103 protein-coding genes (1 of these 103 running past the window's edge) are annotated in these 115,343 nt (G+C 68.0%); 56 read left to right on the forward strand and 47 right to left on the reverse strand.

The window, feature by feature from the left end:
- Nucleotides 1-276: 276 nt before the first annotated feature.
- The 3 genes from H6717_33225 to H6717_33235 form a co-directional block, all read right to left on the reverse strand.
- Nucleotides 277-924: a hypothetical protein gene (locus H6717_33225; GenBank protein ID MCB9581943.1), complete on the reverse strand. Its 648-nt coding sequence runs from the start codon at nt 922-924 to the stop codon at nt 277-279.
- Between the two features lie 411 nt (nt 925-1,335).
- On the reverse strand, nt 1,336-1,860 hold the full coding sequence (locus H6717_33230) for a transposase (protein ID MCB9581944.1): 525 nt from the start codon (nt 1,858-1,860) through the stop codon (nt 1,336-1,338).
- Nucleotides 1,861-2,296: 436 nt separating this feature from the next.
- The gene (locus H6717_33235) at nt 2,297-2,827 is read right to left on the reverse strand and encodes a DUF1697 domain-containing protein (protein MCB9581945.1); all 531 of its coding nucleotides are present in this window, start codon (nt 2,825-2,827) and stop codon (nt 2,297-2,299) included.
- A gap of 332 nt (nt 2,828-3,159) precedes the next feature.
- Between H6717_33235 and H6717_33240 the strand changes: the two genes are divergently transcribed.
- From H6717_33240 to H6717_33250, 3 genes are read left to right on the forward strand one after another with little or no spacing between them, the layout of a single operon-like run.
- Entirely contained in the window at nt 3,160-4,692 is a 1,533-nt protein-coding gene (locus H6717_33240; GenBank protein ID MCB9581946.1) for an asparagine synthetase B, read from the forward strand.
- Entirely contained in the window at nt 4,692-5,057 is a 366-nt protein-coding gene (locus tag H6717_33245) for a hypothetical protein (GenBank protein ID MCB9581947.1), read from the forward strand. Before H6717_33240 ends, H6717_33245 begins: the two co-directional genes overlap by 1 nt.
- Nucleotides 5,054-6,484 (forward strand): urea transporter, encoded by a 1,431-nt coding sequence (locus H6717_33250; protein MCB9581948.1) that lies wholly within the window; start codon nt 5,054-5,056, stop codon nt 6,482-6,484. Before H6717_33245 ends, H6717_33250 begins: the two co-directional genes overlap by 4 nt.
- 170 nt (nt 6,485-6,654) lie before the next feature.
- Here the strand turns inward: H6717_33250 and H6717_33255 are convergent, their stop codons facing one another.
- Together H6717_33255 and H6717_33260 are read right to left on the reverse strand one after the other, a co-directional pair.
- Nucleotides 6,655-7,047 (reverse strand): hypothetical protein, encoded by a 393-nt coding sequence (locus H6717_33255; protein MCB9581949.1) that lies wholly within the window; start codon nt 7,045-7,047, stop codon nt 6,655-6,657.
- Nucleotides 7,048-7,101: 54 nt separating this feature from the next.
- Nucleotides 7,102-8,070: a hypothetical protein gene (locus H6717_33260; protein MCB9581950.1), complete on the reverse strand. Its 969-nt coding sequence runs from the start codon at nt 8,068-8,070 to the stop codon at nt 7,102-7,104.
- A 146-nt stretch (nt 8,071-8,216) separates the two neighbouring features.
- Here H6717_33260 and H6717_33265 point away from each other — a divergent pair, with 146 nt between their 5' ends.
- From H6717_33265 to H6717_33275, 3 genes are read left to right on the forward strand one after another with little or no spacing between them, the layout of a single operon-like run.
- Complete coding sequence (locus H6717_33265; GenBank protein MCB9581951.1) at nt 8,217-8,981, forward strand: NUDIX domain-containing protein; 765 nt, start codon at nt 8,217-8,219, stop codon at nt 8,979-8,981.
- 17 nt (nt 8,982-8,998) lie between these two features.
- Nucleotides 8,999-10,015 carry a band 7 protein gene (locus H6717_33270; GenBank protein ID MCB9581952.1) on the forward strand — a complete coding sequence of 339 codons (1,017 nt, stop codon included), beginning with the start codon at nt 8,999-9,001 and terminating at the stop codon, nt 10,013-10,015.
- A complete protein-coding gene (locus H6717_33275; protein MCB9581953.1) occupies nt 10,012-10,908 on the forward strand; it encodes an NAD(+)/NADH kinase in 897 nt (298 codons plus the stop codon). Before H6717_33270 ends, H6717_33275 begins: the two co-directional genes overlap by 4 nt.
- A 61-nt stretch (nt 10,909-10,969) precedes the next feature.
- Here H6717_33275 and H6717_33280 read toward each other — a convergent pair whose 3' ends face one another.
- The gene (locus H6717_33280) at nt 10,970-11,572 is read right to left on the reverse strand and encodes a hypothetical protein (protein MCB9581954.1); all 603 of its coding nucleotides are present in this window, start codon (nt 11,570-11,572) and stop codon (nt 10,970-10,972) included.
- An 82-nt stretch (nt 11,573-11,654) separates the two neighbouring features.
- Here H6717_33280 and H6717_33285 point away from each other — a divergent pair, with 82 nt between their 5' ends.
- From H6717_33285 to H6717_33320, 8 genes are all read left to right on the forward strand, one after another.
- Nucleotides 11,655-13,718 (forward strand): CHASE domain-containing protein, encoded by a 2,064-nt coding sequence (locus H6717_33285; protein MCB9581955.1) that lies wholly within the window; start codon nt 11,655-11,657, stop codon nt 13,716-13,718.
- A gap of 20 nt (nt 13,719-13,738) precedes the next feature.
- A complete protein-coding gene (locus H6717_33290; GenBank protein ID MCB9581956.1) occupies nt 13,739-15,010 on the forward strand; it encodes a hypothetical protein in 1,272 nt (423 codons plus the stop codon).
- A 165-nt stretch (nt 15,011-15,175) separates the two neighbouring features.
- Nucleotides 15,176-16,681 (forward strand): cytochrome c, encoded by a 1,506-nt coding sequence (locus tag H6717_33295; GenBank protein ID MCB9581957.1) that lies wholly within the window; start codon nt 15,176-15,178, stop codon nt 16,679-16,681.
- Nucleotides 16,678-18,804 carry a hypothetical protein gene (locus H6717_33300; protein MCB9581958.1) on the forward strand — a complete coding sequence of 709 codons (2,127 nt, stop codon included), beginning with the start codon at nt 16,678-16,680 and terminating at the stop codon, nt 18,802-18,804. Before H6717_33295 ends, H6717_33300 begins: the two co-directional genes overlap by 4 nt.
- 8 nt (nt 18,805-18,812) lie before the next feature.
- Nucleotides 18,813-20,141: a DUF1501 domain-containing protein gene (locus H6717_33305; protein MCB9581959.1), complete on the forward strand. Its 1,329-nt coding sequence runs from the start codon at nt 18,813-18,815 to the stop codon at nt 20,139-20,141.
- Nucleotides 20,142-20,248: 107 nt separating this feature from the next.
- Complete coding sequence (locus H6717_33310; GenBank protein MCB9581960.1) at nt 20,249-21,340, forward strand: serine/threonine protein kinase; 1,092 nt, start codon at nt 20,249-20,251, stop codon at nt 21,338-21,340.
- A complete protein-coding gene (locus H6717_33315; protein ID MCB9581961.1) occupies nt 21,340-22,050 on the forward strand; it encodes a hypothetical protein in 711 nt (236 codons plus the stop codon). The genes H6717_33310 and H6717_33315 overlap by 1 nt, the downstream gene beginning before the upstream one ends.
- 47 nt (nt 22,051-22,097) lie before the next feature.
- Nucleotides 22,098-23,990, forward strand: a complete 1,893-nt coding sequence (locus tag H6717_33320; protein MCB9581962.1) for a hypothetical protein — start codon at nt 22,098-22,100, stop codon at nt 23,988-23,990.
- 46 nt (nt 23,991-24,036) lie between these two features.
- Here the strand turns inward: H6717_33320 and H6717_33325 are convergent, their stop codons facing one another.
- Entirely contained in the window at nt 24,037-24,780 is a 744-nt protein-coding gene (locus H6717_33325; protein MCB9581963.1) for a VOC family protein, read from the reverse strand.
- A 173-nt stretch (nt 24,781-24,953) separates the two neighbouring features.
- Between H6717_33325 and H6717_33330 the strand changes: the two genes are divergently transcribed.
- Nucleotides 24,954-25,307 carry a YciI family protein gene (locus H6717_33330; GenBank protein ID MCB9581964.1) on the forward strand — a complete coding sequence of 118 codons (354 nt, stop codon included), beginning with the start codon at nt 24,954-24,956 and terminating at the stop codon, nt 25,305-25,307.
- A gap of 9 nt (nt 25,308-25,316) precedes the next feature.
- The gene (locus H6717_33335) at nt 25,317-26,534 is read left to right on the forward strand and encodes a sigma-70 family RNA polymerase sigma factor (protein MCB9581965.1); all 1,218 of its coding nucleotides are present in this window, start codon (nt 25,317-25,319) and stop codon (nt 26,532-26,534) included.
- A gap of 1,146 nt (nt 26,535-27,680) precedes the next feature.
- Here the strand turns inward: H6717_33335 and H6717_33340 are convergent.
- From H6717_33340 to H6717_33350, 3 genes are read right to left on the reverse strand one after another with little or no spacing between them, the layout of a single operon-like run.
- On the reverse strand, nt 27,681-28,685 hold the full coding sequence (locus H6717_33340; protein MCB9581966.1) for a hypothetical protein: 1,005 nt from the start codon (nt 28,683-28,685) through the stop codon (nt 27,681-27,683).
- Nucleotides 28,686-28,695: 10 nt separating this feature from the next.
- On the reverse strand, nt 28,696-29,232 hold the full coding sequence (locus H6717_33345) for a methylated-DNA--[protein]-cysteine S-methyltransferase (protein ID MCB9581967.1): 537 nt from the start codon (nt 29,230-29,232) through the stop codon (nt 28,696-28,698).
- Nucleotides 29,233-29,234: 2 nt separating this feature from the next.
- Nucleotides 29,235-30,659: a DNA-3-methyladenine glycosylase 2 family protein gene (locus H6717_33350; protein MCB9581968.1), complete on the reverse strand. Its 1,425-nt coding sequence runs from the start codon at nt 30,657-30,659 to the stop codon at nt 29,235-29,237.
- Nucleotides 30,660-30,979: 320 nt separating this feature from the next.
- Between H6717_33350 and H6717_33355 the strand changes: the two genes are divergently transcribed.
- On the forward strand, nt 30,980-31,840 hold the full coding sequence (locus H6717_33355; protein MCB9581969.1) for a hypothetical protein: 861 nt from the start codon (nt 30,980-30,982) through the stop codon (nt 31,838-31,840).
- On the opposite strand, the gene H6717_33360 is transcribed toward H6717_33355, so the two are convergent.
- The 3 genes from H6717_33360 to H6717_33370 are packed head-to-tail and all read right to left on the reverse strand — an operon-like array spanning nt 31,820 to nt 36,434.
- Entirely contained in the window at nt 31,820-33,361 is a 1,542-nt protein-coding gene (locus tag H6717_33360; protein MCB9581970.1) for a CehA/McbA family metallohydrolase, read from the reverse strand. The genes H6717_33355 and H6717_33360 overlap by 21 nt on opposite strands.
- A gap of 13 nt (nt 33,362-33,374) precedes the next feature.
- Nucleotides 33,375-34,337: a hypothetical protein gene (locus tag H6717_33365; GenBank protein ID MCB9581971.1), complete on the reverse strand. Its 963-nt coding sequence runs from the start codon at nt 34,335-34,337 to the stop codon at nt 33,375-33,377.
- Between the two features lie 57 nt (nt 34,338-34,394).
- Complete coding sequence (locus tag H6717_33370; GenBank protein ID MCB9581972.1) at nt 34,395-36,434, reverse strand: response regulator; 2,040 nt, start codon at nt 36,432-36,434, stop codon at nt 34,395-34,397.
- A 267-nt stretch (nt 36,435-36,701) separates the two neighbouring features.
- Between H6717_33370 and H6717_33375 the strand changes: the two genes are divergently transcribed.
- The gene (locus tag H6717_33375; GenBank protein MCB9581973.1) at nt 36,702-37,100 is read left to right on the forward strand and encodes a hypothetical protein; all 399 of its coding nucleotides are present in this window, start codon (nt 36,702-36,704) and stop codon (nt 37,098-37,100) included.
- Nucleotides 37,097-38,305 carry an RNA polymerase sigma factor gene (locus H6717_33380; protein ID MCB9581974.1) on the forward strand — a complete coding sequence of 403 codons (1,209 nt, stop codon included), beginning with the start codon at nt 37,097-37,099 and terminating at the stop codon, nt 38,303-38,305. Before H6717_33375 ends, H6717_33380 begins: the two co-directional genes overlap by 4 nt.
- Here H6717_33380 and H6717_33385 read toward each other — a convergent pair.
- Nucleotides 38,266-39,153, reverse strand: a complete 888-nt coding sequence (locus tag H6717_33385; protein MCB9581975.1) for a CHAD domain-containing protein — start codon at nt 39,151-39,153, stop codon at nt 38,266-38,268. The two genes, H6717_33380 and H6717_33385, sit on opposite strands and share 40 nt — an antisense overlap.
- Before the next feature lie 67 nt (nt 39,154-39,220).
- Complete coding sequence (locus H6717_33390; GenBank protein ID MCB9581976.1) at nt 39,221-42,736, reverse strand: hypothetical protein; 3,516 nt, start codon at nt 42,734-42,736, stop codon at nt 39,221-39,223.
- 53 nt (nt 42,737-42,789) lie between these two features.
- Here H6717_33390 and H6717_33395 point away from each other — a divergent pair, with 53 nt between their 5' ends.
- The 4 genes from H6717_33395 to H6717_33410 all read left to right on the forward strand — a co-directional run bounded on the left by H6717_33395 (nt 42,790) and on the right by H6717_33410 (nt 49,067).
- Nucleotides 42,790-43,728: a hypothetical protein gene (locus H6717_33395; protein MCB9581977.1), complete on the forward strand. Its 939-nt coding sequence runs from the start codon at nt 42,790-42,792 to the stop codon at nt 43,726-43,728.
- Nucleotides 43,729-43,773: 45 nt separating this feature from the next.
- Entirely contained in the window at nt 43,774-46,866 is a 3,093-nt protein-coding gene (locus tag H6717_33400; protein ID MCB9581978.1) for a PD40 domain-containing protein, read from the forward strand.
- A 78-nt stretch (nt 46,867-46,944) separates the two neighbouring features.
- Nucleotides 46,945-48,738: a hypothetical protein gene (locus H6717_33405; protein ID MCB9581979.1), complete on the forward strand. Its 1,794-nt coding sequence runs from the start codon at nt 46,945-46,947 to the stop codon at nt 48,736-48,738.
- Nucleotides 48,735-49,067 carry a hypothetical protein gene (locus tag H6717_33410; protein MCB9581980.1) on the forward strand — a complete coding sequence of 111 codons (333 nt, stop codon included), beginning with the start codon at nt 48,735-48,737 and terminating at the stop codon, nt 49,065-49,067. The genes H6717_33405 and H6717_33410 overlap by 4 nt, the downstream gene beginning before the upstream one ends.
- Before the next feature lie 37 nt (nt 49,068-49,104).
- Here H6717_33410 and H6717_33415 read toward each other — a convergent pair whose 3' ends face one another.
- Together H6717_33415 and H6717_33420 are read right to left on the reverse strand one after the other, a co-directional pair.
- Entirely contained in the window at nt 49,105-49,548 is a 444-nt protein-coding gene (locus H6717_33415) for a hypothetical protein (GenBank protein MCB9581981.1), read from the reverse strand.
- A 9-nt stretch (nt 49,549-49,557) separates the two neighbouring features.
- A complete protein-coding gene (locus tag H6717_33420; protein ID MCB9581982.1) occupies nt 49,558-50,064 on the reverse strand; it encodes a sigma-70 family RNA polymerase sigma factor in 507 nt (168 codons plus the stop codon).
- An 87-nt stretch (nt 50,065-50,151) separates the two neighbouring features.
- On the opposite strand from H6717_33420, the gene H6717_33425 reads away from it, so the two are divergent.
- Nucleotides 50,152-50,469, forward strand: a complete 318-nt coding sequence (locus tag H6717_33425) for a thioredoxin fold domain-containing protein (GenBank protein MCB9581983.1) — start codon at nt 50,152-50,154, stop codon at nt 50,467-50,469.
- 63 nt (nt 50,470-50,532) lie between these two features.
- Nucleotides 50,533-51,060: a hypothetical protein gene (locus H6717_33430; GenBank protein ID MCB9581984.1), complete on the forward strand. Its 528-nt coding sequence runs from the start codon at nt 50,533-50,535 to the stop codon at nt 51,058-51,060.
- Nucleotides 51,061-51,407: 347 nt separating this feature from the next.
- On the opposite strand, the gene H6717_33435 is transcribed toward H6717_33430, so the two are convergent.
- The 7 genes from H6717_33435 to H6717_33465 all read right to left on the reverse strand — a co-directional run bounded on the left by H6717_33435 (nt 51,408) and on the right by H6717_33465 (nt 58,960).
- Complete coding sequence (locus tag H6717_33435) at nt 51,408-52,412, reverse strand: alpha/beta fold hydrolase (GenBank protein MCB9581985.1); 1,005 nt, start codon at nt 52,410-52,412, stop codon at nt 51,408-51,410.
- Nucleotides 52,409-54,148, reverse strand: coding sequence for an AMP-binding protein (locus H6717_33440; GenBank protein ID MCB9581986.1), 1,740 nt, complete (start codon nt 54,146-54,148; stop codon nt 52,409-52,411). Before H6717_33440 ends, H6717_33435 begins: the two co-directional genes overlap by 4 nt.
- A gap of 69 nt (nt 54,149-54,217) precedes the next feature.
- The gene (locus tag H6717_33445; protein MCB9581987.1) at nt 54,218-54,508 is read right to left on the reverse strand and encodes a hypothetical protein; all 291 of its coding nucleotides are present in this window, start codon (nt 54,506-54,508) and stop codon (nt 54,218-54,220) included.
- Between the two features lie 11 nt (nt 54,509-54,519).
- On the reverse strand, nt 54,520-55,356 hold the full coding sequence (locus H6717_33450; GenBank protein ID MCB9581988.1) for a hypothetical protein: 837 nt from the start codon (nt 55,354-55,356) through the stop codon (nt 54,520-54,522).
- A 124-nt stretch (nt 55,357-55,480) separates the two neighbouring features.
- Nucleotides 55,481-57,037 (reverse strand): TIGR04551 family protein, encoded by a 1,557-nt coding sequence (locus tag H6717_33455; GenBank protein MCB9581989.1) that lies wholly within the window; start codon nt 57,035-57,037, stop codon nt 55,481-55,483.
- On the reverse strand, nt 57,034-57,948 hold the full coding sequence (locus tag H6717_33460) for an alpha/beta fold hydrolase (protein ID MCB9581990.1): 915 nt from the start codon (nt 57,946-57,948) through the stop codon (nt 57,034-57,036). Before H6717_33460 ends, H6717_33455 begins: the two co-directional genes overlap by 4 nt.
- 7 nt (nt 57,949-57,955) lie before the next feature.
- A complete protein-coding gene (locus tag H6717_33465; GenBank protein MCB9581991.1) occupies nt 57,956-58,960 on the reverse strand; it encodes a hypothetical protein in 1,005 nt (334 codons plus the stop codon).
- 108 nt (nt 58,961-59,068) lie between these two features.
- On the opposite strand from H6717_33465, the gene H6717_33470 reads away from it, so the two are divergent.
- Nucleotides 59,069-59,626, forward strand: coding sequence for a hypothetical protein (locus tag H6717_33470; GenBank protein ID MCB9581992.1), 558 nt, complete (start codon nt 59,069-59,071; stop codon nt 59,624-59,626).
- Nucleotides 59,627-59,692: 66 nt separating this feature from the next.
- On the opposite strand, the gene H6717_33475 is transcribed toward H6717_33470, so the two are convergent.
- Nucleotides 59,693-60,022, reverse strand: a complete 330-nt coding sequence (locus H6717_33475; protein MCB9581993.1) for a hypothetical protein — start codon at nt 60,020-60,022, stop codon at nt 59,693-59,695.
- A gap of 185 nt (nt 60,023-60,207) precedes the next feature.
- Between H6717_33475 and H6717_33480 the strand changes: the two genes are divergently transcribed.
- From H6717_33480 to H6717_33520, 9 genes are all read left to right on the forward strand, one after another.
- On the forward strand, nt 60,208-60,465 hold the full coding sequence (locus tag H6717_33480) for a hypothetical protein (GenBank protein MCB9581994.1): 258 nt from the start codon (nt 60,208-60,210) through the stop codon (nt 60,463-60,465).
- 6 nt (nt 60,466-60,471) lie between these two features.
- Nucleotides 60,472-61,446, forward strand: a complete 975-nt coding sequence (locus tag H6717_33485; GenBank protein ID MCB9581995.1) for an alpha/beta fold hydrolase — start codon at nt 60,472-60,474, stop codon at nt 61,444-61,446.
- Complete coding sequence (locus H6717_33490) at nt 61,446-62,192, forward strand: SDR family oxidoreductase (protein MCB9581996.1); 747 nt, start codon at nt 61,446-61,448, stop codon at nt 62,190-62,192. The genes H6717_33485 and H6717_33490 overlap by 1 nt, the downstream gene beginning before the upstream one ends.
- A gap of 7 nt (nt 62,193-62,199) precedes the next feature.
- On the forward strand, nt 62,200-63,807 hold the full coding sequence (locus H6717_33495) for a hypothetical protein (GenBank protein MCB9581997.1): 1,608 nt from the start codon (nt 62,200-62,202) through the stop codon (nt 63,805-63,807).
- Between the two features lie 100 nt (nt 63,808-63,907).
- Nucleotides 63,908-64,075, forward strand: a complete 168-nt coding sequence (locus tag H6717_33500; protein MCB9581998.1) for a hypothetical protein — start codon at nt 63,908-63,910, stop codon at nt 64,073-64,075.
- Nucleotides 64,076-64,213: 138 nt separating this feature from the next.
- Nucleotides 64,214-65,056, forward strand: coding sequence for a hypothetical protein (locus H6717_33505; GenBank protein MCB9581999.1), 843 nt, complete (start codon nt 64,214-64,216; stop codon nt 65,054-65,056).
- Nucleotides 65,056-65,514, forward strand: a complete 459-nt coding sequence (locus H6717_33510; GenBank protein ID MCB9582000.1) for a GreA/GreB family elongation factor — start codon at nt 65,056-65,058, stop codon at nt 65,512-65,514. Before H6717_33505 ends, H6717_33510 begins: the two co-directional genes overlap by 1 nt.
- A gap of 91 nt (nt 65,515-65,605) precedes the next feature.
- Nucleotides 65,606-66,586 (forward strand): hypothetical protein, encoded by a 981-nt coding sequence (locus tag H6717_33515; protein MCB9582001.1) that lies wholly within the window; start codon nt 65,606-65,608, stop codon nt 66,584-66,586.
- 159 nt (nt 66,587-66,745) lie between these two features.
- Nucleotides 66,746-67,090: a rhodanese-like domain-containing protein gene (locus H6717_33520; protein ID MCB9582002.1), complete on the forward strand. Its 345-nt coding sequence runs from the start codon at nt 66,746-66,748 to the stop codon at nt 67,088-67,090.
- 86 nt (nt 67,091-67,176) lie between these two features.
- On the opposite strand, the gene H6717_33525 is transcribed toward H6717_33520, so the two are convergent.
- Nucleotides 67,177-67,704 (reverse strand): hypothetical protein, encoded by a 528-nt coding sequence (locus H6717_33525; protein ID MCB9582003.1) that lies wholly within the window; start codon nt 67,702-67,704, stop codon nt 67,177-67,179.
- A 126-nt stretch (nt 67,705-67,830) separates the two neighbouring features.
- On the opposite strand from H6717_33525, the gene H6717_33530 reads away from it, so the two are divergent.
- Genes H6717_33530 through H6717_33540 form a run of 3 tightly spaced genes read left to right on the forward strand, consistent with a single transcriptional unit; the run spans nt 67,831 to nt 70,460 of the window.
- Entirely contained in the window at nt 67,831-69,441 is a 1,611-nt protein-coding gene (locus H6717_33530; GenBank protein ID MCB9582004.1) for an SUMF1/EgtB/PvdO family nonheme iron enzyme, read from the forward strand.
- 7 nt (nt 69,442-69,448) lie between these two features.
- Nucleotides 69,449-69,868, forward strand: coding sequence for a hypothetical protein (locus H6717_33535; protein MCB9582005.1), 420 nt, complete (start codon nt 69,449-69,451; stop codon nt 69,866-69,868).
- A gap of 1 nt (nt 69,869) precedes the next feature.
- Complete coding sequence (locus H6717_33540; protein ID MCB9582006.1) at nt 69,870-70,460, forward strand: hypothetical protein; 591 nt, start codon at nt 69,870-69,872, stop codon at nt 70,458-70,460.
- Here the strand turns inward: H6717_33540 and H6717_33545 are convergent.
- Complete coding sequence (locus H6717_33545; protein ID MCB9582007.1) at nt 70,446-72,434, reverse strand: amidohydrolase family protein; 1,989 nt, start codon at nt 72,432-72,434, stop codon at nt 70,446-70,448. The genes H6717_33540 and H6717_33545 overlap by 15 nt on opposite strands.
- A gap of 47 nt (nt 72,435-72,481) precedes the next feature.
- Between H6717_33545 and H6717_33550 the strand changes: the two genes are divergently transcribed.
- Together H6717_33550 and H6717_33555 are read left to right on the forward strand one after the other, a co-directional pair.
- Nucleotides 72,482-74,632, forward strand: coding sequence for a CehA/McbA family metallohydrolase (locus tag H6717_33550; GenBank protein MCB9582008.1), 2,151 nt, complete (start codon nt 72,482-72,484; stop codon nt 74,630-74,632).
- A gap of 157 nt (nt 74,633-74,789) precedes the next feature.
- Nucleotides 74,790-75,155 carry a cupin domain-containing protein gene (locus H6717_33555; GenBank protein ID MCB9582009.1) on the forward strand — a complete coding sequence of 122 codons (366 nt, stop codon included), beginning with the start codon at nt 74,790-74,792 and terminating at the stop codon, nt 75,153-75,155.
- 3 nt (nt 75,156-75,158) lie between these two features.
- Here the strand turns inward: H6717_33555 and H6717_33560 are convergent, their stop codons facing one another.
- Genes H6717_33560 through H6717_33590 form a run of 7 tightly spaced genes read right to left on the reverse strand, consistent with a single transcriptional unit; the run spans nt 75,159 to nt 86,351 of the window.
- Nucleotides 75,159-77,444, reverse strand: coding sequence for a sulfatase-like hydrolase/transferase (locus H6717_33560; protein ID MCB9582010.1), 2,286 nt, complete (start codon nt 77,442-77,444; stop codon nt 75,159-75,161).
- Between the two features lie 44 nt (nt 77,445-77,488).
- On the reverse strand, nt 77,489-81,004 hold the full coding sequence (locus H6717_33565; protein ID MCB9582011.1) for a response regulator: 3,516 nt from the start codon (nt 81,002-81,004) through the stop codon (nt 77,489-77,491).
- Between the two features lie 55 nt (nt 81,005-81,059).
- Nucleotides 81,060-82,133, reverse strand: coding sequence for an isocitrate/isopropylmalate dehydrogenase family protein (locus H6717_33570; protein MCB9582012.1), 1,074 nt, complete (start codon nt 82,131-82,133; stop codon nt 81,060-81,062).
- A gap of 48 nt (nt 82,134-82,181) precedes the next feature.
- Nucleotides 82,182-83,525, reverse strand: a complete 1,344-nt coding sequence (locus H6717_33575; GenBank protein ID MCB9582013.1) for a DUF4388 domain-containing protein — start codon at nt 83,523-83,525, stop codon at nt 82,182-82,184.
- Nucleotides 83,525-85,270 carry a diguanylate cyclase gene (locus H6717_33580; protein MCB9582014.1) on the reverse strand — a complete coding sequence of 582 codons (1,746 nt, stop codon included), beginning with the start codon at nt 85,268-85,270 and terminating at the stop codon, nt 83,525-83,527. Before H6717_33580 ends, H6717_33575 begins: the two co-directional genes overlap by 1 nt.
- The gene (gene dapF, locus H6717_33585) at nt 85,267-86,070 is read right to left on the reverse strand and encodes a diaminopimelate epimerase (protein ID MCB9582015.1); all 804 of its coding nucleotides are present in this window, start codon (nt 86,068-86,070) and stop codon (nt 85,267-85,269) included. Before dapF ends, H6717_33580 begins: the two co-directional genes overlap by 4 nt.
- On the reverse strand, nt 86,067-86,351 hold the full coding sequence (locus tag H6717_33590) for a YggU family protein (protein MCB9582016.1): 285 nt from the start codon (nt 86,349-86,351) through the stop codon (nt 86,067-86,069). The genes dapF and H6717_33590 overlap by 4 nt, the downstream gene beginning before the upstream one ends.
- 55 nt (nt 86,352-86,406) lie before the next feature.
- On the opposite strand from H6717_33590, the gene aroB reads away from it, so the two are divergent.
- The 3 genes from aroB to H6717_33605 all read left to right on the forward strand — a co-directional run bounded on the left by aroB (nt 86,407) and on the right by H6717_33605 (nt 89,399).
- Entirely contained in the window at nt 86,407-87,966 is a 1,560-nt protein-coding gene (gene aroB, locus H6717_33595) for a 3-dehydroquinate synthase (GenBank protein ID MCB9582017.1), read from the forward strand.
- 107 nt (nt 87,967-88,073) lie between these two features.
- Nucleotides 88,074-88,787 carry a hypothetical protein gene (locus H6717_33600; protein ID MCB9582018.1) on the forward strand — a complete coding sequence of 238 codons (714 nt, stop codon included), beginning with the start codon at nt 88,074-88,076 and terminating at the stop codon, nt 88,785-88,787.
- 45 nt (nt 88,788-88,832) lie between these two features.
- Nucleotides 88,833-89,399, forward strand: a complete 567-nt coding sequence (locus tag H6717_33605; protein MCB9582019.1) for a hypothetical protein — start codon at nt 88,833-88,835, stop codon at nt 89,397-89,399.
- A gap of 1 nt (nt 89,400) precedes the next feature.
- Here the strand turns inward: H6717_33605 and zapA are convergent, their stop codons facing one another.
- Both zapA and H6717_33615 read right to left on the reverse strand, forming a co-directional pair.
- The gene (zapA, locus tag H6717_33610; GenBank protein ID MCB9582020.1) at nt 89,401-89,739 is read right to left on the reverse strand and encodes a cell division protein ZapA; all 339 of its coding nucleotides are present in this window, start codon (nt 89,737-89,739) and stop codon (nt 89,401-89,403) included.
- 80 nt (nt 89,740-89,819) lie between these two features.
- On the reverse strand, nt 89,820-90,395 hold the full coding sequence (locus tag H6717_33615) for a hypothetical protein (protein ID MCB9582021.1): 576 nt from the start codon (nt 90,393-90,395) through the stop codon (nt 89,820-89,822).
- Nucleotides 90,396-90,600: 205 nt separating this feature from the next.
- On the opposite strand from H6717_33615, the gene H6717_33620 reads away from it, so the two are divergent.
- The gene (locus H6717_33620) at nt 90,601-91,728 is read left to right on the forward strand and encodes an 8-amino-7-oxononanoate synthase (GenBank protein MCB9582022.1); all 1,128 of its coding nucleotides are present in this window, start codon (nt 90,601-90,603) and stop codon (nt 91,726-91,728) included.
- Nucleotides 91,729-91,910: 182 nt separating this feature from the next.
- On the opposite strand, the gene H6717_33625 is transcribed toward H6717_33620, so the two are convergent.
- Nucleotides 91,911-92,561 carry an ABC transporter ATP-binding protein gene (locus H6717_33625; protein ID MCB9582023.1) on the reverse strand — a complete coding sequence of 217 codons (651 nt, stop codon included), beginning with the start codon at nt 92,559-92,561 and terminating at the stop codon, nt 91,911-91,913.
- Nucleotides 92,562-92,695: 134 nt separating this feature from the next.
- Between H6717_33625 and H6717_33630 the strand changes: the two genes are divergently transcribed.
- From H6717_33630 to H6717_33640, 3 genes are read left to right on the forward strand one after another with little or no spacing between them, the layout of a single operon-like run.
- Entirely contained in the window at nt 92,696-93,661 is a 966-nt protein-coding gene (locus tag H6717_33630; protein ID MCB9582024.1) for a MoxR family ATPase, read from the forward strand.
- Nucleotides 93,610-94,803 (forward strand): DUF58 domain-containing protein, encoded by a 1,194-nt coding sequence (locus tag H6717_33635; GenBank protein MCB9582025.1) that lies wholly within the window; start codon nt 93,610-93,612, stop codon nt 94,801-94,803. Before H6717_33630 ends, H6717_33635 begins: the two co-directional genes overlap by 52 nt.
- Nucleotides 94,804-94,826: 23 nt before the next feature.
- Nucleotides 94,827-96,953 (forward strand): DUF3488 domain-containing protein, encoded by a 2,127-nt coding sequence (locus H6717_33640; protein ID MCB9582026.1) that lies wholly within the window; start codon nt 94,827-94,829, stop codon nt 96,951-96,953.
- Nucleotides 96,954-97,080: 127 nt separating this feature from the next.
- On the opposite strand, the gene H6717_33645 is transcribed toward H6717_33640, so the two are convergent.
- From H6717_33645 to H6717_33655, 3 genes are all read right to left on the reverse strand, one after another.
- Nucleotides 97,081-97,578 (reverse strand): hypothetical protein, encoded by a 498-nt coding sequence (locus H6717_33645; GenBank protein ID MCB9582027.1) that lies wholly within the window; start codon nt 97,576-97,578, stop codon nt 97,081-97,083.
- 356 nt (nt 97,579-97,934) lie between these two features.
- A complete protein-coding gene (locus H6717_33650) occupies nt 97,935-99,326 on the reverse strand; it encodes a hypothetical protein (protein MCB9582028.1) in 1,392 nt (463 codons plus the stop codon).
- A 1-nt stretch (nt 99,327) separates the two neighbouring features.
- On the reverse strand, nt 99,328-99,996 hold the full coding sequence (locus tag H6717_33655) for a ribulose-phosphate 3-epimerase (GenBank protein ID MCB9582029.1): 669 nt from the start codon (nt 99,994-99,996) through the stop codon (nt 99,328-99,330).
- A 133-nt stretch (nt 99,997-100,129) separates the two neighbouring features.
- Between H6717_33655 and H6717_33660 the strand changes: the two genes are divergently transcribed.
- From H6717_33660 to H6717_33675, 4 genes are all read left to right on the forward strand, one after another.
- Nucleotides 100,130-100,567 carry a GNAT family N-acetyltransferase gene (locus H6717_33660; GenBank protein ID MCB9582030.1) on the forward strand — a complete coding sequence of 146 codons (438 nt, stop codon included), beginning with the start codon at nt 100,130-100,132 and terminating at the stop codon, nt 100,565-100,567.
- Nucleotides 100,567-101,355: a TIGR02266 family protein gene (locus H6717_33665; GenBank protein MCB9582031.1), complete on the forward strand. Its 789-nt coding sequence runs from the start codon at nt 100,567-100,569 to the stop codon at nt 101,353-101,355. Before H6717_33660 ends, H6717_33665 begins: the two co-directional genes overlap by 1 nt.
- A 68-nt stretch (nt 101,356-101,423) precedes the next feature.
- Nucleotides 101,424-102,302: a hypothetical protein gene (locus H6717_33670; protein MCB9582032.1), complete on the forward strand. Its 879-nt coding sequence runs from the start codon at nt 101,424-101,426 to the stop codon at nt 102,300-102,302.
- 17 nt (nt 102,303-102,319) lie between these two features.
- Entirely contained in the window at nt 102,320-102,811 is a 492-nt protein-coding gene (locus tag H6717_33675) for a cyclic nucleotide-binding domain-containing protein (GenBank protein MCB9582033.1), read from the forward strand.
- Here H6717_33675 and H6717_33680 read toward each other — a convergent pair whose 3' ends face one another.
- The 4 genes from H6717_33680 to H6717_33695 all read right to left on the reverse strand — a co-directional run bounded on the left by H6717_33680 (nt 102,812) and on the right by H6717_33695 (nt 105,311).
- Nucleotides 102,812-103,165, reverse strand: a complete 354-nt coding sequence (locus H6717_33680; GenBank protein ID MCB9582034.1) for a hypothetical protein — start codon at nt 103,163-103,165, stop codon at nt 102,812-102,814.
- Nucleotides 103,166-103,245: 80 nt separating this feature from the next.
- On the reverse strand, nt 103,246-103,626 hold the full coding sequence (locus H6717_33685; GenBank protein ID MCB9582035.1) for a hypothetical protein: 381 nt from the start codon (nt 103,624-103,626) through the stop codon (nt 103,246-103,248).
- A 30-nt stretch (nt 103,627-103,656) separates the two neighbouring features.
- On the reverse strand, nt 103,657-104,439 hold the full coding sequence (locus tag H6717_33690; protein MCB9582036.1) for a prephenate dehydrogenase/arogenate dehydrogenase family protein: 783 nt from the start codon (nt 104,437-104,439) through the stop codon (nt 103,657-103,659).
- Nucleotides 104,436-105,311: a hypothetical protein gene (locus H6717_33695; protein ID MCB9582037.1), complete on the reverse strand. Its 876-nt coding sequence runs from the start codon at nt 105,309-105,311 to the stop codon at nt 104,436-104,438. The genes H6717_33690 and H6717_33695 overlap by 4 nt, the downstream gene beginning before the upstream one ends.
- Nucleotides 105,312-105,380: 69 nt before the next feature.
- Here H6717_33695 and H6717_33700 point away from each other — a divergent pair, with 69 nt between their 5' ends.
- The 4 genes from H6717_33700 to H6717_33715 all read left to right on the forward strand — a co-directional run bounded on the left by H6717_33700 (nt 105,381) and on the right by H6717_33715 (nt 112,259).
- Nucleotides 105,381-107,021 carry a protein kinase gene (locus H6717_33700; protein MCB9582038.1) on the forward strand — a complete coding sequence of 547 codons (1,641 nt, stop codon included), beginning with the start codon at nt 105,381-105,383 and terminating at the stop codon, nt 107,019-107,021.
- 417 nt (nt 107,022-107,438) lie between these two features.
- A complete protein-coding gene (locus H6717_33705) occupies nt 107,439-109,364 on the forward strand; it encodes a sodium-dependent transporter (GenBank protein ID MCB9582039.1) in 1,926 nt (641 codons plus the stop codon).
- A gap of 85 nt (nt 109,365-109,449) precedes the next feature.
- Entirely contained in the window at nt 109,450-111,060 is a 1,611-nt protein-coding gene (locus H6717_33710; protein MCB9582040.1) for a Na+/H+ antiporter NhaC family protein, read from the forward strand.
- Nucleotides 111,057-112,259: an SAM-dependent methyltransferase gene (locus tag H6717_33715; GenBank protein MCB9582041.1), complete on the forward strand. Its 1,203-nt coding sequence runs from the start codon at nt 111,057-111,059 to the stop codon at nt 112,257-112,259. Before H6717_33710 ends, H6717_33715 begins: the two co-directional genes overlap by 4 nt.
- A gap of 75 nt (nt 112,260-112,334) precedes the next feature.
- On the opposite strand, the gene H6717_33720 is transcribed toward H6717_33715, so the two are convergent.
- Genes H6717_33720 through H6717_33730 form a run of 3 tightly spaced genes read right to left on the reverse strand, consistent with a single transcriptional unit; the run spans nt 112,335 to nt 114,788 of the window.
- Complete coding sequence (locus H6717_33720; protein ID MCB9582042.1) at nt 112,335-113,123, reverse strand: hypothetical protein; 789 nt, start codon at nt 113,121-113,123, stop codon at nt 112,335-112,337.
- A gap of 47 nt (nt 113,124-113,170) precedes the next feature.
- A complete protein-coding gene (locus H6717_33725; GenBank protein MCB9582043.1) occupies nt 113,171-113,599 on the reverse strand; it encodes a cytochrome c in 429 nt (142 codons plus the stop codon).
- A gap of 37 nt (nt 113,600-113,636) precedes the next feature.
- Complete coding sequence (locus H6717_33730; GenBank protein ID MCB9582044.1) at nt 113,637-114,788, reverse strand: exo-alpha-sialidase; 1,152 nt, start codon at nt 114,786-114,788, stop codon at nt 113,637-113,639.
- Between the two features lie 418 nt (nt 114,789-115,206).
- Here H6717_33730 and H6717_33735 point away from each other — a divergent pair, with 418 nt between their 5' ends.
- Nucleotides 115,207-115,343 carry the 5' end (the start) of a Uma2 family endonuclease gene (locus tag H6717_33735; GenBank protein MCB9582045.1) on the forward strand. The gene runs 604 nt beyond the window's last position, so only the first 137 of its 741 coding nucleotides appear in the window; the start codon lies at nt 115,207-115,209; its stop codon lies off the right edge, out of view.

Genomic DNA, 115,343 nt, shown 5'->3' on the forward strand with positions numbered 1-115,343 from the left:
CCGCGGCGGACCGACATGATCGTGCACGCGCCCTTCGAAGTGGATGAGCTCCCAGGACCCGCATGCTGCGTTTCCCTCGCTGGCGACCCTGCCGTCATTCGCTGGGAGGAAGCTTCTCGCGCTCGAATGGCTCCACGAATGGCTCGCCGGAGTGGCCTACGCCATTTCGGGCGACCACGCCTCGGCACGCAGATCCGGTGCTGGAATTGCCTGACAGCTGCCCACGCGGAGCGGTTGCTCTGTGTACACCGGTGCTAGTGCAGGGTCAGCTCGCCATCACGGCGTGTTGCAGCTATCGACTTGCTGCTTTCCGCTCCAACACCCCGGAACGACTGTCGTCGCTGTGCACGTGGGAACGTTGTAGTCTCCGTACTGAGCACCGCACTGCGTGTCGAGGGTGTCGCATCCGCAGGAATGCTCCGTCTCGTTCTTGCAGCAGCGCCCGCCCGGAAGCGGACTGCAGGTAGACACCTCCTCCATGGACGACAAGATCGCACTGCCGTGGTCCGCACCGCACTGACACGTGTCCGTTATCGAGTTCGAGTCACAGCCCACGTACACGCACAGGCAGCTGTCTGCATCGCGGCAGCACACGGTCTTTCCTGCACCAGCGAAGGTGTCGTCGCAGTTTGCGACCAATGGGAACAGGGGATCCTCGCCCGGCGCAAGCGTGTCGCAGTAGCAACCATCGCGAGGATCCATGCGGTCGTCTCGATGCCGGCATACCCAGCCGCTAGCAGTGCTTCCGCCGCTGCCACCGCTTGCCGCACTGCCTCCCGTCGATGCGGCACCGCCGCCTCCTGCCGACGTGGCGCCATTGCCCGAGGCGCCGCCCATACCGCCCCCGCCGCCGCTCCCAGAAGAGCAGGAAAAAAGCAACAAGGCGACAGCGAAAGTGGTGAGGCGCAGGGGCGTTCGGGTCATGCCCTCAGATATCCCGTTCCAGCGCCTGTCCGCATGACAGCCGCCATGCCGAGTGCACGTTGCCCGGGAATCCTGCTGTCATCGCCATGCTACCTGCGACCACCTTTGTCGCAGGCCAGGTCCGGATTTGAGTGAGCCCGCCCCGCGATGGCCGTGATGGACGCACAGGGAAAGGCACGCCACGAGCAGTGTCGCGGTCCTGCGTCGGCACGGCCGCGCGCATTCCGCGCCGGAACGATGCCGCGAGGCGGCGCCACGCTGGACGTCAGTGGGTCATTCTGACGTCCGTTCGCGTGGGTGTCAGTGGTTCGCTCTGCGTTCGCGTGGGCGTCAGTGCTTCGCTCTGACGTCCGTCCGCGTGGTTCCGCGGCGGACCGACATGATCGCGCACGGTGTTCGAGGTAGTCCGCCTCACGCGTGGAGGTGCGGGCGCTTTCCGGGGACGGTGTCCGGTGGGATACCGCCGCCACTGTCGCGCCACTGCTTGGCGATGATGGAGAGGGGGGCAGTGATGGGCGCCTTGCCCTTGCGGTCACAGGTCCAATCCCCGAGCCAGCCGTCGAAGTCGTGACCGCTGGACCAGGGGTCCACCCAGGTGCGCCCGAGCTTCTTGTTGGGGAAGTGCTTGCGGGCATTGCAAAGGATGTAAGCGAGGACGTTGCGGACGCCGCGGCGAGTGTCGATGACGTCGTGGTGATAGCGGCCGGCAAAGACGCGGCCGCGCTTGCGCCCCATGACGCGATTCATGCCCTTGGCAATGCGGATGGCGATGCCCTGCATGGCGCGGGAAAGGGAGGGCGTGTTGTTCGCCTCCACGAGGAGGTGGAGATGATTCCCCATGACGGAGAAGTGAAGCAGGCGGAAACCCTTGTGTTTGCGCCATGCCTCGAAGGCGCGAGTGATGACGCGGTAGCTCGAAGGGCGGCGGAGATTCACTATGTCGGCGCGGACGCGGAGCGTGACGAAGACGGCGCGCTCACGATGGGTGGGACGGCGCTTGGCGTGACGGACGCCGGAGCCCTCGACGCGCTTGCGGCCAGCACCGCGACGGCGGCCGCCCCAAGTCGAAGAGCGGGGAGCGCCGGAGGAAGCCCGGGGGGCGGAAGGCGCGGGGCGGAGGGCGCGCGGGGAGGTGCCGGACGCCTTGCGGGAGGGTGCGCGGGTGCTGGGAGCGGGCGCGGACATCTTGAATTGGGCACATGTTATCACGGGAAAGGGCAGGTGCAAGGGGCGGAAGTGAAATGGTGTGAGAGGGCGGCGCGGGCACGACGCGCAGAGCGGCGCGGGCACGACGCGCAGAGCGGCGCGGGCACGATGCGCGGGGCGGCACGGACGCGCGGGGCGGCACGGACGCGCGGGGCGGCGTGGGCGGCTAGGGGCGGAACTTGTCGACCAACTTGCGCAGCATGGTCGTGTTGCGCGTCGTGGTCGTCTCGCCGCCCATGGCGCCCCAGTCCTTGCCCTTGAGCGACGTCCCGGAAACGCCGCCCTCGATCAGCCAGTGCACTTCCCGGCCCTTCACCTTCAAGGTGTCGACGTCGTTCGAGAGCGCTTCGATCTGTTGCGCTACCTTCTTGCCGGGCGCATTGCGCAGGAATGCGACCATGTGAGTCCGCGGCTTCGTTACGTCGCCGTAGGGCTTGTGCGCCGCAATGCGCTCCACGTCTGCCCAACTCCGCACCAGCGTGGGCACCTCGAATCCAAAGGCCTTCTCCAGCGCCGTCTCGATCTTCTTCTCGACGCTCTCGGCCTTGGCGCGGCTCTCGAAGACGGCATTACCGCTGTTCAGGAAGGTGCTCACCTTGCTGAAGCCGAGGGCCTCGAGCTCTTCCTTCAAGCGCGCCATGGGCACCGTGCGCTTTCCGACGTTCACGGCTCTGAGGAAGGCGACGTAGCGCGGCATGACGCCATCTGAGCACAGATCGCGAGCGGGATCGCGCTGCTACGACATCCAGCTGCGGCAGAGCGCCGAAGCCGTTTCTGGACGACCGAAGCGTGGAGCGGTGCGCGCGCCTCGCGATGCACTGCGTTCCTGCGACGCCATATGCCCGCGCCTCGCGACGCACCGCGCTCCCGCGACGCCATATGCCCGCGGAGCGCGGCGGGGATCGCGACGCACCAACACCCAGCTGCAGCAGATCGATGAAACGGCAGTTTCTGGGCGGCTGGCGCGAAATCGAGCCAAAAATGGCTCCAAGGGTTGGTTTTGTGCGACGCCTTCGGTACCTGTGGAGAATGTGCGGCATCGTCGGAATGTTCAACGCCAACGACGAGCATGCGCTCAATGCCATGCTCGAATCCACGGTCCACCGTGGGGAAGACAGCACGCGCTACGAGTTCCACGATGAACGCTGCGGCATCGGCATCAACCGCCTGAGCATCGTGGATCTGGAGCGCGGCGAGCAGCCGCTCCGGAACGAGAGCGGTGACGTGCGCGTCGTGTGCAACGGCGAGATCTACAACCACGAAGCCATCGCGGCGGACCTCTCGGAGCACGAGCTGCTCACCCGATCCGACGCCGAGGTGATCTCGCACCTGTACGAGGACCACGGGGAAGACTGCGTGAACCTGCTCGACGGCATGTTCGCCTTCGTGCTCTACGACCGCAAGAAGCAGACGTTCCTGGCGGCGCGAGATCCGATCGGCATCAAGCCCTTCTATTACGCGCGCGATGGCCGGCGCTGGTATTTTGCCTCGGAAGCGAAGGCGTTGATTGCCGGCGGCGCGGAGCCGCAGACGGTACGCATGCTGCCGCCGGGCTTTCGGCTGACGGAGCGCGGCCCGGAGCAGTACTATTACCTGGCCACGCAACGCAGCGTGCCGGATCCACACATCGTCCGCGCGCTGCTCGATCACGCCGTGAAGAAGCGGCTGATGGCGGACGTGGAGGTGGGCACGTTCCTCAGCGGCGGGCTGGATTCCAGCATCATCACGGCGCTCGCGGCGCAGCACAATCCGCGCGTGCGGGCCTTCACCGTGGGCATGGAGGGCTCGCCGGACGTGGTGGCCGCCAAGCGCGTGGCGGAGCACCTGGGCGTGAAGCACTACGTGCAACCCTTCACCATCGACGAGATGCTCGAGGCGCTGCCGGAGGTGATCTGGCACGTGGAGAGCTACAACCCGTCCATGGTCACCGGCGCGGTGGTCACGCTGCTGGCCGCGCGTCACGCCAAGAGCGCGGGGCTCAAAGTGGTGCTGTGCGGTGAAGGTTCTGACGAGATCTTCGCCGGCTACAAGGCCGTACGCCACATGAGCTGGCCGCAGATGGTGGAAGCTTCGTGGACGCTCATCAACAATCTGCACAACACGGAGTGCAAGCGGCTCGATCGCATGAGCATGGCGGTGAGCTTGGAAGCGCGCGTTCCGTTCCTGGACCGCAGCCTGGTGGAGTACGCCCTGAACCTGCCCGGGGAGGTGAAGGTCAAGGAGGAGGGCGGCCGCCGCATCGAGAAGTACATCCTGCGCCAGGCCTTCGACGATCTCTTGCCGCGGGACATCGTGTGGCGCGAGAAGATGCCCTTCGATCAGGGTAGCGGCGCGCGCCACATCATCCAACATGTGGACTCCCAGATCAGCGACAAGGAGCTGAAGGACGCGCAGCAGGAGTGGCCCGAGGCCGCCCTCGCATCGAAAGAGATGCTGTTCTACTACCGCATCTGGCGCGAAAAGTTCGGTGACCTCGGCGGCCAGCGGGTGTTCGACATGTTCGGCAACTACCCGGTGATGATGGACGGCATCAAGAAGCGGACGGCCGAGAGCGGCAGCTGATGCCGGAGCCTCTCGAGCTCAAGTGCCCGCCCGGCGGTGCCAACCGAGACGGCGCCTTCAAGCTCTCGTGGACGGGACCCAAGGACGCAACGTTTCGCCTGGTCGAGAAGCAGGGCGACCAATCGCGCACGTTGTTCGAGGGACGCTCCCACGGCAGCACCGTCACCGGGCGCCCCGCCGGGGACTACCAATACTCGCTGAGCACCGTGCAGGGACGAAGCGCCACCCCCTGCGTGGTCAAGGTGCGCCCCTACCCGTTGACCCTGGCGCTGTCGTTCTTCTTCGTCGGCTCCCTCGTCACGCTGGCCACGGTGATCGTGATCTTGCGCGGCCATCGCGCCCACAAGCGGGGTGAGATCGGATGACCGGTCCGGTCCTGGAAGCCAGCACCGGCTGGATCATCCTGGCGGGCTTCTCGCTGCTCTGGATCTTCCTCGGTTGGTACTGGGGTCGGCACGGCACCACCTTCGAAGGGCACATGCTGGCTGGTCGCAAGGTGGGCCTGGCGCTGGGCACCGCCACCGCGATGGCCACCTGGGTCACCTCCAACACCACGATGGCGGCACCAGAGGTGGCGTACCGCTTCGGTGTATGGGGCATGGTCGGCTACTCCCTGGGCGCCGTGGGTTTGCTGCTGTTCGCGCCCATGGCGGAGCGCATCAAGCACCTGATGCCCCACGGCTACACCAGCGGGGACTTCGTGCGCACCCGCTACGGCGTCGCCGCGTGGATCGTGTTCCTGCTGATCTCGTTCTTCTACGGCCTCGGCTGGCTGGTGAGCATGGGCATGGCCGGCGGCATCTTGCTGCACGCTCTCACGGGCATCCCTTACGAAGTGGGCATGGTCGTCATCACCGTGGTGTGCGTGGGCTACACGCTGCTCGGTGGCCTGCACGCCGTGATCGGCACGGACTTCATTCAGAGCCTGCTCATCTTGGTGGGCCTGTGCGTCGTGGGCTTCGTGGGCTTCACCCAGGTGGAGCCCGTGCAGATCCATCACGAGCTCGCCCAGACGCGGCCCGGGCTCTTGAACCTGCTGATGCCGGCCTCCATCATGTTCCTGTTCAACAACTTGCTGTTCGGCCTGGGCGAGATCTTCCACAGCAACGTGTGGTGGTCGCGCGCCCTCGCCTTCCGCAAGGGCGTGGGCTTCCGCGCGTATCTCGTGGCCGGCCTCGCCTGGCTGCCGGTGCCCATCGCCGCCGGCGCCCTGGCGCTGTTCGCTCCCGTGCTGGGCATCAACGTGCCGGCGCTCGACATGGTGGGACCCCTGGTGGTCGCTCACATGATGGGCAAGGTGGGAGCCATCCTGATCTTCGTGGTGGTGTTCTCGTCCCTCGCGTCCTCCCTGGATTCGCTGTTGGCCGCCACCTCGGATCTGCTCGTGGAAGACGTGTACCGCCGCATCCTTCGACCCCAGGCCCGGGGTCCCGAGCTCCGCCGCGCGGCGCGCACGTTGGTCCTGGCGCTGGGCGTGCTCTCCATCGCCCTGTGCTGGAGCAAGGCCACCACCCTGGCCCGCATGATCGCCTTCACCGGGGCGTTCGTGGCTTCCACCATCTGGCCCATCGCCGCGGGGCTGTACTGGAAGACCGCGAACCCCAAGGCCGCCACGCTGGGCATGGTGCTGGGCACCGCCGCGGGCCTCACGTCCTACTTCGTGATCGGCTGGTACACCGCGGCGCTGGTGGGCGCCGCCGTCAGCATGCTGTGCGTCGTCGTCGGCAGCGCCCTGGCACCGGCGCCCTTCGACTTCAAATCCCTGGCGGAAGAAATGCGGGAGCCCGGCTGATGCGCATTCCCGGCACGGTGTTCGACGGCATGCTGTGGCTCGCCCTCGTCGGTGTGGCCCTGGGCGCCGTGTACCTGCTCGTGGTGCTGGTCAAAGAGTGGCGGAGCGGCCAGCTCTGGTAGTCTGCCTTTGTTGGTCCGGCGCGAACCCCGTCGCGCTCCCGGGGCGCGTCACGCCTCGCCGGTTGCCCAACGCAGCGCTTCGTCTTCGTCCTGGGTCACGCTGGCACGTGTTCCGGATTCCCGAGCGACACGGTTCACCTGCAGCGCGCCGACGGCGCTCGAGACGAGGAACACGACCCGTGCAACGCGAGAAGCGAGCTCGCTACGAACGACTTCGACGGACCGCTCGAAGGGCTCGTCGTTCACACCGGGTGCGCTCCGCACGTCGATGAGCACACCCCAGGAGGCGTGCTCTGGGCGAAGGAGGCCCAGCGCTTCGCGATACGTTTCCACGATGGCTTCTTGCCGCTCGGGGCGGCGCGCCGAGCGAACGACGCGGATCAGCTTTCGCTCCGGGTGCTCGAACAGCTGGATGAGCTCGTTCTCGAGGAGGGGGTCCATGTCGGAGCGAAGAGTAGCTCGCGGGGGTGACAGAGCGCTACGAGCTCCGCGCCGTCACGGCGGGCTGACGACGATGTCGTCGACGTATAGCGCCGCGGCCGTCCCGCTCGTCATGGAGCTCCAGGAGTCCACCGCGAGATCGCCGACAAGGTTCTGGAGCACCGCGGAGCTGTCGGTGCGGTCCACCTGGTACGCGCTCGGCTCACTGCCGCTCGCCGGCCACACCTTGCCCTGCAACCGCGACTGACCGGCGTTCACCTGCGTCAGCCGATAGCGCACGCGGTACAGCACACCGGCGCTGAGCGACACCGGCGAGACGGAACCCATGAGGCTCTCGTTGCCGGTCAGCTCGTGCCAAACACCGATGCCTTCCGGATTGCGGAACGCCTCCACGAACACCGCGTAGCCCTGCCCGTTGGGCGTGGACTGCGTGAGGTAGCCGCCGTTCTGACGCAGATAGAAGCCGACGCCCTGGGTGTTCTCGCTCGAGAACTCGAAGCTGAAGGTGACCTGGGCCTCGCTGCAACCCAGCGGCGCCGTCATGCGTGCCAAGGAGTAGCTCGTCGTCTGCGGGATCAAACGGCCACGTCCGTTCTGGATGTCGGCGGTCTGTACGCCCCCCGCGGCTTTCCAGGGCGACGGCCAGGGGGATCCGTTGGCGCCGCTGAAGGTCTCCGTGAAGTTGCAGCCCGCTTGGCCGCCGGTGCCGGCTTGGCCGCCCGTGCTCGTGCCGCCGCTGCCCGCTTGGCCGCCCGTGCCGCCGCTGCTCGCGCCCGCTTGCCCGCCGCCGCTGCCGGCTTGCCCGCCGCTACTCGTGCCGCCGCTGCTCGCGCCGCCGCTACTCGAGCCACCGCTGCTCGCGCCCGCTTGGCCGCCGCTGCTCGTGCCGCCGCTGCTCGCGCCCGCTTGGCCGCCGCTGCTCGCGCCGCCGCTGCCCGCTGGACCGCCGCCGCCCGAGTCGTCGCTACCGCAGCCCAAGAGCCCGATCAGTAGACACCCCGCACACCACCCAACCCTCTGCACCCTACGACCATAGCGTCCCGCGGGGCCGTCCGCGAGGTTCCGCGGCGAGGCGACAACAAAAGCAGCGGGGCAAGTCGTTGGTTTTGGGGCATCTGCGCGGGCCTTCCTTGACATATCTGCGTTACGCATATATGTATTCTGCATATATGGCGACCTCCCGTGCAAAGAAGGCCCAGCGGGCCCCGCGAGACGAGGCGGAGTTCCTCGCCAAGTACGACCCGGCCGAGTTCGAGCGGCCGAGCGTGGCGGTGGACGTGGCGCTCGTGAGCGTGGTCGACGGCGCGCTGTACACCTTGCTGATCCGGCGCGGGGAGCATCCGCATCGCGGTCGTTACGCCTTGCCCGGTGGCTTCGTCGGGATGAAGGAGTCGCTGGAAGCGGCGGCGCGGCGCGTGCTGGCGGCCAAGACGGGCCTGTCCGGCGTGTTCTTGGAGCAGCTGTACACCTTCGGTAACCCAGGGCGGGATCCGCGAACGCGGGTGGTGAGCGTCGCGTACTATGCGCTGGTGGATCGCGCGCGTTTCGACGAGCGCGCCAACTCCGAAGGCACGGTCGGGCGCCTGCGCATTCCGTGGGAAGGCGAGGTGGGCGGACCCGTTGGCGTGGACGACGCCTCCGGCAAGCCGCTCGAGCTCGCCTTCGATCACGACGACATCCTGGGCATGGCGGTCAAACGCTTGCGCGGGAAGCTCGACTACTCACCCATCGGCTTTCAGCTGCTGCCGGAGACGTTCACGCTGCTCGACCTGATGCAGGTGCACGAGACCGTCTCCGGACGCCCCCAGAACAAGGACTCCTTCCGGCGCCGCATGCTCTCGTCCGGGCTCTTGGAAGCCACCGGCGAGCGGCAGCAGGACGTCGGTCATCGCCCCGCGGAGCTGTATCGCTTCGGCAAGCGCTCCGCTGTTTGAACCTCACGAGGTCCGTCATGGCAGAGATCAGAAACTACGGCCTTTTCCGCCACTTCCGCTCGAGCCCGGCGATGTTCGTGCTGCGCTACCGCCGCGGAAAGCGGGTGGCGAGCGGACCGGGGCTCACCTTCTGGTTCCTGCCCCTGTCCGCCAGCATGGCGGAGGTGCCCCTCGACGATCGCGAGCTGCCCTTCGCCTTCCACGGGCGCTCCAGCGATTTCCAGGACGTCACCACCCAGGGCGTGATCACGTATCGCGTTGCGGAGCCGCAGGAGCTCGCGGCCCACGTCGACTTCACCGTGGACTCCAGCTCCGGCAGCTACGAGGCCCAGCCGCTGGAGAAGCTCGCGGGGCTGCTCACGCAGCTCGCGCAACAGCACGCGCTGGCGTACGTCACGGAGACGCCCATCCGACGAATTTTGACGGAGGGCTACTCGACCATCCGCGAGCGGGTGACCGCGGGGCTCGAGCAAGACGCGGGCATCGCCGGCATGGGCATTCACATCGCCACCGTGCGCGTGGCCGCCGTGCAGCCCACGGCGGAGCTGGAGCGCGCGCTGGAGATGCCGACGCGGGAGAAGATCCAACAAGAAGCGGACCAGGCCACCTTCGAGCGCCGCGCGCTGGCGGTGGAGAAGGAACGCGCCATCGAGGAGAACGAGCTCCAAAACCGCATCGAGCTGGCGCGCCGCGAGGAAGAGCTCATCCGTCAGACGGGACAGAACGAACGGCGGCGGGCCGAAGAAACCGCGCTGGCCAAGAAGCTCGAGGTGTCGGCCTCGGCGGAGTGCAAGCGCATCGCGGCGGAAGCCGACGCCGAGCGCATTCGCATGGTGGAGCGCGCCCGGGTGGAGAGCGAGCGCGAGCGCATGGACGTGTACCGCGAGCTGCCCACCGGCGTGATGCTGGGCCTCGCCGCGCGCGAGCTCGCCACCAAGCTCGAGCGCATCGATCACCTGAACCTGACGCCGGAGCTCTTGGGTCCGATGCTCTCGGATCTGGTGCAAGCCGGAACGCGTCGCCTGGAGAAGTGATGGCTCGCACGCCGCGCGCCGTGACGGTGACTCGGCCCACGGAGTACGAGCTGCTGCTCCGGCGTCACGCCACCCGTGGGCAGGCCGAGTTCTTCCTCCGTGCCCACGGGCAGAAGCTCGCCGACGTGGAGGCCGCCCATCAGCGCTTCCAAGGCGTGCTGGAGCAGTGTCATCGCGGCATCCCCGACACTTTTCGTCGCGCTCACGTTTCGCGGGAAGATCTCGACCGCTTCTTGTTCGAGCCGGAGGACGTCATCCTGGTCGTGGGTCAGGACGGGCTCGTCGCCAACGTGGCCAAGTATCTCCAGGGGCAGCCCGTCATCGGCGTAAACCCCGATCCCGAGCGCAACGACGGCGTGCTCGCACGCTACACCCCTGCCCTGGCCAGCGAGCTGCTCGCGCCCACCGCCGATGGCGCCGCCCCCATTCAGCGCCGCACTCTGGTGGAAGCCGAGCTCGACGACGGTCAGAAGCTCCTGGCCCTGAACGAGGTCTTCGTCGGACACCGATCCCATCAGTCCGCGCGCTATCGCATCGGCTGGAAGGAGCATCACGAACGCCAGTCTTCCTCGGGGCTCATCGTGGCCACCGGCACCGGCGCCACGGGTTGGGCGCGGTCCATCGCACGCCAACGCAAGAGGCCGGTGGAGCTGCCGGAGCCCACCGACGGCCGCGTCACGTTCTTGGTGCGCGAAGCGTTTCCGTCCGTGAGCACGGGCACGCGCATCACCGCGGGCTGCCTCACCGAAACGGATACCCTCGAGGTCGTCTCCGAGATGAACGAAGGCGGCGTGGTGTTCGGTGACGGCATCGAGAGCGACCACCTCGACTTCGGTTTCGGCATGCGCTTGTCCGTCCACGCTTCCAGCGTGCGCCTGTGCCTGGTCGCGTAGCTGCGTCGTCTTCCTTTGTCGGGGCGGCGCGATCCCCGTCCCGTCGCTCCGCGCTGGACCGCTAGCGCGGCGAGAAGCGGATCGGGAAGTGGAACCACAAGGGCTCGTGGTGCGGCCGCGGGTAGCGCACGTTCTCGAGGGCGTGCACGGCGCAGCCGTGGAGAGCGGCCCGGAGCGGCGCGGGGCCGGTGCTGATGGCGCGCGGCTCACCGTGGGGCGCCACCGCGACGCTGACGACGAGATCGCCTTGCAGCACTGGATCTCGCACAAGGGCCGCGGCGTAACACGCGCGGAGCTTGTCGCTCGCGTCGCGGGCGACGGCGCGCTGCACGTCGGCAATGGTGACGGTGCCCTGCTCCAAATCCGGCGGCGTCACGCTGGGGGGCTGGGGACCGCGCCACGCGTTCGCTCCGCTCGCTGACACGAACAGGCCGAAGGGCTCGTCGAAGGGCGAGGCCACCACGCGCTGCAGCGTGTGACTCGTGAACGCATCTCCCGCCCGGGCCAGCGATGCGCTGGCGATGATGGCCACGGCGGGGAGCACTGCCAGTAGCGCCACCAGCTTGGGCGCGCGACGGAGCGCCTTGGCCCGCCGCTCCACGGCGGCCCAGAACTCGTCGTGATTTTCGGGGTGGACCAGGCGGGAGCGATAGGGGCCGGACATGGCAGCTTGGACAACCGGGTGGGGGAAAAGTTTGGGCCGCGCCGTCGACAGCCGCAAGGCGCCGTGAGAAGAGGCGACAGTGGTGCCGCGCACGCGCGAAAAGCCGACGGAGCCGCTCGGCAGCTCCACCCTGGGATCCCGGCGTCACGCGCCGGCGGTGGCGACGTTCATCGTTGGTGTCCTCGTCACCCTCGCGATCTTCTGGGTGCGCCTCGGCGATCGCCGCGCGGAGCAGAAGCTCGGCTTCGAACGCCGGGCGGCGGATGCTGCGTCCGTGGTGGTGAACGGGCTCGATGGACCGCTCGAGTCGCTGTACGCGATCCCCGCGCTGTTCGCCGCCTCGGACGAGGTCACGCGCAAGGACTTTCGCGAGTTCGTGACCGGTGCCCTGAAGCGCCACCCCGGGATCTACGCGTTCGAGTGGCTTCCATGGCTCGCCCAAGGCGAGCGTGTGACGTTCGAGCAAGAGGCTCGGGACGAAGGTCTCGAGGGTTTCACCTTCACCGAAGTCGGTAAGGGGGGTCGCATGGTGCCCGCGCCAACGCGGAAGCGCTACGCACCCATCTTCTACATGGTGCCGCCGCACCCGGAAGCGCTGGGCTTCAATCTGACCGGAGACCCCAAGCGCCTCGCGCCGTACACGCAAGCGCGGGACAGCGGGAAGACCGTGGCCTCGGGTCGCATTCGCTTGGTGGAAGACGCGCCCGGCGTGCACTCCATCGCCGTGTTTCATCCGGTGTACTCCCACGGCTTTCCGCCCCAGTCTCCGAGCGAGCGGCGTCTACGCTTCTTGGGCTGTGCCGTGGAAGTGTTTCGAGTGAAGCCGGTGCTCGAGCGCGCGCTCCGGGATCACGACGTGACCGAGCTGGGCGTGGAGGTACTCGATCGCTCTGCTTCCGCGGCGGACCAACAATTATTCGAGAAGAGCACGACAGGAACGGGTCCACGCCTGGGGTACGAACGAAGCTTCAGCTTCGCCGATCGAAAGTGGGCGGTAGTGGTGAGCTCGGTGGTGCCGGTGGACCGCGGCCCGCTGTGGCTGCTCTTCGGGGGGCTCGCCAGCAGCATACTGCTCGCGTTGGTGGTGTCCGGAGGTCGCACCATCTTGCACTTGCGGAAGCAGGTGCAGGCGGCGGCGCATCTCGGGCAGTACACCCTGATGCGCAAGCTGGGCGAAGGCGGCATGGGCGTGGTGTACGAGGCGACGCACGCGATGCTGCGGCGACCCACGGCGCTCAAGCTGTTGCCGGCGGAGCGGCGGGACGACAGTCGGCTGGCGCGCTTCGAGCGGGAGGTGCAGCTCACGAGCCAGCTCACACACCCGAACACCATCGCGATCTACGACTACGGGCGCACGCCGGACGACGTCTTCTACTACGCCATGGAGTACATCGCAGGGCTGACGCTGGAGCAGCTGGTGCGCGAGGACGGCCCGCAGCCGCCAGCGCGCGTCGTGCAGCTCCTGCGACAGGTGCTGGGCGCGCTTGCCGAAGCGCATGCCGTGGGGCTCGTCCACCGCGACATCAAGCCCGCCAACCTGATGATCTCGCGCCGCGGCAACATCCCGGATTTCGTCAAGGTGCTCGACTTCGGCCTGGTAAAGAAGCAGGTGGAGACGGAAGCGGACCTGAAGCTATCGCGCACCAACACCTTCGTGGGCACGCCGCACTACCTGGCGCCGGAGGCGATCACCGAAGGCGAGGTCGGCCCCGAAGCGGACATCTACGCGGTGGGGGCCGTCGCCTACTTCCTGCTCAGCGGAACCACGGTGTTCGAGGGGGAGAACATGGTGGCGGTGTGCACGTCGCATGTGTACGACGAGCCGGTGCCGCCCTCGCTGCGCCTCGGCAAGAAGGTGCCCGAAGCGCTGGAGCAGCTCGTGCTGCGCTGCCTGTCCAAGGACCCCAAGGAGCGTCCGAGCGCCCTCGCGCTCTCCGAAGAGCTCGCTGCGCTGACCGACGTTGGCAGTTGGACGGAGGAAGACGCCGAACGCTGGTGGCTCGAGGTGGGCGACGAGCTGGTGGAAGACGCGCTCGAGCGCACGCGCCGCGGTGCAGCCGCGCGCACCATGGCCATCGATCTGCGCCGCCGTCGCGAGTCCGTGGAGTACGCCCCAACTGTGGAAGACATGCGCCGGGAGGAGTGAGCGGGTGCTATTCTCCGCGCATGCGGGGTATCGCAATTTCGGTGCTCGCCGCGCTGCTCGCGCTTGGCTGCGGCAGCGACGACGCGAGCGGGACGCCGTCCACCGGAGGCGCGGCAGGACAGGGCGGAAGTGGCGGTGGGACGAGCGGGACGGGGGGCGAAGCTGGCACGGGCGGCGCCGCTGGCGGCTACCCGACGCTGCCCTGGGAGGGCGGTCCGGAGTATTACGGCAAGTGGCCGAACGGCCCCTCCACGGATACGAGCACCTTCCCCATCGCCGTGTGGCTGCAAAGCCCGAGCAATGCCGCCGAGTACAAGAGCATCGGCATCAACCTGTTCATTGGTCTGTGGGATGGGCCGACGGACGCTCAGCTCACGGAGCTTTCGAGCGCGGGCATGCCGACGTTCTGTGCGCAGGAGCAAGCCTGGTCGGGTCACGTGTCCGACAAGACCGTCTTGGCCTGGACGCAGCAGGACGAGCCGGACAACGCCCAACCCAACGGCAGCGGTGGTTACGACCCCTGCGTGGATCCCCAGGACATCGTGGCCCTGTACCAGACCATGGTGCAGAACGACGCCTCTCGCCCGGTCTATTTGAATTTTGGCCAGGGCGTCGCGAACACGGACTGGGTCGGCCGCGGTACTTGCACGGGCAAGACGGAGATGTACCCGGAGTACGCCAAGGGCGCGGACATCGTGTCCTTCGACATCTATCCGGTGAACGAGACGGACGCGAAGATTCACGGCAAGCTCGAGTACGTCGCGAAGGGCGTGAGCTTCCTGCGGGAAGCCGTGAGCTATCAGAAGCCGGTGTGGGCCTGGATCGAGACGACGGACTTCAACGGCACCGGCAACGCGCCGTCCGTATCCCAGATCGAGAGCGAGGTGTGGATGGCGCTGATCCACGGCGCCCGCGGCATCGGCTACTTCGCCCACGTGTTCGCACCGAGCTTCATCGAAGCGGGGCTCCTCGCGGACTCGACGGTGAAGAGCGGCGTGGCGGACATCAATGCGCGGGTGCAGAACCTCGCGCCGGTGCTGAACACACCCAGCCTCGACGGCGTGGTCACGGTCACCTCCGCCTCGCCAGTGGATGTGATGACCAAGCAGCACGGCGGCTCGCTGTACGTGTTCGCGATCGGCATGACGAGCGGATCTGCGGACGCCAGCTTCGCTGTGCCCGAAGGCAGCGGCGCGACGGTGCTCGGTGAAGACCGAAGCCTGAAGGTGGAGAGCGGCGCTTTCAGCGACACCTTCGACGGCTACGCCGTGCACCTGTATCGAATCGACTGAGGTCCGCGTCGCACAAGGTGCGACCCCGTAGGTCCCTGTGTGACTCCGTCAGTCGCGGGATCGTGTCCCTACTCGGCCCACTTTCTGGCGCATTATCGGAGCTTTGGCCGAGATTTCAGCTGGCACGGATTTCGTAAAGGAGGTGAACCGCTCCCCTTCGGCACAATGACCCCTCCGCTCCACATCTCCGTCCTGTTCAGCGCAACCCTCTTGGCGCTGGGGGCCGAGGGCTGCACCGGCCACATCTCCGACGCGGGCGGACCGCCGCCACCGCCGGACACCGAAGCGCAACAGGTTCCGCTCTCGCCGACCCCGATCGAGAGCTCGGGATTCTGCACGGACTTGCTGGCGGGCGAGCGCGTGGTCTCGGTGAGCGCAGAGGGTCAGCTGTGGCTCGCCCGCGAGGAGAACGGCGAGAGTCTCTTGCGCGTCGTGGATTCCTTCGATGCGGCCCACGAAGTGGTGGCGAAGATCGCGCTGTCCGGCATCGAGCGCATCCAGGCTTGGTCTCAGGTGGATGCCGCGGTGACCACGGCATCGGGGCTGTGGAAGCTCGAGGACTTGTCCCGCGTGGAGCTCACGCCCCCCGCCGGCTTCTCGAAGGACGCCGCGGTGTGCGGCGACCCCACGACCAACGGCTCCCTGCTCTTCGCCGGAAGGCTGTTCGAGCGCCGAGACGACGAACAGTGGTGGGCGTGGGACACGGGCGCGAAGGGAGCAGCGGCGCCCAGCGAGCTCTTGCTCCAACAGGGCGAATGTCAGGGTCCGGACGACGTGCAGTGGATGACGTCGCCGGACGGCACGCTGTGGCGCGTGGAGCCGACCACCTACTACCGCCCGGTGCAGTTCCCGGCGCTGAAGGCAGCCGCCGTGACCACCGCGGCGGACAAGAGCGTGCTGCTCGCGGCCATCGACGGCGAGGAGCTGTGGGTCGGCCCCGAGACGTGGCAGCGCTGGCAGTTCCCGAACGGCGCGCCGGGCCAGCTGAGCGCCGCAGGCGGCATGGTGTGGGTGACGTCGGGCTCGCAGTTGCTCCGCTTCGACGGCGAGAGCTGGAGCGAGATGCAACGCCTCGACGGCGAGGACGGCGACGTGGCCTCGCTCCACGCCCACGACGGAGGTCTGTGGGTGGAGCATGGAAGCTCCGTCTGCCACCTCACCGGCGCTCCGATGGTCCATGTGGCGGGAGTTCGCCCCTACCTCCGGACCAAGGAGCTCGACCACGCGTTCTCCATCACCGCCAGCGACGAGGCCGCCACCGTCACCGCGTCGTTGGATGGTGAACCGCTGACGCTCACCATCGATCCGGAAACGGGCGCGAGCACGGGCAGTCTGCGTCTGGACTCCGCGGGATGGCATCAGCTGGTGGCTGCGGCGGGCGCCGCCGAGCGGCGCGTGTGGCTCAAGCGCCTTCCGGACGCAGAGCGCAGCTGGGACTCGGACATCCGTCCCATCTTCGAGAGCAATTGCGCTGGATGCCACACGACGGGGCAGGAGCCCGGCGGACCGGCGTTGGCGAGCTACCAAGACTGGGTCGCCCACGCGAAGCAGATCCAGCAGCGCGTGGTGGATGCCAAGACCATGCCGCCGGCAGCAAACAAAGGACCCGACTGGGGCGACGATGACGTTCAGGTCATCGCCCAGTGGTTGGCAGGAGGAATGGCACCGTGAAAAGGCGCACAAGCATCGTCGCGCGGGCCGCGGCAACGACGCTCACCCTTTCCATGCTCGCGACCAGCTGCGCCGACAACGCGACGACGGCGAAGGGCGGAAGCTCCAAGACCACGCAGGAAGGGGACCCCAAGAGCTGGACGCCCTCCGGCACCACCGGTGAGTGCAACCTGGACGCGCTGCTGCAGCCGTATTCCTACGTCTCCAAGGTCAAGACGCTGCTCACCGGCGAGGCCGTGGAGGAGTCCGAGCTGGCAGCGGTGGAAAAGGACCCGAACGCCCTCGAAGGGCTGATCGACGTCTGGGTCCAGAGCGACGCCGCCCGGGACATGTTGGTCCGCTTCTTCATGACGGCCTTCCAGCAGACCGGCCTCGACAACGAGACCTTCTTCTATCCATTGGGCTTCTCCAACACGTCGCTCGGTCGCTTCTCGAACCCGACCAGCCCGACCACCGACGAGATGCTGAACGCGAACTTCTCCGAGAGCTTCGCGCGAACTGCGTACGAGATCGTCAAGTCCGGTCAGCCGTGGACCGACGTGCTGAGCACCAACACCATCATGATGACGACCGCCCAGATGGCCTACATGGCCTATCAGGACGACGTGGTGGTGGACGACGACGAGAAGAAGACCGTACGCACCACCGGCGACGACTTCCCGACGCTCCGCTTCGTCGCAAACCAGGCGGACGCGCCGCCGGCCTCGGAATCGCTGGACCCGAGCAGCAGCAACTTCGGCAAGTTCTGGCATGGCAAGCTCGCCGACCTGGACGCCTCCTGCAACGTGGCGAGCGTGAACGTGGTGGACACCACCAAGAAGGTGGACGGCGAGTGGCGCATCGCCAGCGGCGGCATCCCGCCGTCGTTCTACGTGTTCAGCGCCATGCTCGGACGCCACCAGTCCCTGAGCCGCCACAACGCGGGTTGCAACACCCAGGCGACGAACAAGACGCCGCTCATGGAGCGGGAGGACTTCAGCGACTGGCACATGGTCCAGATCCGCAAGCCCAAGGCGGGAGAGACAGCGACCAAGTTCTACGACTTGAAGAAGCTCCGCGGGTCGAACGAGCTGGTCATTCACTCGGACCGCCCCGGCTTCCTAGGGTCTCCGGGCTTCCTCGGCACCTGGCCCACCAACGAGGACAACTCGGCCCGCGTGGTCATGAACCAAATCCTGATCGTGGCGTTGGGCGCGAGCTTCGACGGCAAGGCCGTGAGCAACTTCAAGCCTACGGATCTGGACGAAGAGCACGCCGCACCGGGCACGGAGTGTTACGGCTGTCACCAAACGCTGGACCCGATGCGCGACTACGTTCGAGCCAGCTACACCAACTTCGCCGGCCAGCAGCTCGACACGAACCAGGAAGCGCTCTCCGGTCACTTCGTGTTCGGCGGCGTGCAGGCCCAGGGCAGCGGCATCCTGGATCTGGTCGACGTGCTGGCCAAGCATCCCTTCTTCTCCCACGCCTGGGCGCAGAAGCTGTGCTTCTACGCCAACTCCGAGGCCTGCCCGGAGGGGGAGGAGCTCGACGCGGTGGTGAAGGCCTTCGAGGACTCCGGGCTCGACTTCCGGGTGCTCGTTCGGAAGCTGTTCTCCTCGCCCCTGGTGACCGGGAGCGCTTGCGCTGCCGGGGTGAACACGGGGACCACGGCGACCATCGCGCGGCGCTCCCAGTTCTGTCTGCAGCTGTCTCATCGCTTGGGCATCGACGACATCTGCAACCTCCAGATGCACACCGAAGGCGGCACTACCCTGCAGAATCAGATGCGGGACGCCACCTCCTCCATCCCCGACGACGGCTTCAGCCGCGCCGTGGTGGATCCCGTGACCATCGGCGAGACGGGCATGTTCACCCGCGCCAACCGGGAGGCGGCCTGCACGATTGCGGCGCTCAACGCCAAGGAGCTGTTCGACGGCAAGAGCGAGGCAGAGGTCATGCCGGTGTTGGTGGAGAAAGTGATGGCGTTGCCAGCCAGCGATCCCCGTCACGACCAGGCACAGCTGATCCTCGAGAATCACGTGAGCGACGCGATGGACTCGGGCAAGACCGAGAAAGAAGCGCTGCAGTCCGCCTTCGTGGTGGCCTGCATGTCCCCTGGCTCTGCCGGAGTCGGGTTCTGAGGGCCGCCATGACGCACGATCGACACAGCAAGCTCAGCCGCCGCGGAATCCTGGGAGCGTTCGCCACCGTGAGTGGCGGCCTCATCCTCCGCTCCCTGGCGACCGGCATCCCCGCGAAGATCCTGCTCGATCCCCTGAGCGCTCGAGCGGACGAGCTGCCCAACGGCAAGATGCTCATCTTGAGCTGCTCCAGCTCCGGAGATCCGGTCAACGCCAACGTGCCCGGCACCTACGGGCCGAGCGACGTGTTCCATCCCACGGACGCGACCATGGCGGAGACCAGCCTGAAGTTGGGCTCGACCTCCACCTCCGCTGCCAAGCCTTGGGCCCAGCTGCCGCAGAACATCCTGGATCGCACCTGCTTCTTCCATCACGCGACCTACACGCCGGTGCACGGCGAGATGCGTCGAGTCCAACGCATGATGGAGGAGACCGAGAAGAACGACATGCTCATCTCGCTCCTGGCGCGAGAGCTCGCTCCCGGTTTGGGCACCGTGCAGTCGGATCCCGTGAGCTTGGGCGCCAACGGTGGAGAGTTGTTGAGCTCCGCAGGCCGAGTGCTCGCGAACGTGGGTCCGGTGTCCGTACGCAAGGCGTTGGGCGGCGTGGACGGACCGCTCAAGGATCTCACCCAGCTGCGCGACAAGAGCATCGATGCCATGTACGCCCTGTACAAGGAGCACGGTACACCCAGTCAGCGCAATCTGCTGGAAGCCTGGGCGCGCTCTCGCAACGAAGTTCGTAGCATTGGTACCGAGCTGCTCTCCCGGCTCGACGCCATCGACGGAAACAACCAGGTGAACCAAGTGCGCGCCGCGTCCGTGTTGGCGGCGATGAACATCACGCCGGTGATCACGCTGAAGCTGGACTTCGGCGGTGACAACCACACCGATGGCGACCTGAGCAAGGAGGCCGCGCGCCACGTGACGGCCATCGAACAGCTGCAAACGTTGGTGGAAGAGCTCGATTCCATGCGCAGCCAGGGCCTGCTGACCCACGACGTGATCGTCGGCTCCCTGAACGTGTTCGGCCGCACGCTCAAGAGCAAGGGCACCAAGGGACGCGATCACAACAAGAGCCACCACGTCACGGTGCTGATCGGCAACGGCGTGAAGGGCGGCGTGGTGGGCGGTATCGAGCACAACAAGTCCGGCAGCGACTACCAGGCGCAGGCCATCGACTCCGCCACCGGCAAGGGGGGCGACGGTGGGGACATCCCCTTCGAGGAAACCCTGGGCGCCATGGGCAAGACCCTCGGTCGCATCATGGGCGTGAGCCCGGAGCGAATGGATCAGGTGCTCAAGACGGGCAAGGCCGTAGAGTCCGCGATCGGCTGAATCACGGGCACACACCGCGACGACACCGACGCGCCCGCGAGTTTCAGTCCATCGACGGCGGTCTCGCTTGCGCCCGGCCCCGGCCTCAGGTTTCCATCCCAGTCCCGTTGCAGCCCGAAGATCTCAGCATCGGCGTCGTTCTCGGGGGCCGCTACCGCTTGGAGGCGGAGCTCGCCCGAGGCCCGGAGAGCCGCGTGTTTCGCGCCGCGGAAACCCGGACGGGGCGCGAGGTGGCACTCAAGGTGCTGGCTCGGGATCCGTCGGACAAGACTTGGGCTTCGCGCTTTCGGCGGGAAGCGAATCTCGCGCGGGAGCTGCAGCATCCGAACACCGTGCGGCTGCTCGATTTCGAGGTGGGCGGCGATACCGTGCCCTTCATCGTCTACGAGCTGTTGCGCGGTCGCACGCTGCGCGCGGTGCTCCAGGAGCAAGGCGCGCTGGGCGAAGCGCGATCCATTCACATCGTCAGCCAGATCCTCAAGGCCTTGATGGAGTCCCACGCGCTGGGCGTCGTGCACCGCGACATCAAGCCGGACAACGTCTTCATCTGTGACTTTGCGGGTGAAGAGGACTTCGTCAAGGTGCTGGATTTCGGCATCGCGAAGAGCATGGAGCCGGAGGCCACGCTGCTCACCTCCGACGGCATGCTGGTGGGCACGCCACGCTACATGTCTCCCGATCAGATTCGCGGCGAGCCGGCGACGCCGAGCATGGATCTCTACGCGGCGGGCTTGGTGCTCGCGGAGATGCTGGCAGGCGTTCCCGTGGTGGGTGGCGACCACGCGGAGGCGTGTCGAACGCAGCTTGCCCCCGAGCCGCTGGTGCTTCCCGAAGCGGTGTACCGCACCCCCCTCGGTCCGGTGATCGAGCGTGCCATTCGCAAGGATCCCGCCGCGCGTTTCCAGCTCGCCGGACCATTCCTGACCTCCCTGAAAGCGTCCTTGGGCTCGATTCCTCCGCCCCGCAGCGAGCTCCCCGACACCGTGGATCACGTTCCCATCCAGGACGTGTTGGGACGGCTTCCACCCCCCGCCGGCGTGCCGAGCCCGGTCCCGCCGCGCGACCCTTCCGCGCCACCGCCGCCGGGCGCGGCGCCCGCCGCGGCCAAGCTTCATCCCATCGTTTGGCTCACCCTGGCGTTCGCGATGCTGGGCGTGCTGCTCGGCGCCATCGCCATCGTGATCGCCGTGACCCGCTGATGGCCCGCACCGTTCTCCTTCTCGGCGTCGTGCTGTTGGTCGGCTGCAAGAACGACAAGGATCGCCCGACGCACAAGGAGAGCGCCGAGCCCCAGTGCACCACGGCGCTGGACTGCGCGCCCGCAGGGCCCTGCAGCACGACGGAATGCTTCGCCGGCCAGTGCCGCGTGAACTTCGCTCCCAAGGGCGAGAGCTGCGACAACGAGACCGTGTGTGACGGCGTCGCCACCTGCGACGGCAGCGGCCACTGCATCCCGGGTACGCCTCCCGTGCTGGACGATCAGAACGCCTGCACGGTGGACACCTGCGATCCGAAGCAGGGCGTTTCCCACCAATTGACAACGGTCGACGACGGCGACGCCTGCACGGTGGATGCCTGCGACCCCCGAACCGGCGAGGTCACCCACGGCCCGGTGGACGTGGACGACGGCGACGACTGCACCCAGGACAGCTGCGATCGCTCCCGGGGCGTGATCCACGAACGCAAGGACTCCAGCTACACCTGCGCCGGCTGCCCCGAGGGTTTGCACGCCGCTTCCAAGCGACCAAACGCTCAGTGCGAGGGGCTACAGACGTTCTGTGTTCCGAGCTGTGGCAGCTCTTTCTACAGCTGCGACGGCTGCCCCAAGGGGTATCGCGCGGGGGCCACCACGACGAACCCACAATGTGGGTCCCGCACGGCAACCCAGACGTTTTGCGTCCGCGAGTGAGCGCGCCGGACCGACATCTAATCGAAAACCTGAGGTACTATTGAAGTATGGCTCGGCGTCCCTTTGTCTTGGTCTTTGCGCTCCTCTTCACCCTCGGCTTCGTGGGGTGTGCCACGTCGGAAAGCACCGGCGGCGGCCCTCCGTCGAGCGAAGGTGGTAACGGCTGCAACGGTGGAACGTTGTGTGGTTCCACCTGCACCAACTTGGCCACGGATCCCGCCAACTGCGGCGGCTGCGGGCTGGCGTGTCTTTCGGGGCAGCTGTGCTCCGCGGGAACCTGTGGTGGCGGCTGCTCCGCCGGCACCACGCAGTGCGGTTCGCAATGCGTGGACACGCAGAGCTCGCCCGACCACTGCGGCGGTTGCGACAACGCCTGCCCCAGCGGCGAGGTGTGCAACCAGGGGACGTGCCTCTCGGGCTGCAGTGGCGGCACCACGGCGTGCGCCGGCGCCTGCGTGGACACCGACACGGACCCCGCCAACTGCGGCGCTTGCGGAAACATCTGTGCTGCGGGTGAGCTGTGCTCGCAAGGGAGCTGCACTCCGGATTGCAGCGGCGGCCTCACCAACTGCGACGGCAAGTGCGTCGACACCGAGGCGGATCCCACCAACTGCGGCGCCTGCGGCACCGCGTGCCTGCCCAGCGAGGTGTGCTCCGTAGGCAAGTGCGATCTCTCCTGCCTGGGCGGCACCACCGCGTGCTCTTCCGGCGCCGGCGGTACCACCAAGTGCGTGGACCTGGGCGTGGACCCGAACAACTGCGGAGCCTGCGGCAATGCCTGCGGAGCGGGCGAAGTGTGCTCCAGTGGCCAGTGCCAGCTCTCGTGCACCGGCGGCACCAGCAACTGCAGCGGCAAGTGCGTCGACACCACGGTGGACCCGAACAACTGCGGCGGCTGCGGCACCTCCTGCCCCAGCGGCGAGACGTGTCAGAACGGCACCTGCGGCCTGGTGTGCAGCGGCGGGCTGACGAAGTGTGGCAACAAGTGCGCCGACACCAACAGCGATCCGGCCAACTGCGGCGGCTGCGGCACCGCCTGCAGCAGCGGACAGACCTGTGTCAACGGCAGCTGCACCTTGGTGTGCGGCGGCGGCACCACCAATTGCTCCAATCAGTGCGTGGACCTGAGCGTCGATCCAAATCACTGCGGCAGCTGCACCAAGGTGTGCTCTCCCGGCCAGAGCTGCGTGAACGGCAGCTGCACCCTGGTTTGCACCGGCGGCACCACCAATTGCTCCGGGCAATGTGTGAACCTGTCCAACGACCCGAACCACTGCGGCAGCTGCACCAAGGTGTGCTCCTCCGGGCAGAGCTGTCAGAGCGGCAGCTGCACCGTGGTGTGCAGCGGCGGCACCACGAACTGCTCCAATCAGTGCGTGAACCTCTCCAACGACCCGAACCACTGCGGCAACTGCAGCACGGTCTGCCCTTCCGGACAGGCGTGCCAGAGCGGCTCCTGCGTCTCCACCTGCAACCCGAGCACCAACATCGCCACTTCTGCCACGGCGACCTCGAGCGGCGGCGGCACCACCGCCAACGGCGTGGGACCGGATCGCATGAACGATGGCTCTGGTGAGGCCACCTGCAGCACCACCAAGTTCCATTGGCTCAGCGCCAGCAGCTCACCGGGCACCGCCTACATCCAGTACTCGTGGTCCTCCGCCAAGACGGTCAAGCGCATAGCCATCGACACCTCGCTGAACACGTCCTCTACCTGCGCGAACTCGGGCCGTACCTTGGCCGGCGGCACCATCCAGTATTGGAGCGGCTCCGCGTGGGTCACCGTGGGCACCGTGTCCGGCAAGACCAACGACTGGAGCTTCACCTTCCCGAGCGCCGTGCAGACCACCCAAATCCGCATCTACGGCGCGCACGCCACCAACACCACCGGGCAGAAGTCGAACCCCATCATCTTCGAGTGGCAGGTGTTTTCCTGCTGATGTTGGTCCGGCGCGGCCACGACGCGGCCGCGCCGGAACGTCGGCCTCACGGCGCGATCACCCCGAACACGGCGCCCTGGCCGTCTTTCAGGATCGCGAAGCGCCCGACTCCCTCCACGGACATCGCGTCGCCGATTGGCGTCGCGCCAAGCTTTTCGGCGCGCTTCACCGCGCCATCGCAGTCCGCGACCTGGAAGTAGCTGAGCCACATGCTCGGAATCTCGGCGCTGGGCTTGCGCAAGATCCCGGCGCGCCGCGTCTCGCCGCTGTGCAGCACGATGTACTCGCCCCCTGGCATTTCCCGCACCTGGTGCCCATAGCCCAGCACTTGCTCGTAGAAGCGCGCCGCGGCCTTGGGATCCGTGGCCCACAGCTCGTTCCAATGAACGGCGCCCACGCCCTCCGTCGGCTCCGGATCGCCGGACTCGCCATGGAACAGCATGAAGGCCGCGCCTTCCGGATCTGCCACCGGCTGCATCCGGCCCACGGTGGGAATGGTCACTGGATCCATCAGCACGCTGCCGCCCGCGGCCTTCACCTTCTTGGCGGACGCTTCCACGTCGGCGACGGACACGTAGCTCAGCCAGTGGGGCGGCAGACCGGGCTTGGGCAGGTCGCGCAAGCCGCCGAAGGGAACGCCACCAGCCTTCAGTAGCGGGTAGCTCTGCCCACCGGGCATGTCCATGGGCTCGAGCTTCCAGCCGAACAGCTCGGGATAGAAGGCCCGCGCCGGCGCTTGATCTCCGGTCACCAGCTCGAACCAGTTGAAACGTCCGTAGTCGTAGCTCATCGAAATTCTCCTTTGCCCTGCGGGGCCGTTGCAGGGAGGTCGAGCGAGGCGCCGCCCAATCGACAGGCGCCCGAAAGAAAGTGAACGCGAGGGTTCAAGTGCTCGGAATCACGAGAGAAGAAAAATGTCGAAATGCGCCTGCGCCGCTCGACTAGGAGAAGAAGGAGGAAATCATGCAGTACCTGCTCTTGATCTACGAAAGCGAAGCGGTCGGTGCCGGACGAGACCCGGAGGCGCGGAGAAAGCTCACGAGCGACTACGTGGCGTTCACGGAGGACATCAAGGCGAAGGGAAATTTCGTCGCCGGTGACGCGTTGGAGCCCGTGTCCACGGCCACCACGGTGCGCGTTCGCGAAGGCAAGACGCTCACGACGGACGGCCCCTTTGCAGAGACCAAAGAGCAGCTCGGTGGCTACTACTTGATCGAAGCGAAGGACCTGGATGAAGCGTTGGCCATCGCGGCGCGGATCCCCTCCGCCAAGATGGGCAGCATCGAAGTGCGCCCCATCATGGTCTGGCAGTCGTAAGCTTCGGCGGTGACGGCAACTCGGGAGCGGATCCAAGAGGTCGTGCGCGAGCATCATGGCACGGTGCTCGCGCGCCTGATCCGGCGCCTGAAAAGCTTTGATCTCGCCGAGGACGCGCTGCAGGACGCGCTGGCCGCGGCGATTTCCCAGTGGCCCCGGGACGGCATTCCGGACTCGCCGCGCGCGTGGCTGTTCACCGCCGCGCGCAACAAGGCCGTCGACGAGATCCGGAAGCGGACCTTGCACGGGGAGAAGCACGCAGAGCTGCTCGAAGAGCTGGAAACCGTCGTGGAGGACGAACCGCAGATCCGGGACGACATGCTGCGATTGATGTTCACCTGCTGTCACCCCGCCCTCGCGCTGCACGCGCAGGTGGCGTTGACGCTCAGCACCGTGGCCGGGCTCGAGGTGGAGGAGATCGCCCGCGCGTTCCTGGTGCCGGTGCCCACGCTGGCGCAGCGGCTGGTGCGCGCGAAGCACAAGATCCGCGCGGCCAACATCCCCTACGCGGTGCCCGAGGCCAGTGAGCTCTCGCCGCGTATCGAAGGGATTTCGAAGGTGGTGTATCTCACGTTCAACGAGGGGTACACCGCGAGTCGCGGGGACGGCATTCGAGCGGAGCTGTGCCAGCACGCGCTGCGACTGGGGCGGGAGCTGTGCCGTCTACTGCCGGAAGACGGCAACGCGCTGGGATTGCTGGCGCTGATGGAGCTGACCGACGCGCGACGGGCCGCGCGGGTGGACGCCGAGGGCGAGCTGGTGCTCTTGGAGGACCAGGACCGCACGCTGTGGAACCGCGAGCAGATCGACGAAGGGTGCGCCCTGACGCGCGCGGCGCTCCGCCGCGCGCCGCGCGGCGCCTATCCGCTGCAGGCCGCCATCAGCGCCGTGCATGCCGAAGCAGAGCGCGCGACGGACACGGATTGGCCGCAAATTGCCGCGCTGTACGCCCGACTCTTCGCGGTGGAGCCGACGCCGGTAGTGGCGCTGAACCGCGCCGTGGCCGTGGCCATGGCGCACGGGCCGCAGACGGGCCTCGCGCTCTTGGGCGAGCTCGAAGCGTCGCTCTCCGAGTATCACCTGTTCCACGCCGCCCGCGCCGACCTGCTGCGCCGCGCCGGTCAGCGCGAAGCCGCTCACGCGGGGTACGGCCGGGCCCTCGAGCTGTGCGAGAACGCCGCGGAGCAGCGCCTGCTGCGGAAGAAGCTCGCGCTGGTCTCGCCCTGACGCAACGTGCTTCAGAGAGCCAGAAGAACCGCCAAGTCGCCAACACCTCGGCTCGTTCCAGAGAGAGAGAGAGAAGGAACCGCCAAGTCGCCAAGTCCGCCAAGACCTGAAAGAGAGTTGGGTCTGTTCCAGAGAGAGAAGGAACCGCCAAGTCGCCAAGTCCGCCAAGACCTGAGAGAGAGTTGGGTCTGTTCCAGAGAGAGAGAGAAGAACCGCCAAGTCGCCAAGTCCGCCAAGACCTGAGAGAGCTGGGCTTGTGTGCGGCGATGCGATTCACCGTTGCGGTTCCAGCGTCGCGAACCGTCTCCCCGTGCTGACCCAAGAATCTTGGCTCTCTCTTGGCTCTCTCTTGGCGCGCTTGGCGTCTTGGCGGTTTGTCTTCTGCGTGCGGCGATGCGATTCACCGTTGCGGTTCCAGCGTCGCGAACCGTCTCCCCGCGCTGACCCAAGAATCTTGGCTCTCTCTTGGCGCGCTTGGCGTCTTGGCGGTTTGTCTTCTGCGTGCGGCGATGCGATTCACCGTTGCGGTTCCAGCGTCGCGAACCGTCTCCCCGCGCTGACCCAAGAATCTTGGCTCTCTCTTTGCGCGCTTGGCGTCTTGGCGGTTTGTCTTCTGCGTGCGGCGATGCGATTCACCGTTGCGGTTCCAGCGTCGCGAACCGTCTCCCCGCGCTGACCCAAGAATCTTGGCTCTCTCTTGGCGCGCTTGGCGTCTTGGCGGTTTGTCTTCTGCGTGCGGCGATGCGATTCACCGTTGCGGTTCCAGCGTCGCGAACCGTCTCCCCGTGCTGACCCAAGAATCTTGGCTCTCTCTTGGCTCTCTCTTGGCGCGCTTGGCGTCTTGGCGGTTTGTCTTCTGCGTGCGGCGATGCGATTCACCGTTGCGGTTCCAGCGTCGCGAACCGTCTCCCCGCGCTGACCCAAGAATCTTGGCTCTCTCTTGGCGCGCTTGGCGTCTTGGCGGTTTGTCTTCTGCGTGCGGCGATGCGATTCACCGTTGCGGTTCCAGCGTCGCGAACCGTCTCCCCGTGCTGACCCAAGAATCTTGGCTCTCTCTTGGCTCTCTCTTGGCGCGCTTGGCGTCTTGGCGGTTTGTCTTCTGCTTGCTCGTGAACGCTGAGCGGCAAGCGGGCACTCGTTCTCGAGCTACGGGCCGCGCGGCGCGGGCGGGGCGCAGGCCGCGGGGATCGCGCGCTCACCGAGCTGGGAGATGGTCGAATCTCGTAGCCGAGAGCAGGCCCGCAGGGTGCGTGGGTGAGCTGGAGCCGTCTCGTCCACGGCACCTTCGGTATCGTCGTCCTCGCCCTCACGGGAGGGAGGTGGCGGACGCAGCAGATCGTCAATGGCGCGGACGCAGGCATCCGTCGCGGCGCAGGCGACCTCCACCAGGGGCAGCCCGGCGATGGCTGCGCGAGCATCCTTCAGCTCGGGGGGCGTCAGCTGACGCGAGCAACCTCGAGGGTCCGCCAGGGGTCCCCGCTGCGCGCCCGCGAAGGCGTTCTCCACCACGCGGGTGGGCGTCAGCAGCAGGGTTCCCTGCGGCAGCTTGGCGCGAAGGCGCGCTTCGTCGGGGGCGTCGTCGCGCTCCCAGCCGAGCACGCGCGCTTGCTCCCACTGCTGGCCAACGGCCTTGAAGTACAAGCGGTCGCGCTCCACGCACAGCGTGCCCTCGTCGAAGGCGCGGCAGCCGAGCACGCGGGAGAGGGGCAGGGGCGTCGTGGGGATCAGCCCGCGATCCCGCAGTGGGCCGCATTCGGGCTGACTCGGATCCCGAAGACAGAGCGAGCGTGCGAGCTCGTAGGCGTCACACGCGTCGTAGGAGCCGGCCTCGCAGATCTGCATCGACAGCGTCATGCCACGCCGGCGCGCGGCGGCGTCCTTGCGGTAGCCGAGCGCTGCGGCGAGCTGGGTGCAGGGGCAGTCGTTCACCTCGCGGACGCCCGCGGGCACCCGGGCGCCGCGCCGCGCGCAGGCCGTCTCGAGCTGCTTCAGCTCGGCGTCCGTGGGAGGCGTCTGGAAGCTCTGCTGAGCGCTGCAGGTGTAGCCGTCGGGGCCGGGCTCGGGCGCACCCGAGCGGGGGTGCTCCGCGGGGGGCCGACCCGCAGCGCAGCCGACCAGGGCAGCCGTGAAGAGGAACGCAGCGACGCGCATGCGCTGACGCTTACGGACGTTTGGGGGCCGAGCTTCCCGAGCGTGCCGGGGATCGCGCCGGCCCGACAAACAATCCTCGAGGATTTCGAGCTTCGTGGGCCAGGAGCCAGCGCTTCTTGTCGATGCCCCCCGCAAAGCCCGTCAGGCTGCCGTCCTTACCGATGACGCGGTGACAGGGCAACACGATGGCCAGTGGATTGAGCGCGTTGGCCCGGCCCACGGCGCGCGCAGCGGCGGGCTTGCCGAGGGACGTGGCGAGGTCGCCGTAGCTCCGGTGCTGTCCATAGGGAATGCGTGCCAGCTCGGACCACACGCGTTGCTGGAACGGAGTGCCCTGGGGAGCGATGGGGACGGTGAAGTCGCGCCGTTTGCCGGCGAAGTACTCCCGGAGCTCACGGGCGGCGCGCAGCAGCAGCGGGTGACCCTGAGCTTCGCGGCTGTCGAGCGGCTTGTGCTGCCCGGGCAGCACGATGGCAACGAGGGCGCTGTCCGTGGCAACGAGCTTGGTTTTGCCCAGCGGCGTGTCGATCACGATGTGAGCCAGCATGGTCATCTTCCTTCGGCGCTTGCGCGCCACAAGAGCATTGCCGCGTAAGCGCGCCAGGGCGCCCAGCCTTCCGCTCGCACTTCGGCCGCGCGCGCGGAGTCGACCCCGAGGGCGCGACGCAGAGCGAGATCCCCGCTCGGAAACGCATCCGGCCAACAGAGGGCGCGGAGAGTGATGGCGTGGGCGGACCAAGGACCGATGCCGGGCACTGCTAGTAGCTCCTGCACCAGCGTCGTGGGCTCCCCCGCGGTCAGATCGATGCGTCCCTCGGCGACGGCGCGGGAGAGCTCGACGAGGGTCTTGGCGCGCGCTTCCGTCACGCCCACCGCGCGCACTTGACGAGCGCTGGCCTTGGCGAGCACCAGCGGCTCCGGAAACACGCGACCGACCTCGGACTCGGTGCCGAAGCGTTCCAGCAAGCGACCGGACAGGGTGGTGGCGGCAGCCACGGACACTTGCTGTCCGAGGATGACGCGCACTGCGGTCTCGTAGCCGGAGAAGGCGCCCACGATACGCAGCCCTGGGTAGCGCTTCACGAGCGGGGCGAGGCGGCGATCCCGCGACAGGTGCCGGGCGATCTGTTCCGGACGCGCGTTCAGATCGAAGAGGGCCCGAAGCCGCTGTGCCACGAACATGAGCTTGGGCGCCAAGCTCGGGGACACCTGGGCCACGAGCGCGGCGCGACGCGAGTGATGGCGCACGGAGACGACGCCCACCTTGCCGTCGACCACGACCGAGCGCGTGTACTCGCCGTCGCTCACTCGCTCGACGCCGGGAATGGCGCGAGCGCGCAAGAACGCCAGGGAGCGCTCGAAATCGAAGGGCGGTCGATAGTCGAGACGCAGCGGAATGCCATCCCCCGAGGTGCCCGTTTCGCTGCGCAGCTCCGATGCCGCCCGCCCGAAGCGCTCCCGCACCGCCGAGTTGAATCGCCGGACGCTGGAAAACCCCGACGCGAAGGCGACTTGCGTCAGTGGCAAGCGGCTGTCCGCCAAGAGCTGCTTGGCCATGGCCAAGCGGCGGGTCTGCGCCAGCTCCACCGGGGCGACCCCGAGCTCGCTCTCCAGGCAGCGACGGAGATGGCGAGCGGTCACGTTCAAGAGCTTGGCCAGCTCCTCCACGGAGTGCTCGTTGAGGTAGCCGGCGTCGATCAGCTCGGCGGCGCGGGCGGCCAGCCGCGACACCTTGTCGACGCTCGCGAGCCCGGGGGCCAGCTCCGGCCGACAGCGGAAGCAGGCGCGAAACCCGGCACGTTCCGCTTCCGCGGCGCGGGCGAAGAACACGCAGCGACCGCGGCCCGGAGTGCGCGCGGGGCATATCGGCCGGCAGTAGACGCCGGTGGTCTCCACGCCCACGAAGAACACGCCGTCGAAGCGCCCGTCTCGACTGGTGAGAGCGCGGTAGCAAGTGTCGGCGTCCAGGGTCACGCCATGAGTGGTAGCGACAACGGCTGAGCCTGTCTGGCCATTTTCGGACCTGACGACGAGAAGCGTTGGGGGCAAAGCGCTTCGGCGAGGTGTTTCGCCCCGAGCGTGGGCGGCTTTCTCTCGGTCATTTCGCCGGCACGCGAGCTGCATTTCGCCAGTCCATGCGAGCGTGGTCGGTGTTGGTGTTGGCTCTGACGATGGTGGCGGGATGTGATCGGACGAGGCCCGTCGAGCGAGCACCGACACCCTCACGCCCGCTGCCTCAAAAGGTGCTGGCGCGGGACGAATCTCCGTGGAAGTCCCGGGAGTCCTGCCTCGCGATGCTCGAGGCTCAACAGCACCTGCCGCGCGCCACGGGAAAGGTGCGCGTCGGCAGCTGGAACATCCGCACCTTTCCCGACGGTGACAAGACGGACGTTCCCTGGCTCGCCTGCGCGATTGCCTTGATGGACGTCCCCCTCCTCGCCGTGCAGGAAATCAAGTCGAACCCGCCGGCACGGAAGGCCGCACTGCGGCTGATCTCGCTCTTGAATCGACACACGGGAGGAGACTGGAAGCTCGATCTCGAGCAGTGTGGCGACGGCAACGTGCCTCATGTGGGCATCCTGTTCGACGCGGCTAGAGTCACGACCAAGAACGTGCGCGCCGCCTACGCTCTGCGGCCCACGGACGAGCGTCCTTGCGGCGTGGATCTGCATCCTGGGCTACGAGCGAGCGTCGCCTTTCGCGGTGGCCCGCGCTTCGAGTTCGTATCTGTGCACCTCCCTTCTGGTCCCGGCAAAGACCACGCAACGCTCCGCCGACACAGCTGGCGGGGGCTCGACTTGCTCGGCAACCCGGCGGTGGTTGCGGGTGACTTCAACACGTCGGGTTGCGATGGATGCGACAGCCCCGTCACGCCAGAGCAAGAAGTCATCGACCTCACCGGCGCCCTTCAGCACGCTGACCTACTCCGGGTGCCCTCGACGTTGAACTGCAGCGAGTACTTCGATCGCAAACCGTGGCTCTTGGATCACGTGGCCGTGTCGGACTCGCTGCGTCCTTTGGTTCGGGGCCGCGCGCAGGTGGCTGGGTACTGCGCCGAGCTCACCTGCCAGCAGGCGTCCGGCTTCGCGGCGGCCCATCGTCACCTGAGCGACCACTGCCCCGTGGTGCTCGAGCTAGCGACGGCGGCCGAGTAGCGCGAGGCCGAGCAGGGCGGAGGCCAGGAGCGCCGCGGTATCGCCGCTACGACTTGGCACGCTGCAGCCGCAGCCGCCGTCGTCCGTCTCTTCGACCGGCGTCACCGGCGTCTGGGGCGTCCGCTCGATCCACACATGGCTGGTCACCGTGAGAGGGCGCCCTGCTTCCAGCACCTCCACGCGATAGCGATCTTCGCCGCTGTCGGGGGCCGCGATCTGTTCCTCGATCACGAAGGGGTCGGCGTCGATGTCGACCTCCGGCTCGTACTCGCCGTTCTTCACGACGCGCGCCACCAGGCCCGCGCCGCCAGTGATGGTGGCGTGCAGGAGCGGGTGGTTCTCGTCAGAGCCTGAAAGCGTCTCGAGCTCGATCATCGGGTCGTCCGGCCCCTTCAGCTTCACCACCGTGCGGCCGTTCTTCAGCGCTTCCAGAATGCCGGCAACGCTCAGCTCCTTGGCCCACACCATGGTGGTGGGCGAACCGATGGGCGCCTTGAACGTGCTCACGTCGGCGCCGCCGCTGTGATCGTCGCTGCCGCCCAAGGGAACGACGTGACGACCGGTGTCGCAGTACTCGTCCCACAGCTTGATGGCGTCCGTGTTGATGATGCCGAACTTACCGGTGCCGATCTCGATGCCGTCGACCTGGTCGATGGGCAGGTCGTGCTCCCAGGCACAGCCGATGCAGGCGTCCCCAAGGGCCAACGCCGGGTGGTTGAGGGAGAAGAACGCGCCCTGAGCGTGATACGCCGCCACCGCCTGCTCGATGGAATGACCCGGCAGCTCCGTGCGATCGTCCACCCACTGGGTGGCACCCACGGCGCTCGCATGGCCCCAGTAGGTGGTGTACTCCGCACCGGGCACGAACAAGAGCTTCGGGTGCGCCTTCTGCGCGTCCGTCATGTAGTCCAGCGCGGTGTGGATGTTGTGATCGCTGATGTGCACGAAATCCAGACCGCGGCTTTCCGCATAGGTCGCGATCTGATCGAGGGGCGGCTTGGCGTCGTTGCTCTCGATGGAGTGAACGTGGAAGTCGCCGGCGTACCAGCGCTCGCCGACCTCCAGGGGTGCCGTCGGGACGTAGGGCTTGCGATCCGTTTGTGGCGGCAGTGTCGGAGTGTCTCGCAACGTGACCTCCAGCGTGAACAGCGCCGGCGTCTCGTTGACGGCCGCCTCCCCCACCACGATCTCCCACTTGCCCGCGGCAATCGGTCCGGGCACGTGGCTTCGCGTCGCCGCCTGCTCTCCGACGACGGCGTCTTGAATACGACTGCCGCCCCATCCGCGCCACACCCCGTTCGGATCCATGATGCCGAAGTCGAGGATGTTCTTGTCGGAGAGTGTCAGCTGATGAACGGCGATCTCCTTGGTGCCTTCGGGAACGTCGAAGGGCACCGAAAAGTGGCGCTCGGGCCCATCCGGCACCTGGCCGGAGAGATCGATGACCGTCTCGACGGCACCGGCGGAAGACGCGGAAGCGAGGAGCGCGACGGCGACGGCGCTCGCGAAGGTGGCCTTCATCTCGCGTAGTGTATCACTCCGTGAGCAGCTCGAACTTGGTGAGCGCGCCCTCGTCGTTCTCCCCGACCGTCCACAGAAACGCCTCTTGGTCGTTGCCCAGCGGCAACGGCGGCCGCTCCACGGTCATGGCGTGCACGTTGCCGGTGAGGCGAGCGTCCGTCACGGCGCCGTCTTCGTTCAAGATCCGAAGCTCCGTGTCGCCGCCGCAGGTCCCCGAGCAGTACGCGAGATACATGGATCCCGCGAGGGTTTCCATGTCTTGGACGGTGGACGCGCTGGTGACCGGGATGGTGCCGTCGGCGCTCAGATCCGGCTTCAAGCGCCGGGCGAAGCCCGCCACCTGGTCGAGCATCAGCACGCGGTCGGAAACCACGTCATAGGCGACGTAGCCGCACAGCGACGAGATGTAGAAGGTGTGTACCGCGAGCTGCTTTCGCGTCCAGGTTCCGTTCGCATCACGGCGTTGAATCCAGGCCGCGCCGCGAGCCCAGGAGTCGCCCAGGTTCGTACGCTCGCCGCTCAGCACGTACACCGAGCCGTCCCCCCCGGAGGTGATGTCGCACACCTTGACCCGCCCGGACGACTCCGGGATCGGCGGCACCGTGTCCCAGTTGATGGTGGCCCAGCCGCCGAGCAGCGGGAACACCCAGTGGATCACGTCGTCTCCACCGGCAACGTAGAACCCCGCAGCGCCGTAGGCGGTGGCTGCGCCGTTGTACGGACCCCTACCGCTCTCCACTTCGCCGCCGTAACCCAGGGAAAGCCACGGCAAGGTTCCAACCGGCGTTCCGTCGCGGTCGAAGATCCTGAGCTTCTGCCCGTCGACGTCGGAGGTGAGCACGTGCTCACCCTCCGGATCCGACGCCATGACCTTCTTGTCCGCGTAGCCGTGGACCACGTCAAAGCTCGTCTCCGAGCCGAAGCGACACCCCGAGCACAGTAGAAGCGCGAACGCGCCAATCGTCCCGACCCTCATGCCTCGGATGGAAGCACCGACAGCGCCTCGGAGCTTGAGCAGACCCTGAGCAATTCCTCAAGAACCGTGCTTCTTCCGCGGCTCCCGCGGATGCGCGATGCGGGTGCCGGAGATTCCGCGATTGTTCCGGGCCTCCGTCACCTGCCGGATGGCGTCCGAGAGCGCTGTCGCATCCAGAGGCTTGCGCAGCACGGGGTTTTCGATGGCGTCGATGCGACGTTGGGCCGTCTCGGAGAACACGCCGCCGGTGACGAACACCACACGCTCCGCGAGGCCCGCCGTAACCAGACGCTGATGCACCTCGATACCATCCATCCCCGGCATCATCAGGTCGCACACCGCGACGTCGAACTGACCGCTCTCCATCAGCTCCACGCCGTGCACCGCAGATTCGGCGATGGTCACATCGTGGCCTCGGAGCATGCGGGCCACGCTGCGCGCGACGGCGCGGTCGTCGTCGATCACGACGATGCGCAGGGGGAGCAGGCTCGTGGACGCCGTGCGTTCGATGCTCGTGGGCAGGTGTACGGTGAAGGTGCTGCCCACGCCGACCTCCGTGCTGACGTCGATGGAGCCCCCCAGGCCACGCACGGTGTTGTAACAGTAGTGGAGGCCGAGACCGGTCCCCTTGCCCACCGGCTTGGTGGTGAAGAAGGGCTCGAACAGACGCCGCCGTACACGGAGCGGCATCCCCACGCCGGTGTCCTTCACGCTCACGACCACGGCCTCTTCACGTTCTTCCACCGACAGTGAGAGCAGGCGCTGCGACGCGTTGTCCATCGCTTGGCTGGCGTTCAAGAGCAGATTGACGAACACCTGTCCCAGGCGATGCTCGTCGGTGAGCAACTGCGGCCGCGACGGGAACTGACGTTCGATGACGGTATTCGCGGGCAGCTCGTGCTCGACCATCCGCACGCAGCTTTCCAAGAGCTCCACCACGTCCACCTGGTCCTTGGGATCGGAAGCATCCGGGTGGACGAAGCTCTCCAGATTCCTCGCGATGGAGCTCACTCGACGCGCGCCTTCGCTGGCCTCCCGCAGCAGCTCCCGGGCCTCCGGCCGTAGCTCCTCCCGCTCGATTTCCGCGAGGTTTCCCAGGACGTAGGACAGGGGATTGTTGATCTCGTGGGCCACGCCGGCAGCCAAGCGCCCGACCGTGAGCAGGCGATCCGACTGCAGCAAGCGCTCTTCCAAGGCGGCGTGCCGCGCCGTCGCGTCGCGCGCGGCGAGCAGCATCGCGTGCTCTCGTTCCCACTGAATGGCCGTGGAGGCGACCTCGAGCACGACGGCCTCACCGTCCCGCCGGCGCACGCGCACTTCGCTCAGGCCGCCGGGGACACCACCGCTGGTGCTGCCGAGCAGGTCCGAGAGCTCCAGCCCGACCAGCTCGTCGCTGCTCTCGAAGCGCAGCATGTCCGCCAAACGATGATTCGCGAACAGCACGCGACCATTCTTGTGCACGAGCATGCCGTCCGGATTGCGCTCCACGATACCGGCCAAGCTGGTCTGAAGCTCGTTCAGCGCCGCCGTGCGTTCTTCCGCCAACTGCTGCCGGGTCTCTGCCCTCTCGCGCAGCTCGGCTTCCCGTGCCATCGCGCGCATGCGTCCGAGATACACGACGAACCCAATGCCCGCCGTGGTCACCAGCGTGAGCCCGTCCCTGAGGGCATTGGCGTGAGGTGTGAGCACGGTGGCGAGCATCCAGGCGCCGTAGCCGAGGATCAGCGACGCGATCACCCATCCGCGGTGGAACAGGAGCCCGCTGACGCCGAGCAGATAGAAGACGAACATGGCCACGGTGCTCGGGTCTCGGGCCAACGTGTAGTGCACCGCGATGTTGGCGAGCACGACCAGGGAGAACGCGCCGGCCAGATGGTTCGCGCCTTGTGGAGAGGGCGGACGCACCCGTGTGATCCCGAGCGCTGCCAGCAGCAACACGATGGTGATGGACGATGCGATCAACCCAGCCCGCGCCCCCGCTCGCTGGAGGTCGAGGCCGTGGACGACCAGCATCACGGCGTACGTCACCACCAGCGCCCAGCCGAGCACTCGAAGGTTTTTCACGGTGGGCGCCAGCGGCGGTCGGGGATCCGCCATTTCTTCACTTTACCTTCATTGCAGCGCGGCCGGCGTGCCGAGCGAAGGGCGCTTCGGGTCGTTTGTGTGGTGGTGTAGGACTTTGGGGCGCGCCGGGATCCGCGCCGAACCAACAAATGGCTGCCTTCTCCTCTGGGTGTTGGCTCGCCGCGGAACCTCGCGTATCGCCGGCTCGACATTTTTTTTCAGGGCATGTCGAGAACCGGTCCCCCTGCTCCGACAGTGTCTCGAACGCGCCAGGGAAGGCGCAAAACGAGAGGAAACGACATGAAGTTCATGCTGATGATGAATGCACCGCGGGGCGATGGCGACTGGGGCGTGATGAGCTGGCCCCCGGAAGACCTGAAGGCGCACATCGCTTTCATGAAGCGATTCGGCGAGGACCTGGCCAAGTCCGGCGAGCTGGTGGGAGCGGAAGGACTCGCATCCCCCGCGCAGGCTCGTATCGTCAAGGCGGGAAAGGACGGCTCGCCCCACGTCACGGACGGTCCCTTCGCCGAAACCAAGGAGTTTTTGGCGGGCTATTGGATCGTGGACGTGGAAACGCCGGAGCAGGCCTACGCCATCGCCGCGCGGGCTTCGGCCGCACCGGGGCCCGGAGGCAAACCCCTCAACCTGGCCATCGAGGTGCGGGAAGTGATGAGCGCACCGCCGGTCGACGCGTGAACGACGCTGGCCAGCACCTGCTGCGAGATCTCGCGCCGCAGGTGCTGGGCGCGGTGGTTCGGCGCTTTGGAGACTTCGCCGCGTCCGAAGACGCGGTTCAAGAAGCCTTGATCGCGGCGACCGAGCAGTGGCCTCGAGAAGGCGTGCCCCTCGATCCCCGAGCCTGGTTGATCCGCGTGGCGTCGCGCCGGCGGGCGGATCAGCTGCGCTCGGAGATCGCCCGCCGCCGGCGAGAAGCCGTGGTGGCGCTGGAGGTGGAGAGCGAGGAGCCCGAACGCGACGATAGCTTGCTCTTGCTGTTCATGTGCTGCCATCCGGCGCTCACCCGACCCACGGCGATCGCGCTCACGTTGCGCGCGGTGGGCGGCCTCACCACGGCGGAAATCGCCAACGCTTTCCTGGTGCCGGAGGCGACGATGGCTCAACGCATCAGTCGCGCCAAGCAGAGCATCAAGAGCTCGGGCATTGCGCTGTCCATGCCCGACCCCGAGGAGCGGGCGGCACGTTTGGACTCCGTGCTCCACGTCTTGTACCTGATCTTCAACGAGGGCTACGCCAGCAGCGTGGGCGAGAACCTGCAGCGCGTGGATCTCTCGTCAGAGGCGATACGTCTGGCTCGCATGGTTCAGCGAGCCTTGCCGGATCACGTGGAAGCAACAGGGCTCCTGGCGCTGATGCTGCTGACGGACGCTCGCCGGCGCGCCCGCAGCGGCCCGGAGGACGAGCTCATCCCGCTGGACGAGCAAGATCGATCGCTCTGGGATCGGGAGCTGATTCGCGAGGGTGTGGAGTTGATCACGACCACGCTGGCTCGCGGCAGCGTAGGGCCGTATCAGCTCCAGGCGGCCATCGCCGCGGTGCACGACGAAGCGCCCAGCACGGAGGCGACGGACTGGACGGAGATCTTGGCGCTGTACGGTCTGCTCCGGCGGATGACCGACAATCCGATGGTCACCCTGAGCATGGCGGTGGCTGCCGCGATGGTTCACGGTCCCGAGGCAGGCCTCGCGCTGGTCGCAACTCTGGACGACGACCCACGCATCGCCGGACACTATCGTCTGGATGCCGTGCGCGGCCATTTGCAGGAGCGGGCCGGCCACGTTGCGGTGGCCCGCGAGCACTACCGCGCCGCGGCCGCCAAGACGTCGAGCATTCCCGAGCGCGACTATCTCTTGAGCCGCGCGCTGCGGCTCGCGTCCCAATAGCACTCCACGCGCGAGACGAAGTGCTTCTTCGGTTCGGCGAAGGCGAGCTCGCCAAGAGGTTTTGCGTGGATCCGCCGCGCGGAGCGGGCCTCTTTCGACACCGCTAGCAGCTCCTTTCGGGCCATCGACGACACTTCGAGCTGCTTCAGCAAACGCTCGAAGTCCACGCAGTCGTGGGCTTCCCCGAGCGAGTCCTTCAACTCGTCCAGCGCCTCACGACGCGCCTTCATTTCCGTCGGCCACGCGTTCCGAAGGAGCCGCACCTGGAGCAAATGGTACTTCACGCGCTTGCGCCACTCGTGGAAAGCCTCCGCGGAGGGATCGTCGTACGCGGCACGCATGCGCTTCCGCGCTCGGCGATAGGTCTTGCCCAACCCACCGGCAACCGCATCGAAGTCGCTGGTTTCCAGCTGCCAGCGGTGGGCACGCGCGCGCACCCGTTCCATGTCCTTGTGCACTCGTTCCAGGGTCTGGAGCGTCCAGGCCGGGGTGGCAACTTGCAGTCGATGCGTTCGAAATGCGCGTTCCGCCTCGAGGACGCTCCTGCGGCTGACATCCGCACCCTCTTGCAGCAGGGCGAGGGTGTCCAGGGCGACCTTCGCTTCACGCAACGGTCCCAGGCTCTTCTGGATGTCGCGCAACGCTGCGTTCTCTTCCGCATACGCGGGGAAGCTCTTGCGCACCAGGCGTAGCAGCGCGCGAACCTTCTTCATTCGCTTGCGGACTTGGTGAACGGCTTCGGAAGTGCTCGCGGTGCTCAGCTCGTGCAAAGCGCGGTCGAGCTGCTCCGCCGAGATGCGCCGAACCCCGGACTGCACGGTCTCGTCCTGTTCCAAGCGAAATCCCACCCCAAGTACGTAGTCCGCTTCGGCCCAATGTCAGCAGTGGCAATCGTGCACTCGGCGCGTGAGCAGGTCATTGCTCTCCTTCGGTGCGCACGTCCAGGCTCTCACCGTTCGGGTAGAACCAGCGCAGGCGACGCCGGGCCGTGCTGGCGATGGCCGCGCCAGCCTGTCCGCCGCTCACGTTGCGCGCCAAGCGCGTGCGGCTGAGGACCACCGGACGCTCCGACAGGGGCTTCAGCTTTCCGTCCCAGTTCACGCGAAACACGGTGTAACGGACGCGATCCACCATCGGAGAGGCGTCGCCCACCACGGTGTCGTCCGGCGTTTCACTGCTGCCGCTGCGCTCGATGGTGAACACGTGCAGCTGTTTGTCGGCCCCGGCGGCCACGGGAGCTTGGTTGCTGCGGATGAAACGGTAGTCGCGCTTGCGCCGACGGCCAACGGTTTCCACGGTGTCGTCCAAGGCCCGCTCCGAGCTGAACGAGAAGTCTCGTAGACCGCCGACGTCGGGATCGAAGGTGGTGGCGACTCGGTACGAGAGGCGCGGACGGGGCGTCCCATCCACCGTCTGGCTGCGGCCGTAGACGGCGTACAGGAAGTTCGCCTCGATGCGATGACCGTCGTCGTCCGCGGTGAGCGCCTTGGCCTGGGTCAGTGCTGGATCCGTCGTCACGCCGGCGTGAAGCTTGGCGACGTCTTCCGTTGGGGCGATGTCCGTCCAGGTGGTCGAACGCAGGTTGTCGTCTTTATCGCGGAACGCGACCACCAAAACATCGTCGAAGAACCGCAGCGATATCGCCTGCACCGTGCCCTCCGGCCAGTCACCGTTCTTGAAGGCAGTGTTCTGGTCGACGATGGCCTCGATGCCGTGCGAATTCGCGGTGCCGTAGCGATTGAACGCTTCGCTGAAGCGCTTGCCGAGCTCCCCCGGGAGCTTCACATAAGCGGACTGTGCGTCCTTGTCGCCAGCCAGCTGCGACACGAGGTTGATGCGCGCCATAAAGCCGGGATCGTAGTCCGGAAGGCGGGGTGCCCAGGGGTCGCCGGGTTGCGGCAACCCGAGGCTGGGCTTGCCGTCGAGCGTCTTCTTCAACAGGTCGAAGATGTCGATGCCGATGCCGGGCCAGAAATCGTGGGGCAGGTTGGGAATGCGTTCGGCGACGTCGATGCAGTCGGGAACGTAGATGCCCATCGCAGCGACGGACCGGAAGGGAAAGGAGAGCCCGGGAAAGTCCTGCTTGAGGACGTCGCAGATGGTCAGGTTCTCACTCGCGCCCCAGAACGCGATCGCCGGGGAGCCCTTCAGGATCCGCTCTTGGAGAGGGTCGTCGTCGCGCCAGCTGAAGCCGCAACCGCTGGTGACGCTGCTGGCGTCCTCCCCGGTGAGCGCCTTGCCGCGCAGCCGGCTTTCCCCTGCCGTTGCCGTCGGTTCACCCCAGGCCAAGAACACCGCTTGGTCGCTGCCGGCCGCCGCGGGGCTGCCGTTGGTGGTGACGCCGTCCATGGTGCACGGCCCGGTCCAGCCCTCCGATGGCGTGGCGGTCGCGTCCCCGGCAACGTCATCCCGCCACACGTACTGAATGGAACTCGAGAACTCACTCGGTCGATAGAACACGAAGGTGCGCTCGCGGCCGGCGAGATCTCCGGTGAGCGCGACGGTGGCGACCGCAGGCCGCTGGGTGACGGGTGGTGCGGGCAGGGTGGGCGCGCCGCCCGTGCGCGGCATGATCGGCTTGGGCATGCTCCAGATGTCGGCGTTGCCGAGAGCGACACGTGCTTCCCGCTCCACCGTGCTCAGGGCCGTGCCGCCGGCCATGGAGATCGCGGCCTGGATCATCGTTTCGCCGTAGGAAGACCAGTCGGATTGGGAGCCGAGACCCGCGATGGTCCCCAGCAAGAGCCGCGTCATGTCGTGGTCGCCGACGCCGTGGACCACATGGGGCGAGCCCCCAGAGACGCCGAGGAGCGACATCACCACGTGGTTGCCAATGCCCAAGTTGGTGTGGGACTTGACGTTGCCCGAGCTCCGACCGCTGGTGTCGCCATAGGCGTCGTACTTGCTGAACGCCTGATTGCGGTAGCTGTCGGCGCCCTCGCACCAGCCGCCGTTGTCCGCCGTGGGGTCGCAGGCATTGCGCCACGGGCGGGGCAGCATTTCCGCGGCACAGGGACGGAACGGCTGAATGGGCGACAGCGTGCTCTGGTCCTGCAAGGCGATGGCGGCTTCCGAGTCCGGATCGTCGTTCAGCAGGCAGGCGTCTTCCTGACGATGCGCGAAGCGGCGCTCCAGGAGCATCCCGAAGGCGTCGCACATGTGCTCCGAGATTGCGCCGGCCTCCTGCCCACCTCCGAGATGGAACAGGCCCTCGGTGGAGTGAAACACCTCGTGGCCCACGACCTCGGCCCGCGCCACGCCGTTGGCGAACACCAGCCGCCCGCCGGAGTTCATCGCCACGCTCAGCAGCGGGTCTGCGCCGATGCCGAGCTGAACGCCGGGATCTCCGGCGTCCATCCAGCCTCGGGGATCCGACACGCCCCACTCAGGCCCATAAGTCTGAAACACCTGCTCGGTTTCACACAGCGCCGCTTTGGCTTCGTCCAGGTCTCGCTCGAAGGGACTGCTTCCCACTGGATACGCGCTGGTGTTGGGACAGTCTTCGTCACCGCGCCAGAGCACGGTGGTGGTGACGTGCCCCGTACCTCCGATGGTGCCGCTGGCGAGCAAGATCTGATCGTTCGCGTTCAGGTACTTCACCTCGTCGGTGCTCTCGATCACGCTCTTGTCACTGCGATTGATGACCACCTCCCGCAGGGCGGAGGGCGCGTTGGGCACCGAGAGTAGAAAGCGCCACGCATAGCGATCGTCGTCCGAGAGCTGCCGGTGTGCGACCACCAGCTCCGTCTCCAGCGCCTTGATGCTGCCGAGGGTCCACGGCGCGCCCAGGGACTTCACGTGAGCGAGGGCCGCGGCGAGGGCCACCTTGGACGAGATCAGGTTCTTCGTCGGCGGTTTGGGAGTCGGCAACAGCCAGCCGTCGAAGCGCGTGAGGCGTCCCTGGGCGTCCAGGTCGAAGGCCGCCCCGGCCTCGTACACCCGTGTCCCGGCGTAGCGCTGCTCCACGAGATAGCGCTGCCCCTTGCCGGCCTGACCACGAGAATCGACGATCTCGAGATCGTCGTTCGGCCCGAGACCCGCCAGGGCTCGCACGATGCCGCCGTCGGCAATCGCTGCCTTGGCGCGATCGATGCTCGGCTTTTGTGGCAGCTTGGGTGCGACGTCGTAGGCGAGATAGCGAGCGGACGCGTGCGTCACCTGGCCCCGAGTACCCCGCGCCGCGGTGAGCTCGCGTGGATCGTCGTCGTACCACGCGAGGCCGTTCACGAGTCGGGCACGCTCCTTGGCATCCATCTGCGCGAGCACCGCAGCGGCGGACTTGTCGAGGGACGCTTGTAGTGCCAGCAGCGCTTCGGAGGGCCCCTTCAGGGCTTGTCGCGAGACCGACGTGGGGCTCGCGGGATCCCCAGAGCTGCACGCCGCAGCGATACCGAGAGTGAACAGCAGCGGGCTGATGCGTCGAAGAGACATATGGGGGTATTCGCCGCCAGCGTGCCGAATCTGACAGGTGCTATCCTGACGCGATGCGGCGGACATTGGTGCTCTCGTGTGCCCTGCTCTTGGCAAGCTGCTCCAGCGACGACAGCGGCGTCGCTCCGGCGAAGAACGCGAGTGGCGGAAGCGCCGGCACGGCGGCCGCCGACGCGAGCAGCGGTGGCTCCGCCGGCAGCGGTGGCAGCGGCGGCACGGGCGGCGGCATCATCGAGCCCGATGCCGGCTCCTGCGTTCCGACCCGTGCGAAAGAAGCGTTGTGTGACGGCAAGGACGACGACTGCAACGGCAAGATCGACGACGTGGACGTGGGCGGCGATGGCATCTGCGACTGCTTGCGCATCGGCATCATCGGCAGCCCGGGGTCCAATCCGTCAGCGAACTTCCAAGCTTGGCTCGAGGCCAAGGGCACCTCGGTGGAGCGCACTCACAAGACGGCGACGGAGAGCTTCGACGCCCCCTTACTCGACAAGTACGACGTCCTGATTCTGGACCGCCTGCCGCGGGAGTACACCACGACGGAAGCCGGGGCCCTCGCCACCTGGGTGGAAGCGGGCGGCGGGTTCATCTCCATGACGGGCTACACCGGCAACCCCGCTCCGGATTTCTACACCAACACGCTGCTGGCACCGTTTGGCCTCTCGTATCAGCCTGGGCTCCAGAGCGAGCCGGTCACCAACTTCGCCTCGCATCCGGTGACGCAGGGCCTCACTTCCGTGACGTTCCTCGGCGGGTATGTGGTGGCAGACGCCGGCGGCACACCGGGCACCAGCACCGTCATCGGCAGCATCTCCGCCGGCCCGATTGCCTACGCCCACGAGCGCGGCAAGGGTCGCGCAGTGATCTGGGGCGACGAATGGATCGAGTTCGACTCCGAGTGGCAGACGCTTCCGGAAATCCAACAGCTGTGGGTGAACGTGATGGCGTGGCTCGGACCGCAAGACAGCTGTGAAGTGACGACACCGCGTTGATCCCGATCAAGTCGCACTGTTCCCCCGCGGCGCATCATTGGGGGCATGCGCGCACGGAACCTGACCGCTCTCTTGTTTGCGACCCTGCTCGGCGTTAGCTGCGGCCAGCGCGAGGTGAAGTCGGAGGGGACCTATTTCGACCGCAAGATATCCCCCATCTTGCAGGGGTCCTGCGCGACCAGTGCCACGGGGTCGTCCTGCCACGTCACCGCGGACGAGCGGGGCAACGCCCTCGGCAACCTCGACGTCACCAGCTACCAGATGGTGACGAAACGCCGGGACCTGCTGGAGGACTACGGGTCGTATGGCATGCCCGCGCTGTTGGCGAAGGCCGTACCCCCACAAACGATCCTGCTCACTCACTACGACGGAACCCAGGACACGTTCGACACGGACATTCCTCATGCGGGCGGATCGATCCTGGACGTGCGCACTTCCTCGTTCCAGACGCTCTTGCGCTGGCTGGAGCGGGGCGCCACGGAGAACAACACCATTGCCACGAAGTCGGTGGGGGAGCGCCAACCCTGCGTCGAAGCCATCGGCACGGATCCTCTGTTCGATCCGAGCACGGATCCCGCGAACCCGGACTACGCCACCTTCGTTTCCGACGTGAATCCGTTCCTGGTCGACAACTGTGCGGCCGCCAACTGCCACGGATCCACGGAAGCGCCATTCCCGGTATCGTGCGGCAAGACGGACGAACAGAAGCGCTGGAACTACTTCTCCGCAAGCGACTACGTGGCGAAGGACCCACAGTACAGCGACATCTTGACCCACGCCCTGAATCCCGCGAGCGGCGGCGTGTACCACCCCGGCGGCTGGGTGTTCTCGTCCAGCGGAGAGACGACCTACCAGAAGATCCTGAGCTGGGCGGCGGCCAAGGGTGGGCCGACGAACATCCCGACCGATGCCGGCTTCGACTTCTTCGCCAAGCGGGTCCAGCCGATGCTGGTGAAGCGCGGCTGCGTGCTGATGGGTTGTCACTCCTCGCCGGTGTTCAATGAGTTTCGACCTCGAGCGCCGGGCGGCGGTCACTTTGGTATCGCGGCGACCCGACACAACTATCGAGAGGTCTTGAAGCGGGTGGCCCTGGAGTCCGCCGATCCCAACGCTGGCCGCATCGTGCGCAAGAATCTGCCGCCCGGGCCCGGCGGGCCCGGCATCCGCCACCGCGGCGGCTCGCTGTTCGCCGAGCAAGGTGGGGACCCTGCCAACTGTGACCTGGCTCAGGCAGAAACCGGACCGCTCTCGGAGCAGTCGCCCTACTGCGTGCTGGTTGCGTGGCTCGCGAAGGAGCGCACCGCACGCATGCAGAGCGTCGCGCCCCTCTCGGGAATCGTGTACGTGCGGCGCGCGCCGGTCACCCAACCGGAGATGATGCAGGACTGGGAAACGTATCTGCCCGGCGCGGATCTGCGTTGGATCGATGCGGCGATGGACGCCACGGGGGACGTGACCACGGCGGGCAACGACAAGAGTCTGCTCGGCGGCTGCGGCTTGGACGCTCCCACCGCCGACGTACGGCGTCCGAGCGTCTCGTGGGACGGCAAGAAGATCGCGTTCGCCGCGCGCAGCGCGGGCAGCGCGCCCTACCAGGTGTACGTGATGAACGCGGACGGCTCGGCCTGCGCGCCGGAGCCGACCATCAATGCCGCACCGACCGACACGGCGGGTGGCGCCATCGACACCAAGGGCGAGCTCATCCACAACTTCGACCCGGCGTTCGCGCCGGACGGGACGCTGGTGTTCACCTCCAGCCGCGGCAACATCCTGCCGGGGCACCTGTTTCCGGGACCCCAGCGGTCCGCGGCGGATCCGGCCAAGCTGAACGCGAACCTCTACGCGCTGGAGAACGGCAAGATCCGCCAGCTCACCTTCCTCTCGAACCAGGAGATGTACCCTGGCTTCAAGTCCAACGGACAGCTCTTGGTCACCGCAGAAAAGCGCGTCCCAGGGTTTTATCAGATCGCCGCGCGGCGCATGAACCTGGATGGCGGCGACTACCACCCGCTGTACGGACAGCGCGCCCACTTCGGCTACCTGCAGCTCAGCGAGACCGCGGAGCTCTTGGACCAGAACCTGGTGGGCATCGCCAGCGATCGCAACGCTCGCCACCTGGCCGGCACTTTGGTGGTGATCAACCGCTCCTTGGGGCAAGACAACGTCAGCCAGAATCCCGATGACTACGCGGTGAACCCGGACGCCGTGGACTACGCGAGCACGCCGTTCTTCCAGCACTCGCTGTCGATCCTGGATCCCGCCGCCACGGGCCGCGTGGGCGCCAGCACTCAGGGCGCGTATCGCAATCCGTCCGCGCTGCCGAACGGCAATATCTTGGTCAGCTACGCCGCCGGCGTCACCGACCTCGGAAGCTTCGATGGCGGCTTCGACGTCGTGATGGTGAACGCCACCACTGGTGCCCGCAGCGCGCTGCCGGGTCTCGACGACGCCGCCACCGACGAGCTCTGGCCGGTGGCCGTGTTCGGCCGCGTGAATCAGGGAGTGTTCCGCACCACGCCGGGCGGAGACCCGGTGTTCCACGGTGTGGTGTACGACAAGGACGACGAGCAGAAGCGCACGGATCGCTTCCAGCTGACCATCGTGGACTTCCCGATGCTCGCCTCGTTGTTGTTCCAGAGCACTCGTTCCGGCCGCCACGTGGAGGACATGTCGTCCTTCGAGGCGTGGGCCAGCTTGCCTCCGGAAACGGAGAAGAGCTTGAACGACCCGAGCCCCTACATCGTGGAAGATCAGTACGGCAAGGTGTATGCCCGCCGCGTGAAAGTGGGGACCGTGCCGCTCTTGCCGGATGGCTCCGTGAAGCTCCAGGCGCCCGCGGGCTACCCGGTGGTGCTGGCGGTGCAGCAACGCATGAAGGGCGAGCCCAAGCCGACGCTCCACCACCAACTGGAAGAGATCCAATTCTACCCTGGAGAGTGGTTGACGCTCTCCTTCCGGCGCGAGGTGTTCAGCAACTTCTGCGGTGGCTGCCATGGCCCCGTGAGCGGCAAGGAATTCGACGTGTCCATCAAGCCGGATCTGGTGAGTCAGGCGTCCAAGTGCGACGCGCGTGACGCCGATCCCATCGATGCGACGAAGAGCCCGTTGAACGAGATCCTGGGCCCGCCGTTCCCGTGAGGCGCGTGGTTCCGCGGCGGACCGACATGAAATGAAAAGAGCCTGGCTGTCGCCGGGGGTGCGTGGTTCCCTGGCAGCATGTTGGATGGCGTGGACGCGATTGCGTGGGGCGAGATCCAAGATGCGTACGGCGCGGCGACCAAGGTGCCGAGCTTGCTGCGAGCCGTGTCCAAGGGAGATGAAAAGGCGCTCGCGGATCTGACGGACCGCATCGCGCATCAGGGACTCTCCACGCCGGCGGCGGTGCCCGCGGCGCCGTTCTTGCTGGAGCTCGCGCAAGCGAAGCCGACGGACGAGCTCTTGGTGCTGCTCACGGATCTCGCCTGTGGTGGGTCCCACGTGAACGTGCCGTTGGGCAAGACGCCGCGGGAAGAGCTTCCGTCGGAGCTCGTTTCGTTTCGCGATGCGTTGGTCGAGCACTGGACGCTGTTTCGAGACGCGCTCTCCGACAAGAACGCCGACCTGCGCGCGGCGGCAGCGCTGGGCTTGGGCTTCTTGCCGGAGAAGGCGGAAGAGGCGACAGCTGCGCTCCGCGCGCGCATCCCGAAGGAGAAGTCCGGCGTGGTGCTGTCGACGGCGCTGCTTGCGCTCTCGGAGCTGGGCGACGCCAGCGCGGAGGCCGAGCCCTTCGCCAAGCATCGCGCCAAGGACGTGCAGCTCGCGGTGCTGATCGCTCGCGCCAAGGGGCAGCCCGCGGACGCGGAGCTCCAGCTCGAGCTGATCGCAAAGGTCGCTCCGGACGTCCAGAAGCCGGGCGGCAAGTGCCCGTTCAACGAAGGACGTCTGGCGCAGTACGGCCTCGCCGTGGCGCTCGACGCGCTGGGAAGGGCCGGTGCTTCCGCCGCTCTTTCGAAGGCGATGAAGCTCGTGGGCTGGATGCCGCTGGTGCCGCACATCTTGAAGGCCGCGCTGCCCAAGACCAAGACTCTGCCGTACGCGCGGAGCGAGCTCCCCGAGGGCGCGGCGGAGCTCTTGATGCCGCTGGCCGAGGAAGTCGCCAAAGCGCAGTCCTATAACCCGTACACGCTCGAGAGCTGGGGGCTCCTCAGCTTGCCTCGCTTGTTGGGCCTGACGCCGCCCCGCACGTTGGACGAAGAGATCGACGGCGAGCCCGTGTGGCGCACGGCCCTGCTGGTGAACTGCGGCCGCAAACCGGAGAGCGCTTGGACGGAGCTTCTCGAACAGCTGCCTCTCGAGAAGCGGCGGGACCTCGCCGACGACTTGATGAACCGAAAGGTGTCGTATCACCTGCGACGCGATTGGTTCCGGCCCTTCGCCAAGGGCTTGGACCTCGGCATCGCGCATCACACGGCGTTCCTCGAGCGCGTGCGGCAGGTGCTGGCCACCTTGCCCGCGGAGGAGATCGACGCCCTGGCTCGCGAGCGGGACCACGATGCGCTGTTCGACGTCTGGACCGAGCGCTGTGAGGTGGACCCGGCGCGAGATCTGGCCATCGCGGAAACGCTGGACAACACACACATCGATCCGCCGCGCGCGCAGCGCATCGTGAATCGTCTGCCGCCGCCGCGCCGCGAGGCCGTGGTGCTGGCGATGCGGCCGAACTTCCTGGTCAGCGACGCCAGCGATGGCCGCCAGCGCCCGTTCTTGCGCGGCTCCCTGGCGGTCGCCCCCTGCGCGCCCACCCCCGCCGTGCGCGATCACGTCGTGCAGTTCTTCGCGAACGACGCCTACCTCACCTTCGACGCCCCCGCGGCGGTCGACGCAGACATCGTCCGCGTCGTCAGCGGTCTCTTGTCCTGCTTCGGTGAGGGCACGCGGAGCGCGCTCGAAGGGGCCATCGCCACAATGCCCGAGAAGCGCGTTCGCTGGCGCGGCATCTTGGAACAGGTCGCGGGCAGCCTCGGCTCATGATTGTCGGTCCGCCGCGAGCCCGTTGGTCACGACCGCTCTTGGCCGTCGCGCTGGGCGTCGGTCTCGCCGTTGCACCCTTCTTGCCGGTGTATCCCGCGCGCGTGATGACGCGCTCGTTCGTGATCGGCGGCGCCGGGGACGAGATCAGCTACAGCTACGAGCTCGGATCCATCCCGGCGTACTTCGAGCACCTGCACTACGCGCGGCACGAGGACTACGTGATGCTGATCATGGCGCTCGACTTGCTGCTCGCGCTGCTGGTCGCGACGGCGATCGCGGCGCTGGTGTTCTTGGCCGGGCGGCGATTGATCCGGAATGCCAAGGCGTAGCGCGACGGGGATCGCGCCGGACCAACATAGGGATGCGTCAGGGAACGCCGTAGAGCGCTTTCACTCCGGGCCGACCCAGCACCATGATGGTCCACACGCCCAGCGCGGTGCCCAGCGGGAAGCTCGTGCACATCATGACGGAGGCGACGAAGGTGAGCGTGCGGCGCGTGCGCTTCTTGAGGCCGGACGCCGCCAGGATGTGCAGCGTGACGAGGGCGACGAGCACCAGCGCCATGACGACGCCGACCACGAGCAGCACGCCGGCAACGGCGACGCCACTGGCGGGGGCGCCGTGCCCGGTGGGCGCGAAGCCGAACACGCCGGCGAGCAGCACGAAGTACCCGATGACGCCCAGGGTGCCGACGCTGAGCAGGCCGCTCCACACGTAGTGAAGGGTGGCGAGCAGATCGAGATCGCTCGCGTCCTTGGCCGTAGCTTGGGGGACGAGCTCTTGCGGCGGACCGAAGTGCCCGAAGCTCACGCGGCAAGTCTACGCCATCATGCACACGCGTAGGGCGGCTTTTGCTCGGTGCAGCAGCACGGCAACGTGCCCTGGTGTGATGCCCAGGGCGCGGGCCACGTCCTCCCCAGGGCGCTCTTCCAGCATGCGCAAGGTGACGACGGCTTGTTGGATCTCGCAGAGATCTTCGACGCAGGCCCGCAGCCGCACGTGATCTTCCGCGCGGGCGATGAGCACGTCCGTAGTCGGGAGCTCGTCGACGAGGTCGTCGTCCTCCACGGGCAAGTGGGGCCGCGCGCGATCGTGACGCCGCCGCCGATTGCGCGCCACGTTGCGCACCATCACCGCCAGCACCGCGCCCCACTCCGCCGGGTCCGCCGGCAGCTTGCCGTCTCCCGCCTGTGTGAGCAGCGTGCACAGCGCCTCCTGCACGGCGTCCACGGCATCCTCCGCCGTCGCTCCTTCGCCCCGGGCGAGCGCGGCGAGCGCGCTCCGCTCGCGCCGCGCCAGGGCCGAAACTTCCGTCAGGATGTCCATGCGCCTCACCGGGTCAGGTGTCGACGGCTCCGGGCATTACGAGAAATATTTCGTGTAATGCCCGGCGGCTCCGGCACCTGTCTCCGCATGATACCGGAGATCACCGAAGCCGAGCTCAGCGCGCGCATCGCGAACGCGAACGTCCCCGTGCTCGTGGATTTCACTACCCAGTGGTGCGGCCCCTGTCGCGCCCTCGGCCCCATCCTCGACCAGCTCGCTGCCAACGCCGCCGGCCGCTACCAGATCGTCAAGGTCGACGGCGACGCGTGGCCCGCCCTCGCCGGTCGCCTGGGCGTGCGCGCGTTCCCGACGATGATCGTCTTTTCGGGCGGGGCGGAGGTCGCGCGTCACGTCGGCCTCACGAGCAAGACGCGCATCGAAGCGCTACTCAGCGACTCTTTTTGACGTTTGTATGTTGGTCCGGCGCGGAACCTCGCGCCGGCGCACGGCGCTGCTACGCTTGTGGCAGTGGGGTACCGACGCATCTTGGCGTGCTTTCTCGCGGCAGCGCTCGTCGCGCCGCAGGCACTGGCGCAACCGCACGAACAACGCTCGTCGAATCTGCGCTCGCTTCCGGAGACTCTGAACTACGAGCGCGGAGAAGCGCCGCCGCCAGACTACGTGCTGGGTAAGGAGCCGCGCTGGACGCCGGTGACTCTGGGGTACGTCACGTTGACGTTCTCCTATGGAGCGCCGCTCGGTGTCGCCGTAGCGAACGGCTTTGGAAATCACACCGCGTGGTTCGCGCTTCCCGTGGTGGGAGCGTTCCGCTGGAACGACGGGCGGTGCGAAGATCTCGTGAAGCGCGGGGAAGACAGCGACGGCTGCAACAATCCGTTGCCCATTCTTCTCGCGAGCTGGCAGATCGCAGGTCTCTCGATGCTCTTGTTCGGGTACGGCTTGCCAAAGAAAAAGTGGGTCCGTCGTGATCTTGCCCTGTCCGCAACACCGCTGCCGCGAGGCGGCGCCACGCTAGGCGTCAGCGGTTCGTTCTGACGTCCGTTCGCGCGGTTGACGGCGGTTCGCTCTGACGTCCGTTCGCGCGGTTGTCAGCGGTTCGCCCTGACGTCCGTTCGCGCGGTTGTCAGCGGTTCGTTCTGACGTCCGTTCGCGCGGGTGTCAGCGGTTCGCCCTGACGTCCGTTCGCGCGGTTGGCAGCGGTTCGCCCTGACGTCCGTTCGCGCGGTTGTCGGCGGTTCGCCCTGACGTCCGTTCGCAAAGGGCGGAGGCAAGGGACGGAATTGAAATGGTGTAAGGGGCGCCGCGGGGCCAACGGGTCACGGACGCGCGGCGCGGCGCGGGGCCGACGGGGCACGGACTTGCGGGGCGGCGCGGGCGCGCGGTCAGTCGCGGGACGCCCAGAAGTCGTGGAGCTTCGGCCATAGCGTCGTGGCGGCCTTCTTGCTCACGACGGCGCCGACGTGCCCGCCACCCAGACGGAGCTCCGCCTTGTCCACACTACTCACATGGTCGAGGAGCACGCGGGCGCTCTCCGTGGGGACGATGTTGTCGTGGACGAAGGTGACGTCCAACACCGGGCAGCGGATGTTTTCGAGCTTCGCCGGGCGCCCGGACAGGGCGAACGTCCCTTTCACGAGGGCATTGTCGCGGTACAGCTCGCGCACGTAGCGGCGGTAGCACTCCCCCGGAAAGGAGACGTTGTCGTTGCCCCAGCTCTCCAGCGCGAGAAAGCCGTCGAGGAACTCGTCGTCCCAGGCGCGGTCGATCACGTGCACCGCCTTGGAAAGGCTGAGCGTCGGCCGGAGCAGGTGAAACGCCGACTGCATCAGCTGCCAGGGCACGTTGCCCGTCGCATCCACCAGCGTGTCCAGGTCGAAGCTCTGGGTGCGCGTCCAGGCGCTGAGCAGGCCGTCGTCGTGGAAGCCGATGGGCGCCGCCAGCTCCACCAAGGAGGCGACGTGCTCCGGACGCGCGGCGGTGTAGATCGCGGTGAGGGTGCCGCCCAGGCAATAGCCGAGCAAGTGCGCCGCAGGCGTGCCCGCCGTGCGCGCGGTCACGCGCACCGCGCGGCCGAGCCAGCGATCGCACACGTCGTCGAAGGTCACGAAGCGATCTTCGTCCTGCGGCGTGCCCCAATCGATGACGTAGGTGTCGTGCCCTTGTGCCACCAGGTATTCCGCAAAGCTCTTGCCGGGCATCAGATCCAGCACGTAGTGCCGGTTGATGAGCGACGGCACGAGCAGCACCGGCGTCTCGTATTTCAGCTTCCGCGGCCGGTAGCGCAAGAGCCGCCACTTGTTCTCGCGGTGCACCACGTCCGCCGGCGTGAGCCCCACCTGGGGCCGCCCGCGAGTCATGCGCCGCGCGAGATTGAACAGCCGGTTCATGGCTCGTACAGCGCTTCGAGCTCGTGGCCGAAGGTCTCGTACACCTTCTTGCGCCGCACTTTGAGGGTGGAGGTGAGCAGACCGCCGCTGACCGTGAGGGGCGTGTCCATGATGCGGAACTTCTTGATCTGCTCGAACTTGGCGAGCTCGGCGTTCACGCGCTCCACGGCCTCGCCGACCAGCCCGCGCACGATTTCCGTGCGCTCCTTGGGCGCCGTTCCGAGCTCCGCGAGCTTCGCGTCCACCGCCTCCGCGTCGAGCCAGATGCCCGCCACCAGGTACTTCTTGCCGTCGCCGTAGACCACCGCGTGGGTGACCAATGGCTCGTCGGCGAAGCGCAGCTCGATGTTCTGCGGCGGGACGTTCTTGCCGCCGGCGGTCACCAAGATCTCCTTCTTGCGATCGACGATCTGCAAGAAGCCGTCTTCCGTGAAGCGCCCCACGTCGCCGGTCTTGAACCAGCCGTCCTCCGTGAACGCCTCCCGCGTGGACGCCTCGTCCTTGTGGTAGCCGGAAAATACGCTCTGGCCCTTGGCCAAAATCTCGCCGTCTTCCGCCAAGCGGAGCTCCACGCTCGGCAGCGGCTGTCCCACGGAGTCGAAGCGAAACGCACCGGGGCGATTGAGGGTGAGCGTGGGCGAGCACTCCGTGAGGCCGTAGCCCTCGATGATCAAGAGGCCCGCGTCGTAGAACAGCTCCTTGACCTCGCGCTTCAGCCCCGCGCCGCCGCTCAGGCAAAAGCGCAGTCGGCCGCCGGTGATGTCCATGAGCTTCTTGCGCCGCGCGTCGCGATCGCTCTCCGTCGCCGCGGTCATGGCCAGCTTCTCCCAGTACGCCGGCACGCTCATGAACACGTTGGGGCGCACCTCGGGCAAGAGCTCGAGGGCGTTCGCCGGATCCGTGAGATACGAAGTGAAGCCCAGGGTGTTGCCCAGGCACACCTCGCCGAAGCCGAAGATGTGGCTCATCGGCAGCCACAGCACGTCCACCGCGCTCTCGTCCAGCTGCGGAGCATTGCAGCGCAGCCAATCCAAGCCATTCACGCCGACGTTGCGATGGGTGAGGGGCACGCCCTTGGGGTTCCCGGTAGTGCCGCTGGTGTAGAGCATGAGCCCGGGCTGATCGAGATCGATGCTCGCCATCCGCTCTTCGAAGGCACCCGGCTCTTCCTCGAGACGGGCCGCGCCGAGGGAGAGCGCCCGCGGCCAGCTCACCACCTTGCGCTCCACCTCGCCCACCGTCGGCAGCGCATGGCCGTTACCGCGCAGCCCCGACAAAACGGAAGTCGGCTCGATGGCCTCGGAAAGCACCACGAAACGCTCCACCCCGGAGTACTCGTTCCAGCGCTGGAAGATGCGCGCGAGCAGCGGCGCCGTGTCCACGAAGATCACCTTCGCGTCGCTGTGCTTCGCCACGTACGCCGCCTGATCCGCGGTGCACGCGGGGTAGATCGGCACCATCACGCCGCCCGCCGCTTGGATGCCCAGCGCCGCCGCTGCCCACTCCCAGCGGTTGGGAGCGAACACCGCGCTGCGGTCTCCCGGCGCGAGGCCCACCGCCGCAAGGAACGCCGCGCTCTTCTTGATGGCGTCCGCGAATGCACCCCAGGTGATCGCCGTCCAGTCCCCGTCCGGGCTGGGCAGCATGAAGCGCGGGCGAGTGCGGCGTTCCTCGAGGGAGTCGAACACCGCTCGCGGAGCGATCTTGATCTCGAGAAAAGGCGTGACGTCTAACATGGCGGTCTCTCAGTTAGTCCAAACTTCGGATTTCGATTTTGTCGGGGCGGCGCGAGCCCCGTCGCGCTCTCACTTCGCGGCGCGGGCCTCGGCCAGTTGCTCTTCCAAGTCGAGCAAACGGCTCTCGAGCTGGTTCAATTTGTGAAGCGCGCGCTCTTGGTCGCGCTTGGTGGGCAGCCCCAGCGTGCCCCACCACTGGGCGCTCGCGTTGTCGCTCGCGGCTTTCATCTTCATCATGGCGGACAGCCACGCGCCCGCGGGCTCGAGCACCATGGGGCTCTTGAGCCAGTGCTCCAGGTACTGCGCCGTCGCGCCTTCCCAAGCGTTGAAGTACTTCTTGTACGTTTCCCACAAGTTCATCGTCGTTCCTTTCAGTTGAAGCCGATGCGGCGGAGCTCCGCTGCGGTGGTGAAGTCTTCGTTGGGCTCGTCGGGCAAGCTGGTGGCGCGCACCACTTCCGCGAAGCACTCCGAGAAGTACGAGACCTGACGCCGCGACGTGCTGGCCCCGACGGCCGGCTGCACCGTCACCTTGGTGCGCACGCGAAACGCCTGTTGGAACCAGAGCGAGGGCAACACCACGCTGCCCTCGGCGTCCACGCGCACCTCGTACACGTCCTTGCCGGCGTAGGGCAGGCCGCGCAGAGTGCCGTTCTGCACCACGCCGGTGGACACGAACTCCGTGCCCGGCTGGATCGGGAAGCGCAGGATCTCGACGGGGTTGTCGTAGATGAGCAGCGTCTGCCCTTCCGCCGGACTCTGATCGTGGGACGCCACGCCGAGGAGCAACAGCGACTGGTCCGTCTGCCGCGCGATGTTGTCGACCGTGCCACCCGCGTCGAAGGGCGTGACGAAGGCATCCGGCGGAAAGCTCGTCTCGTACCACTTGCCGGTGATCGCTTGCGGCATCACCGTCGCCACCTGGTCGTCGGCGTAGTCCGTGTCGAAGCTCCACGAGAGCTGACCGTTCTTGTCCGGGCCGCCGGCGATGTTCACGGGCCGCGTCGCCGTGGCGGGCGAGACCAGGTACGAGATGGGCGTCCCAATGGCCGGCCGCACCTCACTGGCTTCGATCTTTCCGTCCAGGTTCGGCACGCACTCGAGCGTCGTCGGCGGCGCCCCGGTGTAGTCGCCGTACACCGGCGCCTGCGTCTTGTTGTCGCCACAAGAGATCGTGATGACGGAAAGCGCTAGCGCGAGCCCGGCCACGCAATGCCGCTCCGACCATGTCCAAAAAGCGGACATTTTCGGCCGTTCACTCGCCTGAGTACCGCCAGATGTCCGCTTTGCGCACATCCTGTTGCACCCGCGGTTCCGCGGCGGACCGACAAGATCAGAAATAGAATCCAACACGAATCCTCCACAGTTGCGCGTTCTTGGCTTTTTGGCCCGTCTGCACGTTGTCGAGCCCGGCCAAGGGGAACAGCGTGGCTTGCTCCAGCGCGAGCTCGAAGCCGTCGCGGCTCTCGTAGGCCAGCGTGGGGTCGAGCTCGACGCCGAGAGGATGCTTGCCGCCGGGGGCGCTCTCCGCGTTCACCGCCCAAGAGGCGATGGCCGCGAGCTCGAGGGTCATGCGACCAGTGGCCACGTCGAAGAGCGTGGCGCGGGCGTGGGGCCGCAGGTACGTCGCGTCGGTGACGGTGCCGATGATCTCGTGAAACAGGATGCGATCCACACGGAAGTCCGGGTGGAAACGGAAATTGTTCACCTCGTTGTCGTAGGGCGGTCGCGCTTGCGGGCCGTCCAGATCCCCGGGCTGGGGCGCGGCGCCGCCGATCTTCGGAAAGGCGCCGAAGCCGGGCGCCGAATCGCCGCTGGCGTAGCCCAAGTCGAGGCCGCCGCTCGCCACGTCCTCTCCGAAGTCGCTCACCAGCGCGCCGCCGTATTGTTTTGATGTCGCGGCGTCGCGGAACAGCACTCCCGGGATCAGCGACGGTTGGTCGACCTTGGCGGTGAGGAACGCGCCCTCGGCTTCGATGTGCACTCCCGGCGCGACGAGCTCGAGCCACACATCCACGCCCGTCGCGGTGTAGCCGCGGCTCATCACTTGCCCCGCGTCGATGGCCACCGGCTGCGCGGTGGGCACGTACGTCGCGGGCACGTCGTCCTTCTGCCAGCGGTGCGTGACGTAGGTGCCGTAGTCGAAGGTCGCCTTGCCGGCCTTCTTGCGGCGCGCGGTCGCCAGCGCGTCGTGGTACTTCATCATCGCCGCCGTGATCGTGTGCACGTTGGCGCTGGGCTCCACGTCGATGGCGCGGTGGCCGGTGCGGTCCGGCACGAAGGGCCCCGTCGCGGAAAAGTCGTACGCCACGGCCCACAGGTGGTCCGCCAAGGGCGTCACGAAGGCGACGCGATCGGCGGCGTCCCCGCTGTCGCAATCGCGGCAGTCCCCGCTGTTCGTCAAGATGCCCAGCCCCCAGTGGCTGCCCATGCGACCGACGGCCAGCACGCCGAAGGGAGTGAGCGCTTCGCCCCACACGCGCTTGACGTGGATCGGCTCGTCGCTCGCGCGCTGCGTGCCGCTGGCGGACGGAATGCCGTCCGGGGCGGAGCCGAGACTGAGGTTGTCGAGCACGTCGATGCGCGACTTCACGGCCATCATGCCGCCGGGCGCGACGATGGCGAGATCGAGCCGCAGCCGCATGTCCGCGGCCGTGAGCGTCTGCGCCTTCGGGTCCCCGCTGCTCACGGGAAAGAACAGCTCTCCCGAGGGCGTCGCGCCGCGATCGAGATCCAAGTTGTAGTAGGCGGTGCCGCGCGTCCGAAAGCTACCGTCGAGCTTCAGCGTCTGCTCCGGGGCCGCACCCAGATCGCGGCCGTAGTCCGCGAAGGTGGTGGCGCCCGCGGGAGAGGCCGCGAGCAGCAGCGAGAGCAGGACGGCGTGCCTCACGAGTCACCCTTCAAGAACTCGGCGAGGTCCCGAGTCGACGCGCTCTGCGCCTCGATCATCGGAAAGTGGCCGCAGCGCGGGTAGACCTTGAGCTCGGCGTTGGGCAGCTGGCGCAGCAGGCGCTCGCCGATGTCCACGGGCGAGACGCGATCTTCCCGGCCCCACAGCAGCAGCGCGGGCGCGGTCACCTCGGAGTAGCGGCTTTGCCAGTCCTCGTAGCGCTGGCCACGCACGGCGGCGAGGGCGGCGGCGGTGGTCCCCGGCCGCTCGAGGGCGCGGTCCACGTCCTCCACGAACTCTTCGGAGATGCGGCTCGGATCGTAGAAGGCGAAGGCCATCTTCTCGTCCGAGCGCTGGTCGTAGAACAGATCGAACAGCAGCTCCCCCAGGCCCTGGGCGCGCGCCCAGTGGAACGTGGTGGGCAGCTGCTCTTCGTAGACCCAGGCGTCGTACAGGGCGATGCGGCTCACCATCTGCGGCCGCTCCATGGCCAGCATGAGCGCCACGGACGAACCCCAGGAGTGCCCCACCACGGACGCGCGCCGCACGCCGCGCTGCTCCAACAGGCCGGCCACGAGCTTGGCCTGGGCGCGCGGGGAGTAGTCCCCCGGCGGGCGATCGGTCCAGCCGAAGCCCTTGAGATCCAGCGCGATCACCCGGTGCTGCTTCTCCAGCGTGGGGCGCACCGAATTCCAGGTCTCGAGGGCCGAGGCAAAGCCGTGCAGCAGCACCACGGGGGAGCCCTTGCCGCCGCTGTCCACGTAGCGCACGCGGGTGCCGTTCACCTGCGCGTAGGTCGCGCCCTGCGGCGCCCCGGGCAGCGGACCCTGGTAGAAGGACGGCGCGCAGCCGGCCGTCGCAAGGACGACGAGAGCTGCGGCGAGCTTCATGGAGCCGAGTGAGGTGGCCATGAGCGGCTCACGGCGCCAGCCGCCGGATCTCCGAGGCCTGGGTGAACTCCACGTTCGGCTCGTTGTCCTTCGACGTGATGGTGGCCACCGTGCCGAAGCACTCACTGGCGAAGGCGTAGCTCCGCACCACGGTGGTGAGCACGCCCACGGTGCGCGTGAGCTTGATGGCGATGCGCAGCACCGGGAACTCGCCGAAGGGCGTCTTCAGCAGACCGTGAGCGTCCACCAGCTGGTCGTACTGCTCGGTGTAGTTGACGGGCAGGCCCTGGGCGAGGCCGCTCACGTTGCACACGCTCTTGGTGCTCTTGTTCTCGCTGATTGGGAAATCGAGCACCGTCACCGGCGGGTTGTAGGTGAGCTCCGTATAGCCGGCACCATTGCTGGGCGACACCACGCCCCGGAGCAGCAGCGCCTTGTCGGTGATCTCGAACACGCCGAGCAGATCCGCGCTGTCGCTCAGCTGGGAAGCGTAGGTCGCGCCGGGGAACTTGCTCTCGTACCACTTGCCCGTCAGCGCCTGGAGCTCCACCAACGCCAGGTGGTCGCCGGCGAGGCTGCCGGACAGATCCCAGTTGCTGCTGCCGTCGCCCTGGGCTTGGCCCGCGGTGGCGAAGGTCGCGTTCACGGCGACCATGAACTTCGCGTTCAGCCCCGCCATCAGCGGCACCTCCGCGCGCTCGATCACGCCGTCGTGGTTGGGGCTGCACACGCCGCCCCCACCGCTGCCGCCGCTCCCCGCGGTGCCTGCCGCGCCGCCCATGCCCGCCGCCCCGGCCGCGCCCCCACTGGACGAGCCCGCGGCTCCGGCAGCTCCCGCCGCGCCCCCGCTGCCGCTGCCGCCTCCGGTGGCCGCCACGCAGTGCCCGCCCTGACATGCGCCGCTCGCGCAGTCCGCGCCCACGCTGCACTCGGCCATCGAGTCCGACGCCGAGCAGCCCCACGCCGCCAGCCCCAGAAGAATGCCCACCACTGAACCCAAAATGTTGCGCTGCACCATGACGCCTCGGCGCATGGATAACGCTGGCTGGATTGCTGGTCAAGGCTCATGTTGCAATGCCGCAAAATCCGGAGTATCAGGGGGTCCTGTCGTGGCCATTTTGCTGCGGCGCAAAATTCCGCGATGGTGGTCAAGAAGTACAGCAACCGGCGCCTCTACGACACGGAGGAGAGCCGCTACATCACGTTGGAAGAGCTCACGGACAAGATCCGCAAGGGCACCGACGTGCAGGTGGTGGACGCCAAGAGCGGTGAGGATCTGACCCAAGCCACCCTCACCCAGGTGATCTTGGAAACCTCCGCCGCGCGCCTCTTGCCCGTGCCCTTGCTCATGCGCCTGATCCGCATGAAGGACGATTCCCTCGCCGAGTTCTTCGGGCAGTACGTGTCCGGCGCCCTCGACCTCTACCTGCAGGCGAAGCACGGCGCGCAGGCCGTGGCGCCCTACTTCCCCTTCGCCACCGTGCCCTTCACCGCCGGCAACGCCTTCGCGCGGCTCTTGAGCCAGGTGTCGCCCTGGGGCGCGCCGCCAGCGCCGCCACCGCGCCCGCCGGAGCCCGAGCCGGAGCCCGACTCCGATCGCGGCGAGCGCGACAGCGACGTGGCGGAGCTCCGCCGAGAGCTGGAAGAGCTGAAAAGGTCCTTGGGGCAGTCGCGCAAGGCGAAGAAGCCCCGCCGCTGAGCGTCCGTTTCCGCGTCGGACCAACAAAAGAATTCGGCTGATCTTGTTGGTGCGGCGCGATGCCCGTCAGGCGAGCTCGCTGAGCCACGCCCGGGCCGACGCTGGGTCGTCGAAGGCCCGCATCTTGGTGCCGGACGCCATGGCCATGGCCAGCACCACGCCCTTCCACGACACCTTGCGCGTCAGCACGGCGATGCCCAGCAGGCTCGGGCGCCAGCGCTTGTGGAACTCGATGAAGGCGGCGCGCGCTTCCACCTCGTAGCTCTCCATGTCGAGGCAATCGACCACCAGCGTGGCCGGCTCCCCTTTCGCCAAACGCTCGGACAGGGGGCGCAGCTCGCTCTCGAGGGCGACCAGGGTCAGGTGGCCGCGGAGGGTGATGACATGGGGACTCACGCTCGCTCGTGTGGGTGGGGGGAAACTCCGAACTCTATCAACTACGCCCGCACCGGGGGGCCGATAGATTTTGTTGCGCTGCAACAAAATCGTCTTGACAGGGTTGGCTGCGAGATTTACCTCTCTCCCCGCGCTGCCACGGATTTACCAAGGCAAACGCCTATCAGGAGAGAAGAATCATGTTCATGCCCGGCTTTACGCAACCGCAGCAATTCCTCGAGGCTTGGAGCAAGATGGCCAAGGAGAACAGCGAGCGCCTCGAGAGCCTCTCGGCTCAGATGAGCAAGATGCAGGGCGAGAGCGTCGAGCGCGCCACCCAGGCCATCGACGAGAGCGCCAAGCTCATGAAGGAGTCGCTCCGCTACGCCATCCAGCTCGGCGACGAGTGGCGCAAGATCGGTCTCGAGACCGCCAAGAAGGCCACCCAGGTCCCCGGAGCCTGATCCCCGATGCCGATCACGCCGACCCCCAAGGACACGGTGCTGACGGACGGCACGGCCAAGCTCTATCGCTTCCGCCGCGCGAACGGCGCGGCGGCGGCGAAAGGGCTGCCGCTCTTGCTGGTCCCGTCGCTGATCAATCGCTGGTACGTGCTCGACCTGCGCTCCGGCGCCAGTGTGGCTTCCGCACTGGTGGACGCGGGGCTGGACGTGTTCTGCCTGGACTGGGGGGTGCCGAACGACGAGGACCGCTATCTGAGCTGGGACGACGTCGTCGCGCGGCTCAGCCGCATGGTGCGGCGGGTGAAGCGGGAGACCGGCGCGAACCAGATCGGGCTGCTCGGCTATTGCATCGGCGGCACGCTGACGGCGATCCACACGGCGCTGGAGCCGGATTCCATCGCGGCGCTGGTGAACTTGGCGGGCCCCATCGATTTTTCCGAGGGCGGCTTCCTCGCCCACATGACCAACCCGCGCTGGTTCGACCCGGAGGCCATCGCGTCCGCCGGCAACATGCGCGCGGAGCAGATGCAGGCGGGCTTCGTGGCGCTCAGGCCCACCTCGCAGCTCTCCAAGTGGGTGAGCTTCTTCGACCGCCTCACGGATCCCGAGCGCCTGGAGGCGTTCCAGGCCCTGGAAGAGTGGGCCAGCGCCAACATCGCGTTCCCGGCGGAGGCGTACGTGAAGTACATCCGCGAGCTGTATCAGCAAAACGCCTTGATCTGTGGGGAGCACGCCATTGGCGCGCGGCGGGTGGACCTGGCGAAAATCCGCTGTCCGTTGCTCACGGTGGTCACGGACCGTGACACCATCTGCCCGCCCAAGGCGGCACAGGCCCTCGGCACCCACTCGTCGTCGGAGGACCAGCAGCTGTTGGTCATTCCCGGCGGTCACGTTGGCGCCGTGGTCGGCGGCCGCGCCCCCAAGGAGCTGTACCCCAAGCTCGCCAGCTGGCTCTTGGACAAGCTCGGAAAGGACTCGTGATGAAACTCTCGGATCTGAAGGTGATCGTGACCGGTGGCGCCCGCGGTATGGGCGCGCACTTCGCAACCCGTCTGGCGGAAGGCGGCGCCCGCGTGGCCGCCGGAGATGTGGACGAAGAGGGCCTCGCGGCGCTGCCCAGCGGCATCGCACGGCGCCGCCTCGACGTGTCCAACGAAGAAGACGTGAAGAGCTTCGTCGCCTGGGCGGCGCAGGAGCTCGGCGGCCTCAATGGCCTGGTGAACAACGCCGGCATCCTGCGCGACGGCCTGCTGGTGAAGAAGGACCGAAAGACGGGCGAGATCAAGACGCTGTCCACGGACGACTGGAACAAGGTGATCGGCGTGAACCTCACCGGCGCCACCTTGATGGTGCGCGAGCTCGTCGCCGAGATGGCCACGAAGGAGACGCGTCCCGGCGTGATCGTGAACATCTCCAGCGTTGCTCGGCACGGCAACCGCGGCCAGTCGAACTACGTGGCAGCGAAGAGCGCTTTGGCCGCGAACACGGTGACCTGGGCGCGGGAGTTCGCGCCCTTCGGCATCCGCGTGGGCGCCATCGCCCCCGGGATGATCGAGACGCCCATGACTCAGGGCATGAATCAGAAGGCGCGGGACGCGCTGGTGGCAGCGGTGCCCTGCGGCCGCATCGGTGAGCCGGACGACATCTGGCAAGCCGTCAAATTCGTGATCGAGTGTGACTATTTCAACGGACGCACCGTCGATGTCGACGGCGGCCTCGTGATGTGAGGGGAACATGCGGTACTTCGAGCTCATCGCCCAGCGACCGCTGGTTTGGAGTCTCTTCCTGATCTACATGGTCGCGACGGGCTGGCTGGCCTGGCGCGGTCACAAGAAGACGACCGACATCCAGAGCTTCGCGGTGGGCTCGGGGGACCTCTCGCCGGTGGTGGTCGGCATCACGCTGGCGGCGTCCATCGCTTCCACGGCCACCTTCGTGATCAACCCCGGCTTCGTGTACGTGCACGGCCTCTCGGCCTTCGCCCACTTGGGCGTGGCCGCCGGGGCCGGCATCGTCACGGGGCTGTACGTGATGAGCAGCGGTTTTCGTCGCATCGGCGAGAAGTACAAGGCCATCACCCTGCCGCAGTGGATGGGCCAGCGTTACGGCTCCCGTGGCCTGTCCTTGATGTTTGCGGGAGTGAACCTGCTCTCGCTCTCCTTCGTGGTGCTGATCATCGGCGGCATCTCCATCGTGATGCAGCAGACCCTCGGGCTCACCAACCTGGAGTGCCTGATCCTCACGGTGGTGTTCGTGTTCAGCTACGTGTTCGTGGGCGGCACCTACGCCCACGCCTACACCAACACGCTGCAAGGCATCGTGATGGTGATCGTCGCGGCCATCATCGTGGTGGGCGGCGCCAAGCACCTGGCGGGCGGGCCCAGCGCGGTGATGAGCGCGCTGTCCGCTCAGGATCCGAACCTGGTCAAGTGGGTGAACCCCCAGAGCCCGCTGTTCGGGAGCTTCTTCAGCGTGTGGGTCAGCGGCTTCGTGGTGGGCTTCGCCCTGGTGTGCCAGCCGCACATCATGACCAAGGCGCTGTACGTGAAGTCGGACAAGGCCGTACGGCGCTATCTGGGCGTCACCGTGGCCGTCTCGCTGGTGTTCACGGCGCTCTTGTTCGTGGGCATCTACGCGCGGCTCATGCAGCTGCCGGCGGAGGTGTTCGTGAACCCGGCCACTGGCGCCTTCAGCCAGGATCGCGTGATGGCGGTGTACCTGGCCAAGAGCTTCGACCCCACCTTGCTGGCGGTCATCACCGTCGCGCTGCTCGCTGCCGGCATGAGCACCCTGGACGGGATCCTGGTGGCGCTCTCCAGCATCGCTGCCAACGATCTGTTCCTGAACCTCACAGAGCGCTCGCTCCTGGCCCAGCACACCCCGGAGCAGCGGGCGCGCATTGCGCATCGCGCCAGCCAAGCGATCTTGGTGGCCATGGGCGTGGCAGCGTTCGTGATCTCGCTCCATCCGCCAAAGTTGCTGGGCATCTTCGGGCAGATCGGGGTGTACGGCATCGTGGCCGCCAGCACGGCTCCCATTTTGGCGGGTATCTTGCTACCGAGCCTGGGTCGCCGAGCCGCTTGGGCCAGCGCCCTCACCGGCCTCGGGTTGCACTTCGCGTTGTACGCGCTCGGCACCTGGGCTCAGGGTCGGGGGCTGGACGTCCGCGTCCTCGCGGGTCCCTTGGAGGTCCTGGTCGATGGGTCGGCCGTTCAGGGTGGCTTCCTCAATCCTGCGGTCACCGCGACCTACGGAATCCTGGGGAGCTTCGCGGTGTTGGCTCCTGCGGTTGCGACAGATCTTGCCCGGCGCCGCCGGGCCCGCGCCTTGGCGACCGTCTGAAAGTTCTGAAAAGAACTACCCACTGAAGCTGATGGGCGTCATGATGAGTGATGCCCGCGGCGAACGGGTCGCTGGGGGGGCAATCAGGGAGAAACGTCACGTGCGTTTGATTTGGGGGATCACGCTCACCGAGCTTCGGGAAGAGCTGAAGAAGAACATCCACGCGGCCAACGACAACCCTTGTCGCTACGTGGTGTGCCGCGCGACCTCACACGAGCTGCAGGGTTTCCCCGAGACCGAGCCTCGGACCGGCGAAATCGGCCGCTGACGGCATTTCCTGAGCCTTTCCGCCAGCCTGTCGGGGCGCCGCGGAACCTCGCGCCGCCCTGCCGCGGGTGGGCTACGCTTGCGGCATGCGCCGGCTGTTCCTGGTGTTTCTCGGGTCTTTGCTGCTCGCGTCTCCCGGTTGCGGGGACGACGAAGGCCTCGGGCACGGAAGCGCGGGGAGCAGCGGCGCGGACGCCGCGACGGGCGGCGCCGCGGGGAGCGACGCGGCGACCGGCGGCAGCGCGGGCTCGGCGGGCAGCGACGCGGCGCGGCGGGCAGCGCGGGCTCGGCGGGCAGTGACGCGGGCGCAGCGGGCAGCGCGGGCTCGGCGGGCAGCGACGCCGGCGCGGACGCGACAATCGGTGACGCGGGCGTACCGCTGAACGGCCTCGGCGCCATCACCGGGGATTGCGGCCCCATCGACCCGACGGAGATCACGTCGCCGAGTCCCTTCACCTTCGAGACGGTGCTCGACTTCGGCACCCAGACGTTCGACTACAACGCGCTCTCGCTGGGCGGAAAGCAGCTCTACGACGAGGGCAACCTGGGTGGGAACTCGCTGTACTCCGAGATCTTCAGCTACGAGGTCCTGTACCGCTGCGAGCTCGCCACGCTGCTGAAGACCGAGACCAAGATCGAGTACCAGGACGCCGGCGGCAAGAAGACGGACATCTTGGTGAGCATCGACGGCTACAAGGTCGGCGTCAGCGTGACCCGCGCCTACGCCTTCCCGGCCGGCTCCACTTTCACCGTCACCGCGGCGCACGACCTGTTGGCGAAGAAGCTCGACGACATCGTGCTCAGCACCCAGAACGTGAAGCCGGTGGACGCCTGGCAGAAGCAGATCTTGCACGTGTTCGCCTACAACCAGCAGCACGAAGACGCCCTGTTCCAGGCCTACCCCACGCTCCCCGCAGCCACGCGAGCGGACACCATCGTGATGGTCACGCTGACCAACGGCGACGACGACTTCATGTACTGATGGACAAGCGCGCGCTGATCACGGAGCTCTCGGCGCGCCTCGCGGCGGAGCTCGAGCGCTGCACGGCGCAGGCCAAGGACGCCGCCGAAGGCGCGACCCACGAAGAGAATCGCTCCGAGGGCGACAAGGACATGCGGGCCACGGAGGCGTCGTACGTCGCTCGCGGCCAGGCCCAGCGCGCGGCGGAGCTTCAGACCGCCATCAGCCAGCTCGCCGCCATGCCCGTGCGCACTTTCGGCGCCGGGGATCGCATCGCAGTGTCGGCCTTGGTGGAGCTCGACGGCGAGCGCACGTACTTCCTGGTCACCGCCGGCGGTGGCGAGCGCGTCGCGGGCGTGACCACCCTCGCGACCCAGAGCCCCCTGGGCCGCGCCCTGTTGGGCCTCGAGGTGGGCGACGAAGCGGAAGTGACCACGCCCCAAGGCACGAAGTCGCACGAGATCACCGACGTGCGCTGACGCATGCTCGCATCATGTGAAGCAGTGGCACGCGTCAGTGACGCAAACTTCATCCATTACGCAAGCGCCCCCGCAGTGGCAGCATTTCGGCATGAAGAGAGCGCGACGTCTGCTGATCACGGGTCTCTATGGATTGCTGCTGACCTGGGGCTGTGGCAGCGCCGAGAGCGACTCCCAGAGCCCGGCTGCCTGTGTTCCGCCGGCGGAGCCCGCGAGTGGCTGGAACTTCGGCCATCCCGCGTTGGATCCCGCAGACGCCGCGCGTGCAGCAGCGTTGATCGGTAGCTGCCTGCCCGACGATGGCGCGGCGCGCTACCTCGCGGCGTACTACTACGAGCGCGACAGCGGGGAACGCTGGCGTCTGGATGTCGTCGACTGCCTCGCCGGCAAGACAAACGGCTGCGCAGCCGTGACGCAGTGCCTCGGAGCCAGCGCGGACCTGACCGGCCCTTGCGAGCCGCGTTGTGCTGGTTCCATCTTCGAGAGGTGTGATGACACGCTCCACTTCCGCATCGACTGCGCCAAGCAGGGCCGGCGCTGCGACGCGGATCAGGGATGCGTCGCGTGCGACGCTGGGCCCGCTTGTGACTACTCGAGCTACGTCGACCACTGCGACGGCGATCGACCCATCCGCTGCCTCGACGGGATGGAAACCACGCTCAGCCCGTGCGCCCTCTGGGGACTGACGTGCGTGGACGACGCCGCCACCTTGGGGAGCGCCTACTGTGCGGGTGCCGAGGGTAGCTGCACGGTCGACCATCATGGCAGCCCCGAGCTCGCCGGCGTGGCCTGTACCGCGGACGGTCTCCAAGTGTGCGTGAACGGCGGGCTCCATCACATCGACTGCGCCGAGGTTGGAGCGGGATTCACCTGTCAGACCCTTGGCAGCACCGCCTTCTGCGGCTTGGCGGCGGAATGCGACCCAACGCCGAGCACCGTGGCCGACGCCACTTGCGACGGAGATTCCCTCACGTTCTGCAATGCCGGGCGCATCGACAAGCTCGACTGCAAACAGTTGGGCTTCACTGGGTGCAACGCCACCTGGGGCGTGTGCTCTCCCAGCCCCTGGTGATATCGGACGGCTGTCTTCTCGCTGTTCTCGAAGACCCTCACGTCGTTGCTGTCGTGCTCGAGCCCAGGGAGTGAGGGAGTGACAGCGCGAGCCCGCCATCCGATGGAAACGCGCACGGGGACGCTTGGCCCTGGTGATCTGGGGCGGCCGTGCTAATCGATGGCCGCCATGTACTTCGTCCTCGGTGCCATCGCGCTGATCTTCATCCTGTATCTCGCTCGACCGAAGCCGGACATCAGCGGGGAAGAGGCGAAGAAGCTCGTGAAAGCGGGCGCGCGCCTGATTGACGTGCGCACCGCGCAGGAGTTTTCCGGCGGGCATCTCTCCGGCGCGCGCAACATCCCGCTGCACGAGCTCGGCGGCCGCCTGGAAGAGCTCGGCGATCGCGCCGCCACGGTGGTGCTCTACTGCCAGAGCGGCATGCGCAGCGGCCGCGCCAAGAAGATGCTCATGGCCGCCGGTTACGAGAACGTACGCGACCTCGGCAGCCTCGCGCGCTGGTAGGCGCGCGAACGGGGGAGTGAGGTTCCGCGCCGAACCAACATCCAAATGCCAAAGGGTGTTGGTCCGGCGCGAGGAACGTCGCGGCGCTACTTACAGTTTCCGCCGGGGCAAGCGACGGTGCAGGTGTTGGGATCCATGCACTGCGTCTCGCAGTTGCCGCCCGCGCAGTTCACGTCGCAGGTGGCGTTCTTGTTGCAGGTGGTCTTGCAGTTGCCGCCAGGGCACGTGATGTTGCACTTGGCGCCGGGCAGACAGTTGGTGTTGCAGTTGCCACCGGTGCAGGTGAGCTCGCAGATGGAGCCGCCGGCGCAGACGTAGCGGCAGTTGCCGCCGTCGCAAGTGTCTTGGCAGTGCTTGTTGGAGCCGCAGGTGAGCTCGCAGTTGCCCTTGGGGCAGCCGGGGCCCGTGGTGATGGGGATGTTGCTGGTCGGCTCAGGGGCGGCGGTGGCCGTCTCTGTCGCGGTGGGCGCTGCGGTTTCCGTGGTCGCCGGGACGGGAGCGGGCTCCGCGGTGGCGGCGGGTTGAGCCGGGGGCGGCGAGTCGTAGGTCTTGACCACGCAGCCAGCGATGGTGGTCGCGGCGATCGCCGCGAGAGCGTATCGGATGTGTTTCACGTCGACCTCACCTCGAGAAAAAGGAGCCTGTTAGACGGCCTCCCCTAACAAAACACGCAATCTTGCGGGACTCAACGGGCGGCGAAAACTGGGCGGTCTGGCGCAGGCGGGCGATCCTTACGGAACATGCGTCGCTTGGGGTGGACCCTCGTCCTGGGGCTCTTCGGGGTTGGCTGTGCCAGCCCGGGCAGTGCCCCGCAAACTGAAGAGAAGCCTGCTGTGGCGGCGCCGGTGATCACCGAGCCCGCTGTGGCAGCGCCGGTGACTGCCGAGCCCGATGCGGTGGAGCCGGCGAGCCACGTGGCGGAAGGGCCCGCTTTGAAGGGGCGCTGTCCCGCGGGGATGGCGCTCATCGACGGGCGCTTCTGCATCGATCGCTGGGAGGCCGTGACCCTCACCAAGGACGGCAAGCTGCACTCGCCCTACCACGCCGTGGCGACCGAAGGCGTGGCGGCCGACAGCCGGCCGGGAGTGGTGCCGCAAGCGTACATCTCGATGGAAGAAGCCGACGCCGCGTGCAAGCAGAGCGGCAAGCGACTGTGCACCACCCAGCAGTGGGTGGACGCGTGCATGGGCAGCGCGAAGCCGAAGCGCAGCTACCCCTACGGCAACGTGGAGGATCCTCGGGCCTGCAACACGACCCACGATGGGCATCCGCTGATGGTGCTGCACGAAGGGCGGCGCTTCACGGACTCCGTGGCGTTGAACGATGCGCGCATCAACCAGGTGGGCGGCACGGTGGCGCCTACGGGGAGCTTCGACGCGTGCGTCACCCCGGAGGGCGTGCACGACATGGTCGGCAACCTGCTGGAGTGGACCCGCGGCGACCGGCCGCTCTTGATGGGAGGGTACTACTTGGACGCGCACATCAACGGCGAAGGCTGCGCCTACGTGACGATGCGCCACGGCGAGAAGTATCACGACTTCACCACCGGCTTTCGTTGCTGCAGCACGCCGGCGCCGGAGGATCCGCAGACGACCCCAGCCAGCGTGACGGTGACGCGAAACGAGCAGGGATTTCGCTCGTTCGACGATCCGGCCGCGCCGCTGCCGCCGATGCCGAAGCCGCCGGCCTACGCGTCCGAAGAGGCCGCCTGCCCGGACGGCATGCTGCTGGTGGACGGGCTCCGCTGCAGTGTGCCCGAGCAACAGTGTTTGCGCTGGGTGGATCCGCCGGGCAAGCCTCATCGCGCTTGCGGCGAGTTTTCCACGCCGGTGCAGTGCAAGGGCGGGCGGCGAGCGATGCGCTACTGCATCGACGAGCAAGAGTACACGCCGGAGGGCTGGGATTTGCCGCTGGTACACGTGTCGTGGACGGAGGCGCAGCGCGTGTGCGGCGCGATGGACAAGCGGCTCTGCTACGAAGACGAGTGGGAGTTCGCGTGCGAAGGGCCGGAGGCGAGCCCCTACCCTTACGGCGCCGTGCGCGATGGCGCGAAGTGCAATCACGACAAGGACGACCTGTTCACGCCCCGGGGCAAGCTCATCGACCGGCGGGTTGCGGCGGACGCGCTGCCGGAGTGCAGGAGCCCTTTCGGCGTGCTCAACATGGTGGGCAACGTCGACGAATGGACCACCCGCGCCGGCAACGAGCGGCCATGGCGCAGCATCCTCCGCGGCGGCTGGTGGCTCACCGGGCGCAATCGCTGTCGCGCGGCGACGGAGAGCCACAACGAGATCTACGCTGGGCCGCAAACCGGCTTTCGCTGCTGCAAGGGCGCCCGCAAGAGGCCATGATCGCAAAGTGCGATCGGCGACTTCGGCTCTGGTGCTCCTCACGGCGGGGTGCGCCGGCTCACCCCCGCCCGCGGATACGCCCTCGCAGTTCCAGTCTGCACCCCTGACGGCCGAGCGCACTCCGCGCTCCCGCGTGCTGTTCCGCCAAACCCAGAGCCTCGGCACCGACGCCCCGGAAGCGCCGGCGCCGGGCGTGGGGATCCGCCGCCGCGTGGACGTCCATTTTCGCGACGCGTCCCTGTCCGACGTCGTGCGTTTCCTCGCGGACGCCGGGCACTTTTCCGTCGTGGCCGAAGGCAACCTGGCCGGCAAGGTCGACGTCGATTTGAAGCGCGTTCGCCCCTACGACGCGCTGGTGGCCATCGCCCAGGCCCACGGGGCGCGGGTCACGCGCCGGGGCTCGCTGGTCGTGGTCACTGGCCCCTGACTTGGCCCCGACCCTTCGGGCGCGCTTCAATTTCGCCGTGCCCAACGTGATCGAGCCCGCCACCACCGGTCGCGCCGCGTGCCGCGGCTGCGGCCAGAAGATACCGAAGGGAGAGCTGCGCTTCGGCGAGAGCATTCCCAACGCCTACGCCGAGGGCGAGACCACCGTCTGGTTTCATATGCTGTGCGCCGCCTGCGCCCGGCCTGCGGAGTTCCTCGAGATCGCGAGCCAGGATCACGCCGAGCTCCGAGCCTTGGCGGAGGAAGGCGTGGCGCACCGCCGCTTGCCGCGCTTGCTCGCGGCGGAGCGCGCACCCTCGGGGCGGGCCCGCTGCCGCAGCTGCCACGAGCTGATGGACAAGGGCGCCTGGCGGCTGCGCCTGGGCATCGTGGAAGAAGGCCGCATGAATCCCATCGGGTTCATTCACGTGGGCTGCAGCGAAGCGTACTTCGAAACCCGCAACGTCCTGGGCCGGATAGAGCGGCTGACACCCGAGCTCTCCGAGAGCGACAGGGCGGAGATCGGCCGCGCCCTCGGGCCGGGGTTGGCCAAGACCAGCGCGCCGGACGGCAAGCAATCAATGAATGGATAGCGCCGCTCGGGCAGCTACGGCGTCCACCACGCGGCCCGCTTGCACCACCGTGACCACGTTGCGAAGCGCGCTGATGTCCGCCAGCGGATCACCGTCGACGATGATCAAATCGGCCACTTTGCCGGGCTCCACGGAGCCGGTGGTCTTGTCCCGGTGCATCACCTTCGCGGCCCCCAGCGTCGCGATGGTCAAGACGTCGGCGTTCGGAATGCCGGCCTTGGAGTAGAGCTCGAGCTCCCGCTGCAAGGCGAAGCCCGGCCACTCATCGGAGCCGGCCACCAGCGGAACGCCCATGTCCCACAGCCGCTTGGTGAGCTCGAGGCAGCGCTGGAACGACTGCTGGTAGCGCTCGTGGTTCGCCGCGACCTCCGGCAACCCGCCGTCGAAGGCCGAGCGCTGCACCTGAGGTGGCAAGTGGGACAGCACCGGCGCCAAGGTGGGGTTTTCGTGACCAGGGCGCGTGGTGAGCTCGGCCTCCACCACGTTCAGGGTGGGATCCACCACGATGTGGCGGCGCTTCAAGAGCGAGAACAAGGCCTTGGTCTTGGGGGCATCGAGACCGATATCCGCCCCCCGCTGTCCCAAGAGCGCGGTCTGCCCGCGGTTTTCGCTGGGCTTCGAGTGCAGGTCGAAGATCACGTGCTCGAGGTGTTGGATCTCGTCGTAGCCGTCCTTCACGGCCTGCTCGGCGGTCATGCCCTGCGGTACGTGGCCACTCACCCGCAGGCCCTTGGCCTTGGCCAGCTTCACGATCACGGGCACCAGCTCCGGCTTCATCGAGCCGTAGATCTTGATCTGCACGTAGCCCTTGGCGGCGTAGGCCTCGACCACCTTCTGCGCCTCTTCGGCGGTGTCCGCGAACATCTTGGTGGGGCCTTGCTTCGGACCGCGACCATCCACGAAGCCCGCCAAGATCAGGTGCGGCCCGAGCTCCGTCCCCGCCTCCCAGCGCGCTTGTCGGGTCAGCGCCGCGTCCATGTCGCTGCCCAGGTCCCGCACCGTGGTGATGCCGTTGGCGACGTACATCAGGCCGTCGTCGGCGTCCTCGTGCACGTGCATGTCCCACAAGCCGGGCAGCACGGTCTTGCCCTGGGCGTCGATGACCTCGGCGCCCTCCGTGGGCGGCAGCTTGGCGCCGACGCGCGTGATCTTCCCGTCTTGCACCAGGATGGTCGCGTCGTCGATGGGCTTCGGCGAAAGCAGCCGCGCGTGAACGATGGCGAGCTTGTCCGGCCGGTGCGAGACCTGCGCCGTGACCCGTTCGCGCCGGGCGCGATCGAGCGGTGCCTGCAGCTCGAGCAGCTTCGGGCGCGCGTCCCCGAACCCCTGACGAATGCCCGCCCCGTATTCGTCCACCTGCGCGAACCACTCGCCATCCGCGGAGAACCACTCGATGCGCGGCACGAAGCCAAAGCCCGAAAGCTCCCAGGCGGCCACGGTGGTGCCCTTCACGGTGGTCTCCACCAGCTTTTCCGCGTGGAAGCTCCCGCTCGGCAACAGCGGCACGTTGCCCATGCGCTGGGACAAGGCCAGCAACGCCGCGTCGGCGATCACGGACTTGTTGTTCGAGACGTAAAACGCTCGGCGTCCCTCGCCCTCTTCGTCCGTGCCGCTCCACTTGCAGTGCGTCGCGTCGCAGCTCACGAGCTCTCGCACCTCACGCTGCTTGCGGTTCTTGCCGCTGAGCTCGAAGTGGTCCGGGAAGCCGTCCTTGCCGAGCTCCAAGCGGGAGTGCAGCTTGGGGCCCTTGCCGCGCTCGGCAAACTCCAGATCTTCGTCCGCGGTGCCGTCACCGTGGCGCACCACCACCACGTGCCCTGCTACGCGATCGCTGAAGACGATGTCGTAGACCAGCCGCCGCTCTCGCGGCGCATCCGGCTTTTGCGACTCCGGTGCCGGAGGCGCCGCCGTCACCATCTTTGGAGCCGGACTGCAGGCCATGGCCAGGAGTGCGGCCGCCCAAACCCACCTCAATTTTCGCCCTCCGTGGGGCCGAAGGTAACACGCTAAGGTGCGTGGCCGTGAGAGTTGCTCGCAGCGTGGGTGCCATCGTGGCGTTGGCTGTGTCGGCCAGCGCCAGCGCGCCCGCCCCCGTACCCCCGGCCGTGCTCACCGCGCAGGACATCGGCACTCGCTTGCGGGTGTTCGCCCGGCCTGGGGATTTCAAGCTCTCGAACCGCGCCATCACCGCCGTGGTGCGCAAGCGGGATGGTTGGCTCACGGAGCTGTGGCGCAACGGTCCGGTGCTGCCCACGGTGGAGCAGCTCGGCACCACCACCGACATCGACGCTCTGTGGCAGCTGTATCCCGTCGCGCGGCTCGGCAAGAAGGACTACCCGGTGCTCGCCGCACGCGTGGGCGTCACGGCGGACGCCATCGAGGTGGAGGGCGTCGCCGACACGCCGGTCGGCAAGATCCGCGCGCTCACGCGCTACCGCATGCACCCGACGGAGCCGCGCCTCACGATGACCACGCGCTTCAGCGTGGACGGCGGCGCCGCGGTGGGTGGCGGCCTGGGCCTGGGAGACGCCTTCAAGTGGGGCAACGTCCGCTACTACGTGGAAGGCGTGTGGCCTCCCCGCATGAAGTACAAGGGTCGCGCCCGATGGATCGGTCGCCGCGGCGCCGGCGGAGACCTGCTGCTCCGGCCCTTGGGCAAGGGCTCGATGTGGGTGGACTACACGGCGCGCATCCGTGGTTTTCAGAGCACCATCACCACGCTGTACGACAAGAGCGGGATCCCCGCCGGTGGCTCCGTCACCGTGACGCGTGAGCTCTCGTTCGAAGAGCTCTCGCTACCGGAACGGAAGCTCGGCCCCACGGGCACGCTCGAGGCGCGCTTGTCGGACGAGAACGGAAACCCGCTTCCCGCCAAGCTGCGCATCGACTCCCTGGGCAGCAAGAAGCCCTTGTTCGACGACAACGGCGGGCTCGACGGCACGGATCGCTTCGCCTGGACCGGCAACGGCGTGCTCACCCGCGCGCTGCCTCCGGGGCGCTATCAGCTGTTGGCCACCGCCGGCATCGAGCGCGACGCAGCCCGGGGCAGCGTCCTGATCCGCGCTGGGAAGACCGCCCGCTTCGAAGCCAAGCTGCCGCGGGTGATCGACACACCGGGATGGATCTCCGGAGATCTCCACTTGCATCAAGCTCCCAGCGTGGACGCGGACATCTCGCTGCCCGCCCGGGTCGTCGCCATCGCCGCCGAGGGCGTGGAGCTGGGCGTGGCGACGGATCACTACGTGGTCACGGATCTCGCCCCCACCGTCACGTGGCTTCGCACGCGCGGTGTGCTGACCGGCAACGTGGTCACCATTCCGGGCAGCGAGGTGAGCACGCTGGGCAGTCGCTTCGGCCACTTCAACGTGTTCCCGCTCTCCACCCGGGACAACGTGCGCTACCAAAGCACCACCCCCAAGGGTCTGTTCGACGACGCCAAGAAGAAATCGCCGAACGGCATCCTGCAGGTCAACCACCCGCGCTGGGACCCCGCCCTCGGCTATTTCTCGTACTTCGGCATCGACGACGACACCGGAGAGATGACGCGCCCCGGGTACGACCCGCGCTTCGATACCATCGAGGTCTACAACGGGGACGACGCCCGCGACCTGAAGAAGGTCGAGCGCGTGCTGCTCGACTGGATCCACCTGCTCGGCCGCGGCGGGCGTTACACCGCCACCGGCAGCAGCGACTCGCACAATCTCGCGTTCCTGGATCCCGGGCTACCCCGCACGCTGATCCACTGGGGCAGCGCCAAGAGCGACGCGCAAGATCTCTCCGCTCCTCAGAAGTCCGTGATCTCCGCGCTACGCGCCGGTCACGCCATCGTGACCAGCGGCCCCATCTTGGACGTGACGGTGAACGGCAAGGGGCCCGGTGAAACCGTGCAGAGCGTGGGGAACAAGGCCCACGTGCACGTGGTGGTGAAGGCGGCTCCCTGGATCGACGTGCGCGCCGTGGAGATCTTGGTTGGTGGGGCGGCGCGGAAAGCGCACTTCGCGCTGGTGCCGCGGAAGAACGCCGTGGTCCGCCTCGATCGCACCTTCGACGTCCCCGTCACGGACAAGACGTTCGTGATCGTCACCGCCCGGGGCGACCGGGGCCTGCCCAACGCGTCGCGAGAAGGCACCATGCCCTTCGCCTTCACGAACCCGATCTGGCTCGATCCCTGACGCGTCACGCCCGCGTTGTCTCGACGCCCCCACCGCGCTATGCGGACGCCATGCAGAGGGCGGCACTGATGGCGGGCTTCGCGCTGCTCGCTTGCTCCAGCACGACGTCACAGCTCCGAACGCGCTTCGCCAAGGAGCGGGCCTGCCCGGAAAATCGATGACCGTGCCGCCCGCCGTCGACCTGCGCGCGAAGCTCGCGACCTTCTCCGAGCAGTGGTCGCCGCGCATCGTGGCCAGCTTGAACGACTACCACGTGAAGGTCGTCCGCGTGGAGGGCGCGTTCGTGTGGCATCAGCACGCAGAAACCGACGAGCTGTTCCTGGTGCTCGAGGGCGAGCTCACCCTGAGGTTCCGCGACGGACAAACAAACCTGAGGCAAGGGGAGCTGTGTGTCGTCCCCAAAGGCGTCGAGCATCAGCCGTACGCCGAGCGAGAATGCCACGTGCTGCTGCTCGAGCCGGCGGGCACGCTCAACACCGGAGACTCGACGGAGCGCGCCGGCACCACCGGCAGCTGGGGGTGAGCGTCAATAGATGTCGCCCCACACCGTGAGGGCGGCGCCGGTGTCGGGGTCGATGCTGGCGGGCTCGCGCGGGGCGATGCGATGATCGAGGGCGGCGGACTCGCTCACGAAGGTGACGCGCCAGATGGCCTGGGCGGCCACGGGCATGGTCTCGAGCACGTCGGCCACGCAGGCGGGGTCCACGTCCAGCTGACACAGCTTCGGTGTGCGGCCGATCTGGCCGGATAGGCGCCAGTGGCCGAACAGCGTGGAGTAGTGATCCGCCAGCGTGGAGACGATGGCGCGCCCGGCGAGGGGCTCCTGACCCACGGCGGCGGAGTACAGATCCCGGCCACTCGTGTTCGCCGGAGCGTCCAGCCGCAGCGCTGCGAGGGTGGTGGCGGCCACGTCCACGGCGGTGACGTCGCTGCTGGTCTCCTTGGCGCTCACCCGCGGCCCGGGAAACTTCACGATCAGCGGGACGAGCAGGTGCTGTTCCGCGAGCGGTGCAGCGGGATCGAAAGGTGGCTCCGGACCTTCTCCCGGGGCGACGTCGCTGGCCAACACGAACAGGGTCTTTTCCCATTCGCCCTTCTTCTTGAGCAGAGCGAACAGCTGCTGGAGCGCGGCGTCCTGCTTCAAGAGCGCGGCGTGCTCCAGGGCAAACAGGCGCTTCCAGTCCTCTTCGTCGAGGCGCCGCTGGGAGTGGGAGCGCCGGCTGCGCACCTTGGCGAGGGTGATGGCACCACGCCGCGCGTCGAGGATGCCGCCATACTCCTGCGGCGGCAGGGCGCTCGCTTCTTCTCGGGACAGATCCCAGGGCGGATGCGCGCCCCGCACGTGGGCCACCACCAGCCGACGCTTGGCGCGTTCTTCCCCGAGCTCGTGCTCCAGCCAGCTGGTGGCGCGCACGATGGGCTCCGCCGCAGCGATGTCCTTCACCGGCGACATGGACTCGTACACGTCCCAACCCGAGTCGAAGCCGAAAGCACCAAAGGTCGTGGGCACACCGGTGAACATCGCCGTTCGCCCCCCGGACTCCTTGACGATCTCGCTCAGCAGCTGGGCCTGCTTGGGCAGCCGTGCGGCGGGGTCTTCCAGACCGTGCGCTCGCGGCGGTAGCCCCGTGAGCATGGAGGCGATGCTCGAGCCCGGAACGGTGGAGGGCGCCCGGAAGCTGTTGAAGGCGACGCCGGCCTTGGCCAGCTCCGAAATCGAGGTCAGCCCCGCCGCCGGGCCCCAGGGCGGGATCCGCTTGCGATCCAGAGCGGAGGCGATCACGAGCACCACCGTGGACGCCTCCGGGACGATCTGTTCGCTGCCCTGGGCTCGCACGATGGCCGGATCACCAAAGGCAACGCGCCCACCGCGGCTGGAGCTCAGGGCGCGCAGCTCGAGGCCGACGACGCGCCCCGCGTACTTCGAGAGATCCAGACCGACGGGCGTCCAGGTGGCGCCCCCGCCACCGGTGACTTTGCGCTCGAGCAAGGTCACGGGCTCTTCACCGTCGGCCACGATGCGCACGTCCGCGGCGCCCTTGCCCGAGCCCCAGAAACCCAGGGAAAACTGCAGCTTGGAGTCCGGCGCCAGCTGCACTGGGCAGCGCACCGTGCTCGGCGCGCGGAGCACCAGGGAGGTCTTGGGGACGCCGTCGAGCACCACGTCCGTCACCACGTCCCGCAGGGTGGGGGCGGCGTAAGTGGCGTTGATCTCGTCCGGGAGGCCGATGCGGATCCAGTCCACCTCGGCGTAGGGCTCCGTCACGCCCCGCGGACGCCCCGACCACCGCAGCTCGATGCGATGCTTGCCCGCGCTGAGGGGCAGCTTGAGGGAGGGAAAGCTCACGATGCGGGTCTCGCCGGCATTGAGCTTGGCGGTGCCCACACGCCGACGATCGATCACGACGTGCAGGCGCTTGGCCATGATGGCGTGAACCCTGAGCTCGATGAGCAGATCTTCGATGTCTTCGTCGAGCCAGAAGTCGTAGGCAACGCGGGAGTCGAGCATGCGTCCGTAGCTGGCGCCGTCGCGCTCCACGTCCTTCTCGTCCTCGAAGGGACCGATCTCGAAGCCTCGACGCGCGTTCGCCGAGCGGGTGCCCACGTCGATGGACAGACCGCGGTGGTGGATCTCGCAGCCCTCCAGGTGCTGGACGATCTCGTAGCTCTTCTGTGCCGGCGCGGTCTTGGGCGCGGGCTCCGCCGCGGGAGCCGAAGCGCTCGCGGCGGGAGCGCTCTTCGATTCCTTGTCGCAGCCGCCGAGGCTCAGGCCGAGGCCCAGCACGGCCAGCGCTATGCGCCGAAACGCCATCGGCGGCTGTCTACCGCCATTTGTCGGCCACGCCCAGCGCTTGGCTACTTTTCCCCCTCGAGGGAAAGCCGCGTGCGGGACGCCTTCTTCACGTCCACCTGAAAGGTCCGCTCTTCGCCGGGCTGACGCAGCTTCACGTCGTGCTTCCCGGGATCCAGCGGCACGCGCCGCAGCGGACCGCGTCCCACGAAGGTGCCGTCCACGTAGATCGCGTCTTTGCCGCTGATGTCGATCTCGAGCAGCCCCTTGCCGTCGGCCAGGGGCACGCCGGGAGGCAGCGGCAGATCCTCGATCTTCGCTTCCGAATCGGCTGCCTTGGGTTTGCTCGCCGCGGTACCACTCGGCGCGACACCGCTCGCCGTCGGAGCAGCGGTGGGCAGCGCCGCGCTGGACGCCGCGGCGGGCTGCTTCTCTTCGTTGCCCGCCATCGATCGCAGCCAGCTCACGGCACCGAACGAAAGCGCACCCGCAGCGCCCATCACCAGCACCACTCGAGCGATGCCGAGGACGCCGCCATCGGACTTCTTCTTCTTTGCGCTCCTCGGCGCGCGTTCCTCGGCGATGGGCTCCGGCTCGGGTGTCTCGGCCCGAGTGTCGGCCGGGAAACCGATGCTCTTGGTGGCGGGCAGCTCTTCGTCCGCCGGGATCTTTTTGGCCGGCCGCTCTTCGTCCGCGTGGATCTTCTTGGTGGGCGGCAGGGCGTCGCCGACGGGAATGTCCTTCGCGGGCGGCAACGACGCGTCGTCCGCCTGGATCTTCTTGGTGGGCGGCAGCAGGTCCTTCGCCTTGCTGCCGGGCGCCTGGATGTCCTTCGTGGGCGGCAGCGCCGCCTTGGGCAGATCGCGCGGGAACTCGATGCGCTTCATGGTGGGGAGCGCGGCGATCTCTTCGCGTTCGTCGTCCTCGTCGGCGCTGTCTTCGACGGCGTCGTCCTCGTCGCTGTCCTCGTCGGCGTCGTCCTCGTCGCTGTCTTCGAGCGCGCTGTCCTCGTCAGCGTCGTCGCTCTCCGGCTCTTCGGCTGCCTCCGGCTCCGGCGCTTCGGACGCCGCGTCGCTGGCGGCGATCACGGCCTCGTCCGCCTCGTCCGGCGCGATCTCCACCCGCTCCGGCTGCCACGATGCTTCACTCGCCGGCGGCTCCTCGAGGTCCGCTTCGGTGCCCCACGCTTCGTCCACCGACTCCTGCTTCGGCCGAGGCACGGCCTTCACCGGCAGCGGGCTCTGAGCCCGCATCGTGGGGGCCGGCGGACTGCGCGTCGGCTCGGTCTCGGCCACCGGCGCGGCCGGCCCCACCCCGGGGAACGTCCCGGATTCCTCCTTGAACCCTGCGACTTCGAGCTGCGCTTCGCTCGCCACGTGGGGCGTGAGCTGTCGACTCAAGGGCAGTCGCGCCGACGTCTGCGGCGGCTCCGGCGACAGGGCGAAGGTGAACTGCGGCGGTTCGCTCTCCGCATCGCTCACGTCCACTTCCGACTGTCCGCTCGGTATCACCGACGGCCGGGCGTCGAGGTCCAGCGGTTCGCCATCGCGCACCACGCCGCGCACACCACCATGGCGCGCGACGTCCGCCAGCACTAGCTCCAACATCTCCGCCGAGGCGTCCCCCGACAGCACGATGTCCCGCGGCGACTCTCCCGCGATCAAACGTTGGGTCAGGCTGTGGGCGGGGTCCGGCGTGGACGCCACGTAGGCCGCCACGGCGGCTTCGTCGATGTCCACCTTCTCCACGCTCATCAGCGCACTACCGCTCAGCAAACGCTGCGCCGCGCGGGCGCGCCGAATCGGCCCGGCCAGGAGCTCCGAGAGGCTGCTCTTGAAGTCGTCGCGGCTGGGCGCCTTGTTCGGCGTGATCACGAAGCGCCCGGCACTCACCCCCAGTAGCCCGGCAATGACCCGCGCGCCGCGCTCGAAATTGCCGTCACTCGCCGTCCGCGTCGCTTGCACCGGCTGACCGTCGCGGATCTCCACTTCGTACAGGAACACGGCGTCGCGCACGGACACGCGGCAGTTCTGCTTCTTGGCGCAGGCCAGCTCGAGGATCAGCCGCGGCGTGAGGCCGTCCAGCCGCCCTCGCACGCCGCCCCCGGCGTCGAGCCGCGATTCCACCCGCGCCCGCGGCCGCAGCACTTCCCGGACCCGCGCCAACACCGTCGCCCCCGTCGCCTCCTTGCGCAGATAGCCGTCGGCGTTCGCCCCCAGCTCGCGCACGCGCTGCAGCAGATCTTCCTTCCACGACAGCAAGATGACCGGCACGTCCCGTACCGCGATGTCGCGCTTGAGCTCGCGGCACAGCGAGAAGCCGTCCATCTTCGGCATCAGCACGTCGCTGATCACGACGTCGGGCCACGCGCCGGAGATCTTCTCCAACGCCCGCTCGCCATCGTGCGCCTCGATCACCTCGACCCCGGCGTCCCGCAACAGCCCGGCCAAGAACCAGACCACGGAGGGATCGTCGTCCACCACCACGACCCGGCGCCCCTCGAGGGACACGCTATCGTCGCGGCGTGAGCTGGTACCGCGCTCACCCGCACGGCGCTCGCCCCCGGTCCACGGTGCCAACGGAATCGCACCCTCGGGCCCCGATGCGTCGAAGCGCACGCCACCGCTGGAGCGCATGGTCGCGATCTCGCGCACCCGCGCTACGGCGCCCCACACGGCCGCCAGCACGTCCACGCCCTCGCCGAAGGGCACGCTCAGCCCTCGGCTCTGGGCTTCCTGCGCCTCCACCAGACCACGTCGCACCTCGGCGGCGATGCGCCCGGCGAGCTCGTCCACCGTCACGTCGCCAATGGGCTCCCGGGGCGGCAAGGCGTCACTGCTGCGCCGCCCCACGCTGGCCACGTTCTGCCGCAAGGTGTCCGGGCTCACGGGTTTCGGCAACACCCGCGCGGCTCCCTTGGCCACGAAGGCGCTGGCGGCTTCCGGCTTCTCGAAGCTGCCCACCACCACCAAGGCAAAGGGCTCGATCAGCGGGTCGTCGAGGAGCTCGTCCACGGCTTCGGCGGAGCTCGCCTTGTCGGCGTCCACCACCACCACGTCGGGGGCGATGGACCGGGCGATGTCGACCGCCTGTGAGGGATCCTCGGCGTGCTCGTGCTCGATGGCGATGCCCTCTTCGCGCGCCGAAAGCCCCTCGCCGAGGGACGGCGCGCCCACCACCAACACGCACAACGGCCAGGCGTGATCCGGCGTCTCCGGCTCGGGCCCGCTCTCGCTTCCGAGCTTCGCGCCCCACACCAAGGACGGCACCAGCTCGAAAGCGCGGGCCACCTCGGCGATGTCGCCGGTGCTCACTTCGCCATGGCTGCCACTGCGGCGCAGCACGTCTTCCGCGCTCACCAGCGCCGCCTGCACCTCGTCGAACCCGAGCACCCCCGCCGCCGCGCCCAGCGCGTGCACGCGGCGCAGCAGCATGTCGCGGCGAGCTGCCGATCTCGGTTCTGCTTCCACTTCCCTGAGCCCCGCCCGCAGCACCGCGAGGCGACGCCCGAGGCTCGCCACGAAGTCCGCGCGCGGATTGCCACCCCGGTCGTGGTTCGGCGTTTCCTGGGCCACCATCATCGCCTCGGCCGTACCACACGCCGTGGGATTGGCTTAATTTTTGGGGAAATCCCGACTACAGCTCGGCGAGCAGTCGCCGCACCGCAGCCCCTGCTTCTCCGGTGCGCAGCTCGCCGCCCACGTCCGGGGTGCACTGATTCGCCTCCAGGGCGGCGGAAACGGCGGCTTCGATGCGAGTTTCTTCCTCCGGCCAGCCCAGGTGGGAGAGCAGCATTCCGACCGTGAGCAGCGCGGCGAAGGGGTTCGCGAGGTTCTTGCCGGCGATGTCCGGGGCCGAGCCGTGCACCGGCTCGAACAGCGCCACGCGCGTCGGGTCCGCTGGATGGACGTTGGCGCTCCCCGCCATGCCCAGCCCGCCCTGGAGCCCGGCCCCCAGGTCCGTGACGATGTCGCCGAACAGGTTGTTGGTCACGATCACGTCGAACTGGCTCGGGTCCTGGATCACGTACAGGCACAGGGCATCGATGTAGACGTGGCTGGCGGAAATTTCCGGGTACTCCCGGCGAACCTCGTCGAAGACCCGCAGCCACAGCTCGTGGGCGTGGCGCATGGCGTTGGACTTGTCCGCCATGCACACCTTGCGGCGATCGTTCTTCTTGGCGAACTCGAAGGCCGCTCGAATGATGCGTTCCACGCCCTTGCGGGTGTTGATGTCCTCGTTGATGGCGACCTCGTCCGGGGTGCCACGCTTGAGCTGCCCACCCATGCCCGCGTAGATGCCTTCCGTGTTCTCGCGGAACACCACGAAGTTCACGTCGTTCTTGCCGCGGCCCTTCAGCGGAACCAGGCGATCGCTCAGCGCCTTCACGGGTCGGATGTTGGCGTACAGGTCGAAGCCGAAGCGCATGCCGAACAAGATGTCCCGGGCGTGCTCCATGTTCGGCACGCGCGGATCCCCCAGCGCGCCGAGGAACACGGCGGAGCACTCGCGCTGAATCGCGATGCGCATCTCCTTGGGAAACGTGGTGCCGTCGCGCAGGAAGCGATCGGCGCTCAGATCCAGGTGCCACAGCTCGATGGGCAGCCCGCGGTCGTTCGCGTACCAGTCGAGGAGCGCGGAAGCTTCCCGCGTGACCTCGGGTCCGATGCCATCACCGCCGATGATCGCGATCTTCTTCTTTGCCGCCATGAGCCCGACTTTTACATCATTGAATCGTGACCGTTGGCCCCGAAGCGCTCATTTGCGACCGGAGACCGACTCCAACGCCATGCGGATGACTTGCGCCATCTGGGTGGGATCCGCCGGGTCCGGAGAGCCGCCCACGGCGGCGTCGTAGATTGGAACCTCGGCTGCATCGCAGGCGTGGTCCAGCACCTTGTTGGGCGCGGAATCCAGCCGGATCAGCACCGCGGCCCCAGCGAGCGTCAGGGCCCACAGGGGGGCATAGGCCTCGAGCAGGGGCAAGCCCACCAGCTCCAGCTCGGCGCTCTCTCCGACGCGTAGCGTCGCGAGCACGTGGGGCACCGGGGCGGCGGGAACCGTCTCCGTGGGGGTACCTGCCTCCGCCAGCCGGCGGAGCGCGTGCATCACCGGGGTGAGCTCCGGCAGCGGTGCCGCGACCACCACGCGCACACCGGGGAAGCCGGGCCGCCCGAGGCGCGCGACGATGGCGCCCAGCACCGCCGCGTGCTCCGGATCCGCGAGGGTCGCGCGCTCGGCACCGCGGGTGATGCGTCGCACCGCGCCGCGCGCCATGAGCTTCTGCGTCGTCTCGAGCACGTCGAGATCCGGAAGCGGAACGTCGTCCAGCAGCTCGCTCAAGGTCCGCGGCGTGGCCAACGCGCTGAGCACCCGCAAGTCGGCGTCGGCGGCGTCTTCGCCGGGCTCCTCGCTGGCCATCAACGCGTCGTGCTCATTGCACACGTCCGCGCGCCGGCGCTTGACCTCGTCCACCTGACGGAGCCCCTCCATCACCAGGCTGCTCATGGGGGCTTGGATGCGACGCATGGACGTGGGGGCGGTGGTGCCGAAGGCGAAGGTGCCCTCGGTCTCGCCCAGCAGCCGCACCACGGCTTTCTCGCCTTCTAGCCTTCGGTAGGCGGCATCGGCGATCTCGCCATCGATCAGACGCACCTCCCCCACGCCGCTCGGGGTGGAGAAGGACAAGAGCCCCGTGCGGCGGTTCATGCCCAGCAGCTGGAACAGATCCACCACGCTCACCTGCCGCAGATCACCGCGAAAATCCCCGCGTTCCGCCGCCACCGAGGCGCGCTTGGGGGGCAGCGCCAAGAGCCTTCGAGCGATGGCGTCGGCGTCGCGATTGAGGGTGCGATCGCCGCTCGCCACCTGGCCTTCTTGGGCCAACACGAAGTAGGGCACACCGCCCAGGTCCGCGTCGCTCAGCTTGGCCGCCAAGGCATCGGCGACGACCAAGGCGTCGGGGGCGGAGCTGTGCACTCGCTCGAGCGCGCCGTCGAGTCCGTCCGCCACGGTGACGACCAGACCGCGGGCGCGAAGATCCGACGCCAGCGCGCCGAGGGCGTCCAGATCCGAATCGACCAGCACCAGCGAGCGGGACATCAGGCGTTGCTCCCGTTTCGTTTGTTGGTGACCAGATCCAAGACCAGATCCGTGAGCAGCGGATCCGCGGCGTGCACCGCCCGCACCACGCCCCGCTCGCGGCGACCGAGCAGCGCGTAGGTTCCGTGCTCCGCCACGATGGCCAGCGCTTCGATGTCGCGCCCGCCGGACAAGCTCGAGGCTTCCGTGACGGTGATCTCGACCTCGCCGCGATCCGCCCCCGGCGCCGAGCGCACTGCAGCGCCCACGCCGAGGCCGGGCCCTTGGCTGGCCACGACGCGCGCGGCCCCGCCGCGGACGGCTTCCGACAGAGCGGCGGAGGCGAGCCCTACCAGATCCATCAAGGGCAGCTCGATGGTCCTGAGACGATCGGCGTCGACCGCCTCGCCCTTTTCCGCGACGCACCAAAATAAGGCTTCGAGGACTTCGTCGAGAGGTCGAGGCCCCGCGTTCAAGCTGTGCACCAAGGAAGTGCTCGACGCTTCCGCGCGGCGCTTGGCGGTGCGCAGCAAGGACGACAGCGCGCTGCCGTCGTGGGGATACACGGCGGTGCCGATGGACGTCTTGAGGGGCTCGCCCTCACCGCGGCGCCCACCGCGAACTCCCGCCAGCCGCGACTGCAGCCGGCGCCGCAAGGTGTGCACTCCGAGGCCGCCGGTCTCCGGCAGCAGCAGGTAGAACTCGCGGTCGTCCACACGCGCGAGGACGTCCGTCGCGCGCACCGTGGCGAGCACGCGCTCGGCGAGCTCCACGCTGAAGGCCTCCGGCGCGGCTTCGTCTTCGAGGGTGAGGGTGAGCAGCGCGAAGCGCCGGCCGTGACGCCGCGCCTTGTCGATCTCGCGGCCCGCCACGTCCACGAAGTACGCGAAGGTGTAGGCGCTCGAGCCCGGATCCTTCATGGCCCCGCGCTGCGCCTGCTCCCGGGCCGCGATCAGCGCGAGCGCGGCGGCGGATTGTCCGCTCACCAGCTCCAGCAGCTCTCCCCGGGTGCGGCCGTAACACTCGAGACCGCCGAGCACCAAGATGCCCGTGGTCTCGTTGCCGATCTCGAGCTTCTGGGTGAGCAGCCCGTGCTCCGCGGCGAAGCGATGCAGCGCCATCTCGTCGCCCATGGCCGGCGGCTCGCTCATTCCGCGGTGGGCGAGGCGCAGCAGATCCCGCGAGCGCTCCCCGGCCGGCACGTAGACCGCCACGTTGTCCGCGCCGGTGTGCTCGAGCAGCACCTCCGTGATGCGATCAGCGACCTCCCGGCGAGTCTCCGATGCGCCCAGCCGCGAGAGCGCCGAAGCCACGCTGCGCTGCATCTGGGCGCGGCTGCTCTCGCGCTCGAGACGGGCGCGAACGGCGTCGGCCCCCACGCGGCCGCGGGTGTCGCTCAGGGCCGAGAGCAGCTCGTCCCCCGAGGGCGGCATCATCACGATGCCCGCTGCCCCCAGGGACATCGCCTGAGCCCCGAGCTCCAAGCGCTCCGAAGGCACCAACACGTAGATGCGCAGTCTCGGATCGATTGCCTTGAGGTGGTGGACGAGCGCGACGCCGGCGGCTTCGCTGAGGGTGACCTCCAGGAACACCACGTCCGGGAGCTCCGCTTGTGCGTGGTCGAGGCCGTCCTCCAGCGTGCCGGAGAAGCTCACCACGTCCGCCGTCACCTGCGCCGCGCGTTGGATGGCGGCCTTGGCCTCGCCGTCCTCCAGGATGGCGAGCACCTGCAACGGGGCGACTTCGTCGTTGCGGGAATCCGTCACTCTTTGTCCACCCGGCCTCGGAACACTCGCCGCGCTGGCCCCCGCAGCACGACTTCGAGCGTCTCCGGTGCCACGGTCACACTGAGCGGCCCGCCGGGCAAGTGAACTTCAACCGGCTCCCCATACGGAACCCGTCCGGCCCGAGCCGCCGCTACTACGGTAGCCGCGGCGCCGGTTCCGCAGGCAAGGGTGCGCCCCACACCGCGCTCCCAGACCACCAGATCGAACGCCCGCGGCCCCCGAGTTTCCGCGAACTCGATATTGCAACCTTCGGGAAATGCAGCGGAAATTTCCGGAGCGCAGGCATCCACGGCGGCGCTGTCGAGGTGGCTGTCGAACACGATGGCGTGCGGATTGCCCATCGACACCAGCGCGAGGTCGAGGCGCGTGCTGGCGTGCTCGGCGCTGTGCTCGCCCTGAGGACGTCCCCGCCCCATGCTGGTTCGCACCATGGCGGCGTCGCCGTCGCGCTCCACCTCGCAGCTGAGGGGACCCGCGTCGGTGTCCACCACGTAGCTGATGCCCACCGCATCATCCTGCAGAGCCAGGTGCAGCGCGACGCAGCGCAAGCCATTGCCGCACATCTCCGGCCGCGAGCCATCGGCGTTGATCACCACCATGCTCGCGCGGCCCTCTGCGGAGCGCGGCGGCGTGACCAACAGCACGCCGTCGGCGCCGATGCCGAAGTGACGGTCGCAGAGCTTCCGCGCTTGCTCCGGCGTCACCGCAGCGTCGTCCTTGGCGTCCACGACGATGAAGTCGTTGCCGAGCCCCTCGTACTTGTCGAACTCCAGCATCATTTCACCAGGGCGCGTCGCAGGGTCGCGTCGTCTATGCCCGCGATCGCGATCGTCTTTTGCCGTGAAGCGGCGCCGGACGCCAGCGCGATGGACGACCGTGGCACGCCCAAGAGCTTCGCCAAGAAGCGCACTAGCTCGCCGTTGGCCTCGCCGTCCACCGGAGGCGCGCCGATGGCCACCTCCAGCGCGCCTTGCCGCACGCCGGTGATGCGCGTCCGGCTGGCGCGAGGCTTCACCCACACCCGAAGGCGCACCCCTTCCCCGGTTGCTTCCACGGCCAGCTCGTCCACGGCCGCAGGATATTAGCGCAGCCGGCGTCCTGAGGTACTTTCGGGCATGCATCGCCCTCTACTGCTCGGCGGCTTCATGCGCGTGGGCAAGTCGACCGTCGGCCCCCGGGTCGCCGAGCGAGCCGGCGTGCCGTTCGTGGATCTCGACGCAGGCATCGTCGAAGCGGCCGGGCGCAGCATTCGCGAGATCTTCGAGGCCGACGGCGAAGGGGCGTTTCGCGCCCTGGAGCGCGATCGCCTCGAGGCCGAGCTCTCGGATCCGACGCCGCGCGTGATCGCGCTCGGGGGCGGCGCCCTGCTGACCCGGGAGCTCCGGCTGCGGGCGCTGGAGCGCGCCGTGGTGATCACCTTGGAAGCTCCGCTCGCGGTGCTCCGGGCGCGCGCGCCGGGCGACGCCACGCGGCCGCTCTTCGACGAGCGCGCAGCACAGCTCCTCGAGCAGCGCGCCGTGGTCTACGCCGAGGCCCACGCTCGCGTGGACGCGACCCGGAGCGTGGCGCAGGTCGCGGACGACGTGCTCGACGTCTGGCAGCGCGATCCCGTGTGTGTCGCCGCGGGCCTCTCGAGCTACGCCGTGGATGTCGATGTCGACATTGCCGTCGATCGTGCCGCGGCGGCGATGCAGACCTCGACGGGCGTGCTGGTCGTGAGTGACGTGAACGTCGCTCCGCTGCACGCCGCGCCGATCTTGGCGGCGCTCACCGCCGCGGGCCATTCCTTGCAGAGTGTGGTGCTCCCCGCCGGCGAGGAGCACAAGACCATCGCCGGAGCCGAGCGAGTGTGGCGCGCGGCGCACGACATGGGGTTGGATCGCAAGGGGCGCATGCTCGCCCTCGGTGGTGGCGTGGTCTCCGACATCGCTGGCTTCGCGGCCTCCACCTGGTTGCGCGGTGTCTCGTGGGCAGGGCTCCCCTCCACGCTGCTCGCGATGGTAGACGCTTCCGTTGGCGGCAAGACCGCCGTCGATTTCGGCATCGCCAAGAACGCCGTCGGCGCGTTCTGGCAACCCACCGGCGTCGCCTGCGACGTCGCCCTGCTGCAGACGGAGCCGGAGCGCGGCTATCGCAGCGCACTCTCGGAGGTGGTGAAGACCGCGCTCATCGGAGACCCCGCGCTGCTCACGCTGCTCGAGACACGCCGCGACGCCATCCTCGCTCGCGATCCCGCCACCCTCGTCGAGCTCGTCCGTCGCTGCGTGGTGGTGAAGGCCGGCGTGGTGAGCCGCGACGAACGCGAGGCCGGGCTGCGCGCCACGCTCAATCTCGGCCACACCTTCGGCCACGCCCTCGAGGCCTACACCGGCTATCGCCGGTACACCCACGGTGAAGCCATCAGCCTCGGCCTGATGGTCGCCCTCGGCATGGGCGAACGTCTGGGCGCGACCCCTGCATCGCTGTCCCTGCGCATCCGTGAGGTGCTCGCCGCTTTCGGTTTGCCGGTAGACCGCGGAACCGCTCCTCTCGTCGATGCCGCGGACCTCGCAGTGCACGACAAGAAGCGCGCGGGCACGACCCTGCGCCTCGTCCTTGCCCACGATGTGGGAGACGTGCGCACCCGTGACGTCCCGGTCGCGGACGTGATCGATCTCGCGCGCTCGCTTTTATAAGTGCGCACACACACTCCGTATTGTTGGCGCGGCGACGAACGCCTCGATACACTTTGTCTTGGAGTCGGCGGTCCCTCTCCGCCAACCAGAGCTCCCGAGGTTCTCTCATGCGTCGGTTGCCCAAAACCATCGTCCTTTCCGCGTGTCTCGTCGCTGCTGCAGTGTCCGCTCAGGGCTGCGCGGACAACGACAGCGGTCTCTACGTTCGTGGCGTGCTCGCGATCGAAACGCCGGAGTGCGTCGCCAAGGCGGACCCTGCTGCTACGGAGCTTCTCGGTGGCGTCTTGGATCTCGCGTTCAAGGACACGTATTCCGCTGCGCTCTTGGTCGGCAATCAGCTCACGCGACGCGGTTCGCGCGATCAGGTGCGCACCGAGACCTCCCGCGTCACCCTGCGGGGTGCAGAGGTGCAGGTGCTGAACGACGCCCAGCAGCTGCTGACGGAGTTCACGGTTCCGGGCACCGGCTTCGTCGATCCCGGCACCGGCGACGAGCCCGGCTATGGCGTGATGTCCGTGCAGCTGTTGCCACCGAACCTGGGTCTCAGCGCTGGCACTCGCGTCACCACCGAGGTGCGCGTGTTCGGCGACACCCTGGGCGGCGACGAGATCACGTCGGCGTCCCTCACGTTCCCCATCACCGTGTGTCAGGGATGTCTGATCTCCTATCCCTTGGATGCCGACGATCCGGCGACGCCCGGCTATCAGTGCACCGTGAGCGCGGACACGGGCAGCTCGCTGACGGCGCCCTGCCGCACGGGGCAGGATCAGGCCATCGACTGCCGTCTGTGCGCCAGCCTCCCCATCTGTCAGGCGCCTTGAGATTGCCTCGCCCGTTGGCGCGGGTCGCGGTGTAGCCTGCCGGCGATGCGATCCGTCGCGGGTCTCGCTGCGCTCTGTGCGCTCCTGCTTTTCGCACGGACGGGGCACGCCGATCCGCAGTGGAACGCCGGCATCGTCACCGGGGTGTGCGGCCGCGGCGCGGACGGCCACCTGTGGCAAGACACTTGCTGGTTCAACGGCGTCACCGCGGACGTGCTCTTCGGTCGCAACCGCGACGCGGACTTCGCCCTGGGCCCCTACGTCGATTTCTCCACCGCCGGCTTCGACGACATTCGTCCCGGCGGCGGCCTTTCGGCCTTGGTGCCCTGGCACCCCATCTTTCCCCTGGTGCTCTCCGTCGGTGGCTACGGCCGCCACTCGGACGCGGGCTGGGAGCCCGGCGTCGCGTCGCAGCTGTTCGTCGGAAGCCGGAGCTACAACTTCCACTCGAGCTACGGCATCACGGCGGGCCTCGTGGTCGACTATCAGCACGGTCTCGGCGACACGCGAGAGAACCTCATCGTGATTGGCCTGCGCATCGACGGGCTGGCCGTCGCGCTGCCGTTCATCGCCGGCTACTCGCTGATTCGCGGGGCCCCGGAAGACGACTGAGTCAGGGTGCGGGGCTGGCGCCGTCGCCCTGCTCGGTGGTTTCCGGCGGCGTCGGGGTCTCGGCCAACGCCGCGTCGATGCGCTCGAGCACGGAGCTCAGCATCTCTTTCGAACGACGTTCCACGGCGACGCGCTTGGCGCGCTCCTCTTCGAGATCGTGCGCCAGCGCGATGGCCGCGAGCAGCAACGTCTGCGGCGCGATCGCCCGGCCCGGACCGGCCAGCTCCCGAAGCCGCGCGTCCACCACCTCCGCCAGTCGCTGTAGCTCGGTCTCGTCGGCCGTCGCCACCACTCGGTACGACTGGCCGCCGACGCGGAGCTCTACCGGCGCGCGGTTCATGGCGAGCACGGTAGCACCGGCCGCGACGAATGGAAATGCGCGTCGGACGCCGGTCCCGACGTTTCACGTGAATCGCCGGCTCAGCGAAAGATGCGCAGCAGCGCGTCGACCGCGGCATCCGTCGCGCTTTCCACGGTGTCGGGAGCGGCACGCCGTGCGATTTCTTCCAGCGCGCCCGTCGCGGCCGTGAGGCGAAATCCGTCTGCGCTTTTCGACAGCGCGCCGTCTCTACGCGCACGCTCCACGACTTCCGCCAGCATCGGCTCGATCACCACGGCGAAGCGCGTACGTGCGGTTTCGTCCTCGGGTTCTGCGAGCAACAGCCGCGCCCGGGGGTCGGACGCAAGGGTCTGAATCCAGGCGCTGCACAGGCCCGTGAGCAGCGCGCGGGGCGTGTTGCGATCGGCGAGGGCGCGGCGTACCGCCAGCCCGAGCTCGTTCTCGCCACGCTCCTCCGCAACCCGGCGCGCTTGGGCGAAATCGCGAAAGTGCGCGTAGAAGGTGTTGCGACCCACGCGGGCTCGGCGACAGGCCGCGGTGACGCTCGCGGTTCGACGATCCGGCGCGCACAACGCCACTGCGTCCAGCACATCGGCGCGCTGACGCGCCCATCGCTCCGCCTGCGACAGGGTTCGGTCGTACTGACCGCGGGTCACAAGAAGATACTGTTGTCTTTTTGCGGAGCTCGCCAGTTTTCTGCGCTCGACACAAGAAGACGACGCTGTCTTTTTAGCGCGTAACCAGCTGGAATCATTGAGTAGCTGTCTTTATGCTGGTTCGGTGCTCGCGACCGCGACCTGATGACTTTGGGCGTTGGCGTTTTTCCGGCGCGCTTTCCGCGGTTCCTGCTACGTCTTCGGCGTGAGTCGACTGGATTTCTTGGATGCGGAGCTGCGGTTCCTCGAGTCCCAGGGTTTGCTGCGCCGCCCCGCGGTGGCGCGCTCCGGCGATTCCCTCCGGGATGCCGCTTCCAATGACTATTTGGGCTTCGGGGCGGAACCTGTTTCACGTGCAACACTGCTCGCCTGTGTGGATCTTCCGCTGGGAGCCACAGCCTCCCGCCTCATCCACGGCACCTCGCAAACCCACATAGACTTGGAAGAATCCGTCGCAGACTGGGTGAAATTGCCGGCGGCTCTCCTGTTCAGTACGGGCTACACGGCAAACGTTGGCGCGCTCACGGCCTTGCTCCGGCCGAGCGACGTGGTGGTGTCGGACGCGCTGAACCACGCCTCGATCATCGACGGGATTCGTCTCAGCCGCGCGAGCGTCCGCATCACGCCGCACCTCGACGTCGAGGCCGTGGCGTCTGCTCTGACGAGCGCGCCGGCCGATGCACGACGTTGCGTGGTCGTCGAGAGCTACTACAGCATGGACGGGGACGGACCGGACCTGCGCCAGCTCCGCCGTGTGTGTGATGACCACGACGCGGCGCTGATCGTGGATGAAGCGCATGCCCTTGGTGTCTATGGGCCTCAGGGCGGCGGCCGCTGCCTCGAGCTGGGCGTCGCGCCGGAGGTCCTGATCGGGACGCTGGGCAAGGCGGTGGGAGCTCAGGGAGCCTTCGTGGCCGGGACGGAAACGCTGCGAACCTGGCTCTGGAATCGCGCACGAAGCTTTGTGTTCAGCACGGCGCCGTCGCCGCTCCTCACGCGACTCGCCGCGCTGGCCGTGGAGCGGGTCCGCGGGGCCGACGATCGCCGAGCGCGCCTCCACGAGCTCTGTGCCGAGGTGCGCACGCGCTTGGAAGAGCGCCGGGTGCCCATCGCGCCGTCCGAGGGTCCGATCCTGCCCGTGCTGGTGGGAGACAATGCGCGCGCCGTCCGCGCCGCCGAGCATCTGGCCGCCAAGGGCTTTCGCGCCCAAGCGATTCGGCCGCCCACTGTGCCAGCCGGTACCGCACGGCTACGGGCGACGATCCACGCGACGTGGAGTGACGCCGATCTCCACGACTTCGTCGAAGCCGTTGCTTCGATGCCCCGCGACTGACCGGCGCGTACCCCGACTCGGGCTCCGTCCAAGCCGTCGCATCGCCCTGCCGCGCTCCGACGCGCGACAGCGACCTCACCCGCTCGCACAGTGACGCGCCGCGAAGCCGTCGCACCAACGCCACATGCGTGACGCGCCGCGTCATTCCCGCGGCGGACCAACACGAAAATGAACTGAGAGGTTCAGGCAGCGCTGCGCGCGGCAATGCGACCGTTCTCGATGCGAACGGTGCGGGCGCCGAGGCGGGCGGCGAGCCCGGGAGCGTGATTGACCACCACCACGATGGACCCGCGATCGCGCTCATCCACCAAGATCTGCTCGAGCCGCTCGGCGCTGGACGGATCGAGGCCAGAGAAGGGCTCGTCGAGCAGCAACAGGCTGGGCGAATGGACGAGCGCACGGCCCAGAGCGATGCGCTGACGCTGCCCACGGGACAGCGTGCCGAAGGAACGATCGCCAAAAGCCTCGGCGCCCACGCGCTTGCACGCTTCCTTCCAAGCGTCCCCGGGATCGACACCCCGCATGCGAGCGGCGAGCTCGATATTCTGCCGCCCCGACAGCTCTCGGTAGCAGTGGGAATCGTGGGCGACCCAGCCGATGTGCTCTCGGGCCAACACGGGGTCGTCCCCAAGGGGCTCGTAACGCACGGAACCCGCGGTGGGACGCAGCACGGTTCCAATCACCGCCAACAGCGTGCTCTTGCCCGCGCCGTTGGGCCCCTCGAGGAACACGAGCTCCCCTCGCTCGAAACGCGCGCTGACCCCGCGGAGGGCCGGCGTGGCTCCGAACAGCCGCGTCACGCGCTGCACGACGATGGCATCAATGCCGCTCACGGGGCCGGGAATAGCACACGAATCCGCATTTCCGGCCGCCCAACCAGGGCCCCCGAAAAAAACGGCCAATGGAAGCCCTAAACCGGCGTTTCCAAAGCAGAGCCCCTTCGAAACGCCGTGCTAACATGCGCAGGATGACCTCGTCTGCCGTCGCAGTGGAAAACGAGCGGTTGGACCAGCTCGTCGAGCTGAAACGAGCCGTCGAGCGTGCGCTCGAGGGCAAGACGGCCGTGGTCGAGCTCGCGCTGGTCGCCCTCCTCGCTCGAGGTCACATCCTGATCGAGGACGTCCCGGGTGTCGGCAAGACCACCTTGGCCCGCGCCCTGGCCAAGGCCGTCGGCGGCGAGATGCATCGCGTGCAGTTCACCAGCGATCTCTTGCCCAGCGACGTGCTCGGCGTCTCCGTCTTCGATCAACGCGCCGGTGATTTCGTGCTGCGGCAGGGTCCCATCTTCGCCAACGTTCTGTTGGCTGACGAAATCAACCGCGCCAGTCCACGCACTCAATCCGCGCTCCTGGAAGCCATGAACGACGGCCAGGTGTCCATCGACGGCAAGACACTACCCTTGCCCGAGCCCTTTCTCGTCGTCGCCACACAGAATCCACAAGACTTCACTGGAACGTTTCCCCTGCCGGAGTCCCAGCTCGATCGTTTCATGGTGCGCATCCGCATCGGCTACCCGCCAGCGCACGTGGAAACGCGCCTCATGCTCGAGCCCGAAGCCGATCGCGTCGCCAGCGTCCCCGCCGTGCTGGAGCCCGGCAGCCTCGTCGCACTACAACGCCAAGTCGACCGCGTAGAGATCGACAGCGCCCTCGGAACCTACCTGCAGGCGCTCATTTCCGCGACACGCTCGACGCCCGTGCTGGCCTTGGGTGCCTCCACCCGCGCGGGCATGAACCTGTCCCGCGCCGCGAGGGCGCGCGCGTTGCTGAATGGGCGGCGCTACTGCATCGCGGACGACATCCACGACCTCGCGGTTCCCTTGCTCGCGCATCGCGTTCGTCTCGCTGCCCACGCCGAAGGCTACGTCCCCACCCGTGAGGAATCGGAAACCGCCGTGCGCGACGTCGTCGCTCGCGTGCCGGTCCCGCTTTGAGGAGCAACCGCCCCGTGGCTCGCGCCCGCGTCGCTCGCCACCCCCGCCACCAAAAACCGTTGGTGAGCCGCACGCCTCCGAAGGGGCGTCTCGGCAAGCTCCTCGTCTACCTGCGCCCGCCGCGCCGCTTGAAGCTCACCCGCGAGGGCAAGTACTTCATCGGCATCACCTTCGGTGTCGGCTTCGCCGCCATCAACACCGGCAACAATCTCCTCTATCTCCTGCTCGGGATGTTGCTCTCGCTCATCGTCGTCTCCGGCGTGATGAGTGAGCTGTCCCTCCGCCACCTGACGGTCGCGCGTCGACTGCCGCCCCGCGCGCAAGTGGGTCGACCGCACCTGGTCGAGATCGAGGTCTACAACCACAAGAAGCGGGTGCCTTCGTACGCCATCGAGATCGAGGACCTGCGCGCCGGGCAACCCGCGGACAAGCGTTGCTTCTTCCTGAAGATCAGTCCGCGCTCCGCCCAAGTGGCAGCCTACCGGCGAACCCCGGCGCGGCGCGGTCGCGATCGCCACATTGGCTTCCGCGTGGCCACGCGCTTTCCCTTCGGCCTGTTCGAGAAGAGCCGTGAGCTGTCCGCCGATGGCGACCTCATCATCTATCCCGCGGTCGATCCCGTGCGCCTGCCGCCGGACGCCCCGGGCCGCCGCCTTGGAGGCGACGGTGCCATTGGTCGCGGAAACGGCGACGAGATCCTCGGCGTGCGGCCGATGCGCGACGGCGACGACCCCCGAGACATCTATTGGCGCAAGAGCACCCTCGCGCACCAGATGGTGTTGCGTGAACGCGCGCGGGAGATGCGCCGCGACGTCGAGTACGTGATCGACCCCGTGCACCCCAATGCCGCGCCGGACAACGACTGGACCGAACGCTTCGAGCGTCGCATTCGCGACGTCGCCTCGCGCGCCGTTGCCCACCTCAAGCGTGGCGACGCCGTCGCCCTGCGCACCACCACCGGCGAGCGCGTGCGCGCGAACACCACCGTCGGGGCAGATCCGATCCTGCGCTTCTTAGCGCTGCTCGAGTCCACTCCTGCCGACCAAGCGCGAGAGCGCATGCCCACCGAGCCCGCACCGCCGCCACCGGGCACGCAGCTGGAGCAAATCCGGATCCCGAAGCACGCCGAGGTGCACACGTGAGGTTCGGGCTCATCCATCGCGTCATGACCGACGCCCTGGCCGCCCTGGGCCTGTTGGCGTTGGTCACCAGCGGCGAGCTGAACCACTGGATCAGCAGCATGATCGTGATCGGCCTGGTCGCCGCCCTCGCGATCCCCGAGCGCTGGCAAGACAAGGGCTGGCTGCGGCAGATCGGGCTGCTCGCGCCCCTCGGCTTGTTGGTCACGCAGCTCACCCGCCTGGTGCTGGGTGCGCCAGTGCTCGAGCTCGCGGTGGAGTTCGCCGCGGGCCTCCAGGTCGTACGCCTCGCTACGCGCCGCGGCGCCGCCCACGACCAACAAGTGATCGTGTTGGCGCTGCTGCATCTCATCGCCGGCACCGTGCTCGGTGGCGGCCTCGCCTATGGCCTGTGCTTCATCGGCTTCCTGATCGTGGCGCCCGGCGCCCTGGTGCTGAGCCACCTCAGGCGCGAGGTCGAAGGCAACTACCGCCAAGGCGCCCGCGACCGCACCGGACTACCGGTGGACGTTCCCCGTATCCTTCGCAGCCGCCGGGTGATCGGCAAGCAGTTCCTGCTGTTCACCTGCATGCTCTCGGTCCCGATCTTCCTGTTCACGGCGATCCTGTTCGTGATGTTTCCCCGGGTGGGCCTCAGCCTGCTGCTCTTGAACCACTCGCGGCCAGAACGCATGATCGGGTTCTCCGACAAGGTGGATCTCGGCGGCGTGGGCAAGCTGCGCACGGATCCCACCATCGCCATGCGGGTGGAGATCCCCGATCTGCCGAGCGAGCCCCCGCCGCGCTTGGCGCTCTACCTCCGCGGCACGGCCTTCGATCAGTACAACGGCCATTCCTGGTCTCGGAGCATGACGGAGCGAGTGGCCGCCGACGCCCACGGCCCCAACGTCCGCATCCGTCGCTTCCCCGATCCGGTGCGCGATCGCAAGATGACGATCGACCTCGAGCCCATCGACCCACCGGTGCTGTTCCTGCCGCCGGACGCCGTCGGGCTCCGCGTCCACTCCCGCGGCTCGCCCCTGCTCGGCACCGGCACCACCATCTTGCGAGGGCCGGAAGGGGAGTTCAAATACGCGAGCCTGGACGACCGCGGCATTCGCTACGACGTCTTCCTCGCGGGCAAGAGCGAACCGCCCGCCAAGCCTCTCTCCCAGCTCGAGCGCGCCCGCTATCTCACGCTCCCAAGCGATGTCTCGGAGCGTGTCACCAACCTGGCTCAGTCCTGGATCGGCAAGGCCGAAAGCGACGCGGACAAAGCCAAGCGCATCGAGAGCCACCTCCGCAGCGAGTACCGCTACGACCTCGAGTCCACCTCCGGCGCCGCCAAGAATCCGCTGGAAGACTTCTTGTTCAACACCAAGCGCGGGCACTGCGAGTTCTACAGCACCGCCATGGCCGTGCTGCTCCGCACCCAAGGCGTGCCCACCCGCAACGTCACGGGCTTCATCGGCGGCACCTACAACCGCTTCGGACGCTATTACGCCGTACGCCAGGGCGACGCCCACTCCTGGGTGGAGGTGTATCTCGAGAACAAGGGCTGGACCCGCTTCGACCCCACGCCGCCCTCGGACGCCGCGCCCCGCGGCGACATCACCGGTGTGCTCGCCTTCCTGCGCGACTTCGTGGAGGCCTCCGCCCAGCGCTGGAACCGCCACGTCGTGGGCTACGACCTGAAACAGCAGGTGAGCCTGTTCCACTCCGTCCGTTCGCGTTACTCCGCCCTGCGCGCGCGTTCGGAAATCTTCGGTTCGCTCTCTTCACCGCGACGCATTGCTCTGTTCCTCTTCGGGCTGGTGCTCGTGGGCGGCGGCATCGTCTATCTGCGGCGCACCAAGAAGACGAAAGCCAAGAAGCAGCCGACCAAGGAGGAGAAGGAACGCGAAGCGCTGCGCGCCGCAGAGCTCTATCGCACCCTCGAGCAGTCCCTCACCGCGCTCGGGATCCCGCGCCCTTCCGGCACGCCGCCTTTGGCCCACGCCCGCGCCCTCTCCCAAATGGGGCACCCCGCGGGGGACGAGACCCTCGCTCTCACGCGGGTGTATCTCGCGGTTCGTTTCGGTGGTGAGCTCCTGGACGACGAAAAGCGCCGGGACTTCACCCGCCGCGCGCGGGCCCTACGTCAGCTGCGACCCAACGTCGATCGTGCCGCTTGATGTTGGTGCGGCGCGATACGCGTCGCGCAGCGGCGCGGCGACGCGACGGCTGAGCGCGGCGCGATGCCCGTCGCGCAGCGGCGGCTGAGCACGGCGCGATACCCGTCGCGCAGCGCCGCTGCGGCCTTCAAGCGTCGCGGCGGCTGAGCACGACGCGAGCACCGCTCGCCTTGGACGACCGGGTCACGCCCACGAGAGCGCCCTCCGTCGGGCGCGCCCGGAGCGCATCGAACTCGAGGTTCGGCTGGCCGCGCTCGACCCACGCGATCAACACCGGGGCGTCGTCCACCTCGGCTTCCGGCCCGACCTGGACGACCTTCACGGCGATGCCCTTTTCCAGCTCTTCCGACGTGATGGCGCGTTGCACCGAGCCCAACGGCCGCGCGCGGAGAGCGGGCATGCCCGCGGCATCCACGCTGCCAGACGCATAGGACTGGACCACGAGGCGGTAGTCACCGGCTTCCGCGGGGTCCATGTCGGGCTTGCCGTCCGATGAGATCTCCGCCTGGACGTAGTCATATTGACCCACACCCAGCGTGGTGGCGGCGAGCAGTGCCATCCACGACGCACCACCAGCGGCGGCCACGACACGGCTGCGAGCTGACTTCTTGCGAGGGGAGGGCATCTGGGAAAACCTGCGAGGGTTGGTGGAGAGAACCTAAGCAGGAAGCGTGCCACGGCAAGGGGCCACCCCCGGTCAGCGCGATTTCCGGAGATTTGGACCCCGCAATCGGACGTCTGGGCAGGGTTCCACGTGGCGAAACGCCCACACCCCGGCGGCGCTTCGCCACCCACCTGGGCCAAACTGACACCAGAAGCGGGGGACCGCGTCAAAGCCCTGACATCCGTGCCACATCGTGCGCTGACGCACGGCTGCGCGTCCCGGGGCGCCGCGCTATCCCTTTTTACGAATTCTGCACAGGTATTCGGCGTAATTCCAAACACTTACGCACCGCGCGAATTATGCGAACTTGATCGGTATCAAGTCGCAGCAATTGCGCGAGCCCAGGCCAGGGCCTTCGAACACGTGGACGCCGCTTTCACCTGGCTGCCCTGACGGTGATAGGGCCCCGCCACCAGCGCGAGGTCCTTGCCGCGGCGAACCACGGCGAACGGGCCGGCTTCCTTGCGCTCACGGCAGACGCCATTCTGACGGAGCTTCTTCTCCGCCTGTGCCCGACTGACAAACGGAGAGCGCGGATCCTGCTCCGTCGTCTTCAGCACCCCCCGCGCCATCGCGACCAGCCCTTCCTTGGCGCTCGCCTCGTCGTCGTAGCGGAGGTGCCAGGCCATGGCCACGTTGCCACCTTCACGAAACACCGCCACGCGATCGCCGCCCCAGCCCGTGGCAGCGGTCTCAGCGGTTCGCCGCGGCATCCACTCCTCGAACAGGAGCCGCACCGACTCCTCCCCCTGGATGTCGCGATAGATGACCTGTTTGGGGCCGCCGGCGGGAGCCGGCGGCACCTTCACGTCCACGCCGGCCTCGTGCGCCAGGTACTTCTTCGGGTGCAGCAGCTGTTCCGTGGTGGTCGGCGGCGACTGCCAGATGCGATCCACCTCCGCCCAGCCCCCGCGACGCCGACCCCAGTGCACGAAGCGCACGCCGTCCACGTAGGGAGCGATCACCGAGCGCTTGATGAGGCCGGGAACACTGGCGCTGCCCGGCGCGACGGCCATGCTGCCGCGGGTCTCCATGCCGATCATGTCTTCGGGAAGATCCAGGGCCGTGCGGCCTTGCACCGCGAGCATCTCGTCGAGCATCGCGCTCGTCGCGTCCCCCTCCGCCAGCGCGTGAACGGCGCTCTGCTCGTCCGTCGCGTCCTCCCGGAACTTGATGCGCTTGCCCAAGTCGTAGTGCTGATCTTGCAACGCGTGCACCAGCTCGTGAGCGAGGGTCGCGTGGGCTTCCATGCCCACCAGATCCTCCGCCAGGTACATGGTCTTGTCCTTGGGCTCGTAGAAGCCCGCGAGCTCGCTGCCCATCAGCACCAGGATGCTGGCCTCGTAGTCGAAGTCCGCCGGGACCACGCCGATGGAGAACAGCAGCTCGTTCTGCGCGTCCATCACGTCCTTCGGGATCTCCGAGTGGATCTGGTCACGCACGTGGGCGACCATTTCGTCGCGGGAAATGGTCTTGCCCTTCACCGGTCCTTTCGCCGGGAGCTCGCGACGTAGGGCGACGTCCGCGAGCGCCCGGGCGACGACCTCGTCCGCGGAGCGTGGTTCCGCGCCGGGAGAAACCAAATGATCCGACGAATTCTTGGTCGTGGACTTCGGTGGCTCGGCGGGCACCGTTTCGATGGCGGGGGGCGTCTTGGCGGCGCCGCAGGAGAGCGTGCAGAGGGCGAGGGCGGCGAGGGCGCGGCGCATCTCAGCGGGCCCCGGCCGCAGCGCGAATGTCGTGAATGGCGCGCGCGCGGTCCTTGGTGTTGAAGACCGCGGAGCCCGCCACCAGCACCCGCGCCCCGGCATCCACGACTTGGCGGGCGGTTTCCGGACTGACGCCCCCATCGACCTCGAGGTCCACGTCGAGGCCGGCGCGCTCGATCATGCTTCGAAGCGCTTCGATCTTGGGCAGCACCGCGGGCAAGAAGCTCTGACCCCCGAAGCCTGGGTTCACGCTCATGACCAGCACCAGATCGAGGTCTTCCAGGACGTACTGCACGTGGCTCTCGGGGGTGTGGGGATTGAGCACCACGCCGGCGCGTTTGCCCAAAGCCCTAATGGCGGACAGCGTGCGCTGCAGGTGGACGCTGGCTTCCACGTGGACGCTGATGACGTCCGCGCCGGCCTCGGCGAAAGCCTCGATGTACTTCTCGGGCTCGACGATCATCAGGTGCACGTCCAGGGGGAGCTTCGTGGCTCGCCGCACGGCCTTCACCACCACGGGACCGAGGGTGATGTTGGGCACGAAGCGGCCGTCCATCACGTCGACGTGGATCCAGTCGGCGCCGCCGCGTTCCACGTCCTGCACCTCCTCCGCCAGGCGCCCCAGATCCGCGCTCAAAATAGACGGTGCAATGCGCACGCTGCTCGGCATGCCCATTCGATACACCGTGGTTGCCCACGGGGCCAGCCGCCGCCCATCACGGTGCGCAAACTTCGCGGGCGACATTCGGAGCGACCGGGTTATGCTGGCTCGGTGGCACCAAGCCACGCCGGGGACGAAAGCGATGATCACGCGGCCGCTGGGTAAGCAGGACTACGACCACATCGTCCAAGTCATCGACCGCTGGTGGGGCGGTCCGACGAGTGCGCTGGCCCACCCCATCTTCTTTTACGAGCTCGGCTCCTTGGCTCGCGTGGTGGAGCACGATGGCATTTTGGTGGGGTTCCTGTTCGGCTTCATCGCGCCCGGACCGCCCAAGACCGGCTACGTCCACCTGGTGGGGATCCACCCGGACTATCGCCGCCGCGGCGTGGGCAAGGTGCTGTATCAGAGCTTCGAAGAGGACTGCCGCGCGCAGGGCTGCACCCGCCTCAAGGCCATCACCACGACCGGCAACGAGGGATCCATCGCGTTTCATCGCGCCACGGGCTGGGCCGTGACGGTGGTGGAGGACTACGCCGGACCCGCTCGCCCCCGCGTGGTGTTCAACAAGAACCTCTGATGACGGAGGGCGGGACCGAGTCGAACGCCGCCCGCCAAGCACGGCGGATCCTGTCCGAAGCCCTGCTCGTGCTGCAGCGGGTTCGGGAGCCGGACGACGACATCGAGCTCGCCGTGGAGGCCACGGCCAACGCCAGCAGCTCGCTCTACGAGCTCGAGCGCGGGAGCGGGGACGCCTACGGCGAGCTGCGCAGCGCCATCCGACAGCTGGGCAAGGTGCTGGCGGCGCTGCAGACCTACGCCAGTACGGATCCGGAGATCGAGACGGCGCTGGAAGCCGTGGCCCGCACCCTGGCGCTCTTGTATCCCATCGCCCGAGGAGCGCAGCGGCAGCGCCGCGACGTGGTCATCGACGCGCCCGCGAGCAGCGACGTGTTCGCGTCACTTCCACCGGCGCCGCCGCGCCGCGAGCCGGCGCGCGCCACGGACCCGTACACCGGCCCGAACAAGCGGCACAGCGGTGAGCGCGTTCGCGTGGAAGCGGACCTCGGCCTGTTGAGCGACTCCAATTTCTACACCGGGCTGTCCCAGGACATCTCCGCCGGAGGGCTGTTCGTCGCGACCTACCAGCCCCGGCCGCCGGGGACGCGGGTCACGTTGTTCTTCGTACTGCCCGGCGGACACACCATCCACGCGGACGGCGTGGTGCGCTGGACCACGGAGGGCAGCGGCGACGTCTCTCCCGGCATGGGCATCGCTTTCGAAGGGCTGGCGCCGGGAGATCTCGATGCGATCGAGGAATTCTGCTCTCTGCGATCGCCCATGTACCATCATTCTGCAGACGACTGAGCCCGGGCCCGAGTTTGAAACACTCCGCGCGTCGGGGTAGGTTTTCGTTGGGCGGAGGCTTTTTGAAAATGCGCTTGATCTACGTGGGGGTGATCTCGATGGCGGCGGCGGTCCAGCTTGCGGGCTGCGCCAAAGGAGACGACGCCGTGGGCGGGAGCGGCGGCGGGGGTGCCGTGGGCGGCTTCGGCGGTTTTGGCGCCGCGGACGGCGGGGGCGCTGTGGGCGGCATGGACGGCGGGGGCACGGGGGGCTTTGGCGGCTTTGCCGGCACGGCGGGGACGGGGAACACGGGCAACACGGGCGGCAGCGGCGCCACTGGTGGCGGCAGCTGCACACCGCCGGTCTCCGGGGGCACGTGCGACACGTTTCCGCAGTGCGGCTGTGCCGCGGGCCAGGCGTGCGACGTGGTCGCGCTGACCGGCGTCACCGGCTGCGTGACGGAAGGTACGGTGCAGCCCTACGCCAAGTGCGACGGCAGCAGCGCCTTCTGCACCGCGGGGTACGCCTGCGTGGGCACGGCCTGCAAGCAGTTCTGCGAGCAGAACACCGACTGCACCTCGGGCTCGTGCATCAACGTGGTGGACAGCAACCAGCAACCGATCCCCGGCATGAAGGTGTGCCGCGCCGGCTGCGCTCTGGAGAACCCGGGCGCCGTGTGCGGCGCGGGACTCGGCTGCTACGCGAACAACGACACGCCGCCGGTGACGGACTGTGCGAAGGCAGGCACCGGCACGGGCGCGGGGGACTGCTCGGCGACGCCACAGGCCGACTCCACGCTGTGTGCGGTGGGCTACGGCTGCACGCTGCCGGATCCCAACGACAACACCATCGGCGACTGCCACAAGTGGTGTCGCGTGGGCTTCACCAGCGACTGCGTGGGCACGACCTGCACCGGATTCCAGACGCCCTTCTTCGTCGATGGGCTCGAGTACGGAGTGTGCCTGTGAGCGAGCTCTCCGGCCGGGTGGATCCCGCGGAGCTGCGCAATATCGGCCTTTTTGGCGCGCTTTCCGACGAAGTCTTGGCGCACCTGGCGGCCACCCTGAGCGTCGCCACGCCGGACGCCGGCACCCTGGTGTTCAAGGAAGGCGAGGAAGCCCGGGACATGTTCGTGCTGGTGAACGGCGAGATGGAAGTGCTCAAGCAGAGCCACCGCGGCATCGACGCGCGGGTGGCGATGCTGGGCCCCGGGGACTGGTTCGGCGAGATGAGCATCCTGGACGTGCAGAAGCGCTCGGCCACGGTGCGCGCGCTGGCGCCCTCGCGCTTGGTGCGCATCACCGCGCAAGATCTCGACGCCCTGTATCGCTATGACGTGAAGTCCTACGCGATCATCGTGCTCAACCTGGCGCGAGAGCTCAGCCGACGGCTGCGGGTGGCGGACGGCATCTTGGCGGACTTCATCGCCAACGTGCTCGACAGCTACTTGGTGCGTCGCGGTCCGTCCGCGAGCTGATCAGTCCCAGGGCGCGTCGACGTCGCCATCGAGCACGCCGCCATCGGGCTCGGCGTCCGCGGCGTCGCCGCCTTCCAACGGGCCATCGGGCTCGGCATCCACGCCGCCGCCGTCACCCGCAACGCCGCCGGAGCCCGCGGTGCCACCGGAGCCGGCAGCGCCGCCGGTTCCCGAGTCGAGCTGAACCCCGCCGGAGCCACCGCCGCCACCCGTGGCGCCCGCGCCCGAGAACCCGCCCGAGCCGGCCGCAGCCCCCGAGCCCGTGTCGGAGGGCACCTCCGGCTGAGGGTTCAGAACGCACGCCCCGAGCGCCACCAGCGCGACCGAGACCCAGAGCAGGTTGCGCCGCCGCATCCTGGCTCAGGTGTACCACACTCTGGGGCAAAAATCCGCAGCCGCCAGCCTGTGTGCCGGCACACGGTGGCACAGCCGTGTCAGTCGCTCAGGGCGCCGTCACCAGGGTCGGCGTCCACAGCGGCGTCCGTGCCGCCGTCCGTCGCGCCGTCGACCTCGGCGTCCGCGTCGCCGCCGGCATCCTGCGGCCCACCCGCCGCGCCGCCACCGCCGTCCGCGCCGCCGACCGCGCCCGCGCCGCCACTGCCGCCGGCGTTGCCCACGCCGGCCGCGCCGCCCATCGCTCCCGCGCCGCCACCGCCGCCGGCGTTGCCTACCCCGCCGTTACCGCCCATGCCGCCGCCCGCGCCGCCGATGCCGCCATCCACCGTGCCACTGGGGACCTCGGGTTGCGGATTCAGATCGCACGCGACGAACGCGACGTAACAGACGAACAGGATCCAAAGGACGGCACGACGCATGGGAAAGCTCCCCCGAAGCAAAATGCCTGCCTAACGTACCACGCGCCGAACGCGCGCGAGCAGGGCGAGGGCCGGCTCGACGTCAGGGGGTGACTTTTCCAGCGCCGCGAGGGCGCCGTCGAGCTGTGACGCCAGGTCGCGCCCCGCCGCGGCGATGGCATCGGCGTTCGTGACGAAGACGTCGCGCCACATGGCTTCCGGCCCGCCGGCAACGCGCGTAGCGCCTTCAAAGGCGGGCCCCGCGGCCGCGTCGGTACCGCGCTGCAGCGACATACCCTTGAGGAGACTGGCCAGGAGCTGGGGCAGGTGGCTGGTGACGGCCACGGCGCGATCGTGCTCCTCCGCGCCCAGATGCACGACCTCGGCGCCGACGGCGCGCACCAGGGCTTCGACCTGGGCGACGGCGGCCGGGTCGCGACCTTCGGGGCACAGGATCCAGCGGCGTCCCTCGAACAGATCCGCGCGAGCGCGCTCGGCTCCGCCCTGCGGATCTCCGGCCATGGGATGACCTGGAACGAAATGCGCGGCGCCCTCGGCAGCGATCACGCGCTTGGTGGATCCGGTGTCCGTCACCACCGGTGCGGAAAGCGCGTGCGGCAGCTCACGGACGATCACGCTCACCGGCGTGGAGAGCACCACGACGTCCGCCCGCGCGAGCTCGGCGCGGTCCACCCGGCGATCGAACGCCCCCGCGGCGCCCTCGACGCCGGCGAGGTCCATGCCCCACAGCTCCGTGGCGGCGCGCCGCTCTCGCAAGGCGAGGGCCAGCGAGCTGCCGATCAGCCCGACGCCAACGATGGCGACGCGGGTCATCCGCGAATGGCGTCGGCGATGGCCCGCAAGCGCTCGGCGAGCACCACGGCTTCGGACCACTTCAGCGTGGCCGGCACCCGTGGCCGCTCCCCGGGGCGCCCAGCCCAAACCCGTAGAATCACGCCGTCTGCCCCGGCACCGATGGCCGCGCAGGCCACCGCTGGGCAGTACCGCGAGCGCTGCGCGATGGTGGGCACGTCCACCACGATGGGCAGATGCGTGCGGATCTTCGCCCGCGCGATGGCCGCAACCTCCAGCGTGCGCGCGCCGTTCGGGTACTCCCCACCCGCTTCCAAGAGCACCACGCTGCGCTCGCGGCGCTCGAGCTCTTTCTCGGCAGAGCCGATCCAGGAGTTCGCGCCCCAGCTGGGCGCCCGCTCCACGAAGGTCACCGGATGCAGCGGCGAAGAAGCCCGGGGATCCAGCGGCAGGCAGGTAAGGGAACCGACGTTCTCCGGCACCAATCGACCGCGGGACACCGCCGCATCGAAGGGACGACCCGCAGCGACCTCGTAGGGCAGCTCCGCCGAGGGCGGCCCGTTGTCGCTCTCCTGCGTGGAGAGCCCGATCGCCTCGATGGCGATCCATGGACGCTCGCCGCCGATGCTGCCCCAGGGCCCCTCCACCACGGTGGACGATTGCCGAAAGCGCCGGGAAGCGAGCTTGAACGGCTCGCTGACGCGCACCACGTCCTGCACGGCATCGAGCTCCCGCACCACGGCGACGTCGTCTTGCGTGACGTCACCCACCACGCCCAAGATCGAGCGCGACTGTCCACTGGACCGATGCACATCGAAGCCCGCGTCCACGAGATAGGAGATGACGGCTTCGACGGCGGTTTCAGGAGCGTCCGGCTCCATCACGACGATCATGGACGTGCCAGCGTACCAGAACGGCGTGCGGCGAGAACGGGGGAAAGGTATGGTTTCGCCGCCCTAGGGATGGAGAGTAGGCCGGACGATCTGATCGGCGCCGTGGTCGCCGGACGCTACCGGGTGCTGGAGCGCCTGGGCCGGGGCGGTATGGGCACCGTGTACCTGGCGGAGCACGAGGCCATCCAGAAGCGCGTGGCCCTCAAGGTGCTGCACCCGGAGTACTCCGCGAAGCCCGAGCTGGTGGAGCGATTCCAGCGAGAGGCGATCAGCGCCTCGCGCATCAAGCACGTGAACGTGCTCGACGTGTTCGACTTCGGCCAGGTGGAGAACGGCTGCTTCTTCCTGGCCATGGAGTTCCTGGAAGGGCACGACCTGGCGGACGAGCTCGAGCACCACGGCGTGCTGAGCGCCGACCGCGCCATCGCCATCACCTTGCAGATCTGCCGTGCCCTCGCCGCCGCCCACTCCCGCGGCGTGGTGCACCGGGACCTCAAGCCGGAGAACGTCTTCCTGCACACCACCGCCGACGGCGAAGAGCTCGTCAAGCTGGTGGACTTCGGCATCGCCCAGCTCCGCACGCCGGAAGAAGCCGCCCTCTCGGAGCGCCATCGCCGACGCCGTCTCACGCGCACGGGCATGATCTTCGGAACGCCGGAGTACATGTCCACGGAGCAAGCGGCGGGCAAGCACGTGGACGCCCGCAGCGACGTGTACGCCACCGGCATCATGCTGTTCGAGATGCTCAGCGGTGCGGTGCCTTTCACGGGCGACACCTTCTTCGCCGTGCTGTCCTCGCACCTGAACGATCCGCTGCTCAGCATGAAGCAGCTGAACCCCGCCGTGCGGGTCTCTCCCGAGCTCGAAGCGGCCGTCGCCAAAGCCCTGGCAAAAGAGCCGGACCAGCGCTTTCAGAGCATGACGGATCTCGGCGCCGCCCTGCTCGCCACTCCGGAGGGTCGCGCCCTGTCCGCCAGCGGCAAGCTCTCCCCCAGCCTCGAGCGCCTCTCCAGTGCGCCGCCTCCGCGAGAGCAATCGGGCACGCCCACGTCGCTCCAGTTCAGCCGCCCCGACCCCAACGCCGACACCCATCCGAGCGATCCCGATCGCCAAAACCCCGCGGTGCCTGCGGTCACTTCCGTGGCCCCGCAGCGCTCCGAAGCGGAGACGCAGCTGGCCCCGCCGGCACGCCCCAGCAAAGCTCCGTGGATCGCCCTGGGTGCCATCGTGATGTTGGGGGGTGCCGGAGTTTTCTTTTGGCGATTCGCCGCGGAAACACCGCGCCCCGCCACTTCCGCGTCGGCCACCGAGACCACGGCGCCCTCCGCCGCGCCCACTCCCATGACGAGCGCCAGCGCACCCGTCGTGGCACCGACGGACAGCGCACCCCCGGCGGATCCCAAGGTGAAGCTCGCCGTCGAGACCACGCCGCCCAAGGCCATCCTGTACCTGAACGGCGCCCAGGTGTGCGACGAGACCCCGTGCGAAGTCGAGGTCGACGACAACCAGACGGTGGAGCTCGAAGCCAAGCTCGGCGGGCGATCGGGCAAGACCAAGGTGCTCGCTCAGCGCGACCAGAAGGTGCCCATCCGTCTCGCCGCCCCCCACGTCGCGCCGCCCCCCACGCGGCCCAACGCGCAGCCGTGCTACGCGGAAGTGATCGACGAGAACGGCCTGAAGACGCTCAAACCCGTCCCCTGCAAGCACTGACCCCCGCTTTCGCGCCGCCCCGCACTTTCGCGCCGCCCCTCGCGCGCGCCCCTGCGACAGCTTCCGTCGCATGTCCGAAAAGCGGACATCTGACCCCCTCAGAAGAGCGAGCAGCCCCAAATGTCCGCTTTTCGGACGCGCCGGCCCTCCCGGAGCGGTCCGAACGGCGCCACGCCGCGCCGCCGTCCGCGCCGCGCACCCTCTGCCCTCGGCTTCCCCGCTCTTTGGGTGGTTCCGCGGCGGACCAACAAAAGAAGACGTTTGAAGCGGGGTGTTGCGGCGGCGTCCTTGACCTCGGGGGCTGCCGGCGGATACGACATCCGGCCGGAGGATCAGGGATGAGGGAGTCCTTCGAAGGACCAACGATGACGGCAGCCTCGAAGGACCAACGATGACGGCAGCCGCGAGGGAACAGGGATGAGGGAGTCCTGGAAGTCGCGGTGGGGTTTGATCCTGGCGGCCGCCGGCAACGCCGTCGGCATCGGGAACCTGCTGAGGTTTCCGGGGCAAGCGGCGCAGAACGGCGGCGGCGCGTTCATCTTGCCGTACCTGATCAGCTTGGTGATCTTCGGGCTGCCGATGATGTGGGTGGCGTGGACCATCGGACGCCTGGGTGGACGGCACGGCCATGGCACGCTGCCGGGGATCTTCGACAAGCTCACGAGCTGGCGCGGCGCGAAGTACCTGGGGGCGCTGGGCGTCGCGGGACCGTTGGTGTTCTGCTTCTACTACACGTACCTGGAAGCGTGGTGCCTGGGCTACTCGTGGTTCTCGTTTCGGGGAACCTACGAGACGGCGCACCTGCGCACGTTCTTGGCGGAGTTCCAGGGTGTGGTGCCGAGCGGCAACTACTTCGCCAACATCGACACGGCGCTGGTGTTCCTGGTCATCACCGTGGCCCTGAACGTGTGGGTGCTGTACCGCGGAGTTTCCGGCGGCATCGAGCTGCTCGCCAAGATCGCGATGCCGCTGTTGCTGTTGTTCTGCGTGTTGATGTGCGTGCGCATCTTCACCCTGCCGGACGCCAAGGGCAGCGTGACCGATGGCCTGGGATTCCTGTGGAATCCGGACTTTTCGGCCCTGGGCAAGCCCAACGTGTGGCTGGCGGCGGCGGGGCAGGTGTTCTTCACCTTGAGCATCGGCTTCGGCGCGCTGGAGGTGTACGCGAGCTACCTGGGGAAGAACGACGACGTGGCGGTGACGGGCCTCACGACGGCGGCCACCAACGAGTTCGTCGAGATCATCTTCGGCAGCATGATCGCGATCCCGGCGGCGGCGGTGTTCTTCGGCGCGGCGGCGATCCCGGAGGTCGCGTCCAGCGGCACCTTCGACATCGGCATGGTGAGCATGCCGGAGATCTTGCGCGCGACGCACTCGACGACGGTGTTCGGCACCATCTGGTTCTTGCTGCTGTTCTTCGCCGCCTTCACCTCCAGCGTGGCGGTGTGCCAGCCGGTGATGGCGTTCTTGCAGGACGAGGCCAAGCTGAAGCGCGGCTCGGCGGCAGCGCTGATCGGCGTGTTCTGGCTGCTGGGCAGCCTGCCGGTGGTGTTCTTCCTGCGCTACGGCTTCTTGGACGAGCTCGACTTCTGGGCGGGCACCTTGGGGTTGGTGGTGATCAGCGCCATCGAGGTGATCCTGTTCGCCTGGGTGTTCGGCATGGACAAGGGCTGGGCGGAGCTGCACCGCGGCTCACTGATGACGGTGCCCAGGGTGTTCCGCTTCATCCTGCAGTACGTCACCCCCATCGCGCTGATCGCGGTGCTGACGGGCTGGGTGTACAGCGACGTGGTGATGGGCGGGAAGCTCTCTCCCAAGCCTTCGCTGGTGAGCGGCTTCTTGAATCGCGACGACTTTCCCGGGGAATTCCAGCACAAAGCGCCGAAGGAGGGCAGCCCCGAGGCCACGGAGCACGGCGTGCTGAAGAGCGCGTTGATGGGCGCCGTGGACGCCAGCAGCCGGGACCTGAAGGTGTGGGCGCACCTCGAAATGGACGACAGCGGCGTGCGCGTGACGGAGCTCGAAGGAGACCCGACCTTCAAGGCGGCGCTGCCGGCGAAGTCCCTCGAGCGCATGCTGAACCTCGAGCACTACCGCTACGAGGTGAAGGGCAAGCGAGCTCCCGCCAAGGCCACGATGGTGCTCGAGGGCCTGTACACCAAGCCCTACATCTGGCTCGCCCGCGGTTTGATCCTGGGCCTGATCGCCATGTTCGCGGTGATGGTCGCGGTGGTGTGGCATCACCGCGGCAAGGACGACGACGACGACGAGGAGTCACCGCCACGCTCCGAGTCCCCCAGCGTGGACGAGGAAGACGACCTGGCGGAGGAGGGCGCGACATGACCACCGGCGGTTGGATCTTCATGCTCTCCACCTGGAGCGTGGTCGTCGGCGTGACCGTCTTCTGCCTCCGACGCTTGCTCCAGAAGTGAAGCCGTATCGCGGTCGAATCCTCGCTCTGGCGCTGGGTTTGTCGGCGCTGGCGGCGCTGCCCTGGGTGCCCAATGGCTCGGCGCTGGCGCCGCCCATCATCGCCATACTGTTGGCGCTGGTGACCCGACGACTGTTCTTGTCGCTCGGCAGCGCAGTGCTGGTGGGCGCCCTGCTGCACAAGGGGCTGGGGGCCGGCCTGCGCGATTACGCTTGGAAAAACGCGCTGGAGCCCAGCCATCTGTACATCATCGGCTTCACCCTGGCGCTGCTCGGCATGGTGCAGGTGACGGCGCGCTCCGGCGGCGCCCGGGGCATCGTGGAGGCCGTCGCGCGCTGGGTGCGCTCGGCCCGGGGCACCAAGCTGGGCACCTTCGCCATGGGCGTGTTGGTGTTCTTCGACGACTACGCCAACTGCATGCTCGTCGGCCCCACCATGCGACCCTTCGCCGACCGCTACCGCGTGTCGCGGGAGAAGCTGGCGTACATCGTCGACTCCACCGCGGCGCCGATCTCCGGCATCGTATTGATCAGCACCTGGGTCGGCTACGAAGCGGGGCTCCTGGGGGACGTGGCCAAGACCCTGGGCCTCTCCGAGAGCGGCTACGCCCTGTTGTTCTCGGCGCTTCCGTTCCGGTTCTATTGCGTGCTCACGTTGGTGTTCGTGTTCGTGTCGTCCTACTTCGATCGCGACTTCGGCCCCATGCTCACGGCGGAGCGGCGCGCGCGGGAGCACGGCAAGCTGGTGCGCGACGGCGCGAAGCCCCTGGGCGGCGACAGCGAGCGTCACGCGGAGCCGCCCCCCGGCGCGCCGCTGCGTTGGATCAACGCCGCGTTGCCGGTGGGCGTGGTGGTGCTCGGCACCCTGGGCGGCCTGGTGGTGGACGGCGGTGGGCTCGAAAAGCTCGGGCCGCGGAGCGCGCTCTCCTTCGCCTTCTGGCGCGAGACGCTGTCCGCCAGCGAGAACAACGTGCAGGTGCTGTTTGCCGCCGCGCTGGCGGGTGCGGCGGTCGCGATCGTGCTGCCTTTGGGCCAGCGCATCTTATCGCCCGCGCAGTCCCTCGGAGCATTTCTCCGCGGCGTGAAGGCGGGCGCGAGCGCCGTCTTGGTGCTGCTCCTCGCCTGGGCGCTGGCCGCGGTGTGCAAGGATCTCGGCACCGGGCCGGTGCTGGTGGCCGCCGTGGGCAAGAGCCTGCCGACGGTGATGGTGCCGGTGGTGACCTTCGTCGTCGCGGCGGCCGTCGCCTTCGCCACGGGTACCTCCTGGGGCACCATGGCGATCCTGATCCCGACGGCGGTGCCCTTGGCCCACGCCACGGGCAGCGAGCCCCTGACGTTGCTCACGATGGCCAGCGTGCTCGACGGCGCCATCTTCGGCGATCACTGCTCGCCCATCAGCGACACCACGTTGATGTCCAGCATCGCCGCGGGATCGGATCACGTGGACCACGTCGCCACGCAGCTGCCCTATGCGCTCACGGCGATGCTCGCCGCGCTGTTCGGCGGCTACCTGCCCGTCGCCTTGGGCTGGCCCCCGGCGGCGGCCTATGCGATGGGAGTCGCGATGGTCGTGCTCGCGATCTTCGCGCTGGGGCGTCGGGTGGCATGAAGTCGCGCCAGCGCTTCACGTTCCAGGGCAATCTCCGGGAAACGCGGCACGGTTGGCTGCGCCTGACCCCCGCGTACTCCGTGCACGTGGTGCGGGAGCTATTGGCTGCGCGGGCGCGGCCGGATCTGCCGGTGTTGGACCCCTTTTGCGGGACCGGGACGACGCTCCTTTCCTGCGCCGAGAGCGGCGTGGATTGCGATACCGTCGACGTGAATCCGTTCCTCGTGTGGCTGGCGAGGGCGAAGACCGCGCGTTACAGCGAGCGCAGCGTGGCCGCCGCAGAGGGCCTTGGGGCGCGCATGGCCGCGGCGGCCCGCGCCGGAGCGGCGAGCGGATGGACTCCGGAGATCCATCGCATCGAGCGTTGGTGGGACGACGGTTCCTTGTCGGGGCTCGCCGCAGCCTTCGCCGTGCTCGCGGGCACGCGCGCCGGCAAGAGCCGGGACCTCGCCGCGCTGGGGTTTTGCCGCACCCTGATTGCCGCGTCGCGCGCGAGCTTCGGCCATCAATCGATGTCGTTTGCGGACGCCGGCCCGACGCGTTCCAAAGCCGCAGCGCGCCGCGCCGTGGCCGCCGATCTCGCAGCCGAGATGCCGAGCATCGCCGCCGCCGCCCGCGCACCGCTCCCGCGCGCAACGAGCCGCGTGGTGCTGGGCGACGCGCGCGACCTGAAAGCACTGGGCCCGCGGGTGAAGTACGGCACGGTGATCACCTCGCCGCCCTACGCCAACCGCATGAGCTACATCCGCGAGCTTCGCCCCTACATGTACTGGCTCGGCTATCTGAAGGATCGCCGCGCCGCCGGCGACCTCGACTGGACCGCCATCGGCGGCACCTGGGGCGCCGCCACCAGCCGCCTTTCCAGCTGGAAACCGCCCAAGAAATCTCCGGCGCCGGGTCTCTTGCCGTTGGTGAAGCGCATCTCCAAACAGAGCGCGGTGCTCGGCAGCTACGTGCTCAAGTACTTCACCGACATGGACGTGCACGTCCGCAGCCTGCGCCCGCGTGTCGCCGCCGGTGGCGAGGTCCATTACATCGTGGGCAACTCCAAGTTCTTCGACGTCGTGCTGCCCGTGGAAGAGCTGCTCGCCGCACAGCTCGAAGCCGCCGGCTTCCGTCACGCGGAGATCCACCGCTTGCGCAAACGCACCAGCAAGCGCGAGCTGTACGAGTTCCGTGTCAGCGCGCGCTCGCGCTGACGCGAGGTTCCGCGCCGCCCCGACAATCTGATCGGGTTGATGTCGGTCCGGCGCGAGCCCCGTCGCGAACGGCGCCTACGCGGCTTGCGCGATCAGTCCAAATGCCGCCACACCCTGCGCGCGCAGGGCACGGCGCAGCTCGCCGGCGCGCTCCGGCGTGCCGCTCACCGCTGCGAGCAGCTCGGCACACCACGCGTCCAAGGTGCTGTCGCCGCACGCCTCGAAGTCGGCGGACTCGCCTCGCAGCACACTGCGCCAGGCCGCGAGGGTCGACTGCGTCGCGGACGAAAGCGTCAGGGTGCCGCTCGCCGCGCTGGCCCACCCGCGGGCCACCAGCGTGCGCGTGGCCGCCTCGGAAAGCAGCGAAACGGAAACGTGACCGTGATCGATCAGCTCACCGATGACGGCAGCGGCGCGCGTCGCGCCGGAGGCAAGGGCGACGTCACCGAGCGCCTGCACGAGCGTCGCGAACGCATCCGTCGCGTCGCCCCCATCCGTCGCGTCGCCCCCGTCCGGCTCCGCAACCGCTTCCGCAACCGCGATCGGCTCCACCTCCGCGATCGGCTCCGCTTCCGCAACCCCGATCGGCTCCACTTCCGCACTCGGCTCCGCGATCGCCTCCGCAACCGCGATCGGCGCCACTTCCGCAATCGGCTCCACTTCCGCGACCGCGACCGGCGCCGCTTCCGCGAGCGGTTCGGCGACCGCTTCCGCGACCGCGATCGGCTCCGGCGCGTCCGCCATCACCGCGCGTACGATGGCTCGAGCGGGACCGCGAACGTCGCGGCAAATCCACACGGCGCCCTCGTGCAGAGCGGGGTTGTCGTTGGGAAACTCGGCGCAGGGACGGCGAAAGAAAAACACCGCGGAATTCGTACGCCGGGGCGCACGAAACGGCCAAATAACGGAGGCTACTTGTCGGCGTTCACGGTGACGGAGGCGGCGTTGTCTGCCGTGAGGCCGCCGTCCGGCAGCTTGCGGCCGCTCGCCGCGAGCAAGTACTCCGTCACTTCCCAGTACTGCTGCTCGCTCAAGCTGCCGACCTTCTTCTTGGGTAGCGGCATCTCGCTCTTCACGTAGTCGAACACGTCCTGCGCGGTGACGAACTTGCCGCGATCGCTCCCCGTGAGCGCCAGGGCCTCCTTGCCCATCACCGCGGGGGCGTTGCTGAGGCCCTCTCCGTGAGCACCATGACAGCCCGCACACTCGCGATCGTAGACCGCGGCACCCTTGGGCGCCTCGTCACGAGCGCCAGCGATGGCCGGCTCTCCCGCGCCACCGGCAGCGCCGCAACCCACCACCAGCACCACCGCCGCTCCCACAATCCCGCGCTTGATCATCGCCCGCGTTTTCCAACGCCGCAGGCCGCGCTGTCAATCACAACGGCTCGGGCGTGCCGTCCACGATCCACGACAGATTGAAGCGATGAAACTCGATGCTTCGGTGATTGCCGGCGTCTTCCCGCTCCGAGAGCGCACCGATGTGGTCGTCCGCCGTACGAGCCAAGCTGGAATAGCCGCCGAGCTTTTGCTGACAGGTTTCGTCCGCGGTGAGCTTGTCGTGCAGCTGCCGGGACAGGGGCCAGGTCTTGCCGTCGTCGTAGCTCAGCCGCACCCGCATCTTGCAGCGCGCCACGGTGGAGGCCGGATTCAAGAACACGATGCGATGTGGGCTCTCGCTGTAGCGGATGGACGAGCCCTCCACCCGAGGATCCAATAGGGTTTGGTGCGGCGCGAAATCCGCGAAGGCCGTCCCGATGTTTCCGCGCGACAGCCACCGGCGCTTGCCGGTGTTCCAAGTGCTCCCCACGGCGCGGTCGTTGCGCAACAGCTGGCCGTCGGACAGCTCCACCACGGTGCCTTCGCTGGTGCCCCCGGGAAGCTTCTCGTAGCTCCAGCTCTGGCCGTGGTCGTCGCTGTAGATGTTGCGGTGGATCGCGGGGATCACGAGCCGCCCGCTCGTGGTCTGGATACCGACGCCAGGACCCACCGCGTCCCAGGTGGTGCCCGCCGGCTGCAGCGTGCTGGTCATGTCCACGGGCTGGCTCCAGCTGACGCCATCGTCCTTGCTGGTGCTCACGAACACTGGGCGGTCGCCCACGCCGACGACCGACGTGGCGGTATTGGTGCACGGGTTGGTGCCGCCGTTCTGGCTCTTGTCCCCAGGGTTCCAGGACATGAACAGCCAGATGGTGCCGGTGTCCTGATCGACGACGGCGGTGGGGTTGCCCCAGGTTCCCGCCCCGGCGCCGACCACTTCTTGCAGCGATCCCCAGGTCTTGCCGTCGTCCGTGGAGCGCTTGTACACGAGGTTGATGTTGCCGAAGTCGACGTGGGAGCACTGTCGACCTTCGGCGAAGGCGAGCAGGGTTCCCTTCTTGGTACGGACCAGGGAGGGGATCCGGAAGCTGTGGTAGCTGATGTTGAAGCTGTCCTTCGCGGGATCGAACAACAGCTGAGACGCGTGGTGCTGCGGCTGCAGGTGGACGTCCGTGCCGCCGCTGCCGCCACTGCCGCCGACGCCCGCCATGCCCGCCGCGCCGCCGGTGGCGGAGTCCGGATCGCCCGCGTCGCTGCCCGCCGTTCCACCACCGCCGCCCGAAGCGCTGCCATCTTGCGCCACGCCACCAGACCCAGCGGCACCCGCCACCCCAGCGCCCCCACCCGCTCCCCCCATGGATGGCACGTCCGAGCTGCTCTCGCCGGAGCATGCCATCAAGACGATACCCGCGAGCACCCAGCTCGCTCCGTTCATGGCCATCGTCGCAGTCTAACTGACGTCCCGAGCTCGCACTGGCGATCGCCACCCTTCGCCACCGGCGGCCACCCTCACGGCGGCGGCTAACCCGGCGAAATCCCACGGGCGCACCTGGTGGCCCGAAGCTTGAAAGGCAGCTTGGCGATGTGCAGGCGTGACCTTGACCAAACCCAGAACGGAGGGAAAGCTGATGACCGTGACCGCGCCGCGAGAAGGCTTCGAAGTCGAGCCGCCGGACGTCTCCGGAATCGTGATCGACGACGGAGCCCCCGTGGATAACCCGTACTCCGAGAAGCAGATGCGGCTGCTCACGGAGTCGCTCTATGC

This window comes from Polyangiaceae bacterium (genome assembly GCA_020633235.1).
Classification (GTDB): Bacteria; Myxococcota_A; Polyangia; order Polyangiales; family Polyangiaceae; genus JACKEA01.

Excerpts from the sequence above, each read along its gene's own strand:
- H6717_33225 (MCB9581943.1), bottom strand. The coding sequence starts at position 924 with ATGACCCGAACGCCCCTGCGCCTCACCACTTTCGCTGTCGCCTTGTTG.
- H6717_33235 (MCB9581945.1), bottom strand. The coding sequence starts at position 2,827 with ATGCCGCGCTACGTCGCCTTCCTCAGAGCCGTGAACGTCGGAAAGCGC.
- H6717_33240 (MCB9581946.1), top strand. The coding sequence starts at position 3,160 with ATGTGCGGCATCGTCGGAATGTTCAACGCCAACGACGAGCATGCGCTC.
- H6717_33245 (MCB9581947.1), top strand. The coding sequence starts at position 4,692 with ATGCCGGAGCCTCTCGAGCTCAAGTGCCCGCCCGGCGGTGCCAACCGA.
- H6717_33250 (MCB9581948.1), top strand. The coding sequence starts at position 5,054 with ATGACCGGTCCGGTCCTGGAAGCCAGCACCGGCTGGATCATCCTGGCG.
- H6717_33255 (MCB9581949.1), bottom strand. The coding sequence starts at position 7,047 with ATGGACCCCCTCCTCGAGAACGAGCTCATCCAGCTGTTCGAGCACCCG.
- H6717_33265 (MCB9581951.1), top strand. The coding sequence starts at position 8,217 with ATGGCGACCTCCCGTGCAAAGAAGGCCCAGCGGGCCCCGCGAGACGAG.
- H6717_33270 (MCB9581952.1), top strand. The coding sequence starts at position 8,999 with ATGGCAGAGATCAGAAACTACGGCCTTTTCCGCCACTTCCGCTCGAGC.
- H6717_33280 (MCB9581954.1), bottom strand. The coding sequence starts at position 11,572 with ATGTCCGGCCCCTATCGCTCCCGCCTGGTCCACCCCGAAAATCACGAC.
- H6717_33290 (MCB9581956.1), top strand. The coding sequence starts at position 13,739 with ATGCGGGGTATCGCAATTTCGGTGCTCGCCGCGCTGCTCGCGCTTGGC.
- H6717_33295 (MCB9581957.1), top strand. The coding sequence starts at position 15,176 with ATGACCCCTCCGCTCCACATCTCCGTCCTGTTCAGCGCAACCCTCTTG.
- H6717_33305 (MCB9581959.1), top strand. The coding sequence starts at position 18,813 with ATGACGCACGATCGACACAGCAAGCTCAGCCGCCGCGGAATCCTGGGA.
- H6717_33315 (MCB9581961.1), top strand. The coding sequence starts at position 21,340 with ATGGCCCGCACCGTTCTCCTTCTCGGCGTCGTGCTGTTGGTCGGCTGC.
- H6717_33320 (MCB9581962.1), top strand. The coding sequence starts at position 22,098 with ATGGCTCGGCGTCCCTTTGTCTTGGTCTTTGCGCTCCTCTTCACCCTC.
- H6717_33325 (MCB9581963.1), bottom strand. The coding sequence starts at position 24,780 with ATGAGCTACGACTACGGACGTTTCAACTGGTTCGAGCTGGTGACCGGA.
- H6717_33330 (MCB9581964.1), top strand. The coding sequence starts at position 24,954 with ATGCAGTACCTGCTCTTGATCTACGAAAGCGAAGCGGTCGGTGCCGGA.
- H6717_33340 (MCB9581966.1), bottom strand. The coding sequence starts at position 28,685 with ATGCGCGTCGCTGCGTTCCTCTTCACGGCTGCCCTGGTCGGCTGCGCT.
- H6717_33345 (MCB9581967.1), bottom strand. The coding sequence starts at position 29,232 with ATGCTGGCTCACATCGTGATCGACACGCCGCTGGGCAAAACCAAGCTC.
- H6717_33355 (MCB9581969.1), top strand. The coding sequence starts at position 30,980 with ATGCTCGAGGCTCAACAGCACCTGCCGCGCGCCACGGGAAAGGTGCGC.
- H6717_33360 (MCB9581970.1), bottom strand. The coding sequence starts at position 33,361 with ATGAAGGCCACCTTCGCGAGCGCCGTCGCCGTCGCGCTCCTCGCTTCC.
- H6717_33365 (MCB9581971.1), bottom strand. The coding sequence starts at position 34,337 with ATGAGGGTCGGGACGATTGGCGCGTTCGCGCTTCTACTGTGCTCGGGG.
- H6717_33370 (MCB9581972.1), bottom strand. The coding sequence starts at position 36,434 with ATGGCGGATCCCCGACCGCCGCTGGCGCCCACCGTGAAAAACCTTCGA.
- H6717_33375 (MCB9581973.1), top strand. The coding sequence starts at position 36,702 with ATGAAGTTCATGCTGATGATGAATGCACCGCGGGGCGATGGCGACTGG.
- H6717_33390 (MCB9581976.1), bottom strand. The coding sequence starts at position 42,736 with ATGTCTCTTCGACGCATCAGCCCGCTGCTGTTCACTCTCGGTATCGCT.
- H6717_33395 (MCB9581977.1), top strand. The coding sequence starts at position 42,790 with ATGCGGCGGACATTGGTGCTCTCGTGTGCCCTGCTCTTGGCAAGCTGC.
- H6717_33400 (MCB9581978.1), top strand. The coding sequence starts at position 43,774 with ATGCGCGCACGGAACCTGACCGCTCTCTTGTTTGCGACCCTGCTCGGC.
- H6717_33405 (MCB9581979.1), top strand. The coding sequence starts at position 46,945 with ATGTTGGATGGCGTGGACGCGATTGCGTGGGGCGAGATCCAAGATGCG.
- H6717_33410 (MCB9581980.1), top strand. The coding sequence starts at position 48,735 with ATGATTGTCGGTCCGCCGCGAGCCCGTTGGTCACGACCGCTCTTGGCC.
- H6717_33420 (MCB9581982.1), bottom strand. The coding sequence starts at position 50,064 with ATGGACATCCTGACGGAAGTTTCGGCCCTGGCGCGGCGCGAGCGGAGC.
- H6717_33425 (MCB9581983.1), top strand. The coding sequence starts at position 50,152 with ATGATACCGGAGATCACCGAAGCCGAGCTCAGCGCGCGCATCGCGAAC.
- H6717_33435 (MCB9581985.1), bottom strand. The coding sequence starts at position 52,412 with ATGAACCGGCTGTTCAATCTCGCGCGGCGCATGACTCGCGGGCGGCCC.
- H6717_33440 (MCB9581986.1), bottom strand. The coding sequence starts at position 54,148 with ATGTTAGACGTCACGCCTTTTCTCGAGATCAAGATCGCTCCGCGAGCG.
- H6717_33445 (MCB9581987.1), bottom strand. The coding sequence starts at position 54,508 with ATGAACTTGTGGGAAACGTACAAGAAGTACTTCAACGCTTGGGAAGGC.
- H6717_33460 (MCB9581990.1), bottom strand. The coding sequence starts at position 57,948 with ATGGCCACCTCACTCGGCTCCATGAAGCTCGCCGCAGCTCTCGTCGTC.
- H6717_33465 (MCB9581991.1), bottom strand. The coding sequence starts at position 58,960 with ATGCGCCGAGGCGTCATGGTGCAGCGCAACATTTTGGGTTCAGTGGTG.
- H6717_33470 (MCB9581992.1), top strand. The coding sequence starts at position 59,069 with ATGGTGGTCAAGAAGTACAGCAACCGGCGCCTCTACGACACGGAGGAG.
- H6717_33480 (MCB9581994.1), top strand. The coding sequence starts at position 60,208 with ATGCCCGGCTTTACGCAACCGCAGCAATTCCTCGAGGCTTGGAGCAAG.
- H6717_33485 (MCB9581995.1), top strand. The coding sequence starts at position 60,472 with ATGCCGATCACGCCGACCCCCAAGGACACGGTGCTGACGGACGGCACG.
- H6717_33490 (MCB9581996.1), top strand. The coding sequence starts at position 61,446 with ATGAAACTCTCGGATCTGAAGGTGATCGTGACCGGTGGCGCCCGCGGT.
- H6717_33495 (MCB9581997.1), top strand. The coding sequence starts at position 62,200 with ATGCGGTACTTCGAGCTCATCGCCCAGCGACCGCTGGTTTGGAGTCTC.
- H6717_33510 (MCB9582000.1), top strand. The coding sequence starts at position 65,056 with ATGGACAAGCGCGCGCTGATCACGGAGCTCTCGGCGCGCCTCGCGGCG.
- H6717_33515 (MCB9582001.1), top strand. The coding sequence starts at position 65,606 with ATGAAGAGAGCGCGACGTCTGCTGATCACGGGTCTCTATGGATTGCTG.
- H6717_33520 (MCB9582002.1), top strand. The coding sequence starts at position 66,746 with ATGGCCGCCATGTACTTCGTCCTCGGTGCCATCGCGCTGATCTTCATC.
- H6717_33530 (MCB9582004.1), top strand. The coding sequence starts at position 67,831 with ATGCGTCGCTTGGGGTGGACCCTCGTCCTGGGGCTCTTCGGGGTTGGC.
- H6717_33555 (MCB9582009.1), top strand. The coding sequence starts at position 74,790 with ATGACCGTGCCGCCCGCCGTCGACCTGCGCGCGAAGCTCGCGACCTTC.
- H6717_33560 (MCB9582010.1), bottom strand. The coding sequence starts at position 77,444 with ATGGCGTTTCGGCGCATAGCGCTGGCCGTGCTGGGCCTCGGCCTGAGC.
- H6717_33565 (MCB9582011.1), bottom strand. The coding sequence starts at position 81,004 with ATGATGGTGGCCCAGGAAACGCCGAACCACGACCGGGGTGGCAATCCG.
- H6717_33570 (MCB9582012.1), bottom strand. The coding sequence starts at position 82,133 with ATGGCGGCAAAGAAGAAGATCGCGATCATCGGCGGTGATGGCATCGGA.
- H6717_33575 (MCB9582013.1), bottom strand. The coding sequence starts at position 83,525 with ATGTCCCGCTCGCTGGTGCTGGTCGATTCGGATCTGGACGCCCTCGGC.
- dapF (MCB9582015.1), bottom strand. The coding sequence starts at position 86,070 with ATGATGCTGGAGTTCGACAAGTACGAGGGGCTCGGCAACGACTTCATC.
- aroB (MCB9582017.1), top strand. The coding sequence starts at position 86,407 with ATGCATCGCCCTCTACTGCTCGGCGGCTTCATGCGCGTGGGCAAGTCG.
- H6717_33600 (MCB9582018.1), top strand. The coding sequence starts at position 88,074 with ATGCGTCGGTTGCCCAAAACCATCGTCCTTTCCGCGTGTCTCGTCGCT.
- H6717_33605 (MCB9582019.1), top strand. The coding sequence starts at position 88,833 with ATGCGATCCGTCGCGGGTCTCGCTGCGCTCTGTGCGCTCCTGCTTTTC.
- zapA (MCB9582020.1), bottom strand. The coding sequence starts at position 89,739 with ATGAACCGCGCGCCGGTAGAGCTCCGCGTCGGCGGCCAGTCGTACCGA.
- H6717_33630 (MCB9582024.1), top strand. The coding sequence starts at position 92,696 with ATGACCTCGTCTGCCGTCGCAGTGGAAAACGAGCGGTTGGACCAGCTC.
- H6717_33640 (MCB9582026.1), top strand. The coding sequence starts at position 94,827 with ATGACCGACGCCCTGGCCGCCCTGGGCCTGTTGGCGTTGGTCACCAGC.
- H6717_33645 (MCB9582027.1), bottom strand. The coding sequence starts at position 97,578 with ATGCCCTCCCCTCGCAAGAAGTCAGCTCGCAGCCGTGTCGTGGCCGCC.
- H6717_33650 (MCB9582028.1), bottom strand. The coding sequence starts at position 99,326 with ATGCGCCGCGCCCTCGCCGCCCTCGCCCTCTGCACGCTCTCCTGCGGC.
- H6717_33655 (MCB9582029.1), bottom strand. The coding sequence starts at position 99,996 with ATGCCGAGCAGCGTGCGCATTGCACCGTCTATTTTGAGCGCGGATCTG.
- H6717_33660 (MCB9582030.1), top strand. The coding sequence starts at position 100,130 with ATGATCACGCGGCCGCTGGGTAAGCAGGACTACGACCACATCGTCCAA.
- H6717_33665 (MCB9582031.1), top strand. The coding sequence starts at position 100,567 with ATGACGGAGGGCGGGACCGAGTCGAACGCCGCCCGCCAAGCACGGCGG.
- H6717_33670 (MCB9582032.1), top strand. The coding sequence starts at position 101,424 with ATGCGCTTGATCTACGTGGGGGTGATCTCGATGGCGGCGGCGGTCCAG.
- H6717_33680 (MCB9582034.1), bottom strand. The coding sequence starts at position 103,165 with ATGCGGCGGCGCAACCTGCTCTGGGTCTCGGTCGCGCTGGTGGCGCTC.
- H6717_33685 (MCB9582035.1), bottom strand. The coding sequence starts at position 103,626 with ATGCGTCGTGCCGTCCTTTGGATCCTGTTCGTCTGTTACGTCGCGTTC.
- H6717_33690 (MCB9582036.1), bottom strand. The coding sequence starts at position 104,439 with ATGACCCGCGTCGCCATCGTTGGCGTCGGGCTGATCGGCAGCTCGCTG.
- H6717_33695 (MCB9582037.1), bottom strand. The coding sequence starts at position 105,311 with ATGATCGTCGTGATGGAGCCGGACGCTCCTGAAACCGCCGTCGAAGCC.
- H6717_33700 (MCB9582038.1), top strand. The coding sequence starts at position 105,381 with ATGGAGAGTAGGCCGGACGATCTGATCGGCGCCGTGGTCGCCGGACGC.
- H6717_33705 (MCB9582039.1), top strand. The coding sequence starts at position 107,439 with ATGAGGGAGTCCTGGAAGTCGCGGTGGGGTTTGATCCTGGCGGCCGCC.
- H6717_33715 (MCB9582041.1), top strand. The coding sequence starts at position 111,057 with ATGAAGTCGCGCCAGCGCTTCACGTTCCAGGGCAATCTCCGGGAAACG.
- H6717_33725 (MCB9582043.1), bottom strand. The coding sequence starts at position 113,599 with ATGATCAAGCGCGGGATTGTGGGAGCGGCGGTGGTGCTGGTGGTGGGT.
- H6717_33730 (MCB9582044.1), bottom strand. The coding sequence starts at position 114,788 with ATGGCGGGCGTCGGCGGCAGTGGCGGCAGCGGCGGCACGGACGTCCAC.